General features: G+C 27.9%; 108 protein-coding genes, 2 pseudogenes and 1 riboswitch (1 of these 111 cut by a window edge). Of the genes and pseudogenes, 20 read left to right on the top strand and 90 right to left on the bottom strand.

Features of this window, described 5'->3' with window-relative positions:
* The 8 genes from ACQZHJ_RS07240 to ACQZHJ_RS07205 all read right to left on the bottom strand — a co-directional run.
* Positions 1 to 1,700: the 5' portion of a CotH kinase family protein gene (locus tag ACQZHJ_RS07240; protein ID WP_430484874.1), read on the bottom strand. 166 nt of this gene lie to the left of the window's left edge; only the first 1,700 of its 1,866 coding nucleotides appear in the window; its start codon is at positions 1,698 to 1,700; its stop codon lies off the left edge, out of view.
* A gap of 181 nt (positions 1,701 to 1,881) precedes the next feature.
* Positions 1,882 to 2,571, bottom strand: a complete 690-nt coding sequence (locus ACQZHJ_RS07235; protein ID WP_430484873.1) for a DUF4956 domain-containing protein — start codon at positions 2,569 to 2,571, stop codon at positions 1,882 to 1,884.
* 64 nt (positions 2,572 to 2,635) lie between these two features.
* Positions 2,636 to 3,322 carry a polyphosphate polymerase domain-containing protein gene (locus ACQZHJ_RS07230; protein ID WP_430484872.1) on the bottom strand — a complete coding sequence of 229 codons (687 nt, stop codon included), beginning with the start codon at positions 3,320 to 3,322 and terminating at the stop codon, positions 2,636 to 2,638.
* Positions 3,323 to 3,552: 230 nt separating this feature from the next.
* On the bottom strand, positions 3,553 to 4,806 hold the full coding sequence (locus ACQZHJ_RS07225; protein WP_430484871.1) for a sensor histidine kinase: 1,254 nt from the start codon (positions 4,804 to 4,806) through the stop codon (positions 3,553 to 3,555).
* Between the two features lie 18 nt (positions 4,807 to 4,824).
* A complete protein-coding gene (locus tag ACQZHJ_RS07220) occupies positions 4,825 to 5,502 on the bottom strand; it encodes a response regulator transcription factor (protein ID WP_430484870.1) in 678 nt (225 codons plus the stop codon).
* 154 nt (positions 5,503 to 5,656) lie between these two features.
* A complete protein-coding gene (locus tag ACQZHJ_RS07215) occupies positions 5,657 to 7,633 on the bottom strand; it encodes an FUSC family protein (protein WP_430484869.1) in 1,977 nt (658 codons plus the stop codon).
* Positions 7,634 to 7,665: 32 nt separating this feature from the next.
* Complete coding sequence (locus tag ACQZHJ_RS07210; protein ID WP_430484868.1) at positions 7,666 to 8,634, bottom strand: hypothetical protein; 969 nt, start codon at positions 8,632 to 8,634, stop codon at positions 7,666 to 7,668.
* A gap of 134 nt (positions 8,635 to 8,768) precedes the next feature.
* Positions 8,769 to 9,140 carry a hypothetical protein gene (locus ACQZHJ_RS07205; RefSeq protein WP_430484867.1) on the bottom strand — a complete coding sequence of 124 codons (372 nt, stop codon included), beginning with the start codon at positions 9,138 to 9,140 and terminating at the stop codon, positions 8,769 to 8,771.
* Positions 9,141 to 9,362: 222 nt separating this feature from the next.
* Here ACQZHJ_RS07205 and ACQZHJ_RS07200 point away from each other — a divergent pair, with 222 nt between their 5' ends.
* The gene (locus ACQZHJ_RS07200; RefSeq protein WP_430484866.1) at positions 9,363 to 10,910 is read left to right on the top strand and encodes a [FeFe] hydrogenase, group A; all 1,548 of its coding nucleotides are present in this window, start codon (positions 9,363 to 9,365) and stop codon (positions 10,908 to 10,910) included.
* Between the two features lie 109 nt (positions 10,911 to 11,019).
* Here ACQZHJ_RS07200 and ACQZHJ_RS07195 read toward each other — a convergent pair whose 3' ends face one another.
* From ACQZHJ_RS07195 to ACQZHJ_RS07160, 8 genes are all read right to left on the bottom strand, one after another.
* The gene (locus ACQZHJ_RS07195) at positions 11,020 to 12,933 is read right to left on the bottom strand and encodes an FUSC family protein (protein ID WP_430484865.1); all 1,914 of its coding nucleotides are present in this window, start codon (positions 12,931 to 12,933) and stop codon (positions 11,020 to 11,022) included.
* Between the two features lie 245 nt (positions 12,934 to 13,178).
* Positions 13,179 to 13,424 carry a hypothetical protein gene (locus ACQZHJ_RS07190; RefSeq protein WP_430484864.1) on the bottom strand — a complete coding sequence of 82 codons (246 nt, stop codon included), beginning with the start codon at positions 13,422 to 13,424 and terminating at the stop codon, positions 13,179 to 13,181.
* Between the two features lie 151 nt (positions 13,425 to 13,575).
* Entirely contained in the window at positions 13,576 to 13,758 is a 183-nt protein-coding gene (locus ACQZHJ_RS07185; RefSeq protein ID WP_430484863.1) for a DUF4177 domain-containing protein, read from the bottom strand.
* A gap of 150 nt (positions 13,759 to 13,908) precedes the next feature.
* On the bottom strand, positions 13,909 to 14,919 hold the full coding sequence (locus tag ACQZHJ_RS07180) for a DUF4003 family protein (protein ID WP_430484862.1): 1,011 nt from the start codon (positions 14,917 to 14,919) through the stop codon (positions 13,909 to 13,911).
* 129 nt (positions 14,920 to 15,048) lie between these two features.
* A complete protein-coding gene (locus ACQZHJ_RS07175; protein ID WP_430484861.1) occupies positions 15,049 to 16,656 on the bottom strand; it encodes a putative ABC transporter permease subunit in 1,608 nt (535 codons plus the stop codon).
* Positions 16,657 to 16,685: 29 nt separating this feature from the next.
* The gene (locus ACQZHJ_RS07170; protein ID WP_430484860.1) at positions 16,686 to 17,396 is read right to left on the bottom strand and encodes an ABC transporter ATP-binding protein; all 711 of its coding nucleotides are present in this window, start codon (positions 17,394 to 17,396) and stop codon (positions 16,686 to 16,688) included.
* Positions 17,397 to 17,647: 251 nt separating this feature from the next.
* On the bottom strand, positions 17,648 to 18,223 hold the full coding sequence (locus tag ACQZHJ_RS07165; RefSeq protein ID WP_430484859.1) for a hypothetical protein: 576 nt from the start codon (positions 18,221 to 18,223) through the stop codon (positions 17,648 to 17,650).
* A gap of 330 nt (positions 18,224 to 18,553) precedes the next feature.
* Complete coding sequence (locus ACQZHJ_RS07160) at positions 18,554 to 19,162, bottom strand: DUF3267 domain-containing protein (protein WP_430484858.1); 609 nt, start codon at positions 19,160 to 19,162, stop codon at positions 18,554 to 18,556.
* Positions 19,163 to 19,737: 575 nt separating this feature from the next.
* Here ACQZHJ_RS07160 and ACQZHJ_RS07155 point away from each other — a divergent pair.
* The gene (locus ACQZHJ_RS07155; RefSeq protein ID WP_430484857.1) at positions 19,738 to 20,262 is read left to right on the top strand and encodes a GNAT family N-acetyltransferase; all 525 of its coding nucleotides are present in this window, start codon (positions 19,738 to 19,740) and stop codon (positions 20,260 to 20,262) included.
* Positions 20,263 to 20,456: 194 nt separating this feature from the next.
* Here the strand turns inward: ACQZHJ_RS07155 and hcp are convergent.
* Positions 20,457 to 22,098, bottom strand: a pseudogene (hcp, locus tag ACQZHJ_RS07150) (hydroxylamine reductase).
* Positions 22,099 to 22,741: 643 nt separating this feature from the next.
* Here hcp and ACQZHJ_RS07145 point away from each other — a divergent pair.
* The 4 genes from ACQZHJ_RS07145 to feoB all read left to right on the top strand — a co-directional run bounded on the left by ACQZHJ_RS07145 (position 22,742) and on the right by feoB (position 25,626).
* Positions 22,742 to 23,008, top strand: coding sequence for a FeoC-like transcriptional regulator (locus tag ACQZHJ_RS07145; RefSeq protein WP_430484856.1), 267 nt, complete (start codon positions 22,742 to 22,744; stop codon positions 23,006 to 23,008).
* Positions 23,009 to 23,069: 61 nt separating this feature from the next.
* Positions 23,070 to 23,288 (top strand): FeoA family protein, encoded by a 219-nt coding sequence (locus ACQZHJ_RS07140; RefSeq protein ID WP_430484855.1) that lies wholly within the window; start codon positions 23,070 to 23,072, stop codon positions 23,286 to 23,288.
* A gap of 12 nt (positions 23,289 to 23,300) precedes the next feature.
* The gene (locus ACQZHJ_RS07135; protein ID WP_430484854.1) at positions 23,301 to 23,525 is read left to right on the top strand and encodes a FeoA family protein; all 225 of its coding nucleotides are present in this window, start codon (positions 23,301 to 23,303) and stop codon (positions 23,523 to 23,525) included.
* 91 nt (positions 23,526 to 23,616) lie between these two features.
* On the top strand, positions 23,617 to 25,626 hold the full coding sequence (feoB, locus tag ACQZHJ_RS07130; protein WP_430484853.1) for a ferrous iron transport protein B: 2,010 nt from the start codon (positions 23,617 to 23,619) through the stop codon (positions 25,624 to 25,626).
* A 375-nt stretch (positions 25,627 to 26,001) separates the two neighbouring features.
* Here feoB and ACQZHJ_RS07125 read toward each other — a convergent pair whose 3' ends face one another.
* The 6 genes from ACQZHJ_RS07125 to ACQZHJ_RS07100 all read right to left on the bottom strand — a co-directional run bounded on the left by ACQZHJ_RS07125 (position 26,002) and on the right by ACQZHJ_RS07100 (position 29,816).
* A complete protein-coding gene (locus ACQZHJ_RS07125) occupies positions 26,002 to 26,250 on the bottom strand; it encodes a hypothetical protein (protein WP_430484852.1) in 249 nt (82 codons plus the stop codon).
* 385 nt (positions 26,251 to 26,635) lie between these two features.
* Positions 26,636 to 26,872, bottom strand: coding sequence for a branched-chain amino acid ABC transporter substrate-binding protein (locus ACQZHJ_RS07120; protein WP_430484851.1), 237 nt, complete (start codon positions 26,870 to 26,872; stop codon positions 26,636 to 26,638).
* A gap of 366 nt (positions 26,873 to 27,238) precedes the next feature.
* Positions 27,239 to 27,979, bottom strand: coding sequence for a hypothetical protein (locus ACQZHJ_RS07115; protein ID WP_430484850.1), 741 nt, complete (start codon positions 27,977 to 27,979; stop codon positions 27,239 to 27,241).
* A complete protein-coding gene (locus ACQZHJ_RS07110; protein WP_430484849.1) occupies positions 27,972 to 28,436 on the bottom strand; it encodes a hypothetical protein in 465 nt (154 codons plus the stop codon). Before ACQZHJ_RS07110 ends, ACQZHJ_RS07115 begins: the two co-directional genes overlap by 8 nt.
* Before the next feature lie 111 nt (positions 28,437 to 28,547).
* Positions 28,548 to 29,075 (bottom strand): hypothetical protein, encoded by a 528-nt coding sequence (locus ACQZHJ_RS07105; protein ID WP_430484848.1) that lies wholly within the window; start codon positions 29,073 to 29,075, stop codon positions 28,548 to 28,550.
* Positions 29,076 to 29,366: 291 nt separating this feature from the next.
* Positions 29,367 to 29,816, bottom strand: a complete 450-nt coding sequence (locus ACQZHJ_RS07100; protein ID WP_430484847.1) for a hypothetical protein — start codon at positions 29,814 to 29,816, stop codon at positions 29,367 to 29,369.
* A gap of 113 nt (positions 29,817 to 29,929) precedes the next feature.
* Here ACQZHJ_RS07100 and ACQZHJ_RS07095 point away from each other — a divergent pair, with 113 nt between their 5' ends.
* Complete coding sequence (locus ACQZHJ_RS07095; protein WP_430484846.1) at positions 29,930 to 30,091, top strand: hypothetical protein; 162 nt, start codon at positions 29,930 to 29,932, stop codon at positions 30,089 to 30,091.
* Positions 30,092 to 30,457: 366 nt separating this feature from the next.
* The gene (locus ACQZHJ_RS07090) at positions 30,458 to 30,703 is read left to right on the top strand and encodes a hypothetical protein (protein WP_430484845.1); all 246 of its coding nucleotides are present in this window, start codon (positions 30,458 to 30,460) and stop codon (positions 30,701 to 30,703) included.
* Positions 30,704 to 30,806: 103 nt separating this feature from the next.
* Here ACQZHJ_RS07090 and tnpA read toward each other — a convergent pair whose 3' ends face one another.
* The 15 genes from tnpA to ACQZHJ_RS07015 all read right to left on the bottom strand — a co-directional run bounded on the left by tnpA (position 30,807) and on the right by ACQZHJ_RS07015 (position 45,827).
* Positions 30,807 to 31,262 carry an IS200/IS605 family transposase gene (gene tnpA / locus ACQZHJ_RS07085; RefSeq protein ID WP_124044959.1) on the bottom strand — a complete coding sequence of 152 codons (456 nt, stop codon included), beginning with the start codon at positions 31,260 to 31,262 and terminating at the stop codon, positions 30,807 to 30,809.
* Positions 31,263 to 31,429: 167 nt separating this feature from the next.
* Complete coding sequence (locus ACQZHJ_RS07080) at positions 31,430 to 32,017, bottom strand: TerD family protein (protein ID WP_430484843.1); 588 nt, start codon at positions 32,015 to 32,017, stop codon at positions 31,430 to 31,432.
* 124 nt (positions 32,018 to 32,141) lie between these two features.
* Positions 32,142 to 32,777: a TerD family protein gene (locus ACQZHJ_RS07075; protein ID WP_430484842.1), complete on the bottom strand. Its 636-nt coding sequence runs from the start codon at positions 32,775 to 32,777 to the stop codon at positions 32,142 to 32,144.
* 206 nt (positions 32,778 to 32,983) lie between these two features.
* On the bottom strand, positions 32,984 to 34,105 hold the full coding sequence (locus ACQZHJ_RS07070; RefSeq protein WP_430484841.1) for a toxic anion resistance protein: 1,122 nt from the start codon (positions 34,103 to 34,105) through the stop codon (positions 32,984 to 32,986).
* Between the two features lie 90 nt (positions 34,106 to 34,195).
* On the bottom strand, positions 34,196 to 35,779 hold the full coding sequence (locus ACQZHJ_RS07065) for a YceG family protein (RefSeq protein WP_430486872.1): 1,584 nt from the start codon (positions 35,777 to 35,779) through the stop codon (positions 34,196 to 34,198).
* Between the two features lie 214 nt (positions 35,780 to 35,993).
* Positions 35,994 to 36,605 carry a hypothetical protein gene (locus tag ACQZHJ_RS07060; RefSeq protein WP_430484840.1) on the bottom strand — a complete coding sequence of 204 codons (612 nt, stop codon included), beginning with the start codon at positions 36,603 to 36,605 and terminating at the stop codon, positions 35,994 to 35,996.
* A gap of 261 nt (positions 36,606 to 36,866) precedes the next feature.
* On the bottom strand, positions 36,867 to 37,613 hold the full coding sequence (locus ACQZHJ_RS07055; protein WP_430484839.1) for a hypothetical protein: 747 nt from the start codon (positions 37,611 to 37,613) through the stop codon (positions 36,867 to 36,869).
* 176 nt (positions 37,614 to 37,789) lie between these two features.
* A complete protein-coding gene (locus ACQZHJ_RS07050) occupies positions 37,790 to 38,473 on the bottom strand; it encodes a hypothetical protein (RefSeq protein ID WP_430484838.1) in 684 nt (227 codons plus the stop codon).
* Positions 38,474 to 38,690: 217 nt separating this feature from the next.
* Positions 38,691 to 39,104, bottom strand: coding sequence for an EamA family transporter (locus ACQZHJ_RS07045; protein WP_430484837.1), 414 nt, complete (start codon positions 39,102 to 39,104; stop codon positions 38,691 to 38,693).
* 156 nt (positions 39,105 to 39,260) lie between these two features.
* On the bottom strand, positions 39,261 to 39,686 hold the full coding sequence (locus ACQZHJ_RS07040) for a MarR family winged helix-turn-helix transcriptional regulator (protein ID WP_430484836.1): 426 nt from the start codon (positions 39,684 to 39,686) through the stop codon (positions 39,261 to 39,263).
* 22 nt (positions 39,687 to 39,708) lie between these two features.
* A complete protein-coding gene (locus ACQZHJ_RS07035) occupies positions 39,709 to 40,176 on the bottom strand; it encodes a hypothetical protein (RefSeq protein WP_430484835.1) in 468 nt (155 codons plus the stop codon).
* Between the two features lie 147 nt (positions 40,177 to 40,323).
* The gene (locus ACQZHJ_RS07030; protein ID WP_430484834.1) at positions 40,324 to 40,959 is read right to left on the bottom strand and encodes a dihydrofolate reductase family protein; all 636 of its coding nucleotides are present in this window, start codon (positions 40,957 to 40,959) and stop codon (positions 40,324 to 40,326) included.
* A 551-nt stretch (positions 40,960 to 41,510) separates the two neighbouring features.
* On the bottom strand, positions 41,511 to 41,771 hold the full coding sequence (locus tag ACQZHJ_RS07025) for a hypothetical protein (RefSeq protein ID WP_430484833.1): 261 nt from the start codon (positions 41,769 to 41,771) through the stop codon (positions 41,511 to 41,513).
* Between the two features lie 19 nt (positions 41,772 to 41,790).
* A complete protein-coding gene (locus ACQZHJ_RS07020) occupies positions 41,791 to 43,818 on the bottom strand; it encodes a beta-N-acetylhexosaminidase (RefSeq protein WP_430484832.1) in 2,028 nt (675 codons plus the stop codon).
* 545 nt (positions 43,819 to 44,363) lie between these two features.
* On the bottom strand, positions 44,364 to 45,827 hold the full coding sequence (locus tag ACQZHJ_RS07015; protein WP_430484831.1) for a sulfatase: 1,464 nt from the start codon (positions 45,825 to 45,827) through the stop codon (positions 44,364 to 44,366).
* Between the two features lie 412 nt (positions 45,828 to 46,239).
* On the opposite strand from ACQZHJ_RS07015, the gene ACQZHJ_RS07010 reads away from it, so the two are divergent.
* Entirely contained in the window at positions 46,240 to 46,467 is a 228-nt protein-coding gene (locus ACQZHJ_RS07010; RefSeq protein WP_430484830.1) for a small acid-soluble spore protein Tlp, read from the top strand.
* A 594-nt stretch (positions 46,468 to 47,061) separates the two neighbouring features.
* On the opposite strand, the gene ACQZHJ_RS07005 is transcribed toward ACQZHJ_RS07010, so the two are convergent.
* Entirely contained in the window at positions 47,062 to 47,667 is a 606-nt protein-coding gene (locus tag ACQZHJ_RS07005; protein ID WP_430484829.1) for an acetate uptake transporter, read from the bottom strand.
* 893 nt (positions 47,668 to 48,560) lie between these two features.
* A riboswitch (cobalamin riboswitch) is annotated at positions 48,561 to 48,739 on the bottom strand.
* Between the two features lie 462 nt (positions 48,740 to 49,201).
* Between ACQZHJ_RS07005 and ACQZHJ_RS07000 the strand changes: the two genes are divergently transcribed.
* Positions 49,202 to 49,642: a hypothetical protein gene (locus ACQZHJ_RS07000; protein WP_430484828.1), complete on the top strand. Its 441-nt coding sequence runs from the start codon at positions 49,202 to 49,204 to the stop codon at positions 49,640 to 49,642.
* Positions 49,643 to 49,779: 137 nt separating this feature from the next.
* On the opposite strand, the gene ACQZHJ_RS06995 is transcribed toward ACQZHJ_RS07000, so the two are convergent.
* The 17 genes from ACQZHJ_RS06995 to ACQZHJ_RS06915 all read right to left on the bottom strand — a co-directional run bounded on the left by ACQZHJ_RS06995 (position 49,780) and on the right by ACQZHJ_RS06915 (position 61,452).
* Positions 49,780 to 50,079, bottom strand: coding sequence for a hypothetical protein (locus ACQZHJ_RS06995; RefSeq protein WP_430484827.1), 300 nt, complete (start codon positions 50,077 to 50,079; stop codon positions 49,780 to 49,782).
* A 145-nt stretch (positions 50,080 to 50,224) separates the two neighbouring features.
* Positions 50,225 to 50,512: a GNAT family N-acetyltransferase gene (locus ACQZHJ_RS06990; RefSeq protein ID WP_430484826.1), complete on the bottom strand. Its 288-nt coding sequence runs from the start codon at positions 50,510 to 50,512 to the stop codon at positions 50,225 to 50,227.
* Positions 50,513 to 50,730: 218 nt separating this feature from the next.
* Positions 50,731 to 50,994 carry a hypothetical protein gene (locus ACQZHJ_RS06985; RefSeq protein WP_430484825.1) on the bottom strand — a complete coding sequence of 88 codons (264 nt, stop codon included), beginning with the start codon at positions 50,992 to 50,994 and terminating at the stop codon, positions 50,731 to 50,733.
* 268 nt (positions 50,995 to 51,262) lie between these two features.
* Positions 51,263 to 51,661 carry a DUF5412 family protein gene (locus ACQZHJ_RS06980; protein ID WP_430484824.1) on the bottom strand — a complete coding sequence of 133 codons (399 nt, stop codon included), beginning with the start codon at positions 51,659 to 51,661 and terminating at the stop codon, positions 51,263 to 51,265.
* A 96-nt stretch (positions 51,662 to 51,757) separates the two neighbouring features.
* A complete protein-coding gene (locus ACQZHJ_RS06975; RefSeq protein ID WP_430484823.1) occupies positions 51,758 to 52,900 on the bottom strand; it encodes a hypothetical protein in 1,143 nt (380 codons plus the stop codon).
* A gap of 12 nt (positions 52,901 to 52,912) precedes the next feature.
* Positions 52,913 to 54,190, bottom strand: coding sequence for a hypothetical protein (locus ACQZHJ_RS06970; RefSeq protein ID WP_430484822.1), 1,278 nt, complete (start codon positions 54,188 to 54,190; stop codon positions 52,913 to 52,915).
* A gap of 20 nt (positions 54,191 to 54,210) precedes the next feature.
* On the bottom strand, positions 54,211 to 55,089 hold the full coding sequence (locus ACQZHJ_RS06965) for an ATP-binding cassette domain-containing protein (RefSeq protein WP_430484821.1): 879 nt from the start codon (positions 55,087 to 55,089) through the stop codon (positions 54,211 to 54,213).
* Positions 55,083 to 55,961, bottom strand: a complete 879-nt coding sequence (locus ACQZHJ_RS06960; protein ID WP_430484820.1) for a hypothetical protein — start codon at positions 55,959 to 55,961, stop codon at positions 55,083 to 55,085. The genes ACQZHJ_RS06965 and ACQZHJ_RS06960 overlap by 7 nt, the downstream gene beginning before the upstream one ends.
* On the bottom strand, positions 55,954 to 56,487 hold the full coding sequence (locus ACQZHJ_RS06955) for an RNA polymerase sigma factor (RefSeq protein ID WP_430486871.1): 534 nt from the start codon (positions 56,485 to 56,487) through the stop codon (positions 55,954 to 55,956). Before ACQZHJ_RS06955 ends, ACQZHJ_RS06960 begins: the two co-directional genes overlap by 8 nt.
* 281 nt (positions 56,488 to 56,768) lie before the next feature.
* A complete protein-coding gene (locus ACQZHJ_RS06950; RefSeq protein WP_430484819.1) occupies positions 56,769 to 57,185 on the bottom strand; it encodes an HIT family protein in 417 nt (138 codons plus the stop codon).
* 90 nt (positions 57,186 to 57,275) lie between these two features.
* Positions 57,276 to 57,680, bottom strand: coding sequence for a GNAT family N-acetyltransferase (locus ACQZHJ_RS06945; protein WP_430484818.1), 405 nt, complete (start codon positions 57,678 to 57,680; stop codon positions 57,276 to 57,278).
* 56 nt (positions 57,681 to 57,736) lie between these two features.
* Entirely contained in the window at positions 57,737 to 58,228 is a 492-nt protein-coding gene (locus tag ACQZHJ_RS06940) for a hypothetical protein (RefSeq protein WP_430484817.1), read from the bottom strand.
* A gap of 296 nt (positions 58,229 to 58,524) precedes the next feature.
* A complete protein-coding gene (locus tag ACQZHJ_RS06935) occupies positions 58,525 to 58,836 on the bottom strand; it encodes a hypothetical protein (protein WP_430484816.1) in 312 nt (103 codons plus the stop codon).
* A 78-nt stretch (positions 58,837 to 58,914) separates the two neighbouring features.
* Entirely contained in the window at positions 58,915 to 59,193 is a 279-nt protein-coding gene (locus ACQZHJ_RS06930) for a TIGR04104 family putative zinc finger protein (protein ID WP_430484815.1), read from the bottom strand.
* A 36-nt stretch (positions 59,194 to 59,229) separates the two neighbouring features.
* Positions 59,230 to 60,003, bottom strand: a complete 774-nt coding sequence (locus ACQZHJ_RS06925; RefSeq protein WP_430484814.1) for a CPBP family intramembrane glutamic endopeptidase — start codon at positions 60,001 to 60,003, stop codon at positions 59,230 to 59,232.
* Between the two features lie 12 nt (positions 60,004 to 60,015).
* Entirely contained in the window at positions 60,016 to 60,264 is a 249-nt protein-coding gene (locus ACQZHJ_RS06920; protein WP_430484813.1) for a hypothetical protein, read from the bottom strand.
* A gap of 189 nt (positions 60,265 to 60,453) precedes the next feature.
* On the bottom strand, positions 60,454 to 61,452 hold the full coding sequence (locus ACQZHJ_RS06915; RefSeq protein ID WP_430484812.1) for a hypothetical protein: 999 nt from the start codon (positions 61,450 to 61,452) through the stop codon (positions 60,454 to 60,456).
* Positions 61,453 to 61,607: 155 nt separating this feature from the next.
* On the opposite strand from ACQZHJ_RS06915, the gene ACQZHJ_RS06910 reads away from it, so the two are divergent.
* The gene (locus ACQZHJ_RS06910; RefSeq protein ID WP_430484811.1) at positions 61,608 to 61,862 is read left to right on the top strand and encodes a hypothetical protein; all 255 of its coding nucleotides are present in this window, start codon (positions 61,608 to 61,610) and stop codon (positions 61,860 to 61,862) included.
* Between the two features lie 31 nt (positions 61,863 to 61,893).
* On the opposite strand, the gene ACQZHJ_RS06905 is transcribed toward ACQZHJ_RS06910, so the two are convergent.
* Complete coding sequence (locus ACQZHJ_RS06905; RefSeq protein ID WP_430484810.1) at positions 61,894 to 62,502, bottom strand: hypothetical protein; 609 nt, start codon at positions 62,500 to 62,502, stop codon at positions 61,894 to 61,896.
* 428 nt (positions 62,503 to 62,930) lie between these two features.
* Here ACQZHJ_RS06905 and ACQZHJ_RS06900 point away from each other — a divergent pair, with 428 nt between their 5' ends.
* Positions 62,931 to 63,629 carry a GPP34 family phosphoprotein gene (locus tag ACQZHJ_RS06900; RefSeq protein WP_430484809.1) on the top strand — a complete coding sequence of 233 codons (699 nt, stop codon included), beginning with the start codon at positions 62,931 to 62,933 and terminating at the stop codon, positions 63,627 to 63,629.
* 186 nt (positions 63,630 to 63,815) lie between these two features.
* Here the strand turns inward: ACQZHJ_RS06900 and ACQZHJ_RS06895 are convergent, their stop codons facing one another.
* Positions 63,816 to 64,217 (bottom strand): hypothetical protein, encoded by a 402-nt coding sequence (locus tag ACQZHJ_RS06895; RefSeq protein ID WP_430484808.1) that lies wholly within the window; start codon positions 64,215 to 64,217, stop codon positions 63,816 to 63,818.
* A gap of 286 nt (positions 64,218 to 64,503) precedes the next feature.
* On the bottom strand, positions 64,504 to 65,952 hold the full coding sequence (gene nagE / locus ACQZHJ_RS06890) for an N-acetylglucosamine-specific PTS transporter subunit IIBC (RefSeq protein ID WP_430484807.1): 1,449 nt from the start codon (positions 65,950 to 65,952) through the stop codon (positions 64,504 to 64,506).
* An 822-nt stretch (positions 65,953 to 66,774) separates the two neighbouring features.
* Here nagE and ACQZHJ_RS06885 point away from each other — a divergent pair.
* The 3 genes from ACQZHJ_RS06885 (at position 66,775) to ACQZHJ_RS06875 (ending at position 68,751) form a co-directional block, all read left to right on the top strand.
* Entirely contained in the window at positions 66,775 to 67,194 is a 420-nt protein-coding gene (locus ACQZHJ_RS06885) for a PTS sugar transporter subunit IIB (RefSeq protein WP_430484806.1), read from the top strand.
* A complete protein-coding gene (locus ACQZHJ_RS06880) occupies positions 67,191 to 67,625 on the top strand; it encodes a hypothetical protein (protein WP_430484805.1) in 435 nt (144 codons plus the stop codon). Before ACQZHJ_RS06885 ends, ACQZHJ_RS06880 begins: the two co-directional genes overlap by 4 nt.
* Positions 67,626 to 67,722: 97 nt before the next feature.
* Positions 67,723 to 68,751 carry an acyltransferase family protein gene (locus tag ACQZHJ_RS06875; RefSeq protein ID WP_430484804.1) on the top strand — a complete coding sequence of 343 codons (1,029 nt, stop codon included), beginning with the start codon at positions 67,723 to 67,725 and terminating at the stop codon, positions 68,749 to 68,751.
* A 316-nt stretch (positions 68,752 to 69,067) separates the two neighbouring features.
* Here ACQZHJ_RS06875 and ACQZHJ_RS06870 read toward each other — a convergent pair whose 3' ends face one another.
* Together ACQZHJ_RS06870 and ACQZHJ_RS06865 are read right to left on the bottom strand one after the other, a co-directional pair.
* Entirely contained in the window at positions 69,068 to 69,574 is a 507-nt protein-coding gene (locus ACQZHJ_RS06870; protein ID WP_430484803.1) for a GNAT family N-acetyltransferase, read from the bottom strand.
* A gap of 183 nt (positions 69,575 to 69,757) precedes the next feature.
* Positions 69,758 to 70,618 carry a Cof-type HAD-IIB family hydrolase gene (locus ACQZHJ_RS06865; RefSeq protein WP_430484802.1) on the bottom strand — a complete coding sequence of 287 codons (861 nt, stop codon included), beginning with the start codon at positions 70,616 to 70,618 and terminating at the stop codon, positions 69,758 to 69,760.
* Between the two features lie 167 nt (positions 70,619 to 70,785).
* Between ACQZHJ_RS06865 and ACQZHJ_RS06860 the strand changes: the two genes are divergently transcribed.
* Positions 70,786 to 71,625, top strand: a complete 840-nt coding sequence (locus ACQZHJ_RS06860; protein ID WP_430484801.1) for a thymidylate kinase — start codon at positions 70,786 to 70,788, stop codon at positions 71,623 to 71,625.
* Between the two features lie 78 nt (positions 71,626 to 71,703).
* Here ACQZHJ_RS06860 and ACQZHJ_RS06855 read toward each other — a convergent pair whose 3' ends face one another.
* Positions 71,704 to 76,395, bottom strand: a complete 4,692-nt coding sequence (locus tag ACQZHJ_RS06855; protein WP_430484800.1) for a S8 family serine peptidase — start codon at positions 76,393 to 76,395, stop codon at positions 71,704 to 71,706.
* A gap of 468 nt (positions 76,396 to 76,863) precedes the next feature.
* A complete protein-coding gene (locus ACQZHJ_RS06850; RefSeq protein WP_430484799.1) occupies positions 76,864 to 78,384 on the bottom strand; it encodes a S41 family peptidase in 1,521 nt (506 codons plus the stop codon).
* A gap of 442 nt (positions 78,385 to 78,826) precedes the next feature.
* Here ACQZHJ_RS06850 and ACQZHJ_RS06845 point away from each other — a divergent pair, with 442 nt between their 5' ends.
* The gene (locus tag ACQZHJ_RS06845; protein ID WP_430484798.1) at positions 78,827 to 79,336 is read left to right on the top strand and encodes a transposase; all 510 of its coding nucleotides are present in this window, start codon (positions 78,827 to 78,829) and stop codon (positions 79,334 to 79,336) included.
* Positions 79,337 to 79,518: 182 nt separating this feature from the next.
* Here ACQZHJ_RS06845 and ACQZHJ_RS06840 read toward each other — a convergent pair whose 3' ends face one another.
* The 5 genes from ACQZHJ_RS06840 to ACQZHJ_RS06820 form a co-directional block, all read right to left on the bottom strand.
* Positions 79,519 to 79,992, bottom strand: a complete 474-nt coding sequence (locus tag ACQZHJ_RS06840) for an SMI1/KNR4 family protein (RefSeq protein ID WP_430484797.1) — start codon at positions 79,990 to 79,992, stop codon at positions 79,519 to 79,521.
* Between the two features lie 128 nt (positions 79,993 to 80,120).
* Positions 80,121 to 81,851: a S41 family peptidase gene (locus ACQZHJ_RS06835; protein ID WP_430484796.1), complete on the bottom strand. Its 1,731-nt coding sequence runs from the start codon at positions 81,849 to 81,851 to the stop codon at positions 80,121 to 80,123.
* Between the two features lie 147 nt (positions 81,852 to 81,998).
* Complete coding sequence (locus ACQZHJ_RS06830) at positions 81,999 to 82,220, bottom strand: helix-turn-helix transcriptional regulator (RefSeq protein WP_430484795.1); 222 nt, start codon at positions 82,218 to 82,220, stop codon at positions 81,999 to 82,001.
* Positions 82,221 to 82,640, bottom strand: coding sequence for a hypothetical protein (locus ACQZHJ_RS06825; protein ID WP_430484794.1), 420 nt, complete (start codon positions 82,638 to 82,640; stop codon positions 82,221 to 82,223).
* Between the two features lie 120 nt (positions 82,641 to 82,760).
* Complete coding sequence (locus ACQZHJ_RS06820; protein WP_430484793.1) at positions 82,761 to 84,347, bottom strand: hypothetical protein; 1,587 nt, start codon at positions 84,345 to 84,347, stop codon at positions 82,761 to 82,763.
* A 222-nt stretch (positions 84,348 to 84,569) separates the two neighbouring features.
* Between ACQZHJ_RS06820 and ACQZHJ_RS06815 the strand changes: the two genes are divergently transcribed.
* Positions 84,570 to 84,977 carry a hypothetical protein gene (locus tag ACQZHJ_RS06815; protein WP_430484792.1) on the top strand — a complete coding sequence of 136 codons (408 nt, stop codon included), beginning with the start codon at positions 84,570 to 84,572 and terminating at the stop codon, positions 84,975 to 84,977.
* Positions 84,978 to 85,148: 171 nt separating this feature from the next.
* Here ACQZHJ_RS06815 and ACQZHJ_RS06810 read toward each other — a convergent pair whose 3' ends face one another.
* Positions 85,149 to 85,868, bottom strand: a complete 720-nt coding sequence (locus ACQZHJ_RS06810) for a hypothetical protein (protein ID WP_430484791.1) — start codon at positions 85,866 to 85,868, stop codon at positions 85,149 to 85,151.
* 365 nt (positions 85,869 to 86,233) lie between these two features.
* Here ACQZHJ_RS06810 and ACQZHJ_RS06805 point away from each other — a divergent pair, with 365 nt between their 5' ends.
* Both ACQZHJ_RS06805 and ACQZHJ_RS06800 read left to right on the top strand, forming a co-directional pair.
* Positions 86,234 to 86,758, top strand: a complete 525-nt coding sequence (locus tag ACQZHJ_RS06805) for a hypothetical protein (RefSeq protein WP_430484790.1) — start codon at positions 86,234 to 86,236, stop codon at positions 86,756 to 86,758.
* Positions 86,759 to 87,103: 345 nt separating this feature from the next.
* Positions 87,104 to 87,742, top strand: coding sequence for a GNAT family N-acetyltransferase (locus ACQZHJ_RS06800; protein ID WP_430484789.1), 639 nt, complete (start codon positions 87,104 to 87,106; stop codon positions 87,740 to 87,742).
* Between the two features lie 40 nt (positions 87,743 to 87,782).
* Here the strand turns inward: ACQZHJ_RS06800 and ACQZHJ_RS06795 are convergent, their stop codons facing one another.
* The 21 genes and pseudogenes from ACQZHJ_RS06795 to ACQZHJ_RS06695 all read right to left on the bottom strand — a co-directional run bounded on the left by ACQZHJ_RS06795 (position 87,783) and on the right by ACQZHJ_RS06695 (position 114,966).
* Entirely contained in the window at positions 87,783 to 92,153 is a 4,371-nt protein-coding gene (locus ACQZHJ_RS06795) for a glycoside hydrolase family 2 TIM barrel-domain containing protein (RefSeq protein ID WP_430484788.1), read from the bottom strand.
* A 276-nt stretch (positions 92,154 to 92,429) separates the two neighbouring features.
* Positions 92,430 to 93,185, bottom strand: coding sequence for a potassium channel family protein (locus tag ACQZHJ_RS06790; protein WP_430484787.1), 756 nt, complete (start codon positions 93,183 to 93,185; stop codon positions 92,430 to 92,432).
* Between the two features lie 30 nt (positions 93,186 to 93,215).
* Positions 93,216 to 93,983 (bottom strand): hypothetical protein, encoded by a 768-nt coding sequence (locus ACQZHJ_RS06785; RefSeq protein WP_430484786.1) that lies wholly within the window; start codon positions 93,981 to 93,983, stop codon positions 93,216 to 93,218.
* A gap of 388 nt (positions 93,984 to 94,371) precedes the next feature.
* Positions 94,372 to 95,235, bottom strand: a complete 864-nt coding sequence (locus tag ACQZHJ_RS06780) for an alpha/beta hydrolase (RefSeq protein ID WP_430484785.1) — start codon at positions 95,233 to 95,235, stop codon at positions 94,372 to 94,374.
* A gap of 181 nt (positions 95,236 to 95,416) precedes the next feature.
* On the bottom strand, positions 95,417 to 99,157 hold the full coding sequence (pulA, locus tag ACQZHJ_RS06775) for a type I pullulanase (protein WP_430484784.1): 3,741 nt from the start codon (positions 99,155 to 99,157) through the stop codon (positions 95,417 to 95,419).
* Positions 99,158 to 99,478: 321 nt separating this feature from the next.
* Entirely contained in the window at positions 99,479 to 99,868 is a 390-nt protein-coding gene (locus ACQZHJ_RS06770) for a hypothetical protein (RefSeq protein WP_430484783.1), read from the bottom strand.
* A 303-nt stretch (positions 99,869 to 100,171) separates the two neighbouring features.
* A complete protein-coding gene (locus ACQZHJ_RS06765) occupies positions 100,172 to 101,428 on the bottom strand; it encodes a sensor histidine kinase (RefSeq protein ID WP_430484782.1) in 1,257 nt (418 codons plus the stop codon).
* Positions 101,421 to 102,101, bottom strand: a complete 681-nt coding sequence (locus tag ACQZHJ_RS06760; protein WP_430484781.1) for a response regulator transcription factor — start codon at positions 102,099 to 102,101, stop codon at positions 101,421 to 101,423. Before ACQZHJ_RS06760 ends, ACQZHJ_RS06765 begins: the two co-directional genes overlap by 8 nt.
* Before the next feature lie 93 nt (positions 102,102 to 102,194).
* The gene (locus ACQZHJ_RS06755; protein ID WP_430484780.1) at positions 102,195 to 102,740 is read right to left on the bottom strand and encodes a ubiquitin; all 546 of its coding nucleotides are present in this window, start codon (positions 102,738 to 102,740) and stop codon (positions 102,195 to 102,197) included.
* 196 nt (positions 102,741 to 102,936) lie between these two features.
* Positions 102,937 to 103,479: a DUF4342 domain-containing protein gene (locus ACQZHJ_RS06750; RefSeq protein WP_430484779.1), complete on the bottom strand. Its 543-nt coding sequence runs from the start codon at positions 103,477 to 103,479 to the stop codon at positions 102,937 to 102,939.
* Between the two features lie 159 nt (positions 103,480 to 103,638).
* Complete coding sequence (locus tag ACQZHJ_RS06745; RefSeq protein ID WP_430484778.1) at positions 103,639 to 104,460, bottom strand: TIM44-like domain-containing protein; 822 nt, start codon at positions 104,458 to 104,460, stop codon at positions 103,639 to 103,641.
* A 72-nt stretch (positions 104,461 to 104,532) separates the two neighbouring features.
* A pseudogene (locus tag ACQZHJ_RS06740) lies at positions 104,533 to 104,754 on the bottom strand (VOC family protein); the annotation flags it as partial.
* Between the two features lie 456 nt (positions 104,755 to 105,210).
* Positions 105,211 to 105,522, bottom strand: coding sequence for a ribosomal protein L7/L12 (locus ACQZHJ_RS06735; protein ID WP_430484777.1), 312 nt, complete (start codon positions 105,520 to 105,522; stop codon positions 105,211 to 105,213).
* A 191-nt stretch (positions 105,523 to 105,713) separates the two neighbouring features.
* The gene (locus ACQZHJ_RS06730; RefSeq protein ID WP_430484776.1) at positions 105,714 to 106,088 is read right to left on the bottom strand and encodes a hypothetical protein; all 375 of its coding nucleotides are present in this window, start codon (positions 106,086 to 106,088) and stop codon (positions 105,714 to 105,716) included.
* 268 nt (positions 106,089 to 106,356) lie between these two features.
* Positions 106,357 to 108,582 (bottom strand): TerD family protein, encoded by a 2,226-nt coding sequence (locus ACQZHJ_RS06725; RefSeq protein ID WP_430484775.1) that lies wholly within the window; start codon positions 108,580 to 108,582, stop codon positions 106,357 to 106,359.
* A 204-nt stretch (positions 108,583 to 108,786) separates the two neighbouring features.
* Positions 108,787 to 109,311: a hypothetical protein gene (locus tag ACQZHJ_RS06720; protein ID WP_430484774.1), complete on the bottom strand. Its 525-nt coding sequence runs from the start codon at positions 109,309 to 109,311 to the stop codon at positions 108,787 to 108,789.
* A 194-nt stretch (positions 109,312 to 109,505) separates the two neighbouring features.
* Positions 109,506 to 110,573 carry a sensor histidine kinase gene (locus ACQZHJ_RS06715; protein WP_430484773.1) on the bottom strand — a complete coding sequence of 356 codons (1,068 nt, stop codon included), beginning with the start codon at positions 110,571 to 110,573 and terminating at the stop codon, positions 109,506 to 109,508.
* A 251-nt stretch (positions 110,574 to 110,824) separates the two neighbouring features.
* The gene (locus ACQZHJ_RS06710) at positions 110,825 to 111,496 is read right to left on the bottom strand and encodes a response regulator transcription factor (RefSeq protein WP_430484772.1); all 672 of its coding nucleotides are present in this window, start codon (positions 111,494 to 111,496) and stop codon (positions 110,825 to 110,827) included.
* A gap of 24 nt (positions 111,497 to 111,520) precedes the next feature.
* Complete coding sequence (locus ACQZHJ_RS06705; RefSeq protein WP_430484771.1) at positions 111,521 to 112,678, bottom strand: hypothetical protein; 1,158 nt, start codon at positions 112,676 to 112,678, stop codon at positions 111,521 to 111,523.
* Positions 112,679 to 112,907: 229 nt separating this feature from the next.
* A complete protein-coding gene (locus tag ACQZHJ_RS06700; RefSeq protein WP_430484770.1) occupies positions 112,908 to 113,462 on the bottom strand; it encodes a DUF6512 family protein in 555 nt (184 codons plus the stop codon).
* A 112-nt stretch (positions 113,463 to 113,574) separates the two neighbouring features.
* Positions 113,575 to 114,966, bottom strand: a complete 1,392-nt coding sequence (locus tag ACQZHJ_RS06695; protein ID WP_430484769.1) for an RNA-guided endonuclease InsQ/TnpB family protein — start codon at positions 114,964 to 114,966, stop codon at positions 113,575 to 113,577.
* Positions 114,967 to 115,343: the final 377 nt, after the last annotated feature.

The raw sequence follows: 115,343 nt of genomic DNA, 5'->3' as shown, positions 1-115,343 counted from the left end.
TGATTTATATTTTCATTTTTTTCCTCATTCATATTCCCTACATCATTATTTGCATTAACACTCTTATCATTTTTATTAGCATTAAAAGCTCCTTGATTTTCTTGATTTACACCATTTTTATTTCCCATATCGTTTGGAGCCTTACCCATATTTTGCTGACCTAATGCTTGTAGATTTAAGGTTGTACTAATTGATCCATACTCTGCTGAAGGTTGTTCACCTTTTAGCTGTGCCTCAACACTCTTCGTTCTATCTTCACCAAAAACTAATAACTCTTTAACTCCATTTTTATATTCATCATAAGAATAAAAAGCTGTCTGATCTTTTTTAACATAATCACTAGTCAACTTATCATAAGTTAATACTGTATTTTGGAAATTTCCACTATTAAAATACCCTTCTGCTATTTCACTTAAATAGTCATGATATTTTTCTTTATATTCTTCGTTCTCTAAAAGCTTTCCTATAAGAGGTGAATTTTCTAAACTACCTGTAACAGGTGAATCTATAGGAAAATTAACTGCCCTACTTCCATCATTTACTGAAAATCCTCCAAAAGACATATTTAAATCCCAAGGAAGTATTTCACAAACTCCATTATTTTCATAAAGATAATAATTGTGATACATTCCTCCAGAATAACTATCTAAATTTACTAAGAAAGTATTTACCGCAAAATATTTTAATACCTCATCTACATTAAGATATTTCTCAATATCTCCTCCCTCATTTAAACTTTTCATCATTTCAACTACATTTTCAAAATCTTCATCAGTAGTCTCTTTAAAAACCGCACTGTCTCTTAGCAATGAATAACTCTCTATATTATCATCTATATATTTAAAATCTGCACCTTCAGTATTTTGACCCATTCCTCCTGGACCTTTAGCTTTTCCACCATTACCTTCACTTGTCGCATTGTTTATCCCATTAGGAGGCATTGGTCTATCTCCCTTTTCTCCATTAGGTAATTCTGGTGGATTTCCCATTCCGCCTAAATCCTGATTATTTACCTCCATAGGCATTTGATTTTTCTCATTATCGCCCTTATTTCCTGCTCCTACTCCCATTGTTTCAGGCTTATATAAATTTCCTTCATTAGTCCCATAGTTCTTTTCAACAAACCTTTCATCTAATACTTCAACTGCTAAATAAAGTCCCCAATCCTCTCCATTTATCTTTATATCAGAATAAGAGTATTCTGGAGTTGGTATTCCTAAGAATTCATATACATCATAAGAGATTGCCTCCTTCATATATGTTGTGTCAGATATATTGTTATTTAAAGCTAATTTTCTTATTCCATGATAAGTTTGTCCATCAACATACTCACCAAAATCAAGCTTTAAACTATATCTATCAGTTGTACCATCATTAGCTACTGATGATAAACTTGAATTTCCTTTTGGCCTAACCCCAACATTATAAAAAGTTTCCCCATTTATTGTTACATCAGCACTTCTATACTCTTCATCTGTAGCATTTTCAATAAGCCAATTCCAATCACTTTCATCAATTTTGATATTTATATCAGTTATAGTATCTTTATCTAGAACCTCTTCAACATTATTTTCTATGTTGTTAGAAACAGTTTCTATAGCATCTGTTGAATTTATAGAAAACATAGATACAAAAACAAATATTACTGCTAAAAAAATACCTATTATAGAAATATATTTACTACCTTTATCACTTATCAACCTAATTCACTCCTTTTAATTCATGGCTCAGTTTTATTTTCTAGCTATATTTTCAATTCTATAAATCAACACTTTTTTTTGAAACATAGCCTAATTTATTTAAGACTTTTAACAGATTTATATATTGGTGTAAAGTTAAAGGAGAGAATATTATGTTAAATACACTCTCCTTCCCCTTATATTAAGCCATATAATCTCCGTTATAACTTACTAAAACAGCATTTGAAACACCTTTTATTTTAGATACATCATTAACAAAACTTGCTGTTATATCTTTTAGCTTTACTTCCATTGTTATCTCAATTCCATTTGAAGGAGATACTGTTTTAGACTTAACACAATATCTATTTACATTTTCAGAAATCATATTAACTACATCTTTTTCGCTAAGGTCATTCTCACAATTAACAACTAATATATATGGATTATCAGTCATCTTCTTATTTGCAAATAGGACCATAACTATTCCTATAAAAACAGCTCCTAAAACTGCTAATGGTATAAGTCCAGCTCCTAAAACTATTCCTTCACTTATTGCCCAAAATAAAAATGCAATATCCATAGGTTCTTTTATAGCACTTCTAAAACGAACTATAGAAAGAGCACCAACCATACCCAGTGAAAGAACTACATTAGATGTAACTCCAAGTATAATTAATGTTGTTATTAATGTAAGTGCTAATAATGACATTGCAAAGGTTGATGAATACATAACTCCTTTAAAAGTTTTCTTATAAACCTGCATTATAAATAGTCCAACAGCTAAAGAAAGTGCCATTGCTATAAACATGTCCAAAAACGATATAGATGTCATTTTATCAACAAAACTTGATTTAAATACATCACTAAAATTAATTGTTTGATTATTCATTTATATTCCCTCCAAATTTTATTTAACTTTATTAAAAATCAATACTTAAAATATAATCCTTAAATTATCCATATATCCTAGAAGCTGCATACTTTGAAATAGCTGATGCTCTTCTGTCATTAGTTTGAATAATATCTTGAATTATTTGTGGCAAAAACTCATCAAACTTAACTTCAAGAACTATTATATTATTATCAATAGCCTCTATTGTTGGTAGATTCTTATCAAATATGTTACGACTACATATTCCAGTGCGTATCTTTTTATCAAAGGTTATTCTCACATTACCTGCCTTATATATATAAGCTTCTCTAGTATAATCAACTATACTTCTACCTCTTAATAAATCGCTCTTAATCTTAGAATAAAATTCAACAAATAATGCCTTCTTACTTTCTCTAAGAAAATCAATATCTCCTCTAATAATATTTTCACATTCTTCCTTTGTGATTAGCTCACTTTCTTTTGAACAAAGTCCATTAATCTTAGATTTTTTTTCTAACTTGATAAAAGAATAATCATCATTATAAAACCTTATACGAAATTTTTCTCTAAAGTTTATTCCATTTATCTTCTCCATAAGAACCTTGTCCTTATAATTATCAAAATATAAACTTCTTATTTTATACTCCTTATTTGTATTAGCATTCTTATCAAGATTCATAATCTGTATCAATCTATTTTTTATGGCTATGTAATCTGACTGATTTATATAATGTTTAATTTCATGCCTAAACTTTTTATCCTTCACTATTTTCACCTCCACTTCCTCTTACAAATTTTATTATATATATCTAACCTTAACGTTACCTTAACGCAAACTATATATCCTATTGATAAAAAATATCTTTAAGCTAATATTGATTTTATAACTTACTCATAAACTAAAGTGATTTTAGAGACTAACTTTACCCTAAAACAAAAAAGTCTTTAAAGTTGTATTAAAATACCAACTTTAAAGACTTTTTATTAGACACTATTTTAACTCATTGATTTTGGAACTATAAGTTCAAATTTTGTTCCCACACCGTACTCTGAATATAAATTTACTTTAATACCAAATGTGTTGCTAATTGATTTAAGCAAACTTAAACCTATTCCACTTCCATTTATATTCTTTCCTCTAACATCTGCACTTCTAAAAAATCTATCAAAAACACGATTTTTGTCCTCTTCTTTAATACCTATACCTGTGTCACTTACAGTTATCTTTATAGTCCTATTTACTTCATGAAAGCTTAAGCTTATATCATCACTTTCTTCTGTATATTTAAAAGCATTTTCAAGAAGTATTATTATTACTCTTTTAATCTTACTATAATCCCATTTTACCATTACTGCATGTGTAGGACTTTCAATATGGAATTTTTTATTCTGAACCTCAGCTAAATCTAAATAAAATCCACTTAAATCTTCAACTAAAGTTTCCAACTCAAATTCTGAAATATTTGAACTACTATCTATATCCTCTTTTGATAAAAGTAATAGATCACTATTTAATTTTTCTAGACTTCTAACTTCACTCATCATTTTAGAAATATGTTCAAATTTATCTTCTATAGTATCATTCCAAGAATTTGCTAAAAGCTCTAATTTTCCTTTAATAACTGCAAGTGGAGTCTTCATTTCATGTGAAGCATCTTGTACAAAGAAAACCTGTTTATCATAAGCTTCTTTAATAGGTTTTATGACCTTAGATGCTAATACATAAGAAAGTATAAGAGCAATTCCTATTAAAATTATTAAAGCAATTAATATGGTCTTTATTAATTGGCTTATTGATTGAATTTCCGAGTCTACATTAATAAGAAGTTCAACCTTGATATTTCCATTTTTTATACTTACCCCTCTAAAATTGTAACCATTATAAGTTATTTTTTGAATTTCTTCAGTTGATTTTTCCGTTAATTTTGGTAATTGTGTTTCATCAAAATATGGGTTTCTATTCATACCATAAAGATTACCATTTATATATTCTATAGCTATAATATTTGGTGGTGTTGGAGGTATATTTTGTATATGTGCATTAAAATTACTTTTATTTACTAATGGATTAAAAATAATTTCAAACTTTTCTTTTTCCTTAATTAATCCTTTATCTACTTCATTAAATACTCTAGATGAATATAGTGTAACTGTTATTATTGAAAAAATTAAAAGACAAAAAAACACTATACTCACACTAATTAAAGCAACACTTCTTTTGGTTTTATAAAAAATATCTCTTCTTTTCATTACTAACTCCTAAAAACTTTAAACTCTTTCATCAATTAAGTATCCCATTCCTCTTTTGGTTACAATATACTTATCATATCCAAATGGACTTAATTGCTTTCTAAGTCTACTCATATAAACTTCTATTATTTCTGTTGATGCATCACTATTATACCCACAAATATTATCAAAAAGTTGTTCCTTAAATAAAACAACCCCTTTATTCATAACTAAATATTCTAATAAACTGAATAATTTTTCATTCAATTCTAATTCTTGCTCCTTAATAAAAGCCTTTTTAGTCTTTAAGTTTATTTCCATATCTTTAAATTGAATTGTACTTGAATCCTTAATCTTTCCTAAGCTCTTTAATATAACATTTATTCTAGCTTTAAGTTCTTCCATATAAAAAGGCTTTGTTAAATAATCATTAGCTCCTAAATTAAATGCCTTTAATTTATCTCCTAACTCCTCTTTAGCAGTTAAAACTATAACTCCAGTATTTAATACCTTTTTTGATATAAAACTCAACACCTCCATTCCACCAGCTCCTGGAAGCATAAGATCTAAAATAACAATATCATAATAATATGTTTCTAATTCATAAATGGCATCTAATCCATTATAAACACACTTTATTTCCATATCACCTTCTAAATACGCTTCAATATTTTCACTAATTTTTATATTATCTTCAACAAGTAATGCTTTTATCATATTATTTCCTTTCCCCTATATTCAAATTCTCATATGTTACAATGTATTTTTATCTTTAATTATATCATTCATTCCTTTATACAAGCTTAATAGTTTTTAAAAATAATATAAAGGATTATATCAAAGCTTAAAACTTACTTTGATATAACCCTAATTAAATTTCCTTATAAATATTATTTAAAATACTCTTTACGCCTAATAATTTATCTAAAGTCTTCATTATAGAGTAATTTTTATAATTATCCTTGTAACTCAAAGATCTAAAAGATTTTATTTCATCATTTAAAACCTCAAATTGCCTATCAAAACTATCATTACACTTTAAACGTGCCCCTATTTCCTTTAAAATATTAACACCATTTAAAGCAAGTGAATAATCCTCCTTATTATTATCAAAATTAGAGTTATTTAAAACTATACAATAGCTAGTTATACTAGCTAAAAACTCACTGTTTTCAACCATAAATTTTTTCAAATCTTCACATAGTATGTCATCTACAGAATCATTATGCATTTGAAGTCTACTACTTATCAAATAAGATGAATATATAATCCTTCTAATATCTATTTCTTCATTTTTAACATCATATTTTACTCCATTTAATAAATCCAAACACTTATTTATCATAACATTATCTAATTCTACTAATCGCCTAATCATTCTATTAAGTTCACTATGATTTTTATTAGGAAATATAAATTTATTAGCAAATAATACTAAAATAGCAGCAATTCCTGTGTACCCTAATCTATAAAAGCCAGCTGCGCCTTCATTCATTGTCATAGTGCTTATTCCCAAAGCATAACAAGTTATATATATACTCATTATTCCATAATTTTTAAAAGTATATTTAAAGAATGTTGCTATAATAATTATTATTACATGTTCCAAGGGAGTTTTAAAAATTGCAAATAATATTAATGCAACTACTGTCCCCATTGCAGTTCCTCTAAACCTATTCCATACTCTCTTCTTACTATCAGAATAAAAAGGAACTTCTAATAAAAATATTGTCATAGGAAGCCAATAACCCTTTTCCAAATGAAATAATCTAACAACTAAAAAGGATAATGTAATTAATATAGATATTCTTGTAGCAAATCTAAGCTTAAATTGATTTAATTTATAATTATATTTGCTGTAAACTTCAAAGTATTCTTTATCTTTCTTATTGTTAAAATTCAAAAATTTTCTTAAAGAGAACTTTTTACAATTCATATGTTTTATGGCTTCTAATAAATAATCCATTATTAAATCAACATATTTTTTCAGATTTGCATTATTAAATTTACTATTTTTCCTAAAGCTATATATTTCTCTTTCGCATCCTGTTATATCATTTAAGTTATTTTTGATGAATACAAACAGCTCTTTCATATTTTTATAACATTTCTTATTGTCTTTGATCATAGATGAACTAGAAAAGTCATCAATAATATTAATTATTTGCTGAAAAGCTACTATAAACTGATAATACTTATGCTTATTTCCTAAATAAACTAATCTATTCAATTCCTTAACAATATTAAATAACTTAAATTGATTTTCTTTTACTTCACTACCATTCTCTTGAATTAAAAAGTCAATTTGAGAAATTATTTCATCAAACCCCGCATTTATTAGACTCTCTATTTTACTTACTTCTCCCTTAGGTGAAACAATTCTTAAAGCTACATAAACTATTAAATATGATGTTATTATTGCTAGTATTCTTTTAGGCATTTCACTAGGTTCTATAGGAAACACCTGCAAAAATACAAAAGCCATTAAATACGGAAAATAGCTATTAGGATTATACTCATCTGTTAACAGGTATACTAGAATTATTATTCCAAATAAGTTTATAAATGCTTCACTCCATATACCACGACTTACTAAAGATGCAAATATTCCTATAATAAGATGTAGAAAAAGTGGACTAAATTCATTTTTTTCTACTATAGCATAATTTCTCATTCTTACGAAAGTTAATGCCATATAAGGTGCAATAATTACATTCCTCATACCAAAGAATTTTACATTAATAAATAAAATCAATGAAGATACAATTGTAGATGGTAGTGCTCTTTTTAAAACTTTCTTTAAATTATTTATTTCCAAAACATTCACTTCTCTCAAACCTTTTAACATTTGTTGTTAACAATATATATTATTTTAAAAGCTTATTGTTCCTTTAAAATCATAGGAAAGCCGTTAAACACTTGAAAGCTTTTCCTGCTCTGCTCTATAATTGGAATAAACTTTTCTTTATATTGTACTGGAAATGAATATGCAAATCCCTTCATTCTATCCCCATCTAAAACAGTTAGACTGTATATTCCTTGTCCATTTCTCTCCATATACTCATAAAACCAGTCTTCTCCACATTCTGATTCTTCTACATCGCCATTATTGGTTTCTTTATTATAAAGTGTTTTCACATTATCATTGTTATAATTTTTTAAATTTGTTAATGAGAAACTCATTAGTCCATCTTTACTTTTAAAAGAAACAGCTTCTTTATCATCTAAATAATAATTTTTATCTAATTGAAAAAAGTTTGGATACTGAACCATAGCCCCTGAAATCATTACTGTCTCAAAATCATAATGACCATCAATGCCACCTAAGCTTATTGGTTGTTCACCAAATAGATAGCCATAAGTAATTTTGGCATCTTTTGTATCTTCATAAGTACCTTGATCTAAATTCAATCTAATTCCACCAGTTTCATATGTACCTTCTGTAAAGATTCTTAATAATTCATTTTTGCTCCCCATAACTATTTTTCCATCTTTTACATATGCTCCATAGCCATCTTTAATTATAGATTCATTATCTAATCTTCCCTCTAAGAATCTACTATTATTTTCTTTATCTTCTTTGTTAGAAGAATTGTTGTCATTACCTAAAGTTCCTTCATTATCTGAATCACTATCATCTAAATAATAAGCAAAATTTTCATAGTCACTTAACTCTATTCCTTCATTTATGTTTTCTAAAAATTTCTCTAAATTATTAGGATTACTTAAATCTAACCTTATAACCTCTTCATTTATAGACCCCATGGTTATATTTTCTCTTCCTGTAGCTAAATTAAACATTCCACCTGAAATTATCAGTATGCTTGTTAAAATTGATAATATATTCAAGTTCCATCTCCCCTAACTTATACTATAAATTTCTTTTTATTAGCATTATTGTAACATATTATCACATTTAAAATAAATGCCATTAAGATAAGAAATTTCTCATCTTAATGGCATTTGATACATACCCAGCATTTTTAGCACATATGATATCCTTCTAACATAGTAACTAAATAATCTGCTCCTAATTTGTTTGCATGATTAATCATTACGTTTAACATACGCTCATCTAAGTTATAGTGATTAATTAGATGATTTAATGCCTCACCAAGGAAGTTTTCATTTAAACCACTTAAAACCTTATCATTATCACCATTTATATTTTTAATTATATATTCAACTAAACATTCTAAAGAACAATATGGTTCATCAACAATAAAGTATCCTCCATCGTTTACACCAAATCCTTTTTCACAATTAAAGCAGAAAGCCTCTGTAATTGCCTTATTAGAACTCTCTTCTTCAAAATCTCCTAATTTTAAATTCTCATTTAACCTTGTATTTATCATATTAATACCCCTTTCCTTGTTTAATAATACATAATATCATTAAACATCTTAGAAGCTTAACTTAAAATTAAGCCCTATATAATTGTTACACAATTACTAATTATATATGCTTAAATATCAAAATTATGTTTATTCAATAACTCATAATTATTATTTTTCTATTATAAAAATCAAAATACAAAAATATATTTATATGTAAATATTATTTAGGAGGAAATATACTTGAGTAAGAAAAACCTTAAATTTAAAAAGTTTAACAGAACTCCAAATGAAACAATATATATAAAACCTAAAAAGTGTATTGCTTGCTCGGCTTGTGCCTTAACATGTACTAAATCAACCAAAATATCTGTTTTGAGATTATCACTACCTAATCAAAAAGTTATAGAACCTAAAAAGGAAACATTTAATAAAAGTAACTGTATTTACTGTGGTCAATGCACTTTATTTTGTCCAACTGGTGCAATAAACTCATTAAACCCTGAAGAGGAAATTCTAAAAGCTAAAGAGGAAAATAAATATATGGTTGCTATATTTGCGCCTTCTCTAAAAGCAACCCTAGGGGAAGAGTTCAACCTTCCTATAGGGACAGATGTTTCCTCTAAACTTTCAACTAGTGCAAGACTAGCTGGATTCAATCAAGTCTTTGAAACTGATTTTGGAGCAGATTTAACCGTTGTTGAAGAAGCAAAAGAATTAGAACAGCGAATTAAGACAAATGGAATACTTCCAATGTTTACATCTTGTTGTCCAGCATGGATTAAGTGGGCTGAAAGATTTAGACCCGATTTATTACCATATATATCCACTTGCAAATCTCCTCAACAATTACTAGGCGCAACCATAAAAACATACTTCGCAGAAAAAAACAACTTACCTCCTAGTGATATATTCGTTACATCTATAAAACCTTGTACTGCCAAAAAATTCGAAGCATTAAGAGATGGAATGGGACGAGATGGTTATCAAGATGTCGATGCTGTTTTTACAGTTAGAGAATATGCTAAATATCTAAAAGAAAAAGGAATTGATTTAAGGGATATACCTGATACTGAACCAGATGATTTACTTGGAGATGCTAGTGGTGGTGCTGCTATATTTGGAAATGCTGGTGGGGTATTAAGAAGTACTCTCAGAACTCTTGCTTATTATCTTGGTGATAGTTCTGAAAATATAGATGCTATTTCTAATACAAAATTAAATTACCTAAATGGATTTGATGGAGTTAAAGTAATTAACTATAAAATAAACAACTTAGATATAAAGGCCGCTGCTGTAAGTGGAATTTCAAACTTAATTAATTTTTTAAATAGTGGTGAATGGAAAAATTATCACTTCATAGAAGTTATGGCTTGTCCTGGTGGATGTGTAAATGGTGGTGGCACTCCTAAAGTTTCAAAGAAGGCAAAGGTCATTGAACCACTATGTATATCTTGTGGAACCTGTATTGAAAATTGTCCTGTTGGAGCTATAGAATTTTCTTCTAAACGCACAGCTAGAGTTTCTCCACCTAGTTGTGTTGGATGTACTCTTTGTAATAATTTATGTCGAAGCAATGCAATAAATATTAATTATTTTGATAAAAGTAATAATTCTCTTTTAGAAGAAAGCTATATAACACTACGTCAAAACGTCCTAGAAAACTTTGATTTAAACTCTAAAGTAAGACTCCCCCATGAAAATAAAGATATAAAAGAACTATATCTCTCTTATCTTGGAGATATTGGAGGACCTAAAGCCAAAAGCATTCTTCATATAGAATATAGTTAAAGTGCTATGCCAATAGAGCTGTACTTATAAGCTAATTTAAAGGACATAATCAAAAGATTATACATCTATTAATTATGTCCTTATTTTAATTCTCTATTATAAAGCTAACTTATAAATTCTCTATAATATTTAGTCTTTTTTCTACTTCATATATTCTATCTATACATTTTATTAAACAATAATTTTTATAGTTTTCTCCATGTTTTATCAGTTGTATATTGTCACATTTTTCTCCAATGTTATCTTTAAGTACTAAAAAGTTATCATTAAAACATTTCAACCTTTCATCAATAATTTTCAACCCTGAATTTATATACTCGTAATCTAGTTCATCATTTATTCCACTATGTAATACAATAGCATAGTTTACTACTGAGATAATAAACTCACTATTAGCTAGCATAAGCATCTTAATATCTTTTCTTTCCTCTTCATTGTTTGATATATTGTGCATCTCTATTCTTCCACTTATTAAATAAGAGGAATATACTATTCTTCTTATTTCATACTGATCAAACTCACCATTTAAAACATTATGTATCTTACTCACTATTATCTTATCTAAATCAAGTAATCTTTTAATCATATTTAAAAGTTCAACATGATTTTTATTTTGTAATATGAATCTATTTGCAAATAATACAATTAAAACAGCTAAAACCGTATATAAAAGTCTTAGCATTATAGCTTCTCCATCTCTCATGGAAAATGTTGTTATTGCCATAGCATAGCATGTTATATAAATACTCATTGTTCCATATTTCTTAAATGAATACATTAAAAATGTACTTATAACCACGATAAAAATATGCATTTCATGCCCCTTAAATATAGAAAATAATACAAATGCTAAAATAAGACCTATAACAGTTCCATAAAATCTATCTTTTACCCTCTCTTTACTATCCTCATAAAATGGTAAAGCAAGTAAAAATACAGTCATTGGTAGCCAATATCCTTTCGGAAGATTAAAAACTCTAATAGTAAAAAAAGATAAAGTTAGTATTATTGCCATTCTTATAGCAAATCTCAACTTAAATTCATTTAGTTTTAAATCATATTTACTATAGACCTGGAAATATTCCTTACTACTTCTAAAGTCCAATAATTTAACTAAATTAAATCTATTAAAATTAGCATGTATAATAGCCTCACATAAATATTCTAATACTGAATTAACATAATAACTAAAGTTCTTATTAGTAAATTTCATACTCTCCTTAAAGATATATATATCATCTTTAGATTTTTCTGGATTCTTAAAATCTTTTTTTAAATTTTTAAATAGGCTACACATCTTTTCAAGCTCTTTTTTGTTATCATTAAGCATACTTTTTGAACTTATAAAGTCTAATATTAAATTATTTATATGTTGAAAGGCTACTATAATCTGATAATATTTATTTTGTCCTCCAGAGTAAACGAATCTATTTAAATCTCTACAAATATCAAAAAGTTCAAGCTGCCTTGTCTTTATATTATTAATTTCTCCCTTATTCAAATCTTCAAACTGTAATTGTATATTATTAAAACCACTTTCTATCAATGAATAAATTTTTGTTCTATCTCCTTTTGGAGATAAAACTATTAAAAAAATATACACTATTAAATATGATACTCCAATAGCTATTAACCTTTTTGGTATTTCACTAACAGTTGTTGGGAATATTTGAAGTAAAACAAATGCCATTAAATATGGAAAATAACTTCCTGGATTATAATCATCGGTTAATAAGTACACAAGTATTGTTACTCCAAAGAAATTTATAAACGCTCCACTCCATACCTCAATACTAGCTAAAGACGCTAATACTCCAATACCTAAATGAATAAATAAAGGCTTAAATATATTTTTCTCTATTATTAAATATGTCCTCATTCTTATAAAAGTTAATGTCATATACGTAGAAATAAGTATGTTGTTAGCTCCGAAATATTTGATGTTTATAAAAAGTAGTAATAAAGATAATACCGTAGGAGGTAATGCCTTATTAAATACTTTTTTTATTTCTTTCAGATTCATAATGTCCACCTTCTTATAGTAATCACTATTAAAATTGTAACATATTTAGTTACAATTTGTTCACAAAAAAAACTACTTAGTTGAACCCTAATTCTATTTCTTAACAAATTTAGTTTTTTTGAAAATTTAGGCATTAAAAGACTCTGCTTTAAGTATATGTTGATTTCTAACTATATCTAGAAATCAACGCTAATTTAAAACAGAGCCTCAAAAAATTATTTTGATATAATCCCTTATTAAATTTCTCATTTATATAGTATAAATCTAATATATAATCCTAATAGAACAATTGAAATTATAAATATACATATATCTAAATTAGCTAAATTTTCAAGAATATATGACTGTACTTCTTTATCTTTAAAAAAATCACCATATTCTATTAAAAATCGTATATTATCACTTAAACTATAACATCTACTTATGAAAAGTGATAATATTATAAATCCACTCCATTTCAATACGCTCTTTATTTTCAAGTTATTCTTCATAAATTTTACTTTCCTCATTATAGAGATTTATATTTTCTATTTTTAACTTCTTACTTATAAACTCTTATCTTTTATACTCTTTGTCTATATTGGTTACAAAATGATCTAATTTAAACATACCTAATCTTCCTCTTAAATACCGTTGTATTCCCTATACTACAATTTCAAATATTAAATCAAATGTCTTTGGATTACCATGTCCACTAAAACTTGTAGGAATAGCCCCAACAAATCTCCAACCTAATTCTGCATACTGATCAATTAATTCTCTATGATTAGATTCTCCAAACATTAATCCCGCAGCTGAACATTCAACATATTCATATCTATACATTTTAAATTCCCTCCTAAAACATAACATAGCATTTATATATAAATTATAACACCAATTCCATTTATTGTATTAAAATTATTCCATATTTATAAATAAAAATAGAGCATTTGTCTATTCATTATAATAATTCTTATAATAAATATTCATACACTAATTGCTTGCTGAAGATGCAGCTGCCGCACCAGCTGCTGCCGCTGCACTTGCTGTTGCTATTTGCATAGCTATAACAATATTTAATGATGCATTGTTAGTTAAACTTATCATCTGTTCATTAAGTTCTTCATTTAAACTTTCTGCATAAACAGATGCTACTATAGAAACTGCTATCATATCTCTTATATAACCTGATATGCTAAAGAAGCCAAACCCTCTAATTTTTTTTAGCTTATCAGAAACTTCTTTTGCCTCTTTTGCAAATAAATCATAATCATCGCATATAAAAGGTGTTATTCCTAGTAGAGGCATTGCATACCTTCTTAATGGAATGTCGTGATTATTCAAAGTATTATTCATTTTAACAACCATTTTACACTTCTCATGTTTTTCAATATTTATAATAGATAACATATTACATAATCCTTGTAATTCATTTCTCTTTGGGAATCCAGCTGCATTTAAAAGGGTATAACAATCTTCAACCTCTCTAAAAGTATCCTCTAGGTTTATTGATGTAGTAGCTATAAGAGCTGCTGCACATATATCTTCTTGCCCTGTTAAAAATATATGATCCTTCTTCATATGTCCGTAGGCTAATCCTGTATCTGTTATAGCTTTACTGACTACAGCTCTTTTTCTTGCAAAATATATTATCTGAGCAGCTAATATAAGATATTGATTATTAAAAAACTCTTCTTTTAATCCTTTATAAATAGCATTTATATCTTCTAAGGCATCACTTACATTATCTTCTTCATAAATATTAATTGCAGTATTTAAAAGATTATTTCCTCTGAAATTAGAAAATATAGATGTTTTATCTTTTATTATCTTAACAGACTCTTCAATTTTGCTTTTATCTGCAATCTTATTTTTTGTTGTAAGATTTAATGCTGCACACTTTCTCATAAGGCTAACAGAGGAAAATCCAAGTCCTACTACTTCTTCTAATATCTCATTATTTTTAATGAATAAATTTAATCTTTCAGCAATAATATCTCTCATAATACTTTACTCCTTTTTATAAATCAAAACTTATTTACTTAATATTAACAGATAATAAAATAAAAATTCCACCTAAATCCGTTTAAATTTATATCATATAAATCTAGTTAATATAGGTAGAATTTAATTTTAAGCACTATATAATTTTTCTCTTCCATTCTTAATTAAAAAATATTTTTCAATTAAGAGCACTACTAATAATATAACTGCAAGTATAACCATGTATAGCTCTATACTAATCCCTTTAAATATTAAAAACAGTATTACCCCTAAAGCTATGCTAGCAAATGTAAATACCATGTTTATAAAAACACTAGCACTCTGTTTTACAACAACTGTTGGTGATGACCATTCTAAGTTTATAAAATTTAAATTTATTATAAGTCCTGTTACTGCTGATACTAAAGCAAATAATAAAGTTACTACTAAGTTTAAAATAAATGTAGTAATAGAAAACTTTAGTCCTATAGTAAACAATATATTTGTAACTATTAAAGCTGGTACTGTAATTGTTAGACATACTAATATCTTACTCATAAATATATTTCTTTCATCTATTGGAAGTGATTTAATTATCCAAATATTCTTTCCCTCCAAGGATATAGATGCTGGTGTTGTTGCTGATAATCCAATACAGAATACAGATAACCCTAAAACGAATAAACTTATCTTATCAGCTACTTCTTTTATCCCTAAAAATGCACCTAATGTATTTATATCCATAAAAAATATAGATACTGCTCCAACTATCAATAAAAGCATTCCAAAAGCAGTGTTTAAAATGTATATAGGTATTGAAAAATATCCTTTTAATTCCTTTAAATATAAAGCTTTTAGTTGACCATTAGCTTCTAGATTGGAAACCTTATAGTCTTCTACTTTTTTATAGCTTTCTCCAAGCTTTGAATTTATCTTTTCAAATTGAGATGCAAATATATAAATAAAAATTATAAATGGAATTAAAGAAACCCCTATGAATTTTAAAAGTTCTATATAACTCTCTTGAACTAAAGCATTACTAAGAAAATAAGCAGGTGGATAAACCTTACTTAGCAAATCTATTATTCCTGTACTATTTTGCACTAAAGAATTCAATAAATTCTGAGCCTTAAATGATATTAAAAATATTCCTAAAAAAAGAATCATACTTCCTATAGTAGTTATTAAGTTTTTAAATTTTACTCTTGAAGCTATAAAAGCTATTATAAAAGCACATATTGATCCAAGTAAAACAGGTATTAATGGAATAAATAATATTGATATTATCAGTATTGAAAGAAAAGCAACTATATTTCCACTAGAATAATTAAAATATATTAGAGCTGGTGGCAATATAAAGCATGTTGTAAATATCCAATTTAATAGCAGTAAATCCATTAACTTACTTGCAAATATTACACTATTTTTTATAGGAAGTGACATTAACATATCAAAATCCTTTAAAGAAAATAAATTACCTTGTGCTTTATATATAGTTGTAATAAAAACTGAAGCAGCACTTCCTATAATACCCAATATAATTAATAACTCCATTCCCCCTATTTCTTTTAGCATATCGCTTAAAAGAAATGAATATACAGCTGATACATATATCATAGCAATTGGAGCCAATATCATAATTAATGTTTTGCTAACTGCCTTTTTCTTTTCCTTATGTTCTTGTCCTTTTAATAAAAAAGTATTTAACCCTAAATTATTTATAAAATTAACTTTTAATAGTGTGAGTAGATTATTCATATATTAAAATCCTTTCTATTTATTACTGTCTATTTATCAATTAATCCCATAAAAATATCTTCTAAACTTCTATTTCCAATTACCTCTTCTGTTTTTCCTGATGCAACTATTTCTCCATCTTTTATAATAGAAATCTTTGTACATAGCTTCTCTGCAACTTCTAAAACATGCGTAGAGAAAAATATTGCACTTCCATTTTTACAACATTCCTTCATTATTTCTTTAAGCGTATGCGATGCTTTAGGATCTAATCCAACAAAAGGTTCATCTAATATAAATAACTTTGGCTTGTGAATTAAAGCTGATATTATAGCTAATTTTTGTTTCATACCATGGGAATATGAACTTATAAGTCCACCTAAACTTTTAGTCAACTCAAATCTATCTCCATACTCCCTAATAAGCTTTTCTCTTTCTTCTTTTTCAACGCCATAAATATCTGCAATAAAACTTAAATACTGTATTCCTGTTAGTGACTCATAAATATCAGGATTATCTGGTATATATGCAATCTGCTTTTTATATTCTATTGGATTTTTCTTTACTGATAGTCCATCTAAAGTAATCTCTCCTTCTGTAAACTCTAAAATACCGACTATTGATTTTATTGTTGTGGTTTTTCCAGCTCCATTATGACCTATGAAACCAAATATATCTCCTTCTTTTACTTCTAAAGAAATGTTACTAACTACATTTTTACCATTACTATATGCTTTTGAAAAATTCTTAACACTTAACATCTACTCCACTCCATTTCTTTTAATATAGACTAATTTATATATAATTCTCCATTAATTATTCAATTCCTATATATTTATAAATTTATTTATATTAATTTAACAACTTATCTTATTATAATAGTTCAACTATATAAGTTATGCAGTAACACTTTATAATATATTAAACAAATTAAATTAAAAGGAGCCGTACCAAAATAACTTTTTAATACAGCTCCTCAATTTACTTACTTCTATACTTTAATATATTTTAATTATCTAGCCTGTCCATCAATAAATAGAACTTGTGCCTGTTGAACCCTATTTATTCTCTTTATTGATATTTTAGTTCTATCAAGTTCTCTTATTATTGGATATGTTCTTGCTAAAACATTAAAAGCATCAAATTCATCTAAACCTAAAACCATTGCAGATTTAAAAGGTATAATTGCACTTTCATCAAAATTTAATACTATGTTAAATATCTCTTTTGGTGTTGATATTATTCTCTTATGATCTGAAAGCAAACGTCCTACACCAGCATAATCATTAGCTTGTATAAGTTCATTTAACTTTACTTTTTGTTCCTCTGAAAGAGTAACCACGTAATCAAGCATATTTTCTTCTTGCTTAATTGGCATTGGAATAGGATTTAAAAGTTCACCTTCTTCATATAATTCTAAATCATGTGAGCTTTTTTCTACTAATTCCTCTTCTAAATCGTAGTTAAGATTTTCTCCTTCTGATACTACATCCTCTTCATTAAACTCAACATTTTCTAAAGTTCCTTCATCGTTAACTTTAACTTCTATTTCGCTTTTTGCATCTCCATTTTTTCCGAAAAAACTCATCTTAAATTCCTCCTATTCTAACTTATCTATTGTTTAAAACATTTCATATTGATATGTCATTCTAATAATTTATGCATATATAGTAGGAATGCATAAACTTTCTCTTATATTATATCATCTTTCACTTAAATATTTATAAAAAAATAAAAAAAGCAAGTATAAAACTTGCTTTTTTCCTTGTGAAAGTTTTAATTCACTAATTATCTAATTTAAGAATTTATTAAAAGATAAATTAATCAATAAGTTATTTTTAGTTTTTAAAATATCTATCTAAAATTTCATAGATAAATATAACTGGTTAACTGGCTAAACCTTTTTCATATATTTAAATTACTTTTCCTTACAAAACCAATAAGAGTTAAATCCTGATACTTGAATCATAGCGTCCTTTGGTACCTGTTTTATGGTATTGTATACATTCATAAAATCTCCAACTCCCATTATTAAACTTATAAAAGCAAAAGTAAATAAAAGCCCACCAATAAAATACATGTTATTGGGTATAAAAATCCATACTATAAGGGGTAAAAACCCAAATACTATGTTTGGTAAAAGATTTAAAAATACAAATCTTCCTTTTGATATTGCTGTGGTTGATGTAACCAAGGCAATCATCTCTTTAATTGAATACCACATTTCCACTTTGGCATATTTGGGAAATACTACCGCATGTAAAAATTCGTGTGGTAATAAACTAAAAGGAATTAATATAACACCCCATGGATTTAGAACATTTAATAAAGTAAAATATCCATTTACTTTTCTTCTAATCAAGACTACTAAAAGTAAAAATATCACAATTGGAACTAAAAAATTTGTAATTCTTCTAGCAATCTCTGCACCTGTTTCTGGCTCTTCAAACATGACAGCATTATCAGGTAATTCTACAATAGGTAAGTCCTCAATTCCTTTAAATTTTCCTTTCCAAACTAACTTCAAACATTCAGTCACTAATATATTTCAATTATAAAACAACTTAATTCCATAACTATAACACTAATCCATCAAAACAAGTTTTAGTATTATAAAACTAGTGACATTCACCTCCCCTTTTTATTTTAAATAACACATCTAACACTTTCCCTTATAAAATACCTAACCAAATATACTATTATTATATATTCAAATAACTTATTAAATTTATTGCCCAAATATTTAAATTAAAACAACAATATAATATCTTTTAAATAAATCACTAAATAAATATAAACCCTGTATAAAAATACAAGGTTTATGAAATAATTAATCCCCTATTAACCTTATTATACCATAATACTACAATTTTTCCTAAAGAAATATATTCCATTTAATCTTATAAATATTTTATTTATTCATTTGCTAATATTTAGAAAATATATACATATATATGAAATATAATCATTTAAACTCATACTCTTAAAGGTTCTCTAAATATTTTAAAATCTCCTTCTTAAATATAGAGAACCTGTTTTTTTCAATTCTAATTAACATATTAAAATTAATATTTCTAAAACTTTATATAAGAAAAGGAGGTTTTGTGTTGGCTATTTAATATAGCTTCACTATTTTTATTTATGTTTATTGAAATTTATAAAATTAGAAGTTTTAAAGACTTAAACTTATTTTGGGATATGTTTGATAAATATATAAATCATATTTTCAAAGCCCTTCCTTCAAACAAAGAAGACCTAAATTATTTTTTATCAAAGGATTATAGAGATTCAGTAATAGAACTTTCTGAGCGCGATTTTAATCCTCTTAATATTGTTTTTTTTAAAGATAAGGATATAGTATTAGGATTTGCTACTTATATAATATATATTGATGAAAGAGGCAAATCAATAATCTTAGAGTATTGCATAAACGAAGAATATAGAAATAATGGTTTTGGAAAATTTTCTTATAAATTACTAGAACATACTATGAGAATGGAGGGAAGTAAATACATTGAACTTACTCCTACTAATAAGAGAAATGAATCGTTTTGGAAATCTTTAGGTTATAAAGAAAGTATGGTATTTTATGAAGATGGAAGATGTATTTTAAAGAAAGTATTCTAAATATTTTCTTAATCATATTTTAAGTTAATTTTTATTTAAGGCTCTGTTTTAAATTAGTGTTGATTTATAGATAGGAATGAAAGACCACTTTAATTATAAGTATAATCTCAATTCCTTTAAAACAGAGCCTCATTTAAAGTAGATGTATCAAAATAACTTTGAAAGTTTTATTATTAAGTTTTGATATAAATCATTTAAATATTTTGACGTAAACATACTTTAATATCCTCTTCTGGTGTACTTATTGGTTTAATATCAAAATTATCTACTAAATATTGAAGGATATTAGGTGATAAGAATGCTGGTAATGATGGTCCTAAATACATTCCTTTTATGCCTAAAGCTAATAAAGCTAGAAGATCAGCAACAGCCTTTTGTTCATACCAAGACAGTATTATGCTAAGTGGTAAGGCATTAACATTTGTATCAAAAGCATCAGCCAAAGCAATAGCTATTTTAACAGCTGAATATAAATCATTACATTGACCTACATCTAATAATCTAGGTAATCCTGCAACTTCACCAAAATCCAATTTATTGAATCTGTATTTTCCACAAGCTAATGTAAGAATAACGCAATCCTTTGGAACTTCTCTTGCAAAATCAGTGTAGTAATTTCTACCTGGTCTTGCTCCATCACATCCACCAATCACAAAGAAATGTTTTAAATTTCCGCTTTTAACAGCTTCAACAATTTCATTTGCATGGCTTAAGGTAGCATTATGTCCAAATCCAACCAATATTTCCTTTTCTTCTTCATCCTCATCATATCCGCCAAGTTCTAAAGCCTTATTTATTATTTTACTAAAATCTTTATATCCTTTTTCATCTGCTTTGATATATTCTATTCCTTCCCATCCTACAACACTTGTAGTAAATATTCTATCCTTATAGCTTTCTCTAGGTTTCATTAAACAGTTTGTTGTCATTAATATACACCCTGGTATATTATCAAATTCTTTTTGTTGATTTTGCCAAGCTGATCCAAAGTTACCTGCTAAGTGACTATACTTTTTAAGACCTTCATATCCATGAGCTGGCAACATTTCTCCATGAGTATATATATTAATACCTGTACCTTCTGTTTGTTCTAATAACATCTCAAGATCTCTTAAATCATGTCCTGATACTATTATAAATGGAACCTTTCTTTAAAGTTACATTAACCATCTTAGGAGAAGGATGATTATATCTAGTTGTATTTGCATCATCTAAAAGTTTCATAACATCTATAGCAATATTTCCTGTTTTCATTGTTAGAGCTATTAAATCATCTAGTGTAAGCTTATCATTTGTTAAAGCTTCTAAAGCAATTAAATAAAACTTGTCAACTTCATCATCGTGGTAATCTATAAATCTTGCTTGATGCCCATACGCCGCTATCCCTTTTAATCCATATAATATAGTGCTTCTTAGAGAACGTATGTCTTGATCAATAGAATCATCATACATTATTCCAGCTCTAACAGAATCATCTAACATCTTCTCCTTAGTATCACTTAAATTATATGTAGCTTGTTCTGGATATTCTCCCTGTGGAGCTTTCCCCCTTAATTCTTCTTTTATCTTTTGTGATTCTATTAGAAGATTAACATGAACTTCTGGATCAAAGTTAACGTTAGTAAGTGTAGTAAATAATCCATTTTCTATAAACTCTATAACCTCTTTACAAACTTCACCACCATTTTCTATAATAGCTTTACCATAACAAGCAATTCCTTTTAGTTGAAATATTAAAAGGTCTTGCAAATTAGCTACCTCCGGTGTTTTTCCACAGACTCCCATTTTAGTACATCCTTTTCCACCAGCTGTTTGCTCACATTGATAACAAAACATAAGTGATTTTTCCACTTTAACTCCTCCTTAGCATATTAATAAATTTTATATTATACAATCAAAAATACTAATAACATATAATTTCTATATTACTATTCCCTTTATCTTCATAAGTATTCGAATCCAATAAATAAAAGATACTATTCACAAAAATCTTAAAATTTCATATTAATAATATATAGACTTATACATAACCACCTCCTTGTTTTGATGTTATATAGAGTTATAACCTTTTTATTTAATACAGACACATCTCCTTTAAAACCTCTAACTCTATATATAAAACTTACTTAAAACATTTATTTGTCACTTCACACAAGTTATGTATTTGTCTATATGAACTTTTTTAGTTACCTCATTTCAAAACTTATATTAATTTTTTCAATTCACATTGTGAGGGGATTTTCCCCTCTTTTTTATTAATCTAACCAACTTATTCCCCCCTTTTATTTACATAATAATTAACATTCATAAAACAATATGTTAATTTTAGAATTTAAGAGTAAATCTTTTCTTTATGAAGCTAATTTAACTGAATAAGTTTTCACGATATTTGTTTGCAATTGAAATTTATTATCACAAGTAATATAATAGCACTTGAGATTAATTATCACTTACAACAAAGTAAAATAATTAAAAAGGTGTGATTGAAACGTTAAAGGAAATTTTAAAAGTAATGAAAGAATCTGGAGAATTTTCTTCAGCTACTATTGCTAAAAAACTTAATATTAGTGAACTAATGGTAGAAATGTATAAAGAGCAACTAGAAAAAAAAGGGTTTATAAATAAAACTACTATTTCTGGATGTTCAACAGAAAAATGCTCAAACTGTGGATGTGGTTGTTCAAATAATCTTTCTCCACTTTCAGGTTGGGAAATAACAAAGAAGGGTCTAAATCTTATAGACTAATTTCTTAATACAAACAGGTATTAAAGTTTTTAAAGCTAAATTATAATTAGGAGGGATATGAATGGAAACCTTAGAAAAGAAGAATATTGGTGAGAAGCTAGTAGTAAAGGGGCTCGAAAAAGATAGTTCAGTAAAGAGACGACTTTTAGACATGGGGATAACTCCTGGTATTACTTTAGAAATCACCGGCAAAGCCCCATTAGGCGATCCAATAGAAGTTATGGTAAGAGGATATAAACTTACTTTAAGAAAAACTGAAGCTAAGAGTATATATGTTTAGGAGGTATTCATTATGATGCCAATGGCTTTAGCAAAATGTGGTACTTCTATAAAAGTTGAAAGAATATTACTAGATGATGCCCTAGGTAAAAGGCTTAGAGAGATAGGAATTTCAAAGGGGAATTATATTGAAATTATAAAAAATGATAGTGCTGGCCTTATTCTTGGTATAAATGGAACTCGTCTTGCACTTGACAGGACATTATCTCAGAAAATATTTGTTAGAGAAGTTAATTAAAAATCTTATAAGTTTAGAGATAGACTTTGTGTTGGTATATTTTATGTAACAATTAAAACTAAAATCGAATAATTATTAAGGGGGAAATTTAATGTTAACAATTGCGTTAGCCGGTAATCCTAACTGTGGTAAGACAAGTTTATTTAACTTACTTACAAAATCAAGACAGCATATAGGAAACTGGCCAGGTGTTACAGTAGAAAAGAAAGAAGGAACATTAAAGTTTAAAGGAGAAAGCTATAAGGTAGTGGACTTACCTGGAACATATAGCTTAGGTGCCTACTCTGAAGATGAAATAGTTGCTAGAAACTACATAATGAAAGACAATCCTGACGTTGTTATAAACGTTGTGGATGCAACAAACCTTGAAAGAAACCTTTATCTTACTACTCAACTTATAGAAATGGGAGCAAATGTTGTTATTGCTCTTAATATGATTGATCAAGCTGAAAGCTTAGGTTTAAACATAGATGCTGATAAAATTTCAAAAAAATTAGGTGTTCCCATAGTTAGAACATCAGCTCTTAAAAATAGAGGTATAAATGAACTTATTGAAACTGCTATTAATACTAAGAAAGGTTCAGAAAATCTTGAAATAATCTATGGAGAAGAAATTGATACTGAGATTGAAAATCTTTCTAATGTTCTCAATGAATATAAGAATAAATTAGAATTCCCAGTTGACTGGACTGCTCTGAAATTATTAGAAAATGATGAATACATGAAGGGTGTTGTTAAGAAACTTAATGCACCAAGTATATTCACTCAACTTGAAGCCAGTAATAAAAAAATTGAAGATAAAATTGGTTTTGAAGCTGAAATGTCTGTTGTAGATAAGAGATACTCTTTCATAGCTTCAATTACTCAAGGTAATATAAAACAACTTAAAGAAAAGAAAACCACTTTTACTGAAAAGCTAGATAAAATAGTTACAAATAAATATTTAGGAATTCCACTATTTGCACTTATAATGTATTGTTTATATGAATTAACTTTTTTAATTGGAGCCGGAATACAAGAATGGTTTGGAGAGGTTATTGCTAAAACTGGAGAAAACGTATCAGCATGTTTTGCTAGTATTGGTACTCCTACTCTTATAGTTGATTTCATAAATGGTGGTATATTTGCTGGTGTTGGATCTGTTCTTTCATTCTTACCACTAATCATGGTTATGTATTTCTTACTAGGTCTTTTAGAGGACAGTGGATATATGGCAAGAGCTGCTTATGTTATGGATAGACTTATGAGAGCTTTAGGTCTTCACGGTAAAACTTTCGTATCGATGATTGTTTCAGTTGGATGTAATGTTCCTGGAATAATGTCTACAAGAACACTAGAAAACAAAAAAGATAGAATGATAGCAATACTTATTAACCCATTTATATCATGTGGTGCTAGATTGCCTATATATGCGGTATTTATAGAAGCATTCTTCCCTAGTCATAAAGGTTTAATATTGTTTGGACTATATGTATTTGGAATTATTATAGCATTAATAAGTGGTAAAATATTTAGTAAAACCTTATTTAAAGGCGAATCTTCATACTTTGTAATGGAATTACCGTCTTATAGACTACCATCAATTAAAAACGTTTCTTTACTAATGTGGGAAAAAGCTAGTGCTTTCTTCAAGAAAGCAGGTATGATAATCTTCCCAATGATGATTGTTCTTTGGGCATTATCAATATTCCCATTAGGAGTTGAACAAAACAGTGAACATTCATACCTTGGTATGATAGGAAGCTTTGTTGCTCCTCTATTCACATTAGCTGGATATGGTACTTGGCAAGCTGGTGTATCATTAATTACTGGTATATTAGCAAAAGAATCTGTCGTTTCAACTATGGGTATGGTTTATGCAGGTGTTTCTGAGGGAGAAGCTTTAGTAAATACAATTCAACAAGTATTTACACCACTTTCAGCAGCTTCATTCTTAGTAATGACGTTACTATATACTCCTTGCTTAGCAGCATTAGGAGCTATAAAAAGAGAAACAAATTCACTGAAGTGGACAATCTTCTCAGCAGTCTACACATTTGTAGTTGCTTTAGTATTGTCAACAATAGTTTATCAAGTTGGATTACTATTAGGTTTCCAATAAAATAAATAGCCTTCTAATTATAATTATTTATTTAATTATAATTAATATATATTAGCCAAGAGACCTCCTTCCAATAGTCTCTTGGCATTTTATTTACTTTTAAAATAAAAAAGACTAAGAACAACTATATATGCTCTTAGCCTTTTTTTGCGGTTATATTTTAAAATGTAATTTATTGAAAGCATTTTAATTCGTTTTTATATGATAAACTCAATTATTATCTTTTTTATAATCATAGTTTAATAAGTAAACATTATCATTTAATATTATAAATCACCAATCTTATAAATTAGGTTTATTATATACTTAAAAGTATATAAATACTAACCTAAAATTTATAAAATTAGCTCTTTTAAATATGTACACTTTTTAGTTCTAAATGTAGTTAACCTTTGGAACTTCTGTAAGCATAACTTTCTTAATAGGACTACTTATCTCAGGGGAATTGCTAGCCTCTTCTTTAAGTCTATACTTTCTTCCATCTACAATTATGTAATGTATATTCATAATTGTACATGTTCTTCCCTCTTCTCTTAGCTGTTTATCAACAGCTTTCATAATTTCTCCTTTTGTATGGAATCTTTGATTGAATTCAAAATTAATCTTATCCCAATTATGAAACACAGACATCACCTCTAAAACCTATCAAAGCTTAGACTGATTCAATATAATATACCAATTGAAGTAATTTTTATAAACTCCTGCCTTAAATTTTGCTATGTAATTCTAAGCTAAGACAAAAATTTAACCTTGTCATGTAACTTATATTTACTATCATAATTATATGTAAATAAATATTTTAAATTACAAGTTAAGGTTATCTCACTATATTATACCACTTTAACTTTAAAAACTAAAGATAATCTATAGTTTTAATTAGCATGTTTACTATTTATTTATATTTTATAATATATATTATAAGTCACATAACCATTTTAATTTCCAATAAAAAACATAAACATTAGGACTTCTTTTCAAAGTCCTAATGTTTAATCAAAACCTATATTAGCTACTCTTCAACTGGAAGGAGAATGGCATTTTTAATACACTTAGCTCCCTCTGGAGTTAAATTTTGTTCTCTTATATAATATTTTTTATTATCAATCATTAAATGATAAAGATCTACAACTTGGCAATCCTTATTTTCTCTTATTAAGCACCTAACTACAGCTCTCATAAAATCAACTCTGCTTAAAAAGTTTTGATTTAAAGTTATTTTCATAGGTTCTTGTTCTTTAAATAACATATTCAACACCCCTTATACTAATCATAAATTCCTTACATGAACTATGCTAAAATATAAAGTCCTTAATCAACTTTAAAGCTTTCCAAGTTTACCACCATATAATAAGTTGGCAAGAAATTGGTCTATATTTTTAGAAAACCAAGGCTATGGCTTTTAAAAATTATCAAAGAAACATTTACAACTAATTTTTCAAGCTTGTAGTATTTACAAAACTGTGAAAACAAAGCTTAAGCCTTGATTTTCTACTATAAAACTCTCTATTCTTGCCACTTTTATTATACTACTTCCACTCATTTATGTAAACATTTTCTTCAATTTTCAGTTAACACTATTCACATTTATTTAATATCAACTATCACCATAATATCATTGATTAAAGTATTCTTTAAATATGTCATACCAAGCTAAACTCCAATCCATTTCTTTACAAAGTTCAAATAACTCTTCTTCATCATTTATATTTTTAGCTGTTATTATCTTATGAGTTTCTTTATTAACTAACAACCCATTTTCAACATCCTTTGAATATTCTGGATACATAGCAACACTTCTTATATGAGAAAATTCAGCAGTTCTATAATTAAGTTTTTCCAATGTCAATTCATCAATATCAAGTTTATATCTCGTCCTTCTTTTCTTTTTTAATGATTTTCTTGACTCTGACATAAGCTTACTATGTTCTAGCCTTAAAACTTTAGCTTTATCACTATTTAATATAGCCTCATAATAATTCTTAGAAAGTGAAAGATATTTTTCTGTTTTTCCAACTCCACTCTCTTCTATTCTCTTATATATTATCTTTATAATCTCAAATCCTCTTACATACGTGTATTGTCCAATATTAACTTTATACTTATCATAAATTCTATCTAAAAGATATGCCGCATTTCCCTTTGTTGTCCTAAGTATTGAATGTAGCCTATCTTCTCTAATCCATACCCATCCCTTATCATCTAAAAAGGAAGAGCCTTTCCAGGCGTTTTCAATTTCTTTATACACCTTTGGAGCAAGTTCTTCCTCTTTCTCTGGCATTTCAAATTCAAAGTCACTAGCACTATATTTTAAGACTACTAAGTCAGTGCAATCACATTCTTTTTTATTAGCCATTCTTTACCATATTCTTATAAAGAGTATTTAGTTTTGCCATAGCCTTATCAGCCTTTGGATGATTACAATGATCAGGATGGATACTCTTAGCTATCTTAGTCATCCAATTCTTTGCTCTAGTCCTATTACTATAATGTGTCTTAGTTATTCCAAGCTTCCTAGCTCTAACATCCCCATCTAACTCTAATAAATAGAAGATATATTCATTACTTACACTAGTGAAATATCCATTAGGAACATTAATTACCTCATTAATTATAACTTCTGGTTCCGGTAATAATTTCTTAGCACATTCTAAAACCTCTTTATAGCAAACTATCTTATTATAAAGTTCAGCCCATCCTCTAGATTTCATATTAACTAAAGGGCCTACCTCTTCTTGTATTTTCTTCTTAAGCTCTTTAAAACTTCCAAGTTTTTTTAATTCTTCTAAAGAATTTACGTCAATCCAATTCATATATCTATCCCTTAAAAAATTAATCCTATGTTAATATATTAAAATCATTACATCAATATTACCTGTAATCTAAATTTTTTAAGCAATAAAAGTATTTCGTAATATAATTTATTAAAATCCTTCTCTGAATGGTGGAAATACGTATTCATCCTGTCTTTTTACTGATATTAAGACTTCTTCTCCACATATTTCCTTACATACAGCAGTCCCTCTAAATACTTTTAGATTATCACTTGCTCCCATCTTAAGAAACTCCATAAGTGCCTCAACCTTAGTGTCAAAACATGCTTCTGGAACAATCATACCACTTGAAGTAACTTCACAAACAATATACTTCTCTGAAATATACTTACACCAAGCATTCTCCTTATTCCAATCTAGTCCAAACTTCTCACTCATAAGCTCGTACCAATTTTCAGCTATGCTTTCTTTTTCACTTTTAGCCTTCTTACCAACTAATTCTTCCTTAAGCTTCATAACTGCATATCTAAGATAAAAAACTTTGTCAACTTCATCCTCAAACTCATATAAATTAAGATCAAATCCATAAGTTTTATAAACCTCAGTGACCTTCTCATTAAGCTTTTTAGAATCAATTACAAAATTCCCGTTCTTTGTCTTGTATGTAGTAGTTCCCATTCTCTGTTCTCCTTCATTTTTAAAATATTATATTGTTTAAGCCCCTATTAAATACTTCTTATAAATTAATTATATGAAGTGTTATTTTAAAATATATTGTTGTAACCCAAAGATAATTAATAAATATTATTCACATTAATAAATTCTTATTAACAATTTATTATCATCTGTATATATAATACCACAAATAGTAAAACTCTAACAGTTCTTTGTAAATACTACATTTTCTTAAAACAAACTTATACTATTAAACAATAATTAATTCTAACTATTAATAAATAATTAATAATATTAATACCCAACCCTCTTTATAAGCTCATTTATAGATTTCCAATCTTCATAATTCATAGAAACCTTCTTTAAAAGAATTCTGTTTTCCTCATTTTCAAAAAAAGTACATGCTCTTTCCTTGCTATCATTTATCATAACATCAAATTCTCTAAATAAAGATCCAATCCCTCCCTCATTCAAATTATCAATATTATTTAAGTTATCAAAATACCCACCTATAACTCTCATTTCTTTAACAGCACTATGCATATCATCAAAATTCTTTTCATCCCTCAAATCAATCATTGATTTTTGTATTATTGCCATATTTTGTTCCAAATCATAAATCAGTTTCTCTTCTGACTTTTTTATAATGTTCCCTTGATAAAATATAATAAATACAGAAACAAATAACAGCATTCCTAATACCCATTCATTAATAAATTTAGATCTTATCTTTTCCTTAACCAAACCTCTTCCCCCATTCTCAATACAATTGTTTTATTACTTATTTTACCATAAAATTTGCAATATATTGTTTAAAAACTATAATTATAGTATGAATATTTTAAAGGAGAATAGTGATGAACAAAGAAACTTTAAATAAAGATAATATAAAAAAAGAATTATGTGAAATTTGCGGTGAAGAAATGGATGAAAATAAGTTTGCTTATGATTATGATGAAGAAAGTAAACTAGTTTTTAAATGCCCAGCGTGTGGTCATAGAAAGGTTAGAAACATATAAAGCTTAATATCTTCTGTAATTCTATTTAAAACATATTGAATTAAATAAGTGATCTATCAAAACAAGTTTTTTAACTAAATTTGACAGACCACTTACCCCCTTTATAATTTCACACCTTGTTTTACCACATTATTACAAATGTTAATATATATTTGACTTTTTAAACTTATAGAATCAAATTTATCTTATTTGCTTATTTAACTTAATAAGCTTAAATAATTCTTAGTTATTATTAATTAAGCAACTTTCTATCACTTGTAAAGGCTATATATAAGATTTTATGAACATATCTTAAGATTATATTATTTGAAAGGAAAATTCAGGAGAATTATAATAATAAAGGGACTATTTTAAGGAGGCTTATATATGAGGGGTAAGAAAATATGGGTTATTATATTGATTATAATAATAATTGCAGATGGTGGATATTTTTCTAGCGAATATATAAAAAGGAAAAATAAACTAAATAATTATATGGGTGAGATAACTACATATATTGCAGATAAAGAATATGATAAAGCAAAAGAAACTTTAGAAAAAGCTAAAGCTCTTGACTTATCTAACGATGAGTTAATCGGATTAGAAAATAAGCTTAATACAACTGAAAAATAAAAATCCACCAGCTTAGCTGGTGGTATTTCCTCAGCCCTATAAGGGCATGCTACTTGCGTTGCGTCTTAAGACGCTTAAATTGGTCCGCCAGCCGCATACTTCTTTACTTGCTACCCTTAAAAGGGTCCATATATTCTTTTATACTAATTTGATCAGCTATCATATCTTCTTGTTCTTGATTTCTTATATATTCTTCAATTGCCTTCTTATTTTTTCCGACAGTATCAACGTAAAATCCTCTGCACCAGAAATGTCTATTTCCATATTTATATTTTAAATTTGAAAACTTCTCAAAAATCATAAGACTACTCTTACCTTTTAAAAATCCAACGAAACTTGAAACACTCATTTTTGGTGGTATTTCAACAAGCATATGTATATGGTCTACGCAAGCGTGCGCTTCGACTATCTTAACTCCTTTCCATTCACAAAGCTGTCTTAATATCTTACCTATCTCTTGTTTTTTCTCTCCATATATTTCTTTCCTTCTGTATTTTGGTGCAAATACTATATGATATTTACAATTCCATTTTGTATGTGCTAAACTGTTTGTATCCATTTAAAAACCTCCCTTTGTTACGAAAATTGGCTGCGAACCTATTTTCATTTTAACAAAAGGAGGTTTTTTATTACATCGCTAAAGCTCATCTGAACACACTCGCATAGCGAGTGGTTTTCATTAAACAATAAAAAAGGAAGTAACTATAAATGTTACTTCCTCTTTATCTATCTAAATCTATCTCTTAAATCTCTTATTGAACCATCTATAAGTTCTCCAACAGCTTTGTATTTCCAATCTCCATTATCTCTTATTAACTCAGAGAATATAAGTGATCTTGCTCTACTGCCATCCTCACTTAAGTTATATCTACAGATTTCACTATATCCTTTATCAGCATCAAGTAATCTTACATAAGCATTTTTTACTTCTGCAAAAGTTTGATTTCTTTCTTTCCCATCATAAATACAAATTGCAAATACTATTTTCTCACATTCCATAGGAATATTGTTCAAAGTAACAGAAATCTTTTCATCATCTCCATCACCGGCTCCTGTTAAGTTATCTCCATGAAGTTTTATTCCTTTACCATTTTGACAACCAAAATAGATTAAACTAGTTGTGCTATCCTTTATCATCTTTCCTCTTCCATCTAAAAGAAATGCAACAAGATCCAAATCAAAATCTTTTCCTCCGCCAAATCCAAAGAATCCTTTTTTCTTGGCTACATCCCAACCTGCTCCTAGCATAACATTATTAAGTCCTGGATTTTTCTTAGTTAAATCTAATATATCATTCTTTTGTAGGTTTAACATCTCAATTCTCCTTACTTCATAAATTTAATAATTACCTATTTGTAATAAATACTAGGTTGTCTCTATAAAGACTAACCTAGTATTTATTCTCCTTAATAACTATCTACTAATAAATTACCATGTATTACATATATAAAGCTAAAAGGCCATTTAAGTCAGCTATTTTTCCTTCTCCTAGAGCTTTGAACTGCCAGTCAAAACCATCTCTATATAATTCAGCAAATACTATTGAAGTAACTGTTGAACCATCTTCTTTTAAGTTAAATCTACAAACTTCTTTTTCATTATTTTTAGCATCTAAAATTCTAACATATGAATTATCAACCATTCCGAAAGTTTGTCTTCTTTCTTGTGCGTTATGAATAGTTACACAGAAAACTATTTTTTGAACATCACTTCTTATTTGTGATAAATCTATATTTATTCTCTCATCGTCACCTGAACCTGCACCACTTCTATTATCTCCACTTAAAGCAATACCTTGTCCTTGTGGATTGTTAAAGAATATAACATCAGCAGGAACATTAGCAACCTTTCCATTTCCATTTAATAAAAATGCAGCGATATCTAAATCAAAGTCTTGTCCACTTACAGCTACGTCCCATCCAGCTCCTAATATAACCTGTTGAAGTCCTGGATTTTTCTTAGTTAAATCTAATATATCATTCTTTTGTAAGTTTAATGCATTTACTCCATTATTGAAAGGATTTGAGTTATTTGATGAATCTCCACCAAACATTCCACCTAAATTTATTGCCATAGTAAAACCCTCCTGTTTTTCTTATTTATTCTCAATACTAAATTGTCTAATTTTACAAATTTAATATTAAGTTAATTTTACATCAAAACTTTATAATAATCAATTTTTTCTATATTATAATTTGTTATCCCAATATGTAAATAAGCTATACCTAAAAACAAAAAGGGTTGTATAAAAAACTTTTTAATACAACCTTTTTCCCGTTATTAAACTGTATATATATTTTTCTTCACATCAGCTTTAATTGCTTCAAGCTTCTTAGTATTTTCCACTCTTTCCATAGCATTCTTTCTTTGAATTTCCTTAGTATCTTCTATACCTTTCATAATTGTTTGGTATGATTTTTCTAAACTTTCTACAGCAATAGAACTACCTGATGACATCCTAGCAATTTCTACTGATTGTCTTGATGTATTAGCCGCATTTCTCATAATAAGTTCATTTGTCTTATCGTCTAACTGTTTCATTGATTTAGCTTGTATATCTTGTCTCTTTAATATAACAGCCTGTGCTAAACATTGCTTAAATATTGGAAGAGTTATTATAAATGATGAATTAATCTTTCTCATAAGATTAAAGTTTGACATCTGTATTGTTTGAATCATAGGGGCTGATTGTATAGCAACATTTTCAGCAACTCTTAAATCATATATTCTTTGTGACAACATCTCCTTACTAAGTTCAAGCTTTTGAATCATCATATTTCTTTCATCCATATTCATTGACATATCATTAGAAAACTGTGCTATGTATGCATCAACTTCTTCTATGGCAATCTCTCCTGCAACTATATATTTTTCAAGTAACTTATAAAAATCCATATTAGTTTCAAAAAGCTTTTTAAGTTGCATATTTGAAGTTTTTATATCCTCTTCATATTTTTTTAGAAGAACATACACCTTCTCAACTTCATATCCCATAGTATCATATTTTTGGAATAGCTTTGCTATTGTAGTTTGAGCTCCTTTAAATATCTTAGATAAGAATGATTTATCTTTTTCTCCACCTTCTAGTTCTTTAATATCAAACTTGTCCATAATTTTAGTTAAATGAACTAACATCTCACTTGCTTCCTCAGCCTTAACTGATTTCATTGAATTTAATAACTCATCCGATACTCTTGAAAGACCTTCACTAGCTTTTTGGCCAAACTTAACTATAGAGTTAGGGTTTTGAATCTCTATTTCTCCAGTAAGATTTTGTACCTCTGGCAATTGTCTTAACATCTCTTTATAAGCATTAGCTTGTTCAAATATCTCCATTGCATTCCCATCTTGAGTCTGCATATTATTATTCTGCAAATCCATACTATTATTCATGTTTATCATAAAAATTCTCCTCTCAATTCCTACCTTTATTTTAAGGTATAGACTATGTTCTAAATCAACCTCCACTTAAAACAGAGCCTAAATACTCTTTTAAAAATCTAATAACATAGAAAGTATCCCTTTCTTTGTTTCTTTATTCTTAAATGATAAAATCTTCTTAAAGTCAATATTATAATCCATTTTACTTAACCTCATAGTGTTTATCTTATCTGATTTTATTACATTATTTATATTGAATAATCCTGAAGGATTAAATATTACTATATCAAAACCTATGTTATAAAGATACCCTAAAAGCATAATCATATCTTCATCTATTTCATCTTCTCTATTTAATGCAATTACTATCTTAGGTATATTCCCTGTAAAATCAAAGCTATCAATTGCTCTAATTATGTCTTTGCTTAAATTCATAACTAAAGACAATAATTTTACACTTCTATGACGATCAAAAGCTTTAACAAACAAATCTTTATCTAAAAGAGTTTCATTAAATTTATTAAGTAATAAATTTTGTAATTCCTCACTATACTTATTTAAACTATATAAAGGCAACTTTTTTATTTCCTCTATATTGAAAGTTCCATCATTTAATTGATAGAACATAAGTTGATACATCTCTTCTTTTACTTCTGAATTAGGTGATATTTTCCCATCATTAAAGAAAAGTGTACTGTCCCCTTCTTTGCAATGCTTTATCAATCTTATATATTCTAAAATATCATCATAAACTCCATCTATCTTCATAAACAAACATGGCACTCTTACAATCTTGCCTTTTACGCCAAAATTATGTCTAAGTTTTGAAGGCTCATTCCAGTAAATATATATATCCTCTAAAATCGTATCCAAAAGCACTGTCTCTGTATATCCATCCCTAAACTGCCAAGGTTTAAACATCCCTGTATTAGAGAACAACTCCTCTTCAACCTCTCTTTGTATCTTCTTTGTTATTGTTTCATTATCCTCAATTAACTTTCCTTTAGCCACTCTTTCTTTAAAACTTTCAATAGGCATAATACTTCTACTAATCACAGCTTCACTTAGTTTATCCTTATCTATTTCTTCAAAGTATTCGTCCTTCAAAGGGTTTATATATATAACATCAAAGCTCATAAGATTTAAAAACATTAAAAAGTATATTTCATGTCTTTTAATAGCCCCATAATAAACGCATTTAGGATTAAAATCTCCATAAAAATTTATATCCTTTAAATACGTATAAGCCCAAACTATAAGCTTTGTAATAAAATTATTTCTTAAATTATCATTCAAGAACTTTTCCTTTGAAATAGCTATTGATACTACATAATCTAAGGCCCTTAAAAATACTGAATTAACTTCCCTATTGTTAAATATATTTATTTCTTCATTTTTTAAATTGTGGACATTCATTCTGTTTAACTCATTTAAAATATACTGAATAAGCTCCATTTCCCCACTTAAAGGAATTTCTCCATCAAAAATTAGAGATATATCCTTCTTATCTTCACATTTAACCTCAAGAGTCTTTAAAACATCATTATAATTATTCCCATCAAAAACTCCAATAAATCTATAAAAACAAGGCTTAAACTCTCCACTTCTAGATACTCTACTTACTCTATCTTTAAACATCTCAAAAACTACTTGTCCTAAATCAGTATGCAATAAAATGTCACCTCTTTTACCCATTCCATCCAATAAGCAGCCTCTTTCAAGGCAAATTATTATATGGTTAAACTTATTTATTTTTCTATATTATGTAACTTAATTTTATATTATTTTATAGTAACTAATCAACAAATAGTATATAAATTTATAAAAATAAGAGAATTACCAAAAGTAATTCTCTTATTTTTATAATGATATATTAATATACTAAATCAAACTATTCTTATTTTAATACCTACTCTATAATTTTAATACTGGTATTTTCTTGCTTTATATTACTACTTTCTTTATCATCTTTATTTAGTTCAAACTTAATTTCAGCACCTAATCTCAATCTTAATTTATCAAAAGTTTCCTTTTGTGATTCATTTAACTCTCTTGATGATATACTTTTACAAAGAATTTGGGCTTTCTCATAGCTTTTATTATTTATAAGCTTCTCTAACTTATCCATATCGCTGTTTATGTCCTTTTCATACTGAGCCTTCTTTTCTATACCATCCTCTAAAGAAAGAACACTCTCATGAAACACTTTAAAATTTTTATCCTTATCTCCAATAGCGGAAATTTTAACTTCAGCCTTTCCAACATTGCCTTCTTTAAATGCTTTTTCAGCACTCAAATAATTTTCCAACATATTTTTCAAATCTTTAGCTTCTTCATTTTCAGGATCTTCATCAAGTGCCATCTCAAAGGATACCAACGCCTTACAATAATTCTTACTATTTATTAGTTCTTTTCCCTTTGCTACTGATTCATTTGCCTGAGAACTAGCACACCCTACTAACCCACCTAAAGATAAACTTACAAAAATACCTGCTAATAACCCCTTAACAACCTTACTCACTTAAAATACGCCTCCAAACCTTAGTATAAAAAAATACCAACATAACTATTATGCAATTCAAATTGTATTTAATTCCCTATTTTTCAAAGTAATCTTATCATATTTTTAATAATAAGTAAACTAAATTAACTTGTAGAAAATAATAAAAAGACAATTTGTAAAATCACAAATTGTCTTTTTATTCAATATGTATGTACCTGTAAATTAAATCATCACTTAGCTGACACTTGAAATGTTGAAATTCTCTATATTATAGATAAATCAAACCATTTTTATGTAACTTTGAAGCTTAGAGACCTCTATTTCATTTTTTATTTTATAAACTCCATATAATCTTTCAGCTTTCTCACTTCCAATCTTATTAATATGACATTGCATATTAATTCTATCTTCTACCCCTTCTACTTCTTCATAATCATCACTTTTTATCTTAATGTAGCATTCTCTTATAACTCTACATAATTCTTTAGGCATACTCACTACTCTCATAGCTTTAACTATCCCTTCTTTTCCCTCAACCAATAGTATTTCGAACTTATAATCTAAATCATCTGAAAGACAAAATCCATCTTCTGCAAAATTTAAATCAACGGGAAAGGCACTACATCCTAAAACTCCATCTATAGAAAGAGTAAATCCTACAAAATCTCTCGTAAGTCCAAAAGTTTTTTTAGGATATATCTGAAATCCTAATTCTAAATTTCCAAAATTAATAGCAAATTGATCTTCTAAAGTAGAATTATCCCACCTTAATAAAAGATTAAACTCATCTTTATTATGAAGGATCATTGCACTATCCCCTTTTATATCAATGAATGTCTTATCCCCAATTCCTATAACAGATTCATCACATGATTCACTCTCATATGCTCTTCTATTATTAAAGCTTTCTTTTAACTCCTCTTTTGCATCATTAACTCTTTCTAAGAAAATCTTATCCTCAAATTCATTATCTTTAATAAGTTCTCTGACGAAATCTCTGATATCATTATTAAACTTCTCATTCATCACAAAACCCTCCCCTTTTATTAATGCTTAAACCCATTATATACTAATATAAGTAAAATATACAAATTCAAAAAGAGTTATATCAAAACATATCCTAAATTAAACTTGCAAATATATTCAATATTCACAAGTTTTATTTATTAGTCTTGCTATAACTCTATTCCTAATAATAATTTTTAACTATGTAATTGGTCAATATACTTATCTAATCCACTTTGTTCTGGCTCATCTGTAAATGTATATAGGCTAAAGCTTTCTTCTACTTGTTGTGAGCTTATTCCATCAAAAAGTATTGCATCTAAATTTTCAATATCTTCTAAAGCTGTAGTCCTATCATAATCCTCACTTATTATATTTAGATAATGCTCTCTAATTATCTTGCAAAGCTCTCTTGGAAATCTTATCTGTCTCATAGCCTTTACTATATTCTTATCATCCACTGCAATTATATTTAAAGCATAGTTTAAACTTTTTGAAAAGGCAAAACCATCTGGAGTGAAATTAAAATCTAATCTCATATCACTATACTCAACAGCTCCCTCTATAGATAGAGTAAAACCTGCAAAATCATAATGAAGCCCAAAATCTTCCTTATTAAATATTTGAAAACCAAAATCAACTTTCCCCTTACTTACGCCTCTAAAACTCCTCTTGGCTTCACCTGGAAACCTTAATATAACTAGGAGACTATCCCTTTCTGTTAAAAGGCTTATCATATCCTCCATGAGATTTATTGAAAGCTTACTCCCCACCTCTAGATAACAATCACCCTCTTCATAATTATCATCTTCGTGAATATTTTCTTTCCCCAAAACCTCATTTAAATACCTTTTAAACTCAAAGTCAAATTCATTTTCCATCCCTAAGTCTCCTCCATTTAAAATAACCTTCAATTATTATATATCAACGAACTTAGACTTACAAACCATATTTTAACCATTTTTAATCATAAAAAATCTAAAAAACTTTGAAAAAAGCTACTTACACATGTAACCCTCCTCAAAGTTTTAAATATTTTCTATTTACTACTATATGTGCAACTTGATTTATTATAGAATTTAGTCTATTCTTCTAAATTTACAAAGCCATAACTATACTTCCTATAAATATTAAGAAAGCCCCTATAAATGATTTTAAAGTAATTTCTTCACTTAATATAAAGAAAGCCAATATTACAGTTATTACTATACTAAGTTTATCTATGGCTATTACTTTGGTTACTTGCCCAATTTGAATTGCCTTATAATAAAAGATCCACGATAGCCCTGTGGCTAATCCTGATAAAACTAAAAATATCATTGAATAATTAGATATATTCTTTATTCCTTTATAACTTCCAGTAGCAAAAACTATTCCCCAAGCTAGAATTAATACTACAATAGTCCTAATTGCTGTTGCTAAATTAGAACTAATACCGTCAATACCCATTTTAGCAAATATTGATGTTAATGCTGCAAATACTGCAGATAATGCCGCATAAATAATCCACATATCTCCTCCATTATTGTAATAGATTTTCATTATCATTAATTTTACCACAAATATTAACTTATTTATGGATTTATTCTTAAAAGTTAATAGACTATTAAAATAAAAATCTATATTTTAATAGATAGCCAAATAAAAATAAGATTAAGGAATGGAATTTCATTCCTTAATCTTATTTCTAAGCTTTAAAAGTGCTTCTCTTATTTCTTTAACCTCTTCATGATTGAAATTTTCAAATACACTATCAAAGCTGTTATTTATATCGTTTCTGAATTTTCTTGCAAAGCTTACTCCCTCTTTTGTAAAAATAATATAAGTATTTCTCTTATCACTTTCCTCTTTTGTCTTTTCAACATATCCCATTGATTCTAGTCTAGATACAATACCTGAAACTGTCCCCTTAGCTAAAGACATTTCATCACAAAGTTCACTTATAGTTATTTTCCCTTTATGAGCAATAAGTTTAATAACTGTTATTTGTTGATGAGTAAGCCCACTTTCTTTTAATCCTTCACTGACTTTCCCCATAGTACTTGAATATATTTCTTTTATTAGCATTGCTATTTCAAATGAGTCATAATTCATTGTTACACCCTCTTTTAAACTATTATGCTACTTTTTTAAATTTGATTTTAATATCTTCAAATTTTAAAAATCCAATAAAGAAATAAACTCCTGCCATAAATAAAGCTGCTCCAAGCCCTATATAAAAAGTTCCTAAATAAACTGGATTAAATATTCCTAAGTTTCTAACTGTTATTCCGAAAAATATCATAAATCCCATTATCAAATAACTTTTAAAATCAAAAAATGAGAATGCACAATGTTTTTCAAGTTCACTATTTACTATTCTTGTTGTATGTTTTTTAAACATTTTACTAAATATAAATTTAAAGAAAATAAAGAAAACTAAGGCACCAAATAATGCTGTAACAATTAAGTTTCCATTATGTGATATAACATCTCCTGCTCCTAATGTAAATACTCTAAACCCTGCAAATCCCCAAACTAAACCCGCAATTAGTAATAAAATCTTTTTACTAACTCTTGGTGTATATTTTTTTAAACCATCCATAATTATCTCTCCTCTTCAGTAAATTAATATATAATTACTAATTTTCATTTCACAAATAAATAGTTCGCATTAGAACCTTTTTGTTCCTATGCGAACTATTTTACTCTTATTATGAACAGTTGTCAAATAAAACTACTATAAATTATATTATCTTCTTGAATACTCACTTATAATCATTCCATCAACAGTTTTAACTTCATTTAACTTAAGTTTAATCTCTGGATTTCCTTCTTTAAATAGTGGTATTCCGCTTCCCAAGACTAAGGGCATAGTTGTTATTGTGTACTCATCTATTAAATCTTCTTTCATTAAAGTATCAATAAATCCTGCACCACCAACAATCCACATATCTTTTCCTTCTTCACTTTTCAACTTTCTTATAAACTCAGCTGCATCTTCATTTATAAATGTTATATCTTCATTATAAGTTTGAGTTTTTCTATAAAGCTTTCCAAAATCCTCATTAACAAAAATTATTTCATTACTAACATCCTTAATACTTTCTTCAAGTAAAAGTTCTTCATCCATTTTATTCTTAGTGAATACATAACTTTTCTTTCCTTCATAAACCCAAGCTTCAGGACTTAATTCATTTAGTATTTGCTCATAAGTTTTTCTCCCCATAATTACAGTATCAATTCTACTATAGAATTCATCATACCCGTAATCTAATACTTCTTCTTTCCCTTCTCCACCAAGCCAATCAATAGCTCCATCTTCTCTTGCAATATAACCGTCTAAACTTTGCGCTATATATAAAATTACTTTTCTTTTGCTTTTCATATTAACTCATCTCCTATTAAACTCTATAGTTTCATTCTAGTCTTCTAAAACAAATAAAACAATGTTTAGTTTTCCCTAACCCCCATTTAATATACCTTTAATTAGGATTTTAATTACTATAATATATAACTTTAAACTATTCACTTTTATATATTGGCTAAACCCCATAAAAAGCACCAAATACCTAATAAAATAATACTTATAGTAAAATAAGCTCTATATCTAAACTTTTTATTTTGCTCTGAAATAATAATCATAATAATCAATAATAATATTAATTTAATATGTACAACTTACCCCCTTATAATAAAAAAATTTAAGGGAAACCTAGTTGTGTATCCTTATAGAGATTAAGACAATATTTTGTGATGTTCATCACCTCCTAAAAGTCTTAATTTCTCTAGAATTTTCTATATGCCTTTTTAATTGAAGTAGGCTATATCAAATTTCCCCTTTCAGTACAGAATCTGATATAGCCTTCTTTTATTTTATCTTTAAGTTATTTTTTATTCTCTTAAACTAAAACTAATTTAAAGTAACTTATCCTTACCTTAATGTTGATTATTAAAATTCATAAACCATGGACCACATTCAATATCCCAATTTATTTCAGCATTCTCTGTAAAATTAGCATATTTAATAATCTTATATCCAGCCCCTAAATATTCAGTAGAACCTCCATCTTTATAGACTGCCATTTCAGTAGAAAATATAGGTTTTTTATTATTAGTTATTCGGCTGTAATCTATGGCAAAAAGAACTCCCCAGCAAACAATAAAAACAATTATTACTAATCCTATCTTCTTTTTCATATTTTCGCCTCCTAAACTTCTACCAACTTAATATATTTTGAGTTGCTATATATTGATATTGGTTACAACATATAAGTTTACAATCTTCTCCTCCAAAATGTTCATTAAAGTAAAGTCTTTCCTCTTCTAATTCTTCTATAAAATCAATCTCACCTTTTAAATAAGCTTTTATTCTATAAATAGCAGAATCGCATCTAACCATAACTCCACCTAATCTTATATCTATCACCTCAAAACCTTGACCTTTACATTCCTTATACCATAATTCTCTGAAGCTTTTATGGAATCCTTTTAGCTTTTCTTGAATTTCCGGGATAAAGTTATATGCTATAAGCCTTAAGGCATCCTTGTCCTTCTCTAAATACGCTTTTCTTATCTCTAAGCCAATTTCACTCTTAACTGCAAGGTATGAAGCAAACTTAGAGTAAAATTTAAACATACTCTTAAAGTTTCCACTTCTTTCTGCTATTTCATCATATTTATTAGCTAATTCCATATAATGCCCCTCTAGATCTAATCCCTCTAAATGTTTATCAAACGCTCCTAAAAGTAAGTCTTGATAAGCTATATACTTTGAAGGATTACAAACCTCCATATTAGGAATTTTAACAGTTGGTACAAGATCTAGCTCTTCTAAAGAAGTAAAGTCTGTCATGCTTAATCCTGTTAAAGTTTTGCACCTTTCATCTACCCAAGCATCACCAACTTCATTATAATATCCATGCTCTCCAAATAATATTAAAGAAACCATCATTGCATATATTGGTGTTTCTGATCCATCATCTCCCCAAGCTGTAGCAAAGACCTCTTTTATACCTTTTTTCTTACATTGATTTAAAGCAGCATTAGTTGTTGAAAATGTCTTTGAATAATTCGGTGCAAATCCACTCCACCTCCAAGCTCCACCTGCAAATATCTTATTATTTTTAAATGTATCTCTAATATCTAAAAGTTTTTTATACTTTCCTTCATCATTATTGTAATAATCCCAATAAACCAATGAAACCTCTTTTGGTATCCTATTTGCAATTTCATCAGTTATTACTATATCAGTATCATAATATCCACCATCTGGAGCTCCACATCTTAGGAACATATCATCCCATATCATTGGCTTAAAGTTATATTTCTTAGCTATATCATTAACTCTATTTAAATGTTCAACCATAAGCTCTTGATGTGAAACATGTCCATTTTTAGTTAAATAATGTCCTCTTCCTAAGTCAAAAGCCTCATCCATTCCTATATGAATATTTTCACTTCTAAAACACTCTCTTAAAGAAGAAATCATAGCCTCAATAAATTTATAAGTTTTCTCTTCACCAACTAATAAAACGTCGTGAGTATCTTTCATTCCTTCTCCATAACCCCATCTAAGAGTTTGCTTTAAATGGGCAAGAGTTTGTATACAAGGTACTACTTCTATTCCTAAAGAATCTGCATAATCATCAATTTCCTTAAGTTCAACTTTGCTATATCTTCCTCTCATATATCCAAAGTACTTATATCCATCCACTTCATAAGTATCCTCTGTATAAAGCATACATCTATTATGTCCCATTAATGCCATGTACCCTAAAAGTCTCTTAACTTCTTCAACTCTATATACAGCATTTCTTGATGCATCTATCATTGATCCTATAGACTCTATGCAAGTTTTTTCTGAGAAATAAAGTTCTCCATCATTAAAAATAATATTCTTATTCTCACTTGTAATTTCATTAAAATTATTCTTTTCTAAATCCTTTACAAATTGAATATAAAGACTTAATGCTCTAAAGAAATGATGCTTCTCTTTATATCTTATTTCACATTTATGACCTTTAATTACCTCTAGGATATTTTCTGATTCCTTTGAAAGTTTTGAGACATATATAACTTCAGTCTTTCTTTGTGTCGTAATCTCTTCCCTACATTCCTCAAGAAGAACTTCTTCTTTTATCTCCTCACTCTCTAAATCATTCCAAAGCTGAAAATCAATTAGCTTCTCTAACCCTTTAACAGCCTTTAGCATTTCTTCACTTAATCCAACTAATTTAATTCTCATCTTTCTATCCCCTTTTTTCTCATATTTATCTATCTTAAATTAATAAATAACAAAGTTAATATTAATAAAGTGGCTAAACTACTAAAAATAAGTCTAGTCTTACTAATTTCTTTTTCTCTATACCAAATGAAACTCATTAATAACAAACTAATATACATTAATGACCCTGAAATAAATTTCAGCACATTAAATTTTTCATCTGCATTAATTATAAGAATATAAAGCGTGGAGCTGATAATCCCAGTCCATCTTATAAACTTTTCATACTTAAGAATATTTAAACTCATAGAACACTCCCTATAATTTTTTTAATTATCTTCTATTTATACTAATATTTAAACTATACATCATATCTATAAATCCTAAGTTCTTATAAAACCAACAGGAGCTTTCATCAAAGTTCTAAACAAATAGTTTTACCTCTTCTATTCTATTATCACTTGCAAAGTCTAATACCTTATTTACTAAATCTTTTTAATATTAAGCACATTTTCTCTACGTTCAGAGGTGCTAGCTAAAATCACCACTTACTAAAACAAAGCCTTTTATTTAAACTCTTGTGGATGTCTTTTCTTAAGCTCTGGTATTGCCCAGCCTCTTCCTGTCTTCTCTAATCTTTCACAATATGCTTTTAAATGTCCTCTAGCATGGTATGGACCACCTTCTCTAATTACTGTCCAAAGTGGATCTGTATCACTTTCACTCTTCATCATCATTTCATCATGCCACTCTTGAAGAAGATATGCTCCTTCCATACATAAGTCTTTTCTTTCCTCAGCTAAGTTATTTGTTTCGTGAGGATCATTTTTTATATTGAAAAGCATCTCTTTAGGAAATAAATGATATCCATCATGATAAGTTCTTATATACATATAGTCTTTAAATCTTACTCCTCTTTGACAAACATGAGAACATTGTCCAAGTACTAGATAATCTCTACCTGTTTCATCTCCATTTAATACACTCTTAGCATAGCTTTCGCCATCCCAATAAGCTTTCTTTTCTTTACTAAATAATTCAGCTAAAGTTGGCGCTAAATCTAAGTTGTAGTGGAATCCATTATCTACATATCCTTTTAATCCCTTTGGCCACTTTATAATCATAGGTATTCTAGTAGTTGTATAGTCAGCTGTCCCATGTTCTGCATATAATCCAAGTTCTCCCATAGCTTCACCATGGTCTGCAGTTATTATTATTGCTAAATCATCATATAAACCTTTATCCTTTAAAGATTGTAATATTTTCCCTATATGAGAATCCATATAGCTTATTCCACAATCATATCCATCAAAAAATGTTATTAAATCATCATAGTTTTTAATTTCCCCTAAATGTTTTGGGAACATATCTAATGAATCACTATTATACATATTTATTTCCCTTGCTCCATGAGGACCAATTTTATTATTTATGTGGTCAGTTAACCTTTCTTCACTTATCCATCTTTCAAAGCCATCGCCTTCAAAAGGATTTCCATAACTATCTGGTGCTCTATATGGAGTATGAGCATCCCAATAGTTTACATGAAGGAACCAATTATCCTTAGAAGCATTATCCTCTATCCATTTTAAAACCGTAGGTGTTACTGCTTCTGCTGATTCGGCTCCGCATCCTCCTACATTATGAAGTTCATTAAACCCTGCATTAAACCACCAAGCACTATGTCTCTCTGCAAATGTGCTTACTGAAGCTGTATAGAATCCTTCACTTCTTAAAAATGAAGGCAGACAGTTAAAGTATATTCTATCGTTAAAGTCTCTATTCTCTCCATCTATTCTAAAATCAGCACATACACCTCCATGATTTACAACTCCTGTATGTATACCAAATCTTCCTGACATAAGTGCTGCTCTTGAAGGAAGACATGGTGCATCTGAACAATGGTAATTTTCAAAAGTAACTCCATCCTTTGCCACGCTGTCTATATTAGGAGAAGTATTTCTTCCATAACCATAACATCCTAAATGATCTGGTCTTAAAGTATCTAAGTCTAACATTAAAATTCTCATTTTCTCAATCCCCTTAAATTAAAATTATGTCTACTTATATACTTCAACAAAACTTCAAAAATTCCTATGTAAAATCTCTCTTTATTCTTTATAATATCAATATTTGTGACATCTTATAAAAAATATAGCCAATTGAAAATAAAACCAAGAATATTAAAATGATTTAGGTAAATAATAAGCTTTGAAGAAGGATTCTTAATGCCTTCTTTTAAGGCTACTTACTTTTGGGAGCTTATAGGTTTAAGTTTTAAAACATATCTCTTATGATTATTTTTAAGTGCTACTCAATTCAGAATTTAGTCAATCAGCTTAATAACTCTCTTAAAATTGTTGTCACTTCATTTAATTTAAGAGAAATCTCCTACAGGAGCCTTAAACCTATAAGTCCTTAATTACTAAGGAGGAATTTATCATGAAACCCAATCCAGATGATAGACGTGATAATGTAAGAAAAATACAAAATAATATTGATAATACTATGAAAAGCATCTATGAAGCTGAAGATATGATTAAAGCCACAGATAATTGTAATATGAAAGCTGAATTAGAAGCTAAAAATGCTAGAAGAAGAGATGCCTTAAATTCTATGATTGATGAAATAAAAGAAGAAGCTCATGATAAAGAAAATGGTTATAAGTAATCATATTAAAGATGTTAATTCTACCTATTAAAATTTCAATCCATAAAAGGTTATTCCTTTAATAAACACAAAAACGAAAAGCTATTCACAATATGTGAATAGCTTTTCATTCTGCACATAACTATATACAAAATATAAATTAATACTATTTATTACTCTTTAATTGTATCATCAGCTTATTTATACAACAACATCCTTAAAAGCACAAATTTATACGTATAAGTCAATAACTTTTTGTTTTTCATATATTATTCTCTTATAACCTTTAATTACGTTAAAATATTCATTATACTTCCACTTTTTATTCATCCACTCCAAACTCGCATTATTACTACCTTCGAATTGGTATTACCATCATATTAATCACTCATAATAACTCTAAAAAATAATATCAATTTAAAACTAAAAAAGCTTAAAGAAATTTTTAATCTTTAAGCTTTTTTACCATCTATGTAAACAACTTAACCCCTATAAGTAACGTTACAAGACTAAATCTATTTAAATTCTATATACAACAAACAAATAAATTCATAAGGCTCCTACACCTTACTAATATTTTTAGAATACTTTTAATTCTAAACCCTAAAAGATAGCCTACTTGAATATTCCAAAAGGCTTTCCAACTGGTATAAAAACTTTACCAAAATGATTATTTAAAACAGCCGCTGCTGAACCATAAAATGAGACTATTGCTATTCCAAGTTCTGCCCAAGCTGCAACACTATGCATGAAATTTGGCATTATTCCAAATGAACTAAAAGTTAGTCCTAAGAATAAAAAGTCAATTAGAACAAATATTATAAATAATACCTTATGTGTTTCCATTGCACCAATAGTCATAAATAAAGTAAATATTAAATAAGCTAAAAATGCTACTCCTAATTGTTTACCATCAGCACTTCCTGCTAATTTTTCTCCTAAAACTCCATTCTGAATCATCCATGAAAGTCCCATAGCATACCAGAAAAATGCATATGCTCCAAAAGCAGTCGCTCCAAAAACATTGTTATGCTTAAAATCCTTTAAACATGCTATTAATTGAGCTGATGCTCCTAAAAAGAATGCCCATGGTATAACAAAAGATACTCCACTTGTTAAACCAAGCTTTTGTGATGAAGCAACTAATGTTATAACAGCTAGTCCAAAAAGACCTAAAGCTGATGGATCTGCATTAATTACTTTTACTTTAGTATCACTCACCCTTACTTCCTCCTATATTTTATATGTTATAAAATCTACAAAGTACCTGTAGTAAATATGGTCTTTATTATAAAAATAATAAAGACCATAAAACGCGCTTTTCTATAATAACAACATTGATATCCGATGTCAATAAATAATATATGGTTACTAATACATTAATATCAAACTTATTAATTTAATGTAAAATACTTATTTCTATTTATTAATAACATATATAATTTTAATAATTAAAACCTAAGCAAGATTATAAATTTAATTTAGAATAATAAAAAAGAGTTATATGAAATACTAAAATTTAAAGTTTATAAATTTATTTTTTAAATCACCAATGTGAAGCTTCAAATAATTTATAACCTTGTTCTTTTAATTTCATATAACTCACTGTTTTTTAAGCTATTTTAATGTAGAGGATCATTTCTCTTACTTTAACTACACTGTCAAAGATGATTTGATATTAGCTTTAAAATCAATACTAAAACAGCCTAAATTTTATAATTTTAGATTCTCCATTGAATCTTGACTCTCCATTGAGTCAGGCTCTTCACTGAGCTTTTACCTGTCTTAAGATTTACTTTCTACAACTACTTTTGGATAAACTAAAATCAGTAATAACCTAGCCTTAATAAAACTGATTTTATGTCTACAAATTATCCAAAAATAAAAGATAGATACTCACTTTGAATACCTATCTAGGAAAATCTATACAAGTTAATTGATAAATCTATACTAATCATCCCTTTAACCATACTACTTCATTGTAATATCTCACTATTCTTAAGTCTTATTATGAAAAATATTATTAAATCATAAAAAGTCTGCTTACTTAAGATTAATCTAAATTAAAGAATGATAAAAATTCAATCACTTGCCTCTTTCCCCAGAAAGATAAACTTTCTTTTTTGAATTAGGTAGGTCTCCTGGCTCATAACTATATCTTCTTAGAACCTTCCCATGATAACTCACAGTGGCATAATACTAAGTCGAAGTTATTTACAGTTGCTGGGGGCAGCTTTAGTTTTACACTAAATTCCCTGTTAAGCATTTCTGCACCTATTTCAATAGTAGATATTATTCTACCTATCTTTATTATAATGTCAATCGCTACATTTATCAATGTTTTAAACTCAAAACACTATTAAATTTAATATAATTATTCATTAATACTATTAAAAAACTTCTAATTTCTTCTTCATATTATATTTTTTTTAAATTTATACAATATTAAATTCTACTTATTTTTATGTCTTTTATAATTTTAATTTAAAATAAGCTATATCACTCTATAAGATTTGGTTTTTTATGGAAATAGTGGTATAATAATTTTAAATTATCATATAAGTTCTGTTTTAAGTCCCTTTATTCTATATAATTGTGTATTACCATGCATTTCTTAAAACAGAACTTTATTTTAAGAAATGAGGTGTTTATTATTATTTATATAATATTTTTTATTCTACTTGGGATTAGTATTTATTTAGGATTAAGTAAGAGCCTTATTAAGAAAAATTTATTTTTGATATATTCATCTATAATGATTGTAGTAAGCCTAATCTCTTCATTATTTTTAAAAAGTATATTTTTATATAAACTAAATGCTTCTAGTAAAATAGAGCCTTTAATAGATTACAACTTTATAGATTGGGCTATGTATAGATTTGATACTTATTTTAAATGGTCCTATGTATACGTTATAGCTATTTTAGCTGTTTTATTATTTGCATTATATAATGATAAAAATATAAGAACTCAGGAAGGCTCTACTAGATTTTCATACTTAGCAGTGCTTTCAACAATAGTTATATCAGTTGCTTCTCTTATCTATTCATTAAGCCTTTTAAATACCTATTTTAATATAGCAATATATATCTTAACTTTAACATTCCTTCAAATTTTTATACTTCACCTACCTTTAGTAGCAAGAAGATTATATATTGGAAATCCTGTAGTTGAAAGTACTTACTATGGCTGTTAGATAACTACTGAAATTAAAAGAGATATCAAAATATAAATTATAATATTTAAACTTTGATATCTCTTTATTAATTATTCTTACTTTAAATGTTTATTCCTAATTGTAAGATTTTATTTTTCAAGCTATATAAAATCTTATTAAATTCCTATATAACTCGTAATAATGCTAGAAGCACATATACCCAATAATACTCCTGAAATTATCATACCTGCCTTTGCCACTTTCTCTTCTTTATGCTTATAACCGATAAATCCAGCTATTACAAATAAGACAATAGAAACTATAGCATATGGAAATGAAATTCCTAGTCCCCTTAATATATGTTGTCCTAAATATGCCCCTTGAAAATAAGTAAAAGAAAACATTGCAGCAAATATTGAAATTATAACTGACAAAACTCCAATTCCTGTAGTTTTATAATTTGATTTTTGTTCCATATAAACCAACTCCTATTCCTCTCCAATATTCCCTATACCACATATTTCAATTATAACATTTTTTATTTATATGTTAAATATTTCTTAAAGGCAAATTATCATTGAAATCTAATTATCTATGGAATAACAACCTTAATAAACTTTTCTATTTGTAAATCTTTCTAAAACCCAAAACTCCATCTACAAATCCTACTTTTTCGTAGAATTTATGCGCTGTTTCTCTATAATCTGAAGATACAACTATTGCATATGCACATTTTCTTGCTTTTGCGAAACAATCTAATTCATCCATAAGCATTCTTCCTACACCAAGTCCTCTTGTGTTTTCTTTTACAACAACATCCTCTACATTATTTTCACAATTCACAAGCTCTTTATATAACTCTAAAAGTTGCGGTATATCCTTAAAATCTAATCTTTCAACCTTTATCATAAATATCTATTCCCAAAGAAAATTAAACTCCTTTGGCTCCTCCCTTCAAATTAAGCTAATAATTAAAGTAAATTCTATCATTTTAAATCAATTTAGTCTATTCTTAATCTATTAATAATCTGCAAAACAAAAGAGATATATCAAAGCTACTTATTAGTAAAACTTATAAACTTTACTGCTAAGTTTTGATATACCCCTTTTATACAATTAACTATTTATTATTTAAGTTCTTTTTCAATAACTTTTTCTATTTTCTTATCTTCTTTATTTAACTCTTTTTCTAAGTGAATTTCTTCTTTTTCTATTCTTTCCTCATCACTTTTTTCTTCTTTAACTTCTTTTTTCATTTGCTTTTCTATTTCTTTAGCAAATTTCTTTTCTTCATGTCTTTCTTCTCTAGCTTCTTTCTTTTGTTCATGTCTAGCTTCTAAACATTCAACTTCTTCTTTTATCTCTTCTTTTAGTTCCTCAAATTTTTTCATTTTAGTACCCTCCTAAATTTAATAAATAATTACATTTATTTTGACACCTTATTCTCTTTTTATTCCGGAATATTATGTCATATATTTATTATACTAAAATAAGTTCAAAAATAAACATTTTTACCTGATATTTATTACTTTAAAATAAATATTAGTAAACAATTATCATTTTAAACGAAAAACATTAAGTTACTTATTAATTAAGGCATTTATAATTCAATTTCTTATAACATTTTTAATTTTACTATATATTCCCACAAAAACTATGCTATTTTTCATCCGTAAAATTATATTTACCTTCTGGTAACTCAATCTCATGCCCATTAATTGAAACTGTATCATTATCAATCCATATTATTTTTGCTTCATCTACATGATAGTCACTGTATATTAATTTATCAGATCCATTAGTATCTTTTAAATAGCATTTAACACTCCAGTCAACAGTAGCTCCTCCATTTATCAAATATGCTTCAATCTCATACCTTCCATCACTAGATGTACTTTCAGCTATAAGCTCCTTATTGGGTTCAAAGCTACTCTCTATTGTATTTAGAATCGCTTTTATCCCAATGATAATAAAAGTTACAACAAGCAAAATTGATATTAAAGCTATTCTTATAACTTTTCTTTCTTGCTTTTTTATATACATTTTATCATCTTCCATAACTAACACATTCCCTTCCATTCTTATTAGTTATTATATCACTTTTTAATATTCAAATAATAAAAGGAGCAGTTTTTACTACTCCTTAAGATTACGCTAGTTTAATATGTCTCTACGTTTTTCTTGCTTTAGTACTAATAATAAAAGTATTATTGCTACTATCATCAATATACTTTGTCCAAAAATCACTGTGTATTTAGGATATCCTATAGTAGTCATGCTATATAAATCATAGTTTCTTATAAATGATATTAGTACAAATAAAACAGGAATCTGTACACCTATTAAAGCTACATAATTCTTAACTTTAGTACTTACAAATAAACTAATGCTTGCAACTAGAAATGCTATCATATACATAAGAATTATAGATATAATTACATATTCTCCAAAAGTTAAGTCAAACCAATAGATTCCCCAATTTAATTTGGAATTTATGCTACACTCCCAAAACTTTAAAGTATTATTTTGAACATAAAAACCAAATAATATAATTAGCTCTATAGTAGTCATAAGAAATGTAGTAATCATAGCTGCTATAACCTTTTTCTTAGCTAATCCTCTTCCAGTTATTGAACTATACTGTAGAAAGTTTACTTTATTTTTATTATCTCTTAAGAATATTGGAGATATTACAAAAGCAACAGTAATAACAACAAGCAGTAAAAAATAATACATTAACTCCTTATAATTATCTATGACACACTCATCTAAAACACTCATAGCTTGATCACTTTTCTGAATTTCATTTGCCCTCTCTTTTTCTTTTCCTTCAAGTGAAAAATTATATCCAATATCTTTTGAATATTGATCTAGAACACGTTCTCTTGATCCAAGTTCCCAAAATAAATACCCATTACCTTCAAACATAATTTTTGAACGCAAATTTGATATTCTTTCATCTTTACCCATATCCTCATCACTTGCTTTTTTAAATTCTTTATAAGACTTTATCCCTAAAGCTTGAGCATCTTTATCATTCAACAAATACTCATCTGCATCCTTTTCTAGTAATGATGTTTCTTCTTTAAAATCCTCTAGCTCATCGTCATCTAGAGTTGTCCCATATTTCTCAAGTAAATGTTCACTTACTCTCAAATCAGTGGTTTCCGGATATCCATTAGGAAAATATTCTAATCTAAACTCTATACATAGATTCCATATTATAAAAGATATTAACCCAAGAATTATTAAACTCTTTATTGTAAACAACTTTTTTATTTCATTTATTATTCTCATTACATACTCCTTCTATCCTTTTATATTCTCTCTCTTGAATAATTTCATTGAAAATACTATAAGTAATACTACTACAATAAAATTACTCACTAATGTAATATCCACATAGTGTTTTGTTCCTATGAAAACTCCTGCATCCATGAACCACCACTCAGGATTTAATGATAAAACAAACATATTAAAATTAGCCCATATTGCAAAAATTGAATCACTCGGAAATAATCCTGGTGACATAAAAAATGCTCCAAATAATATAAAAAAGGCAAAAAACGATTTATAGCTACTTTTTAATAATGAGCATAATACAAAAGTTAAACCTGCTGATAAAATTCCAATTGCAAATACTACTCCTACTGATAACATCAGATATTCTCTTATTGTTAAGTTGTACCATGATAAAAATGGTCCTGACATACCAACATTAAAAGCTGAACTTATTGGTACATTCCATACCTCACTATAATCAAAAACATTAAAATATGTTATTAATGTTACTCCTAATATTACTGCAGTAACTAATACTGAAAATACTAGACTAACCTGTAGTTTATCTCCTAATAGTCTACGCCCTCTCTTTGATGCTGTAACCAATCCTAATGTTTTATTTTCTCTTTCATAATTTATTAGAAAGGAAACTCCCAAAACTATAATAATCATTATTTCTATTATTGATGACCCTATAACATCTCCAAACAGTAAATTTTGAGTCCTATAATTTAACCCCCAGAAGTATAAATTTTTATGCTCTCCATTTCTTATTAGCTCCTTAAGTCTAACATCAAACTCTCTATAGTTTTCTCTTGTAAATTCAGCAGCTTTTCCTTCTAATCCATACATACTTATAGCTTTATCAGCAAGTTTATTAACATCCATATTTTCAATTGCTGAGATAGCATTTGGTGCAATATTCTTATACATATTTATAATACTTAATCTATTGAAAAAATCCTTATCTTCCTTCGAAAAAAACTCATTGCTATAAATATTTTGTGAAAATTCTCTACTCTCTAAAAAATCATCTAAAGAATTATAGCTTTTGTTTAATTTCTCCTCAGTAATTTTATTTAATTCTTTCATTCCGGCTTTATACTTAATGTCCAGTTCATTAAGCATGTTATCATCAACCTTATATCCAACCTCTCTTATTAATTCATTTGTAAGCTTCAAAGGCTCTCTTATACTAGAATTGTTATACATAATCAACATGTTATAAGCTAAGAAGATTCCTATAAGAACTATTAGTACTGGATTTCTATAAAGTTTCTCAAACTCACCCTTTTTGATTTCCATATTGCTAACCCAGACCCTTTCTAATTATCATCCCTATATTGATATAAAAATACGTCTTCTATATTTGGAATAACTTCTTTCCATTCATCATTTTTTTCATTAGATTCACTATTATTTTCACTTATAAATCTAATCTTAACCATGCCCCCCTCTTGCTTCTCTGATAAAACAATATTATTCTTTCTAAATTCTAAGCTCTCATTAAATTCCATTGTTGCTTCATATACCATTCCATTTAATGTACTACATATCTTTTCTATAGAATCTTTATATAAAACTCTATGATCTTTAATCATTACTACTTCATTTGATATAAATTCTATATCTGATACTATGTGAGTTGAAATTATTACTATTCTATTTCTTGATAAATCACTTAATAGATTTCTAAATCGTACTCTTTCCTTTGGATCTAAGCCAGCTGTTGGCTCATCTAATATAAGAATCTTTGGATCATTAAGTAACGCCTGAGCTATTCCTACTCTTTGAATCATTCCACCTGAGAATCCCTTCATCTTCTTATTTTCAACCTCTTCAAGAGATACTAATTTTAGTACTTCTTTAATTCTCTTTTTAGCATCATCTTGCTTTATTCCCTTTAAAGCTGCTAAGTATAATAAGAATTTTTTAGGGCTATAATTTCTATAATATCCAAAATCCTGCGGTAAATATCCTATCTTATCCCTATATTCCTCATCTAAAGATAAAATATCTGTTCCATCATAAAGAATTTCTCCTTTAGTTGGGAAAATTAATGTAGTTAAAAGTTTTATTAAGGTTGTCTTCCCCGCTCCATTAGGTGCTAAAAGTGCATATACTCCATTTTTAAATTCTAAATTTATGTCCTCAATAGCTAAAAAGTCCCCATATTTTTTAGTTACGTTATTAACAACTAACATATAATCTCTCTCCTCTTTTTTATTCTATAATTTCTTAAATCATTCAATCTTTTTATATAAAGAATGCAGCATATAACTGATATTCCTATATGAATATAAATTGGTGCATTCATTAAAAAATCTACATAGTACTTATTTTCTACACTACTTAAAAGTAAGTTTACTATAATCCATAAAGCAATTGCTCCTACCTTTGCAAACATACTTTTAAGCTTTATCAATGAATATAAAAATACTGTGGAAAACAAGAATAATCCCGTAATTGATATTATTATCATCCTTATAGCATTAATATCTTTATGATGATATGCCATAATAACTATAACCATTGTGTTTATCAATAAACTACCTATGCTAAAAATAAACATTCTCAAAGCTGACAATTGATATAGATTGTACTTACAAGTCATTTCTAATTGAAAAACTCCCTTTGATTTTGAATTGTAAAATGAAAATAAAACAATTCCTAAATAAACCATTGGAGATAGTATAAACATAGCCCTATAAACATCAACTACTCTTCCATAACTAAAGTTCATCATAGTCATCCATAGTATTAAGGTTCCTGCTAAAGCTATAACTATAAGTTCACTTTTATCATGAAAGATGTTTCTAAATCCTAGATCCTTAATTGCATTTTTTAAATATGTAAAGAAGGATACTTTAGTCTTAACTCCTGAACCCACTATTTCATCTAACTCCCCTAAATCTATATCTGGAATCTCAATATCTAAATCAATACTTGAAATATCAAAATCTATTTCATCTACAATGATGTCATCTTCATTTTCAACCTCTTGATGACTTGTACTAGTTTTACTATTAAAATCTTTTTCTAGTTTTTTTTCATTTAAACTCTCTTTGTTATACATAAGTTTCCACCTCCAGTAGCGCCTTTATCTTTCTAACCGTAGCATAATATCTAGTTTTTACAGTTGATTCTGATAATTCTAATAAAACTCCAATCTCTGAAAATGTCATATCTCCAAAGATTTTAAGTCTAAATATTTGCTGAAGGTTTGCATTTAATGTATTTACTATATCCATAACCTCATTAACTCTTTCCTTAAGCTCAAACCCTTCTTCAATGCCATTGTCTTCTCCTATTAAACCTTCATCTAATTCGTCAACTATTGTTGAATATTTATAATAGGTTGATCTATAATTGTCTATTATCTTATTACTGGCAATTTTATAAATCCATGTCCTAAATGATGCTCTTTCTTCATTAAACCCACCTATTGATTTAAGCATTGAAATAAATATTTCTTGAGTTAGGTCTTTTGATAACTCCTCATTTCTTGTTTGTTTAAAAACATAAGAAAATATTTCTTTATAATATAATTTAACTAAAATTCCTGCTGCCTTTTTGTCTCCTTTGTTCTTAAGAAGATCTATTAACTTATTCTCATTAATCCTAACTCACCGCCCTCTGTCTATTCTCATATCTTCAACCTTTTTAAATCTCCTTACACTTATGTATTCGTATGATTTAGAAAAATAGTTTTAACTTTTAAAAAAAACTTATAAAAATTTTTATCTCTGTATATATTAATCACAAATCCCATATAAATCTATAGAAAATTCTAATCCTGTACTAGAATGTACTTCCCTATTCCAAAAGAAAAAGCTATAAAGGCATTTTCAAAATTACCTTCATAGCTTTAATAAATATTTGATTAAACTTCTTTAATTAATTCTAACTTCAATTTCTCTTTTACTTCTTTTAATGGTAATTTCTTAGAGTCCTTGCATGTCCATGAAAAACCATCCTCTATGTATCTAGGGAATATATGCATGTGAAAATGTCCAAAATCAGTAAAAACTCCGCCATTTTGCATAATAGTATATCCATCACACTTATATAACTTTTCTAATATTCTAGCAATTTTCTTAGAAAAACTTAGTATTCTTAATAAGACCTCATCATCTAAATCATAAATATTATGCCTATGACTTTTAGGTATTATTAGTACATGTCCTTCATTTATTGGATCTATATCCAATAAGCAACATATTAATTCATCTTCATAAATTATATTAGCTTGTTCCTTTTTACTAATAATATTACAAAATACACATTCCTTATTAAGCATGTTAGCACTCCATTCTACTAATTAATACTAAACGAGTTAGTATATATTAAAACTTATTTTCATAGATAAAGTTAACCTTCTTTAATAACTTTATCTAATATAAGATATCATATTCATTTCCTCAATCCTTTTTAAGTTAAGTGATTGATAAAAACTATTAGCCTTTTCATCATCTTTATCAGTTAAAAGCATAAAAGTTCTAACTTCAGAGTACCTCTTCATTGCCTCATTTAATAAAGTTCTTCCAATTCCCTGTCTTTGATACTCTGGATCAATAATTAAATCTTGAACAAGCACTATATGCTCACCATCCCCAACACATCTAACCATACCAACTAATCTATTACCATGAAAAGCACCTAAAATGTATATCGATCCATTCATTGCCCTTACTAACTTTTCATCATCTTTTAAATAAGCACCCCAAAGTTCTTTTTTATACAAATTCTTTATTTCTTCTATCATCTCTGAATTTATTTTTTTATAAGCAAACATTCCTTATAATCCCCCTATCCTCAGTCTTCTTATAAGCATCATACTTCCCATTAGTTTTACTTTTTTTCCTTTTCTATCGCTTCTTTCAATCTATCAACTCTCTTATTGTATTCTTCAACTCCTGGAAATATCTTCTCTTGAACATACTTAGGAAACATCTTTTTTATATCCTCTCCATACATATCTCCATCACCAGGCATCTTATAACCATCTATACTCAAAACTTCATTTTCTCTATTTGCATTCATTAATACTGGAACTGAAGCACCTTCCCCTGTGCTAGTTTCTTGTAAAACCCAAAGATATATTTCATCTTCACTAGTCCCAAGAACTTCAAAAGCCGTATAAATTTCACCATTATCAACATTAGAAACAATTGTATCTTCTCCAGTTTCTAAATATTCCTTAATAATATTCTTATCAGCATTAGTAAGTTCTAATTTATTTATCTCTTCATTGTTAGCACATCCTACAAATGAAATAGTGCAAGCTACTAAAGCACCAACTACTCCCATCCTTCTTACACTTTTTTTTAAACCAAATTTCATAAACTCTGTCCCCTTCTTAAAACACACGTCTATTTTACATCTCTATATGTTAATTTTAACTATTATTCCCTATAAATAGTTACAAATTTATAAAAATTAATATATAGCTAATAATGTATATTAGCTTTAACTAAATCTATACTTACCTAAAATAAATCCTAAAATTAAAGGTTGTCTTCCTTTAAGAAAACAACCTTTTACAAAATTCGAACTCTTTTAAATATTATATTCTCGTATGTGTTTACTTAATGCTCTTTTGAAAATCCCAAACAAATCTACCTAAGTACTCTTTTAAACTATTTAATCTTTGGACTTGCAAAATTAGATTTAAACAGCGCAACCAATAATAATATCTCAAATGGCAATGTCATAAATCTATATATTGTCTTGAGAGAGGTTAAATAGTTTGTTATTACTCCCAATACTGCATTTATTATTAATACAATACAGAATATCTTTTGCCATTTGAGCATATAATTAACCTTTGCTTCTGTATATTCCTTAGGATTTCTCTTAGCCTTTTGAATGATCCAATTATCCCCTTTTATTAATATACCTACTCCTAATGCTATTACTATTAAATTCAAAATCAATTCTACTATGTCCATTTCAACCTCTCCTTAATTTTAGAATAAACTTTTTAAAATTATCTAAGTATATTTAAGCATTTTTCAAATAATGCAACTTTATAACTTATTCAATTTAATTATAAATGGATTTAACAAGAAAAGAATTACATAATAAAAAATCATTAATGCTATAAACTCTATAAATTGAATATTTAAATTCCCCCCAAACACAAATGGTACTGGTAATATAATTAATAAAGCAAAAGCTATTTTAGAAAGTAAGCTAATCTTATATTTTTCACCACACTCTTTGCAACTTATAGTTTTCCAATTCCAAAAGGTAGCTCTTAAAATATCATTATGAGATATTTTATTTCCACACTTTTTACACTTCATAATATTCGCCCTTCTTAAATTCTCATTAACTAAAATTTACTTACTATATAAAACATCATCATATTTTTTTAGAATTTTTAAACTTGAGAATATGAATAATCCTATTCCTATTATTAATGCTACTGATACCATACTTGGATAAGCTTTAGCTAACTTAGGCATAACAACTACTCCAAGCAAATTGAATATCATATGCATGATTATATTTCCATAAATTGATTCTGTGTACATATATATTAGTCCTAAAACTACTCCTAATAAAAATGTATAAATACTTTGAACTAAATTTAGATGCATTATTGAAAATACTAAAGCTTGTACAACAAGTGCTAAGATTATGTTATAGTTCTTCTTTAAATATCCAAAAATAATTCCTCTATAAACTATTTCCTCATATATAGGTACCAAAACAACTCCAACTATTATCATTAATATTGAATTATTCAATGTACCTAATTGCTTTTGTACTTCTTGATAACTTGGTACAAGCATAGTTAATATTCCACTTAATGACAATAACAATACACTTATACCTATTGATAGTGCTATTGTATATAATAATTCTTTTACTCCAATATTCTTAATACTTATTCCCTTTATTAATCTTTCTCTAGATGGAATCAATATTAAGAATATAGCAACCAAAGTTAATACGTCTGCTAACAATACTAATAAAAATGTATACTTATTTATTGATTCAACTGAATTTCCTGATAATGCTATAAACCCATTCTGAACTAGTAACACCATAATTAAATTTATTAATGGGAATCCTATGCATACACCTAATGTTTTCAATATTTTTTTCATATGAAAGCCTCCTTAAAATTGTATTTGTCTAAGTGCAATCATCATTGTTGATATAAAAGTTACAACACTTAATATTAATCCAATTATATTTAATGTTAGTGATATTTTATATGCTTTATATCCAAGTTCTTTTAACTTAAGCGATGACATTACTATTCCAATTATACTAATTACCCAACCAGCTAATGGTATTATCCATGCAACTAAGCTTACTATTCCTAAAACCATAGGAGCTTTAGACTTCTTAATTGTTTTTTCCATATATATCTTTCCTTTCTCATTTTTGTATATTTTATTAATAATTTTACATAATTTTAAAATTATTTTCAAGTTTTTCCACTCACTTAACATCATCCAATGAATTTGCTTCTTAATTAAAACATAGCCTAATAAAAAGCAAAAAGACCTAGTAACCCTTAAGTTAATAAGTTTTACCAAGCCTAGTCTCAATTATAATCTCTTCCTTTTAGACGTATATTTTATTATTTCTTCCTTCTCTATGCATATCTCATTAACATTTCTACCACTTCTTTTTCTAAGTACTCTCACTAAATAGTATTTTCCACTTAATTTTATAAAGCCTTTTATTTGCTGATAATTTTGTTCAGTATAATTCTTGCCCAGTATTTTATACTTATCATAATATTTATAGGACATCTCTTCCCCTAAACTCTTTATATATCTCAATGTTGTATTATCAACATCATTAAAAATATCTTTCTCACTCAAAATATATTTGTCATAGCACATACTATCCATATACCCATATGGTGCATCTTTCTCATCCTTAAGAAATCTTATTGCCTTTGATTTATTCCCATCAGCTCTAATAAACTCATTTAAATCCTCTACACTTTTCATTAGTGATCTTATAACACCATTTTTTATTCCTAAATAAGAAATTATAAGAAGTTCATTCTCATCAAACTCCTCCTTACAATTTTTTATTAATTCTAAATTTTTATTAAATATAGCTTCTACTTTTCTATATCTTTTTTGCTTTATAGATTGTCTTATTTTATCAAAAAGCTCATCCTTAGTATCAAATATCTCATCATCACAATCAACCTCAATTTCAATTATATCTTCTACTTTAGTTTCTTCAGCAGATTGTCCTTCCACACACCCTTCAATAGGCATTTCTCTTCCAATATTCTCAAACTCTCTTTCCAAAAAGCCAATTCTATCATCTGATTTTTTTAGTGCATCTTCTGATACACTAAGCTTTAATTCAAGCATTCTTTTTTCTTCTCTTAATATTAAATTTTCTTTTTCAATTTTATCTGCTTTAAAATTACTAGTCTCTGCTTTCTTTTCCAAAGCCTTATATCTTTCTTCTTTTTCAAAAGCTAATGCTTCTTGTTCTGAAATTATACCTATTAACTTTAGCATAAAGTCTTCATTCCTATTTAATAACTCTTTCATTTCACTTTGTAATCTTTGAATCATATCTAACCACCAAACTATATTAATTCAATTATTTATATGAGTTATTTAGCTCATTTATAAATAATTTTTATACTAATATTACCGGATACTGCCTATCTTATAAAATATCCTAAACAATTAATGGAATGTTTGTACATTTTAATAATCTAAACCTGTTGGAACTATGGTTTGGATTTATATTTGCCACAGCAATTGGTGCTATGCCTAAAATGGATACTCAATTAAATGAAACTCGCACAGAATTGACCGAATCAATTACTAAATCTAAAGAAGATTTAACCAAAGTAATTGACGAAGTTTCAAAAGTAAGAAGTCAAAAAGAGGATTTAGAAAAAGAAGCTCTTAGCTTAAAAGATAAATTAAATCAGACTAATACTTCAATTGAGTCATTAGAAAAAGAACTTAAATAAAAGGACATGCAGTTTAAAACTGCATGTCCTTTTATTTTAATCTTTCCTCCTCAATGCACTTATCCATCCACCTTTTAACTTCTGTTCCTAGTTTCATTTCATTTAAATTATCTACATCTAAAAAGTCTACATTTACTTTCTTAGAAAACCATTCCTTTTTTAATGGTAGTAAATTTTTTAGATAATACTCAAAAAAACTTCTAGAACGTGTTTTATCACGCTCTTTATTTCTTCTCAAAGTCTTTTCACTAGCATCTAGAAATAATATTCTTTCAGGCATACATTTTCTTAACAGTTCTAATTCATGATGCAATTCGCCTTCTATATTCCACTCTTTACCAATTGATTTTGGATAATTTAATGTATAAAACTCAATTTCCTCGGCTCCAAAATCCATAATTGAACAATTAAATGCTTTAGCTTTTTCATACCTAGTTATCTCATTGTTAATCCATAATCTTTGAATTTCTATATAGTCATTAAAGCTATTTTTATCTAACCCTCTATTTTTAACTTCTTTAATAACATTCTCATTATTTTCAAAACTAATATTCACATAACTAGCATTATTCTTTATGTAATTTACAGCAGTAGTTTTTCCAACTGCCATAGATCCTTGAAGAGATAATATTATTGACATATTTGCTCCTTATATCTAAGAAATTACTATTTACACAGTAATTTTTCTAGTTCTTCTCTTAAATCTTCTACCATACTCTTAATCATTTCTATTCTCTCACATATCCCCCCATAAAATCCACCTATTCCCAAATTAATTTTAACACTTTAATTATATACTAGTTTTTTCCATATTTAAACCACTCAATTATATTAAATAAAATTAAGTATTCAAATTACAGCTTCAGATATGGGTATTTTACTATATACAAATTATGTTTTCAAAAGAATAAAAACTTTATGCAGTTAAACTTTTAAACCATATTCACCCAAAAATTACATATTGTTCTTATTAATAAATCTTTATGTCTGTCTATGTTACTGTTATTTTGAATATACTATATAGTAAGTAATAAGTCGTAAGTAAAAATTTCGGAGGTATATTTAGACATGAGGATAAAAAATATTGAGTTATCCCTTTCAGAACAATTTGTTATTTTAGATATTCTTTCTAAAAAGATTTCCAAAAATAAAAAAGTTAAATTATTAAATGGTAAGATTTATTCTATTGCCTCAATTTTTATTGAATTATTTTCTGATTGCAAGATTTCATTTGATGAAAAACAAAATGTTATCTTTCTTGAAACTGAATTAACTGGAGTTGAGTTTAAAGATATTATCCTTCAGACAATAATTTCAAAAAAGCCTATGACTCTCAAGGAATGGATTGAATATTTCTATGCTCATAATAAATTAAGTACTCATATATATAATTCTATAATTGAAAATTTAATTAATAAAAGAGTTTTAGAACTTACATCTACTAATGCATTTTTAGCCTCTTCTAAAAAAATCTATGTTGATTCAAAAAAGATTTGCAATTCAATAATAGAAAAAATAAAATCTGAAATATTGGAAGATTGCAATATGGATGAAACCACATTACATCTTACTTTCCTATTATCAAGCAATAAAATACTAGACCTTTATTTCTCTGAATATGAATATAATAGCATTAATAATAGGATTTCAAAAATTTATGAAAATAATTGTTATGAAGAACTTAACATAATAAAAAAATCTATTAGTGATACTAATATGTTCCCTATGGTTACTCTAGTTAGAAACATAGTTACAAAAGTAGTCTAAAATGTCTAGAACTAGAAACATAACTGCTATAGAAAACTCTGACTTTATAACTATAGGTGAACTTACCAAAATATCATAAATGGGATATATCAAACTTTACCCTTAAAACTGTTTGATATATCCCATTTTAATAATTATACTCTTAATTTTAAATATCTTATTTAATTTTATATTTTCTAATTGATATTATCTGATATCTTCTATTAACTTTGCCATAGCTAAAGCCAAATTATCATTATTAGAATTATTTCTTAAGAAAATAAGTTCTTCATTTTTTGTTGTTATCTTTATTTCTTCTTTTAATCCCTCTTCAGTTTCTTTAGCTGTAACTACAAATGCTTTTAAATCATTAAATGGTATTTCTTCTATTTTTCTAGTTTCCTCAGCATAACCAAGTGACACATGTCCTATATACTCTAAGTAAATAGTATTTTTAGTTAATATTACATGCACTTTACTTGCAACATCTCCACCAGCTCTAGTGATCATATTTCCTATGAAATTCATAGCTGTATCTCTATTAGTTACATCCTTGTTAACTGTAATTTTCATTAAGGTCTCGTCTTCTCTCAAATTTAAATTAAACATAATCCCCTCCGCAAATAAACATTTATTGTATTTATATCCATTATACACCATATTATGCATTATTATAATTATTTAATGAGAATTTTTTATTATATTATTTTAAAATTCTATTCAATAAAATATAATTGGGATTTGCTTAAACTGAGTCTTAAATAAGAGTAAAATAAAAATCCAGTAGAAATATTTAACTTTCTACTGGACTTATTTATCCCTTAAAAATTATGCCTTTTTTATAAATCTAAATAGCTATATAATAAATGAATAATATCTATTACAAACTTAGTTATTATACATAGTTTTTAGATTGGCAAAGCTTCTTAAATTCATCAGCTACGAATTGAACCTGTGTTCCAACTATAACTTGTACACTTGTTTTTCCAGGTCTTATAACACCTGCAATTCCTGCTGATTTTATTTTCTTCTCACTAACTAATGTAGGATCTTTTACTTCTAATCTCAATCTTGTTACACAGTTATCTATTGAAGTAATATTGCCTACTCCACCTAGACCTTCTAATATGATTTTTGCAACTTCAGTATAGTTATTGTTTGCTAAAACTGCATTTGAATCATCGTCATCATCTTCTCTACCTGGAGTCTTTAAGTCAAATTTCTTTATCATAACTACGAATACTATATAGTATATAACTGCAAATACTAAACCTATTCCAACTAAGTATAAAGGATTTAAAGCCATTGGTGCTTTAAAACTTAATATCCAGTCTACTAAACCAGCACTGAAGTTAAATCCAGCTCTTACTGGTAAAGCAGCAACTACTGCAACTGATATACCTGTTAATACTGCGTGAGCTACATATAATGCTGGAGCTAAGAACATGAACGCGAATTCTAATGGCTCAGTTACTCCTGTGAAGAATGAAGATAATGCAGCAGCTAATAATATTCCAGCAGCAGCCTTTTTCTTGCTCTTCTTAGCACAAGTGTACATTGCAAATGCAGCAGCAGGTAAACCAAACATCATTACTGGGAAGAATCCAGCCATGTACATTCCTGTTTCTCCTAAAGTACCTGTTCCAGCCCAGAAGTTTCCGATATCATTGATACCAGCAACATCAAACCAGAATACTGAGTTTAAAGCATGATGTAAACCAAATGGTATTAATAATCTATTAAAGAATGCATATACACCTGCTCCTATTGGTCCAATAGCTATCATTGATGTACCAAACTTAACTAATGCAGTGTATATTATAGGATATACGAAGAATAAAACTAAAGCAGCTACTATAGAAGCAAGTGCAGTTACTATAGCAACACATCTTCTTCCACTGAAGAATCCTAAGAAGTCTGGTAATTTAGTATTTTTAAATCTATTATAACAACCAGCTCCAATTAAACCTGCTAAGATACCAATAAATTGGTTTTGTATCTTTCCAAATGCCGGATTAACAGCTTCAACTTCTACACCTTGTAGCATAGCAACAACTGAAGTAGATAATAAAGTAGTTATCATAAGCCATGATACTAAACCTGCTAAACCTGCTGATCCATCATTATCATCTGACATACCAACAGAAACCCCTATAGCAAATAAAATTGCCATATTATCTATAATTGCTCCACCAGCTTTAAGTAAGAAAGCTGCTATAGCACTATTAGCACCCCAACCTGTTGGGTCTATCCAATATCCAATTCCCATTAATATACCTGCTACTGGAAGTACAGCAACTGGTAACATTAGTGATTTACCTAATTTTTGAAAATATTTCATCATAATTCAATTTCCCCCTATAAAACTTACAATCTGTTTACTTTAATAATTTAGAAACCCCTTAATAAATTATTAAAGTTAAGAATAACAGATTAAAAATATTGTGATATAGCTTATAAGTCCTATTAAACGTTTTCTTTAAATAAACAAACCTTTCTTAAACAATATTTAAATTGATATACTATTTAGGCTTATTTACATTTTCCTTTCTATATCCTCCTTTCTTTTATTATTAATTAAATATAGCTTGTAATTTTTAAGTAACATAATTCATTATGATTTTGCTTTATAACAAAATTATTTATATGAAATATGAATACTCATTGTAAAAAATATATGCTAATAGATTTATAAATATGTATTTATATGGATACATATTTATAAGCTATATTTAACTCCATTTACTATTTTAGTATATCATGGATATTACTTGAAAATAATATATTTTAAGTAAACTTTTATCGCTATCAATTAATATATTAATAACATTTTTTCAACATTTTTATTTCTTCTATAAACCTCAAAAACTCAAGTTATCTATTATAATTTCATAAGTTAACATACTGTTTATTTCTTATATTTTTTCTAATTTATCCTAATTTTATTCAATTAATAATTTATTTCTAATATAATTAATCCTTTTAAATTTTTTCTAGTTTTAAAGTAACATTTTAAAGCTAAATTTATATATTTTATATTATTTTAAGATTAATTCATTTTTTAAAATTTGACATAAATGTTATATACTAAAATTAAGCAAAAATATTTTTCGCACAAATTTTTCTCAAAAGTTCAAGCTAACCAATGAAAAAAGGAGCTGATTTTATGATAGTTTATATATGTTGTGCTGGTGGTCTTACTTCTAGCTTATTTTGCTCTAATATTCAGGATGCAGAAGAAGATAATAAAATATTTGTTGATGACATAAAAACTGTATTTACTTTATATAAAAAAGGACAACTTGGTAGATGTGATTATGTCCTAGCCTATGGCCCTGCTGAAAATATTAATAAAGCTTTTATTGATGAGTACAACTTTGAAGACTTCATAGATCTAATACTTATTTCTCCTCAAGCAAGATTTCTTTTAAAATCTATAACTAATCTTGTATCTCCACTTAATATTCCTTGTGATGTTATAGACATGCGAACATTTGGAACTATGAATGGTAAAGAAGGATTAAAACTTATACAAAAGTATGAGAATATTAAATCTAAAAATTTAAGGGTTGGTGATATGGTATGAAAAAAATTTCTGTACTTCCAAAAGAAGAAAAAATCTTATGCTCCTTAAAATGTTGTTCCCATGGCAATTCTTTAGATGGACTTGTTGACACCTCTGTTTTAGCTTCTATGATAGCATCTGCAACATTCTTCATGCCAGAGATTGGTGTGGTACCTGTAGTAAACGATACCTATTCAATTTACACTTTAAAACTTACAAAAGATAAACTTTATCTTATCGACGAACAAGAGACCTTTAATTTATTATCAAATAAAAAAAATATTCATGAATATTCTTTTGATGAAATAGAAAATTTTATAGTTCATAAAAAAGATAATAATGAAAATTTAGATATTTATTTTAAAGATAATCTTCTTTCCCTTACCCATATTGATAATAATCAAATGCATCTTGGCAAAAAAATCAAAGAGTATATTACTAATCACGCTTAATCTTTAGGCTACATCTTAAAACATAAATGGTTATATATAATACATTACTTAGTGATATAATAGTATTTGTCATTATTTTTTAAGGATGTGTATTATATTGGAATCAAAAAGTAGAAATTATTTTATAGATAATAGCAAAGGGCTTTTAATATTCTTAGTTGTTTTAGGACATAGCTTAGAATTTATTAGAAAAGATTGCGGATTTGCTGAATTTCTATATATATTTATATATGAATTTCATATGCCTGTATTCATATTCATTTCTGGATATTTGTCTAAGAATGTAGAAAAGGGCCGTAAAAATGCTGTTAAAAGCTTTCTTGTTCCATTTTTACTTTTCAATGTAATTTGGAATTTATTAGAGCTAATACCATCATTATTCCTAGATGATAATTTTATAAAAGCTGGAGCTCCTAATGATTTTTCATTTTTTACTCCTGGTTGGGCATTGTGGTATATATTAGCTATGTTTATTTGGAAATCATTTTTGCCAGATTTAATAAAAGTAAAAAAGGTATTTGTAATTAGTCTTTTTATTGGAATACTAGTTAAACTTTCTGGAGAATTTGGATCTTATATGGCTCTTTCAAGAACAATAACTTTTGCTCCATTTTTTCTAGCTGGCTACTATTCTAATGATGAGAAATTAAAAAAGCTAACTAAATTCACAAAGTTTAAACTTTTAAACAAACTACCTTCTATATTAATAATTTTATGTGGTATTTTAATAGCATCTACTTTAGTAAAATTCATAAATATCCCTGCCGAATTCTTTTGGGCAGATAGATCTTACTACTATTTTAATATTAATATATTTGAAGGGATTTTACTTTATATAGGTATATATGTTATTGGATTTGCATTTGTCTATGTGTTTATAAATCTAATTACTAATAAACCAACCTTTTTATCGAAGATAGGTAAAAACACTCTTTCAGTATATTTTTTACATACTTATTTTATAGGTGCTATTTTAGGATTATCCACTCTAATGACAAGTAATTTAGGAAAACTTTTAGCCTTAATCTTAGGTTCATTAATTGTAACATTTTTGCTTTCTAGAGATAATGTTACTAACTTTTTCTCTAAATTCTTAAATAAAATAAACAAACTGATTTTTATATAAATAGGTGATCAAAATAAAAAGTGATTATCTTACCTCTTCTATTCATATTTAAATTAGTAGACAATTATTTCAAATAAAAAATAGAGAAATAATATTAAAATAATTAACTATAATAAATAAAGGTCGATATTAATCGACCTTTATTTTAATTTACTTACTATTAAATGTCTGAACATAACAATTAAAGTCATCTATAACTTCAATATTCTCCTTATAAGCTAGTATATTTTTATTCTTTATAACATACTTTTTCAACTTAATAAGATATCCTAATCCTTGTATAAGAGTAAAAAACTATATTCCATCTTGTATTGTATTATTTAAATTCTTTAAGTAAATATAGAACTAAATCATCATCGTTTTTACAATCAGCATACTGCTCTAAAGGCTTATTTTTATACCATACGCCACTACCATCTGGTATATATCCTCTTTTTATATACATTCTTTGAGCTGATCCATATCCACTATGAAGTCCTACTCCTAAGCATATTTTGTCAGAATACTCCTTAACTACCCTTTCCACACTATCTAATAAAGCTGTTCCTATTCCATAATTTTGGTACTTCTCAAGAACATTAAAATCGCAAACACTAGGAATTTTCTTATCTGCAAAAGGTCCATGTTTATCACAAGGTAATAATGTTACATACCCTAAAAGCTTTTTCTCTGAACATGCTACAAATACTTTTCTTATATCATTATTCTGTTCCTCATAATATTTTTCAAATAAAGAAATTGGCTTTTCCCATCCTTGTGCTTTAAACGCTTTATTAAACTCAATTATATCTGTTTTAAGCATAGTTCTTATCTCAAATTCCATATAATCATCCCCTTTTTCTTTATACCAATATATAACAAATAATAACAAAATACTTTATCATAATCAATTTACATTTTATTAAATATTCAAAAGTCATTAAAATATTGAAATTATCCTCTAAATCATAAAAATAAAAGAAGTATATCAAATTTCAATCTGACATACTTCTTATATTCTAATATTTTAAACTAGTACTTCTTCTTTTAATTCTATGAACTTATCTATTGCATATGCAATTCCATCATCTTCATTTGATAGAGTTATGTAATCTGCTATTTCTTTTAATTCATCAACCGCATTTTCCATAGCAACACCTAATCCAACATATTTAACCATTGAAGCATCATTTTGTCCATCACCAAAAGCTATAACCTCTTCCTTTGAATATCCTAAATGAGAAAGAACTGTTTCTAAAGCCCTTGCTTTATCTATCCCCTTAGCAGTAAACTCAAAGAAGAAATCTGCAGTGAACATACAACTTAGAGTATCTTTAAATGGAGCCATCATTTCCTCATAATTTGCTCTTAAATATTCTGGAGTAGCGGCAGTTAATACTTTATTTAATGGAAAATCTGCAAAAACTGCTAAGTCATCCTTCTCACATAATTTGAATTTACAATTACGAGCTTCATATTTAATTATATTAAAAGGCTCTCCCTTATACTCTATCATATTATTATATACATCTTTAACATACATATAATCATCTCTATAAATCATAGGTATAACATTAAATTTCTTCATGTGGTTAAGAACAGCTTGTCCTTCTTCTACACTCATCGGCTCATTAAATAAAACCTCATCAGTCTCACAGTCAATTACTTTTGATCCATTAAACGAAACTAATAATCCGTGATTTTCATCCATTTTAAGTTCCTTAGCTAAATCTCTTAAACCTGAAGTTGGTCTTCCTGATGCAATAACTAATATTATTCCTTGCTCTTGCGCTTTTAATAAAGCTTCTTTAGTTTTAGGAGTTATTTTCTTTTCACCATTAGTTAGTGTTCCATCTACATCCATGACAATTACTTTATATTTATTCATACTCTCCACCTCATAATTTTTATAGTTCTCTATTATTTTAACATTTCTCACATTTTGTACAATTATAAATTTCTTTTATATAATATTATATAATCGCTTATCCATTAAGGGTAAAATACTAATAAAATTATTTTTATTAGTAAAAAATAGAATTTATGGAGGTACCTATGAAAAATAGACTTATATTAGTAGAAGGAATACCTGGTAGTGGTAAAACTACTACAGCAAGAAAAATAAAAGATAAGTTAATATCAGAAGGTAAAAATGTAATTCTTTATGAGGAAGGTATGTCCCATCCTGCTGATATGGCTTGGAACGCTTATTTAACTTTTGATGAATATAATTCATTTATAAATAAATGCTTTGAAATGTGGGAAACTTCAGAGAAAAACATTACTAAAGATGAGTTAAAATCTAGAATTAAATCTCAAGCTAGAAAAGAGGATAATCATATAATATTGGCTTATACAAGAATTGACTTCCCAGAAATATGTTATTGGAATTTAGTTGGTGATGTTGCTTCAAAGGAAATCTGTGATGGAAGACGTAGCTTAAAAGAATTTAAAGAAATACACTTAAAGCGTTGGGAAAACTTTGCTAAAACTGCTCTACTTAATGATAATATCTATATATTTGAATGTGCTTTTCTACAAAATCACATATTTGAATTAATGGGTATTTATGAAAAAAGTGATGAAGAAATTCTTATATATCTTAAAGATTTAATAAACACAGTAAAATACTTAAACCCATGTATTGTATATATTGAACCTAATAGTGTTAAGGAAATAATACTTAATGCTGCTAATGAAAGGAAATCTCCTGATCCTTCAAGAAATGATTGGATTGATGAAATGTCAAGTTGGGTTAGCAATACTAACTATGGTAAGAATCATAACTTAATTGGAAAAGAAGGTGTATTCTCTTTCTGCGAAGAAAGATTAAGAATAGATAAGAAAATGATTGAAAACCTAGAAGTTCCAGTAAACATAATAAAAAGATTTTAATAGTGCATTTCAAATAGTAACATTTAACTAAGAAAGCCTTAAGGAAATTCCTCAAGGCTTTCAAATCTAAGTCTTATATTAATTATCTTTCTTTTTTCTTCTTGATAGTTTAATTCCTAAACTTGCTATAGCTACACCTAATAATCCTAATACTGAAGATCCTATTACTTGACCTGTATTTGGTAAACTTAATTTCTTTTCTTTTGAAACTTGCTTCTCATTTTCCTCAGTTTTAAGTTCTTCTACCTTAGGATTTTCAGAGTTATTAGCTTCTATTTCCTCTTTTGTATCTGATAAAGGTTCTGGCTTATTAACAACCATTTCAACTGGTTCATTGTATTTATCATTATTTTCTTCTTTAGGGTCTGATTCCTTTGGCTTACTTCTATCAATCTTAAAGTTTATATTTTTTTCCGAACGATTTCCAGCTTTGTCTATAGCTGTCAATACCAAGTTATGTTCTCCATCTTTATCTATTCTAGAGTTTCCATCGTATTTTTCTCCATTTAAAGTGTAATTTACATCTGCATCTTTATCATCAACATCTATTATTGGAGTAACCGGCTCATTATAAACTTTTCCATCTTCAACTCCACTTACAAAAAACTCTACTGGAGTTCTATCTATTCCAAAGTTTACTTCACTTTGAGAAGTATTACCGGCTTTATCTATAGCTACAACCTTTAAATTATGATTTCCCTCTTCTTTTATAGGAGTTTGTCCATCATAGTATTTTCCATTTAAGATATATTTTATTACAGCTTCTTCTCCACCAGTATTTATTTCTGGCCTAACTTCCTTATTATATAATTTATTATTTTCTAAGTTAGCAAATAGTATGCTTACTGGAGTCTTATCTATTTCAAAGTTTACCTCTTCGTCTACCTTATTTCCTGCTTTATCAGCAACATTTATTTTTAAATTATGTTTTCCTTCTTCTGAAATAGGTGACTTACCATCATAGTCTTCCCCATCCAATAAGTAAGTTATTTTAACGTCTTTATCAGCAGTTACTTTTGGCAGTACATCTTTGTTGTATACACCATCCTCTGTTACTCCATCTATAACTATTTTAGGTAAGTTTTTATCTACATTAACTTTAAACTTCTTAATAGTTTCATGACCTGATAAATCTACTGCCTTTAATGATATTACTTCACCATCTTTAGCTGGTATTTCATAACTAAACTCTTTTCTTGTATTATCATTTCCTATGTCCGATCTATTTACAACTTCTATTTCCATAACATCATTTTTATAGAATTTATATCCTAATGTATTGTCCTCTACAGTACCTTTTACAAGAATCTTATCTTGATTAGTTATAACAATACCATCTTCCTCTATTTTTGGTGATTCTAAATTTATATTAGGAGCTGTTACATCACAAAATACTTTTGTAGCATAGTTATATAACTCATTTCCTTTATCATCCTTAACATAAATATTTATTTTGTTGAATCCTTCATTTAAATTAATTTTATGTGCAAAAGTTCCATCTTCATTTACTTTTACCTCTTCACCATTTAATTTAAACTCTTTTATTGACCCTAAAGCTACACCTCTTACTACATATTCTTTGCCATCATTAACTTCTAGTGTACTTTTTTCAAAACCATCTTCAAAAGTTATTATAGACTCAGAAGATTCTACCTTTACGCTTTTTGAGGCTTCAGCTAAGTTAAACGCTGTATCATTCATAGCTACTTTAATATTATTTACTGAGTTTGCCTTTAACTTAACATCACAACTATATATTCCATCTATTTCTTCAACATTAGCTTGTACATCTTTGCCATTGATATTTATGTTAACTATCCCTGGTATAAGAGCAACATTATCAGAAGCTTGCCATTGTAATTTATAATCTACCTCACTTGAATTATCCTTTGTTAATACTTTTTCTTCTGAAAGCAATTCAATTGTTGGAGATGTAACATCTACCTTTACTGGTACAATTAAATCTTGATACTTGGCATTATCATAATCAACTTTTGATTTTATATTTAAGTAATATTGCCCTTCTTTAACAGCCTCTTTTTCTCCTGTAGCAGAATTATATACCTTTCCATCCCAATTTAAATTTTCAAATAGATTTGGACTTTTTCCACTTCCACTTGGCTCACTATACTCTTCTTTTCTTATATAATTTTCATGACCAATTACTCCAAGTGATTTTTTATTCTCATCTAATAATTCAACCTCTGTTACTCTTGAATTTCTTAGATAATATAAATATGGTGCTATAATGTCTCCATTTCCATCATCATTAGGTGATATTGCTATTTTATCTGGATCAATTTGAAGATTTCCATCTACATCTGTTCCACTTAACCCAAGTCTATATCCAAGTTTACCATTCAAGTTTGTTAATATTCCAGATGGTACTATGAATTTTTGCTTCTCTTTATCCCAATTCATGGCCTCTATTATTTGTTCTTTTCCCCAGTCTCCATAATACCCTATAAAAGGTACAGATAAAGAAGGCTTGTCCTCACTTGTAAATTTTATAAACCCTTCTACAAATCTTTCTGCTGAAACAGCCTTAGGTATTGTTAATTTAACCTTAAGCCTTTCTTCTCCATTTGCAGGTACAACAATATTATTTTTATCAAAAGTAACCTGTGCCCCTTCTAGCTTTACATCATGAGATATTGTATTTAATTTTTCACTTGTTTCTGTTAAAACTCCTCCAAGATTTTCAACTTTGTATTCTACTGGCTTATTATCATAGTTTTTTAATCTTAAAGTAAATTCCTTTTCATTTCCTATTTGTTTTAATGCAACTGTAGGATTATTCTGTTCATCGGTTACAACCACCTTATTTTTAAGTGCTTCCTCTATTTGAATAACTCCAGCTCCCTGTCTTCTTGGAGAATAAGGTATATCTTTGTTATGCTTGTCCATCATTATCTTTGAAGTACTTATTGATGTGTTTTTAGCTAATTCTACTAAATCTCTTCCTTTAAGATTTGGATTTTCTTTCTTAAGTCCCTCAACTATTAAGGCTTCTCCTCCTGCAACATGAGGTGCTGCCATTGATGTTCCTGTTTTTATTCCATATTTATTATCATTTAATGTTGAATAAATATTTCCACCTGGAGCTGATATTTGTGGTTTAAAATCTAAACTTGGAGTTGGTCCCCATGATGAAGATTCAACAAAATCACCAGCCTCACTACTTTCAACTAACATCTTATTATTTGTAAAATTTATTTTCACACCATTATTAAGAGATTCAACGAGCCTTTTACCATCTGAATTTTTTATGAATACTGATGGTATTTTCACCATAGGACTAGTCGCCATATTTATAAAGCCATCTTGCCCATCTGAATTATATATTATAACGCCTACTGCTCCAGCGGATTGTGCATTCATAATCTTCTCTACAAAGGAAAGCTTTCCTCTTTTTATTAAGGCAACTTTTCCCTTTAAATCCTTTTTATAAAAATCCTCTTCAAATCCTAGTCCACAATCAACTATTTCATATTCTTTTGAAGTATCCACATTATTTTTTTCATCTGATTCCATAAAAGGAACATTATATTCTTTACCATCACTTGTAACTTTTATTGATGGTAATGGCATTTTATTATTTTGATAATTTGCTACTGTAAGTGCATCCTTAGCTGTACCTGGCGCTCCTACTAGTCCCGTATCTTTTATATCTGGAACTTTGTATGGCGCTGTTGAATACTGTGAGTTTCCAGCTGCAACAACAACTACAACCCCTGCATCTACCGCCTTCTTAACCGCTATCTGCTCTGGATCATCCTCTTGCTGAAACCCTGCTGAAGATCCTAAACTCATATTTATAATATCTGCGCCTTGATTAACTGATTCTTCAATAGCTGCCACTATATCATCTTCTGAAGCACCATTTCTATTTGGATTATTTGAAAAAACTTTCATTGCTAATAATTGAGCTTCTGGTGCTACACCTTTTATTGCCTCATTTTTATCTACTTCCTCATCACTCCCATTAGCTGCTACTATTCCAGCAACATGCATTCCATGCATACTAACTCTTGGATGAGTATCAATTATATTATCATTATCATCAGCAAAGTTATAGCCATAAGGAACCTTTTCTGTATAATACTTTCCTGGCCCCTCTTTAAGATTTTCCTCTCTTAATTTAGCTTTTGAAGAATCTGATATTTTCATATCTTTATGAGTAGGATCTATTCCCGAGTCTATGATTGAAACAACCATTCCTTCTCCCTTTAATCCTAAATCACTCCAAACATTTTTTGCCTGTGTTAATTCCTTTGCAGATGTCATAGCAGGATAATATTTTTTAACAACCTTTACGCTTTTTACACCATCAAGTTTCTTTAACTCTTCTATGTCCTTTACCTTTGTATCAATACTGAAACCATTTATTAATGTACCAAAACTTTGATTAACCTCTTCACCAGTAATTTCTTCAGCATCTTTTTTAATATCTTTCTGATTTTCTTTAACTTCTTGGACACTTTCCTTTGATGGTCTTTTTTCACCGTCAGCTTTAGCTTTTTCTATTGCTGCAGGTTCTTCAAGCTCTACTATAACTCTAACAACCTCATAAGGATTCTCATACTTAAAATAAGTTTCATCCCTTGAAGCCTTCTCTAAGTTTTTAATAGTCACTTTGTTTGAATCTTTGTCAAACTCCTCTGCTAGTACAGTGCTATAAGAATTATTGGGCATTACAACAGTTAAAATAACTAAAGCACTTAAAGTAGATGATAAAAATCTTTTACTTTGTTTTCCTCTTTTTTTCATTAAAGTTCCCCCTTTTTATTGCTTATCACATGTTTTTGGCTATTTTAATATTTAGCCTTTATATAAATTTATTATCTTAACAGTATTTAGTCGCCCCTACTAAATTCCTAAGACAACAAATTCAAAACAATCTTTTAATAAAAGTTTTAATTAAATTATTTTTTAACGTTAAATTTTAACCATTTATTAATTTATTTTACATTTTATATATATTGTTTATAAATTATACATTATAAAGGTTTATTTTTAAAGTATATTATTTATTAATATTTCGTTAACATTTTTCAGAAATAGCGGTATACATTACTACCTCTGCCATTAAACGTTTTCTATTAATCTTCTATCTTTTTGTATTTTTTCTTGGTTTTTATTCGATAAATATTTCTATCAATATCATCTCTTTATCGTAAAGTAAATTATATAAATAAAAGACAAGTAGCAAATAAGTACTTACTTGCTACTTGTCTTTTATTTAAGTTTATAATTTTCTATTAAACTAAGAGTTAAATCTAAGGCTTCTGAGCTATTTACCCAAATATCTGGCTCAAATCCTTTTCCATCTAAGTTATCACCCTCTGCCCCTATTACAACACCTTTTCCAAAATTCATTATAACTTTAGAGTTAGGTAATTGACATGGCATTGAATCTATTACTAAAGATACTCCTGCTGTATTTCCGCCAACTAAAACTACATTTTCTTTATATCTTAAATAATCTATAAAGCCTTCACCAGAAGAAGCTACTCCTTTATCTATTAATACAAAAATTAAGTTATCATTTTCTATAAATTCACTCTTTGGATTCCCCATAATCCAAGTTCCATATTCTCCATTTTCTAGCTCATTCTTTGCTTGATTTAATACTGACTTTTCAGCAGGTTGTATATTCTCTATTTCTTCAAATCTTTTTATAATATTAATTAAGTTAAACTTTGTATCTCTTAATATATAACTTTGAGTTGGCTGAAAAAACTCTTTATCTAAATAATCAGTAAACCATTTAGCAGAATAAGCTTGATTTCCTCCACCATTTCCCCTTAAATCTATTATTAATAATGGTTCATCAGCATATTTTTCTCCTGATTCCATAAATAGATTTAAGCTTTCATCTTGAGGTGTTGTAGGAGACATACTATTAATATCTAATATTTTTATTCCATTCCTCTCATATTCCTCATATGCCATCTTACCGTTATCATATTCTAATAAATTTTTACTCATAGATATATTTTTATTTATCACCTTATTCTCTTTGTTTACTAATCTTATCTCTATACTAGAGTAACTCTTTGCAACCCCAACCGTTACTCCTATTACATAAGTTAGGTTTCCTTCTAAATCAATTGACTGCTTCATAAAAATCTCTATATCCTTGCTTCCATCTACTTCTTCAAGATAATATTTTTCATTATTTATAAGTGTATAATACCTATCACCATCTTTTGAAAAATAATGTTCTTTACTAAATGAATTTGTTAGATTTTTCTTCATGTTTATGTTAAATCCATCAATATTAAAATGACCATCTGTTATTATTGTCTCCAACCCATTAAACAAAGCTAAACTAACAGTATCTCGAGATATCTTTTCTTCTTTAGAAAGACTATTTAAAACCTCTTCCTTACTTTTGTTAAAGACTTCATCCCCTCCAAAGTACTCATATGCTCCATAATTATATTTTAAAAGTTTAAAAGCATAATCTATATCTTCCTTAGCTTCTTCATATAAAATATACCCATTGCTTGATTCAGTAATTGTGCTTAAAAGTTCTAACTCTTCATCTGAAAGTGCTGCTTCTTCATCCTCATATCTTACTGCATACTTACTTAAATCTACAGGCTCTGAATTATTTATAAATTCTTCTCTTGTTTTATTAAGCTCCCCAATAAAATCTTGGAATACTTCTTTCTTGTTATTTGCTTTTAGCCAAACTAAAAATAAAAGACTACTAATAACAGCAATTATTGAAATAATCCACCTCTTCTTCACAATATCCCCCTTACAATTAGAAATATAGGTAATAAATATTATATCACCACCTTGGATATTTTTGTAATTAATTTACTTCTAGTTTAAAATTCAAAAGTTATTATATGATAAACTTTTTGTATATAACTTATTCTTATAACGGAGTTTTGCAATGTTATATTGATTGAATTATTTATTTTTAGTAAGATTTCTTCTTTACTTATAAATACAATTAATCTAGTATACTTTATCATTATTTTACATTGTATATTAACTGTTAAGAAACAAGGAAAGATTAATAATATTACTAAGCAATGGGAGGCACGTGATGAACATAAAAACTTTAGAAACAAATAGACTACTTATTAACTTGTGACTAAAAAATATAATACTGACTTTTCTTTAAATATATGTTTAACTAAGTTTAATTTGTTATTATTTAAAATTGGTATCGGAGGGAAAAATGAAATTCATAAAGATTTTTATTATACTTTATTCATTACTTTTAATATTCACGCTATTTTCACCAACTAAGTTAATAGGTCTATGGAATATAAATATAGGTGATATTAAGTTACAAGTATATAATCAAGCCACTACTGGACCTGCTTACTATCTTAAGGAAGATAGAGCAAAACTTGATAAAGTTATAAAAGAAAAATATCCAGAAGCTAATTCTTCTGGTATAGAACTTGTTGGTAATACACCTTTCCATCTTATAAGTGATCCAATGGAACTTGGTGATTTTACTGTGTATGGGAAAGTTGTAGATGTAACTTATAGATATGGTGGAGCAATTCCAGTATTTGAGGTCTCCCATTGGGATGTTCCTTTTAGAAATTTAATTTTAATAAAATATCACTGGTTTTTCATAATAATGTTTTTGTTATTTCCATTATTCATAATAAGTGCTATAAAAACCGCTAGATTCGTAAGAGCGGAAAACTTATATAAGTTCATGAAAAAGCTTTAACTTATATACATTATATAAGCTAATAATATTATCGTAATTATAAAATTAGACTTGAATAGATAGCTAGAAATTAACATCTATTTAAAACATAGTCTAAGGTTAAAATAATAATAATAAACATAAAATTTAGGCTGTATCAAAATGTTATTTAGATACAGCCATTCAATATTATCTTTATTATTTTATTCTCTAAGCAACTTAAGGAATTCCTCAAAACTATCTGCTATTTTATTTGTAACTGGTCTAAATTCCTCTGATGCATAATCAAGCCAAACAGAAATAGTTGGAGTTTTACTCTTTCTAAAATCTAGACATACATAATTTCCTGAAACTAAGGCTATAATAGGGACTAACTTGTAACCACCTATAATTTTATCAACTATTAACCTCTCATCTAAATCATATATAACAAAATTCATATCATATTTACTATGCTTTTTATCTGCCTCTAAATCTTCTAGTAAACATAAAAAACGTTCAATAAAGTATTCTCTTTCTTCATGATTAAAAATGTCTTTCTCTGGTATTGCACCACTATACTCTTTTAAGAATTCCTTATAACTTTCAGGAAACTCTATTTTGTATTGATTCTCAAATCCTTTTATAAGCTCATCATCTGGTAATGGTAAAATAAGACTTCTCTCTCTAATCTTCATTGCTTGTACCCTCCTATGAATTTACAAACTCTATTAGCTTTTGTTGTTAATATTGTCCAAATTCTTAATATATCTTTATTTTACCACTTATAATAGACTATTTAAATCTAAGAATTTTATTCTATTCTTCACTTTATAAGCTCAATTGCATAATCTAAAAGTTCATCCTTCCCATCTCTTATACCTTGAATAGTTGGTTTTACGTATATATCTGGTTCAATACCTACTCTTTGTGTTTCAGAAGTTTCTGGAGTATATATTCCGATTCCAGTTATTGTTGTTATTACTCCACCTGGTAAGTTTATATTTGCTACATTTCCATCTGCTCCAATAGAATTCTCACCTATTACAGTTGCATTAGGTGCTTTTCTAAGTGCCATTGCAGTAAATTCACCATTACTTTGAGTTCGTTCATTAATGATTATAACAATATTACCTTTATAATAATCAGGATTATTTTTTCCAACAGTTATATCTCCAACAAAAATAAATTCACCTGGCTTTGCCTTATTAGCAATTGTTGCCCTTGAAAATACTGTTTCCTCTGGTAAAAGATAATTAGGCATAGTGTATGTTACCATATCTGATGGGTATTCTCTCAAATCAACAATCATACCTTCTGTAGACTCAAACTTCTTCATTATTTCATGAATTTCATCCTTGGCCAATGCCCCTAGATTCACATAGCCTATATTTTTATCTAATATTTTATGAGATTCTCTCTCCTCTTTAACCTTATATACCTCATTAAGATCATAGCATTTAACATCTTCAACCAATTCTTTTCCATCTCTTTCTATTGTAAGTTCCATGCTATCCTCAGAAGTTCTAAATAAATAATTATTTAAGCCATTTGCCATAGCTTCATCACGAGAAAATGAAATATATTTACCCTTCTCATTTATAACTTCAAATACCTCTCTACCATTAATCTCTAATACTACATCTCCAACTTGTAAGCTACATTCATCTAAATATTTATCAATTATATCTGTAACAACAACTTTATCTTCAACTAAAAGGAATTGGATAGGTACTATATTCTCTCCAAAATATTTTCTTAAAGTTCCAGCATTATCATAAATTGCAGCATGAGAATCATGTATTCTTGTCGTTAATTCTGCTAAAGTTAATTTATATGATAATTCATCATCACACTGAACCATCTTAGGAATAAATTCATTTAATACTTCATTCCAATCCTCATCCATAATATTTTTATAGGGATAATAATACTCTATTATATTCCAATATCTAAATAAACTAAGAAGCTTATAACCATCGTCATCATACTTAATTACAGGATAAAGCTCTTCCTTATCAAAATTTGAAAATATAGAACCATCTTTATAATTTACATAAGCATTGTCTCTATCATATATATAGGACTTTGACATTTTAACTAATAGGCTACTAAGATTTTGTCCTAAATATTCTTCATCATTTATCCACTCAGTGTCTGCTTCTATCTTAACTTCATTACTTTCACTATAAGAACCCTCTTCAAATTCTCCAAAATTGTTTATCCATTCATATAAAATTGTGTTAACTTCTTCTTGAGTTTCTGCTGCAATAACTTCTGGCATAACTCTAAATAATTCAAAATCCCAATTTATATTTCCCTCTATTACTTTAGGATGATAATACTTGGCATTTCCCCACACCTTACATAGCTTATTTAAACTTTCAACCTCATTACCATCTAAAGTCTCAATCTTAATATTAGAACCCTGATTAAACTCATCATCTACAAAGTTATTATGATAGTAAAACAACCCACCTAAAACTATTAAAATGACTGGAATAGCAACTAAAATAACTTTCTTAATATGACCATACTCACTATTTTTCTCACCCATTTTGGCACCACCCTTTTGATTTTTTTTCAAATTTAGACTCTATTTCAAAACAAAATTGATTTCTAAATATATATTAAGCAACGTCTGAAGATATAGCTATAAAGCAAACTCCACTTAAAATATAATCCAATATTAAAAGAATAACTCTTACTCATCAATTTCCTTATCATCTTCAAAACTAAATAATTCTTCTACAGGCACCTCAAAAATTTTTGCTATATCCATGGCTAATTTTAATGATGGGTTGTATCTTCCGTTTTCTAAATGCACAATAGTTTCTCTTCTTACTCCAACTAATTCAGCAAGATCTGTTTGTTTCATCCATGCTTTCTCTCTATACTCTTTAATTTTCGTCTTTAATGTAGGCACTTATAAAGTCCCCTTTCTATCATAGTAAATAAAAAGGATTGCCCTCAAAATAAGGATAAGGAAGGCTGATACACAAAGTATTTTGCTCAAGAAATTTAAACTTACATCTAAGGAACGGTAATAAAAAACACTTACCAAACTAGATAATACTAAAATATAAAGCATTAAAATATTCAAACAAATTCCATCAACTTTTCCTAATACTATTTTAGCTGACTCATCAATTTTTGCCTTCTCCTTTAACCCTATCAAAAATATACTTCCTATAGCTCCCCATCCAATGAGACCTAATATGCTTTTAATATCACTTCTTAAAAAGTCAAATCCACTGACTATACTAATTACAAATACTATACCTAGTGCCACGCCTTCCAAAAGCATCTGTTTCTTTAAACTCATTTTCTCTTTTATTCTAGCCACTTTAAATCCTCTCCATTTCCTGTTATATATTTTTAACTTTCTTGTTATAAACATATAACATTTTCCATATTTTGAGAATATTCAAATTAATTTTATTAATAAATTTTTCGGATTAATTTATTACATAGCACTAATTTCTTCTATCATAATTGCTCCTGTTTCTTTATTGTCAAAACTTATGCTCATATTGTCTAACGCTTCTAAGGTTACTCCTTCAAATAAATTCATAGGTATTCTAATCATTGATAACGGAGTATATGAGTCCCAAAAATAATACTTATCTTCAAAAATTTCTGTCATATCCATTTTGCCTTCTACATACGATAGTGCCTTTGTTTCCTCATCTATAATAATCTTAGATTTATTGCCTTTTTTATCTCTTAACTCTACTGATATTTCTTCTATGCCTTTTGAATTATTTAAATCATCAGAAGAATCTAAAGCTAAACTTATTACTAACGCTTCTTTTTGTGACAAGTCTTTTTCTAATGGAACAATTATTTTAGCACCTTCACTTTCCCATCTAGCATTTAATAAAAGTTTTGTATCCTTTTCTTCTATAGAGGTAATAGGTAGTTTAAATCCTTGTGTTTCATCATATTTATAAAATTGACTTTCCTTTACTGATGTTAATTCAATCTTTTCTCCTTCTGCCTCTTCAAAGTTATCTTTATTTAATATAATTTCACCTTCAGCTTTCCAACTCCTAGTTTTTACACCTAATCCATACATAGTTGTTGGCTCTAATGCTTTCTCTTCATAAAGTCCATTGTTTTCCTCTTTGAATATACTGTCCATAAAATCAATAGCTAAATTGCCCAAAAATCTTTCTTGTTCTTCTCTATCTAATTGCATTTCTAATTTTCTTTCATTGCCTAATATTTCAACATCATTTCTATCTATATTACTATTAAAAGCATTATGACCTGCCTTTTCTAAAATTATTAAATCTACATCACTTATTCTTCCTTCTGTATTTATAATAGTATCAAATATTGATATTCCATCTAAGGATATTACATCTCCATCATATTCTGGTACAACTATGCTTGTCCTAATATCAACAAAACTTTCTTCTCTTACACTAATAGCAGGTGCTACAGATAATATACCTTTAATATTTTCATTTTCATTGGCAATATCAAGAATAGTATCTGCTCCTCTTGATAATCCTACTAATACTATATTTTCAAAGTCTATATTATTTGAAATATTTTCATCCGCTTTTAATGCTTCTATAAATTCCTTAAACATAGCTCTTATCTTTTCGTTATCATCATTATCACCATATTTCCATACATAAGCTGGCTGAATATCTAAAGCTACTCCTATATAATTGTTCATCCCTAGTTTTTCCAAAAGATATGTGAAGCCAGTATCAAATCTAACATTTTCATTTTCGTTATCATGCGAACCATGTATTGCTATAACTAAAGGCTTCTTTCCATCACTTTTAGGAAGTGTTATTATTCCTCTTAATTCATAAGGCATTGCCTTACCAGAGACTCTCTCATAAGTTCTGCTTCCTAAATTGAATTCACTGGTTTCAAATTCAAATTCATCACTTTTATCCTCTTCTACATGAAGAACTTCCCTAATAGTTTGCTTACTACTTACTGAATTATTCTCTACTTTTTTACTAGCCTCACCACATCCAACTAAAAATGCTGACAGAATTAAAGTTCCTAAAATAAAATTCCTTTTCATAACTATATACCTCTAAAAATATATTATTTTTATTTATTAATACTTTTATAGCATATATATAACCATTTTTATACTAATCTTCACACTAATTTTGTTAACTTTTTAAGTATAACTAACAAACTATTTTAAATCTTTAACTTTTATTCCCACATAATTGTATAAGTAAACACTTCATACCTATACTATATTAGTAGTTGCTTTTATTTATAGGAGGATACATTTATGAAACGGTTTATTTTAATATTATTATCATTAAGTTTATCAATATTTTTATTTGTAATTTATAAAAATTTATCTAATGATGAGGAACTTTATTTGAAAAAAAGTAACTTTTCTCTAATTAAAAATGAAGAATTCTTTAAAAGTAATCCTAAAGAAGAGTTGGAAGGAAATATCTATATAATCCAAGTCAAATCTAAGCAATATATAATATTTTATGAAATGAATATTAACCCTAATAATATACAAGTAAACATTGAAGACACAATAATAAAAATTAAATTAACTGATGATTATAACTACAAAGATATTTATGTGTATGAAATAAATAACTCTAAAAACTACGAAGATTATACTCTAAAAATAATAAAAACTGATAAAGAACTGCAAATAAAAGCTATAATTCTTTAACATAGGATAGAATGAAAAAATCATCTAAAACCTGCATATTATATGTAAGTATAATAAAAAGTGGACAAGTTAACTTGAACTCCTTCCATTAAAATAGACAGTTAAAATAAAAAACTGTCTATTTTAATTGGAACATATTAACCTGTCCACTTTTATTACATTAATTCTATTTTATTTATTCCATATTATGCTTTCATCATCATTTATCCTTGGCATATCAACTACTTTTATTATTTCTCCATCTTTAATCCTATACAAATACCCATTTTTAAAAGCTAAATTTATTGTATCAGCTGTTTCTGCATCTCCTCTATAGTTTACATACATGGTTGTTTTATTTCCAAGCCAGCCTCGAAATTCATATATAGGAATTTTACCTATAAAAATAGCTGGCTCTATATTTTCTTTAGGTTTTTCTATATATATTTTAACATCTTTAATATTTTGATCTACTTCATCTTTATGATTAACAAAGGTATCTAGTCCTGCATCCCCATACTTATCCATTAAAAACTTATGAACTTCCTTTTGCTTTATTAATCCTTCTTGATCTTTTCTATAAAATACATTCATGCTCTCATCTGGTGTTAAATTATATGAGCTTATATCAATTTCTTCATCACTGTCTAGGCTTTTTGACACAACTATCTCAATTCTAGTAGGTTCTTTAAGAACCTTACCATTATTGCCCCCCTTTATATCATCTTCCTCAACTAGCCTTTCTAAATCATTATTGAATTCTTCACTATCTAATTCCTTCTTAGTTTCATTATTAAATGTAATGACCTCATCCTCATTAATAGCTCTTTTTGCTTCTTTATTAAATCCACATCCTATAAATGTGCTACTTAAAATTCCTATTAAAACTAATACACTAACTGTTTTTCTCATAACACACCATTGCCACAAATCTATACTATAAACCTTATTAAATTCTTATAAATTTATAGCAACAGCTCACCTCCTTCTAATTTAATAAATTTCCCCTTCGTAACTAAAAGTATTTAATCAGAATTTAAAGCGTTATATATAATTTAGTAAACTCAAAGCTTTATCTATCTTTGAGTTTAACTTACTTTTTAAATTCTTTTAACACCTTATTAACATTATATAACATTTTTGTTAACAAGTTAAGATTACAGTAAATATTTAAGTAAAGTGAATATATTTATAAAGTATGTATTCAACTCTATTTTCTACTTATACAAGTATTGAAAGTTTTATAAAAGCAAATTAAATATTAGGAGATGATTTTTATGATCCCATTTAAAGCAAAATTTATCATTGATTTTGACTTACTTTCTAAAGCACCTACAATTTTAAATACTTTAAAAGATAGTTTATTCATAGTTCCATTTTCAAGTTATATGGTTATGAAGGAATGTTACTCTCAATTATCTGAAAATGAATCTGAAGAAACAAGGAAAACTATTGATGACCTATTAGGAGGTTTCTTCAAAACTATTGATGATAGTAAGATTTTAGATGAACTTAAAGCTGGCAAAGAGTTTTCTAGCTTAGTTTGCTATGATTCATTAAATAACATATATCTTTCGCTTACAAGCCCCAATCTTTTGAGCAAAATAGATGAAAATAAGTATTCAAAGTTTTTAGAGTTTTCAGAAGAAGACTTAAAAGATATAAACTTTATTGATGTTGACACCCTAAATCTTGCATATAACTTAAACATAGACATACTATCAACTAACAAAAACATATTAAAAGTCATAAACAATAAGGCATTACCTATTAAGCAAATACTTATAGATCTTAATAACTAATCTATTTTTTAAGTTAGTTATATCTTAATACCTAACTTAATTTCAAAAGGAATCTATATTGTCTATATCTATAAATAGACACAAGTTTTAAACATAGCCAATAATTTAAAGTAAGCAGCCTAAATACAGACTGCTTATTTTTTTATGTTACATAATTTTAAAATCTATTTTATTTATATTCTGTTATAGTATTAGATAATGATATGTTTTAAGCGAGTGTTAATTTTAGATATAACTGTAAAACCATATTAATAATCAGTTTAAAACAGAGTCTAATTTAATATTTATTTCAATTATATATAAACAATATTTTGTGTTAAACTTATATTTCTAAAGGAGTAATTTATGAATATAAAAATAAGAAATGAGAGACAAGAAGATTATAGAAAAGTTGAAGAAGTTGCAAGAGAGGCATTTTGGAATTTATATGTTCCTGGATGTGCTGAACATTGTGCAATACATAAATTGAGAAGTCATCCTGACTTTATACCTGAACTTACTTTTGTTATAGAAGTGAATGAAGAGATTGTAGGTAGTATATTTTTTAGTCACTCAAAAATTGTATCAGAAGATAATGTAGAACTTAAGACTATTTCTTTTGGCCCAGTATGTATATTACCTAGTATGCATAGACAAGGACTTGGCCGTAAGCTTATAACACACTCAATTGAGGAAGCAAAGAAACTTGGTTATAAAGCAATTCTAACACTAGGCTATCCATATCATTATGAGCCATATGGATTCTTAGGTGGTAAGAACTACTCAATATCAATGCCTGATGGTAAGTTCTATAAAGGACTATTAGTGTTACCACTTTATGAGGGTGCATTAGATAACTTTTCAGGAAGTGCATTTTTCTCTGAAGCTTTAGAGCCATCTGAAGAAGAGATTGAAGAGTTTGATAAAACCTTTCCTCCAAAATTAAAGCAGTTTCAACATAGCCAAAAAGAGTTTGAAACTTATTCACATATGCTTGACGAATAAAAATAAAGTGTAAGGATTCTCCCTACACTTTATTTTTTAATTACTTTTTATTTCTTTTTCTTAATAAGCCTGCTCCCGCTAATGATGAGATTAATCCCATAAAAGCAAAGTTAGCTACATTCTGTCCCGTGTTTGGTAGTGTTCCCGGCTTATCTGTATCTGGTTCTTCTGTATCAGGATTCTCAGTATCTGGTTCTTCTGGATCAGGTTTGCAAGTGTCATCATCCTCTTCCATTAAGTTAATCTTATATGTGTTCATTGTGCTACCTTCTGCTATAGCATACACATAAGCCACTCCTGGAACGCTTTCTGGTTTCTTAACTATAGTTTTTACTCCTTTATTGAATCCTTCTACAGCAATATCTAACTTTTCTAAGTCATTACCTGAAATTTTAACATCATACTCATATTTACTAGGACTAAAGCCTTTTATTTTTTCACCATTTACCTCTATTGCTTTTAAATCAGCCTTAGGATTTGCTTCTTTCTTTAAAAATTTAGCATCTCCCCAAGTTCCATGGTCATACTTTATATCACCTTCATAGTCATCAATATACAGAGCTAGTTTCTTAGCACCTTTTAAATTAACATCAACCTTGTGACCATTCCATGTGCTATAAATTCTATCACTGTTGAATACTTCTTTGCCATCAACTTCTATTCTAGCAACTATAGATGAACCATATCCTAAAACCCCTCTGTCCATTCCTACAAATGTTTCAAACTTTTCATAGCCCTTTCCTTCTAAATCAACCACAATTTCAGAATTAGAGTTTACTCCAACCCCTTTATCAAAAGTCATTATTTTATAATCAACTTTTAATCTTAATGGATTATCAGCAACTGATTTATCTCTCTTAGGCTCATACATTCCTGATATTGCACTTTCCCACTCTATATCTGAAAGATAGTCAACATTAGTCTTTTCAAAGTTTATAATATACTCTTTACCATAAATCTTGTTAAGTTCTTCATCATTATACTTAACTTGAACAACCCCTTTACCTGGAAGAGTTTCTGGATTGATTACATTCACTTCAACATTCTCACTAAGTGTTTCAACTTCTATAACTGGAGGATTTTCTAGAGTTCCTTGCTTGTACTCTACACTATACTCAGTTAAATTCTCATTGAATCCTTCTAAACTTACACCATCAACCTTAATATCTCCAACCAACTCTTCTTTTAGGTTAGTTCTACTTACTTCCATTGGAGATGAAGTCTTGTCTACTCCTTTAAGCTTGAAAGAGTAATTATACGTTTTGCCACTTTCATTCATAAACTCATCATGTGGTTTAGCTCCCCAGCTATTATCTCCACCTACTCCCATTTGTCTATGATTAAGTCTTAAAACAATATTCTCTTCCTTTTCTAGCTCATGTGGGTGACGCTTTCCAGATGATAATTCCTCTGGAGTATAGTGAAGGGCATTAAACTCAATTGTTGGAATTCCTGAAGCCATAAGCCCTACTCCACTTGCATCAGTTAAAGTAACCCATCTTGTATCTGTTCTATTTCCTGTTTCTGATGGTTCCATGTATGGGAAGAAGAAATCATCAACCTTCTTGCTATACACTCCAACATCATATCCAGTTTGTCTGTCTATATAATTTTCCTCTGGACCTCTACCATACCAAGTTACATTTTCAAAGTCCTTTGGTAATTGAAGCATCATTCCTATTTCAGGTATTGATGAAAGTTCTTTTGGAACATTTAAAGTGTTATTTACAACAACTTCTCCATTTCCGTATACTAAATATTCAATATTCAGCTTAGAGTTAAACTCTGTTGGAACTTTGAAATCTACAGAAATCTTAACTGCACTCTCTCCAATTTCAACTACATCAATATTTTCAACCTTAGCATTCTCACCTGCATATCGCCAAGTTCCAAACTCCTCTTCAGCACCAAAGCCCTTATCATTATCATTTGGAGCTCTCCAGTAATTTGGCTTCATAGGTTCTTCTATTAATTCAACCTCATTACCATCTGCTTCAATTTCATAAGAATCTAAGGCTCCATTTTCCTTATCAAAGGATATCTTAAAGCCTTTACCCTTAATTTCAATTTCATCTTGATCATTTTCAACCAGAATTGAAGGCATATTACTTAGATCTATTCCTTTTTCAGCTTCATTATTAAAAGGTAATTTAAATTGCTGCTTAGCAACTACATGTCCCTTTTTCGCCCATGATTCATCTTCTTTTAATTCAAAACTTATATTTAACCAATACTCAACTCCCTTTTCCGGCTCTGGCTTTTCAAATGGGATTGTTATTTCCTTAGATTCTAATGGATTTACAGAAACATTTAAGTCTCCACTTTGGATAACCTTATCATCTGCCCTTAATTCCCAATTTCCTTTATATTTATCTATATTGGTGAATAATTGCTCATTGATTATATTAACCTTTCCATTTAGGACATCGACGTCCTTTATCTCAATCTCTTGATAAACCTTCTTGACTTCTTGAAGCTCTGGCTGCACTGTTCTATCAGCAGAAACTAATCCATTTGCACAGAAGTTTCCATCTGTAAACTCATGGTCTCCCCAGTCTCCACCATAACTAAAGTACTCTTCTCCAGTTTCCTCATCTTTCATAAGAATTGATTGGTCAACCCAGTCCCAAATGTATCCTCCTTGCATATTGTCATATTTATCAAAAACATCCCAATACTTTTGAAGATTTCCTATACTGTTACCCATTCCATGTGCATACTCACATTGTATATAAGGTTTAGTATTATTAGGGTCTTTTGCATAAGACTCCATTTCTTCAATGCTTCTATACATTCTGCTATAAACATCACCTAAAGTTCTATCTGGCTCATAGTGTAATAATCTAGTTGGGTCATTCTCCTTTATCCACTTTGCAGCAATTTTAAAATTTTCCCCTCCACTAGATTCATTTCCTAGTGACCACATAATGATACTTGTTTCATTTTTACTTCTCTCAAGCATTGATTTTTGTCTATCTATAACAGCATCTGTCCACTCTGGCTTACTTTGAGGAATCTCATCTAATCTTCCATGAGTCTCTAAATTTGCCTCATCCATTACATATAATCCATACTCATCACATAAGTCATACCATCTTGGATCATTAGGATAGTGAGATGATCTTACAGAATTTATATTATGCTGTTTCATAAGCTTAATATCTTCTATCATACTTTCAGTAGTTAAAGTCCTAGCTGATTCTGGTAAGAATTCATGTCTATTTACACCCTTAAAAGATATAGGTTTTCCATTTACACAAACTTGATTATTCTTAACCTCAACCTTTCTAAATCCAACCCTATTACTTATAGTCTCAATTACTTCTCCATTACTATCTTCTAAAGCAATAACATAAGTATATAGGTTAGGTGATTCAGCACTCCACTTCTTAGGATTTTCTATGGTGCTGTTTAATGAAACTACTGTCTCTTCGCCCATCTCTTTTAAAGAAAACTCTTTTAAAGTTTCATCAACTAAATTATTATTATCGTCATATAAATATCCTTTTAACTTATATTCACCTTCTGCTTCTATTCCATAATTAGAAACATTAACATCAACATTTAAATCTGAATTTATATAGCTTTCATCTAAATCAGTAACAAGAGTATAATCTCTCATGTGCACCTTTGGAGTTGAATAAAGGAATACATCTCTAAATATTCCACTTAGCTTGATCATATCTTGAGACTCTAACCAGCTTCCATCACTCCATCTATGAACCTTTACTGATATTTCATTCTCTCCATCTTTTAAATATTCTCCAATATTAAAATCATGGCCTGTAAACGAATCCTCACTATATCCTACATACTCTCCATTTACATATAAATAATATGCAGATTCAACCCCTTGGAAAGATATGAATACTTCTCTTCCATCCCATCCTTCAGGCATAGTAAATGTTTTCTTATAATACCCAATTGGGTTATAATCAGTTGGCACATTAGGTGGCTCTGGTAAATTTTCTTGATACTCCCAAGGATAGGCTGTATCATTATATCTTGGTTGGTCATATCCATGTAACTGCCAACTTGAAGGTACAGGAATAGTATCCCAAGAACTATCATCAAAATCACTTTTATAGAAATCTTTAATGTCCTTATCATAAGTATCTACAATATTGAACTTCCACTCACCATTTAGAGTCATGTAGTTACTAGAGTTTTCATAGTCTGAATAATTAGGATTATTCAGTGCTTCTTCCACTGTATTAAATGGCATTAATGTTGCATGAGCTTCCTCTCTATTATCATGAAACTTTTCTGGATTATTAGCCCAAAATGCTCCTTCCTCAATTTCATTTGACTGATTCTTAGCTAATACAGGATCAACATAAACACCATTAAAAATAATTCCCGTACTTAAAGCAAGAGTTAATATTCTAGCAATTGTTTTTTTGTTCATCATAAAGAACTCCCCCCTATCCAATTGAATATTACCATATTTTGGTAACAATGTAAACATATACAAGGATATTTGTAATTTAAAAATTAAAAGCCATTGTTAACTAGTACAAGCTAGTAACAATGACTTTCCTATTATTTTTATTATCTAATTTTTTCATCTTATAATAATACAATCAGTATTATTATAATTATAAGTTCTAGTCAAAAATTCAATCTCCCCCCAAAAAACAATTAAGATAAAGCCAAATAATCACAACAATTTGTTAATTTATTCAAATTAAGATTTATTAGTAGTTTCTTCCTTTGAATTTTCTTGATCCTTTAAAGCATCGAGAACCACATATATATTCTTAATATCATCCTTAGATAACTTTTCAAAATTATCTAGTTTATTTTTCACATCATTTAATACTGAATCTTTGTAGTTTTTCTTGGATTTTTCTTCTTTTCTTATATAATATGTGGCGACTGAACTTGTAAATGTACTTATGAAGCCAATTCCAACCATCATTACAATAGCTGCTATTATTCTTCCTAAATTAGTTTTTGGAACAATATCACCATATCCTACTGTTGTTACAGTTTCTACACTCCACCAAAGTGCATCACTTAACTTTATATTTTCTGCTAATGATAAAGCAACGGCTCCACCTAAAATCACCAATATCACCAAATATATCATATAGTGTAGATTATTTGTCTTTATAAACCTATTAAAATTTCTCTTAATTCTCTTAGGGACACCTAATAATCTAAATAGTCTATTTATTCTAAGCACTTTAGCTCCATAAATCGGTATTATAGATATTAAATCAATCTTATTATGTAATATAAAATACTTTTTATTCTTACTAAAAATTAATCTTTTTAGATAATCACCACAAAATATTACCCAGATAATATTATCAATTATTGAAAAAGCTAATACAGCATTTTGTGGTAAAATAACATTTAATTCAATAATTAAAATCAAAGCTGAAATAAGCGCTAAGGATCCTATAATCCAATTATTTATTCTTTCTTTTTTACGCATCTAACCAGACCTCTCTCCCCAGATACTATCTTATTTAAACTTCACTTCTAAGATAACTTTATTGAGCCAAGTAGGATTAACCCCTATCTTTTTAGCTATTTTAGGAGTGATTTCAAATGAATTATCTATTTCTATATCAATGCTAAATCCATTATCCTTATGAGATTTAACCACATTTACTAATTTTGTAAAACTATTTATCCAAACATAAACTTTTGACGACTTGCTTGGACAGCCTTCATCATTTTCATTTACTTTATGTGATTCCAATATTCTTTCAGTTTGGCACTTTCCCTCTTTACCATTATTACTCCACTTAAGGACTAAATTCTTATTATCCTTTAATTCTAAAATTTCTCCGCTATTAAGCGTAATTTCATTTATAGATAGGTTAGTATATGCTGAAAAATCATTACCTTCCTTAACCTCTATATTTAAGTGATTTATATTTAAATTTGAATGTATGTAATATAATATTTCTCTTATCTGTTCACTAAATATATACTCATGAAACTTATTTGCTTCTATAAGTAAGTTTTCCTTCTTTGGATGATTTATATAATACATTCTCTTAGCGATCCATTTCTCTCCTAAAGGATTTTCAAACTTCTCTAACTCCTCTTCCTTATCTATGAAATATAAATTCCCCTGCAAATAAAAGTCCTCTATTCCTCTCATTAAATTTCCTATAGAATAAAAAGAATTGCTCTTTCCTCCTATTAGTAAACTACTTTTCTTATCACTACTAAAGTTTCTACCTGTTATTCCTGTATCTATTTTGTATATCTTAACATTCATTCTCTTCCCTCACAGTTCTGTCTATTATCTTAAGTTTACTTCTATAATAATATTTTACTTTATTAGAAGAAATAAATCACTATCTATAGTTTTAATTGATAAATTATAGTTTAATAGTTAAGCAGTCCCATTTAACATAGTAATAATGCTAGAATAATATGAAGTTATTTTGAAGGTTTCGATAGTCATTGGCGGCTTTTTCTTAAGAAAAAACAAAATTGAGTTACCTATGAAGATAACAAGTTTTTCCGAATCTCAAGCAAAAGAAGTTTGTAACTAATAACTATCTCCTCTTAGTTTCTATAAACAAAAAAGTCACAAGTAAATTCAATATATTAATAATACAAATTTACCTGTGATTTTGATTACTTTAAATTTAATATACTACTTACTCCTTTTTATAGTTTGTAAACTTAAGCTCTTCAAAATTCATTTTATGTTTATTTAAATCTTCTTCTAAAACAAGATTATATTTCTCACACTCTTCTCCTTTTAATAAATATAAAAGTACATCTCTTAGTCTTCTATTCCAAGCACCTTCATTATGTGGAGCTTCTAAATCCTCATAAAGTATAAATTCATCTTTATACTTATATCCATTTTCTAAAAGTATTCTTCCTACGCTTTTAGATGGTTCTGTTATAAGCTTTCCTTCTCCAGTTCCATAATCCATCCATATTTTAAAGTCATTATAATTATATTTTTTTATTTCATTAAATCCATTTTCATAAGCCATCCAAAAAGCAGGTGATAATACGCCTAGTTTTGAGAATACTTCTGGATGTCTCATTCCTATGTTGAAAGTAACCATTCCCCCCATAGATGAACCTATAAGAGTGTTATATTCTCTCTCTGGTTTAGTCCTAAAATTTTTATCTATGTATGGCTTTACCTCATTGATTAAAAAATCCTCATACAGAATACCTTTTCCTTCTATGAATTCTTTCCCTTCTCTTTTATCCTTAAAATCAAAATGTGCTAATTCACTCATTCTATCATAATTATTAGGAATACCTACTATTATTGTTTCTTCTATTTTTTTCTCTTCCACAAGCTTATCTATAACCTCATTAACCTTCCATGATTCTCCTGATAAAGACCATTCCTTAAAAAAGCACTCCATACCATCATGAAAATATATAACATTATATCTTTTCTCATTTTTTTCATAATTCTTAGGTAGATATACTAATATATCTCTATAATTATCTAATCTACTTGCATACATTTGTTTTATAACTTTTAACCTCATAATTTAAAACTCCTCTACCTATATAATATAAAAGCAGGATATATCATAGTTGATATATCCTACCTCTTTACATTTTTGTTTTTATATTTTAAATAACACTTTTCTAATATCTGCTTTTATTAGAACTAAAAAGTACCACTTAATTCAAAGAGATATTTTAATTAAATATTTAAGTTAATTTTTAATTAGTAATACCTTTTTTCTTTTTGAAAAATATAGCTCCAAGAATTACTAAGACTATTCCAATTACTCCAAATAAGCTTGAACTCATTCCTCCTGTATTAGGAAGTGAACCTACATTTGAATTTTTGTCTAAAACTTTAACAGTTATAGTTTTTGTAGCCTTATTTCCATCCTTATCTGAAACACCATAAGTAACCTTATATTCTCCAGCTTTATTTGAATTAACAGTGTTTTCTACTACATAAAGTTCTGGAGTTAAATCTCCGTCCTCTTTATCAGAAGCAGTTACACCTTTTAATGGATCAAATTTTTCTCCAACTTTTAATTCTAAATCTTTTGCACTTATTACTGGAACTCCTTTTTCTGATGGATTTTCAGTATCAGGCTTGCCTTCATCTGGCTTATCTGTATCAGGTTCATCGACTTCTGGCTTGTCAGTATCATCTACAACCTTAACGTTTATTGTTTTTGTAGTTTTATTTCCATCTTTATCTACAACACTATAAGTTACTTTATACTCTCCAGCCTTATTTGTATCAACTGTATTTTCTACAACTTCAACTTTTGAACTTAAATCACCATCTTCTTTATCAGAAGCAGTTACACCTTTTAGAGGATCAAATTTTTCTCCACGCTTTAATTCTAAATCTTTTGCCTCTATTACTGGCTTACCTTCTTCAACCTCTGGTTTTCCAGTGTTATCGAAGCTATTTTTTTGAACTAATACATAAGAAGATTGCGCTGGTACATTAACCTTATTTCCTTTTACTTCAGCTAACTTTTCTGTTCCTGCTTTCTCTCCATTTACAACTACTGCCCAGTCTTCCATTGGAAGTGTTACTTCTACAGGCTCTTTATTAGCATTGAAGATTACAGCCATATCATTCCACTTATCACCTACATTTTTACCATTTAAAGTATAAGCAACTATATTATCCTTATTAAAGTGCTTTCCTTTTTCTAAGAATGTAAGATTATTTTGAATATCTTTAGCAGAATTCATTCTAAATGCTTTATGTGATTTTCTAAGTTCTATTAATCCTTTATAATAATTAAATAAATCATTATATTCTTCTTTTCTTGTCCAATCAACTTTATTTACACTATCTGGTGCATTATAACTATTATGATTGAAGCTTCCATCAGGATTAACTTTTGTTCTTGCCATCTCTTCTCCACCTTGGAAGAATGGAATTCCTTGAGATGTTAAAACAATAGCTGATGCCATTTTATTTATGGCATTTAATTCTTCCTTAGATGCCTCTTTATTTGTTGTTTGAAGCTTATCCCATAAAGTTAAGTTATCATGAGCTGATACATAGTTTACTGTTTGATATGGTTCATTTGCCCATGGCTCTACTCCATATCCTTCATAAGGACTTGGAGAAACCCCATATTTAACTCCATCATGTCTTACAGAACCAACTACTCCAAACTTAACAAGTTCTTCTAAACCATTATATCCATTAACAAAACCTGGTTTATTTGCATCAAATACATGTCCTTTAACTCCATCTCTCATATCATCACTGAAGGCTGCTATTTGCATCTCTCCATATTGTGGAGTATTTTTCTTTAATGCTCTTTGCTCTTCTGGAAGAGGTGTATCTCCACCAGTCCATCCTTCACCATATATTATTATACTAGGGTCAATCTTGTCTAATTCACTTCTTATAGTCTTCATAGTCTCTATATCATGAAGTCCCATAAGGTCAAATCTAAATCCATCTATATGATATTCATCAGCCCAGTATTTTACTGAATCAACCATCATTTTTCTAACCATACTTCTTTCTGAAGCTATCTCATTTCCACACCCTGAACCATTTGAAAAACTTCCTGAAGCATTTTGTCTATAATAATAATCTGGTACAGCTAAATTTAAGTGAGAATCAGTAGTTGCTCCTGTATGATTGTAAACAACGTCCATAACAACTCTTATTCCAGCTTTATGAAGTTCTTGAACCATTTCTTTAAATTCTTTTATTCTAACTTCAGCTTTATAAGGATCTGTTGAATAAGATCCCTCTGGAACATTATAGTTTTGAGGGTCATATCCCCAGTTGTATTGTGGAGTATTTAATTTAGTTTCATCTATTGATCTATGATCAAAAGTTGGAAGTAAATGAACATGTGTTACCCCTAATTCTTTTAAATGATCTATTCCTGTTTTTATATTATCATTAGCAGGAAGTGTTGTATTAGGTTGCCACATTCCTTCATACTTTCCTCTCATCTCCATCTTAGTATTTGAAGACTCATCAATAGAGAAATCTCTTATATGAATTTCATAAATTATTGCATCTGTTGGATCAACAAACTCTGGCTTCTTATCTTCATTCCATCCTTCAGGATTAGTTGAAGATAAATCAATAACCATTGCTCTTCTACCATTAACACCTACAGCCTTTGCATATGGATCAGTTACATTTTCTTCTTTTCCATTATTAGTTACTAAGTAGTCATAATAAACTCCATTTTTATCACCTTTAAGAGAAGTTGTCCAAATTCCTTTTTCGCCTTTAGTCATTTCAACAACCTCAACTGGCTCAGTGTCTTTTGTATAATCACCAGTATTGTATAATGCTAACTTAACTGAAGTTGCCATTGGTGCCCATAAAACAAAATCAGTCTTATTCTTTTTGTATAAAGAACCTAACTCTCCATTATAGTGGTAAAGCTTTTCAAACTCCTTATCAGCAAATATCTTTCCTAAAGTTAATGTAGCAGGTTTAAATCCTTCTATCTCTAAAGTATATTCCTTAGTTAAATCAAGCTTATTTTCAGTTATTATTTTTCCTGAATCTAAAGTTTCTGGTATCGTTACCGAAATTGGCTGAGAAACTCCATTTTCTTTTAAAGTAATCTTTCCATTCATATCTTGTGATGACATTTTTACATTAGTTTTAAAGTTTATTTCATTTATTGAATCAATTTTAGCACTGCTTATTGCAGGATCTTTTACTGCATCTTCTGCTCTATAAACTACTTCTGGGTTGTTTTGAACTAAGTATGCATTTATTTCTCCTTTATTATTTGCGTAAGCTAAATTTATAAATCTATCAGAATGTACATCTTTATCTGACCAATCTGATTTTCTAACTATAATTCCAATTCCTCTTGGATCAGCATCCTTTACACCATCATAAACAATTGTAGATACTTTTCCATAGCTATCTTCTCCTGTTAAAGGATATCCTTCTCCACCTTTAACACCATCTAACCAAGACCATATATCCCAGTTATCATAACTTCCATCAAATCTGTAATAGTGAAGATTTAAAGTAACCTTTTCAAAATTTCTATTTAAAGGTTTAACTTCAAAATCTCTTTCTCCATCTTTGTGATTTATAATAACTTCTTGATCGCCCTTTGAAAGATCTACAAAGTTATCTTTACCAAAATAATTTTCTGCCCAATCATTACCTGATTCACTTCTACGTAAGATAAATCCTAGCTTTCCTTCACTTACGTTAGTCTTAAGAACTGCAAATTCACCTTCATCATCTTTACCTATGAACTGGAGAACTCTAGTGTTGGTATCGGTACCATTTAAGTCTCTCTCCCATGTCCATAAATTCCATCCATCATAGTTTTGATCAGGTCTGTTATATCTAATCTTGATATAAACCCCATCTGAATTCTTCTCATCAGCTTTTGTTATCTTTGGAATCTGTGCTAATGTAAGAATAAACACAAAGCTAAGAAAAACTGACAAAACCTTTTTAATCTTTCTCATTTTGTACCCCCTTATTAAATTTAAATGTTTACATAGCATATATTAACAGAAATTACTTATTTATTCAACATATTTATAATAACTAATTTTTAAAATATTTACTCTATTTTAAGTAAACATTGATTTCAACTTGTCTTTAATCGCAACATAATTTTAAATAAGACTCTGCTTTAAGTAAATGTTTATTTCTAAATATCTTGGGGAATATTTATGTGTTATTGTTTCATGAAAAAGAAAAATCCATACAAAGTTAGCTAGAAAAAATTCTTACATACTTATAAATATTTAGAAACACTAAGGGAGTATATCAAAAAGATAAATTTAATTTCCTTTTACATAATCAGTTATTTCTTTAACTAATTTATCATTTAAACCATTACTACAATTTAAACCTATACTTTGAAATTTTGATATTGTCATTGTAATATGATAAACTCCCTCATCATTAGTTTTTATGATTTCAAAATCTTTCAAATCCTCAAATTTAATCTTAGTTAAGATTTTTTCAATTTCTCCATGTTCAAAATCTCTATACTTAGACTTGAAACAAATTATTCCATTAGAAATTTCAAGAATCATTCTGCAAGGTAATCCACTAATTGGCAACATATAATCTGTAAGAGCAGGTATATTATATAAAAGACTTTGTTTCGCTACCCCCTTATTATCAAGATAAACCATAAATTCATATTTTTTCTCATTATTCTCCATACTATTTACCTCACTTCTATTATTTTATATATTGGCTCTATTTAAAAACATTAAATGTATTTTATGTTAACAAATTTACTTTTTGTTAAATTATAACACAAATTTCTCTTTATTAATAGAACTTAAACACAAATAGGAGTGAACACTCTTAAATGTTCACTCCTATTATAAAAGCTCTAATAATATTTTTAATACATTTTAAATTAGTCTCTGTTTAAATACTAATTTAAAAGAACTTTATATATATCTTTTAAATCACCATTGATTCCTAGATATATATGAAAGCCCCTCTTAATGAGTAATTTAATTTTTATCCTGTGGTAAATATACTACTATCCTTGTACCTATTCCTTTTCTACTTAGTACACTAAAGTATCCTTTATGATTATCAATTATCCATTTTGCTATGGATAACCCAAGACCTGTTCCACCATCTTTCCTAACTCTTGCTGTGTCAGCTCTAAAGAAACGTTCAAATATATGAGGCACATCATTTGCATCCATACCTATCCCATTATCTTGAATTGAGAAATAGGCTTCTCCTTTAGAATCCTCACCAACTTTAAGGGTTATTTCTTCCCCCTTCTCTGTATATTTAGCCGCATTTTCAACTAATATTCTTGCGGTCTGCTTAAGGAGGTTAAAATCACCCTTAATAGTTACATTTTCTGATTTAATATAGTTATAAACATGATTATTATCTATCATCTTAGACTCTTCAAAAACTTCATCCATCATATCATTAAGAGAAAATTCTTTTATGGTAAGCTGAGTTTTTCCATTAACACCTCTAGCTAGGAATAATAACTGTTCCACTAGATTTTTCATATTTTCAGATTCACTTTTTATTGCTTCAATGGATTCTTCTAATACGCTCTCATCATTTTTTCCCCATCTATCTAGCATATTTGCATATCCTTGAATTACAGATATAGGGGTTCTGAGTTCATGAGATGCATCTGAAACAAACCTTGCTTGCTGTCTATATGACTCTCTCATCCTATCCAAAAGCTTATTTATTGCATCCTCTAACCCTTGAAGTTCTTCATCATCTATGTGTATTCTTTCATCAGATGTTACAGGACTTATTTTTGATATAGCATCTTCAAGACTCTGAAATTTCTCTTCACTAAAGTCCATATTACTAAGTCTATTTGCTGTTTCTGCTATTTCATTAAGTGGCTTTAACACCTTTCTTATTTTTGCTGTGCCAAATATTATTTCTTCTAATAAAAATATTCCTTCTATTATTCCTAAAATTAAGATTATTTTTCTAACAAAGTATAAAAAAGTACTTGCCTCTTTAACCATTGTCTTTCCATTGCTCCAAACAACTGTGTAGTTTGAATTTTCTATAGGAAAAAAGTTGAATGATCTTTGTGCATTTTCTACTAAACTTCCATAGAAATCTTTTTCAGCCTGAACACACCAAAGAATAATTAAAATAGCCATTAAACATATGTCAATTACTAGAAACTTCAAAAATAAATCTCTAACAGAAATAGCATTAATCTTTATTGCAATAGAACTAACATTTTTAGGTTTATTACTCTTACTCATCTTTTATTACATACCCTACACCACGTACTGTAGTTATTATTTTAACCTTAAAAACATCATCAATCTTTGTTCTTAAATATCTTACATAAACATCTATTACATTTGTTTCTCCAATATAGTTATATCCACATACTTTCTCTATAAGCACATCTCTACTTAATACTATATTTTTGTTTTCCATTAATATTTGAAGCAAAGTAAACTCTCTATTAGTTAATTCTATTTCTGTACCATCATATGTTACCTTATGTCTCATTTTATCTAAAGTTAATAATCCACAGCTTATTACATCTTCATCTATTTTACCTTTAACTACTCTCTTTTTAAGAGCTGTTCTTATTCTTGCAAGCAATTCTTCTATGGCAAAGGGCTTTGTTATATAGTCATCTGCACCAGCATCAAGACCTGAAACCTTATCCATTACAGCGTCTCTTGCAGTAAGCATTATGATTGGAACCTCAGAGTTTCTTCTAATTCTTCTTAAAACTTCAAGACCATTTATTTCGGGAAGCATAACATCAAGAATGATTAAGTCTGCTTCTCCTCTTTCTGCAATTTCAAGACCAGTTCTCCCATTGTTTGCTTTTATTACTTTATATCCTTCATGAAGAAGCTCTAATTCTATGAATCTTGCTATCTTTTCTTCATCTTCAACTATCAAAATATTAACCATCAATTCCCCTCCTTAAGTGAACTTCAAAACCTCCAATTTAGCATAATATTTCTGCTTTAATTTCATAACTCTAAATTAAATACTTTAACTCTATTAGCGTATATGCTTACCAAGTCTATCTTTTATCTTTTTAACTATTTTTGATAATTCACTGAATACTTTGTTTATTTTATCAACATTAACCTTTTTAGAAGAGGCTAAAAATTCTACATCAAAGAATAGTCCAATAAACATTAGCGGTATTACTATCCAAAATGCAAAAAATAAAAGAAGTATTATCACTGTAACAGGAATTTTTAAAAGTATTCTGTTGTTTTTTATTATTTCAATGAAAATGTTATTGCAAGTATCTATTACTTTGCATATTTCTTCAAAAAAACCTTCAAATCTATTTTTACTTTTATGACTATTCTCATATTTATCTTCTTTTAATCTAACTACCTCACCATTGTTGTAGCTTTCTTTATATTCATTAGTATAAAATATACTAACTTCAGGCTTCTTCACACTTCCATTTGCTTCCAAATATAACATGGCATCTAGCATATCCCAGTTACTATTTTCTAAAGCCCTCTTAGCCTCTTCATAACTTATATTAGCTTTATCCTTCAACTTGTCTATAAGCTTAAGCCTTTCCATAAATTATCCTCCATATTTACTGGAGCACATCACTCCTATATTGGCAGCAAAACTTTCATCAATTTAATTCTCTCCATAATACTTAAATTATACCATCCACATAACATTTCTACACCACAAAAATAAAAGAGCCTTATCAAAATAACTCTTTAATAAAAGTTTTGATATAAGCTCCTTTAAAATCACTATCTGAAAACTATTTTCCATATGATTCTTTGAAATCTCTTTTCATATTGTCTGCTGAATTTGATGCTTTTTCAAAGATGTTATTTACTCCACCATAGTTAAAATCTTTTCCCGAAAATGAATATTTATATCCAAATAATAATCCTATTAATAGTAATACTATAGCTGGTACTGTTAAGAATATTAATATTAAAGCTGATATTGTTAAGGATATTCTTACTGGTTTTTCATTGGATTTTCTAATCTCAAAGAAATTCTTATTTCCTTTTTTAATGAATTTCCCTATGAACTTAAACATCCTTCCAAGGATTTCTCCAATACCGCCAAACTTTTCATCATGATTTTTCTTACTTTCTTTTTTCTCTTGGTTTTCACCATTTACTTCAAATACAGTAACAGCCTTAACCTCATTATTTTCTATTTTACCTCTTTTCTCTAAGTAGATAATAGCATCTAAAAGGTCCCAATTACATATTTCTAGCACTTCTTGTGCCTCTTCTTCACTTATATTAGCCTTTCTAACTAAAGTATTAATCATTTCATTTCTTTCCATCTATATTACCTCCACGAATTAAATTCATTAATCATCTTGGTTATATAATACTTTTAGAAAATTAATCTAAAATATAAGAAAGATTAAAATTAGATTAAAATTTAAATTCTTTTATTAATTTGGCTATGTTTTAATTAAGTATTGATTTTATTTTTCTTATTATGAAATAGTTTTATTATAATAATTGGCTTCTTCTGCCTCTTTATATAGACGACCTAAGCCATGTCCTGTTTCTGTTTTTTGTAGTATTTTTGACAGAAACCACATATTATCAATATAAATAAACTTCCAGTACTCAAAATCAGATTTACTAGCCTCACAATTTCCTTCTATAACCTCATTACCCTTACTTATGTCAACTATATAATCTATCATTGAAAATTTCACTTCAACCCATATAAATCCATGCTTATTCTCATTGCCTTCAAAGAGAGTCACTATTCTGCATCCTTCAAAGTCTATATCCTTTAATATATTTCTCTTATTAGATTTTTTAAGTTCATCTAAAGTTTTAATATGCTTTTCATATAATCTATCAGAAAGTAAGCATTGAACCTTATGATACTCATCATCAGCCCAAGCATATTGAATATCATAAAACATATCTTCAACCATTCTTTTTAGATAAATAATATTCCAGTTTGGGTCCTTATTACCTAATTCTTTAAGTTTATTACTTTTCTTTTCAACCAATTTCTTATGCTTTGAAAGAGAGGCAGCTCCTAAACATCCTACGCATAAAATTAGTGATCCTGAACCCAATCCAAATAAAAGCGCATACTTTCTTGTATATGTCCAACTTATCTCACTTCCATTATTTTTGCCACTATGACTAAAACTTCCACCATGGCTTCTTCCTCCACCATGACCACCACTATGTCCTCCACCTGCTCTTGCATAAATGCTTTGATTAGGTATTATTAGTAAACATACTAATAATGTTATTATAAGTACTTTTTTATAATTTTTATTCTTTAGCAATATTATGTCTTTCCTCTCCCTTTTATTTAATTTGCAAATTTAATTTTTAAAAATACTATTTTAACTTAAAATCTATTTTATCCTTTTAGACATTGGATGACTTTTATTAAACTTGACTAAATCCCATAAGTTTCCGTATAAATCTTTGAATACTGCAACTGTTCCATAATCCTGCTCTTTAGGATCTCTAACAAATTCTATTCCTATGCTTTTCATTTCATTATAATCACGCCAAAAATCATCAGTTCCAAGGAAAAGAAAAAATCTTCCACCTGCTTGATTTCCTATGAATGGCACTTTTAAATAATTTCTTTTTTCTATGCTTTTCAAGAAAATTTATAGATGAATCTAAACTAAAATAAGCTTTCATCATCATTAGGCGTTCCATATCATCCTCTTATATCCTCCTCTGAATACCACTTTTAATTTTTAAGCATATTATTTATACTAAATTTTACAAACTAATTAGTTCTAGATAACTTTTAAAAATGGCTCTGTTTTAAACCAGTGTTGATTGCTATATATATCAACCCTTACTTAAACCAGAACCTTTAAAATAGCTCCAAACTAAAAAAACTATCCTTTAAAATCTATAAAAAACTCAATTTTATCATAAATCTTAAAGGATAGTTTGTCCACTAATTATTTTAAAGAGTATATTTTAGGTGTAAACTACTTCTTCCCTTTTACATAGACAACTACTTCTTTAGCTAATTCATAGTTTAAACCCTTGTTACACTTTCAATCTATCTAATCCTTAATATTCTTTCTCATGCTTATGTCTATTTTTAAATTATCTATGTATTCTTTGGCTTCCTTTAGCCCTAAACCAGTTAAAATTCTGTAATCTTTTATGGCCTTAACTTCTTTACCATCTAAAATAAGATTTATTAGTCTCTCTTTTTCTTCCTTAGTTACTATATCAGGTAGCCCAACTTGCTCACCTATTCTATCTAAAGTTCTTTGCATACGTAATACATCACTTCTAAGTTGGCTTATTATGCTAACTAAAACAACTAATACACCTACCATAATAACTATCCAAATAATATTTATCTCCATATATATCCCCCTTTACTTTTAGGCTAAAATATCATTTATATATTTTATAATTAAGCCCTATTTTAAATGAGTGTTGATTTCTAGCTATCTTTTCAGACCTAGCTATGAATCAACACTAGTTTTTAAAATAAATTCTAATTTAATTATAGCATTATTTTTTAATCAACCATCACTTAAAACAGAGCCAAAAATTAAAGCTTAAATGCAGTTATAAGGAAACATGCTGCTGTAACAAATGATATTGGAGTCATTACATACTTTTCTTTTTTACTTCTTGATACAAAATTCATAATAGTATTTAAACATAAATAAGCAGCAAAGAATAAGCAAATGTACTTAGTTACCTTAACTGAAAACCATAGTGGAATTAAACCACCTGCTTGTAGAATGATCATAATAGCAAAAAGCTGAATAGCTACTGAAATTATTGCCATAATCCTATACTTTTTAGGTAGTATCCTATGTTGTCCCCCCATTGTAAATTCCCCTAGAGGTAAACCTAGAGCTACCAAAATAGATAGCATAACTATAACCAAAAATAAAATCGCCCCTAATATTGCAAACATATAATTCTCTCCCTTTTTATTCAGATAATCTAATATTACATTCTCATACTAAATATAACCAACAAACTTTTTATTAAGATTTAATACTTTGTTTTAAATCATGTTTGCAGTATGAACAGTTGTTTATATAACTTGTATTACCTTTAGGTAGCTTTGCTTTACATTTGGGACATCGCCAAAGCATGTTGCCTAGTATTCTATATAATATATATGCTGCTATAAAATTATAAATATAAAGTTTAGTTTGAATAAAATTCCTATTATAAGTCTACAAGAAGTTAGCCATTAATATATCCATATCAAATGGAGTTATTCCTTCATCTACTGAGAAGATAATATCTGCCTCTTCCTTAGATTCTACAATTTCTCCTCTTGCTTCAGCATTTAACCTTATTAAATCAAATATGTTTGGTTTTATAATATTAACAATGGACTTCATATTATAAATTAAAGGATTTTTATTAGTTCTCACATTGTTAATTCTTTTATATTCTGACTTAGAAACTGTTATATCACTCCATACAAGTTCTCTATTTTCTACATCAACTATAATTGGCATAGCAATTTGTGAAGAACTTGATATGTCTATCTTGCTTTTAACTGTCCTGGCATCATAAACTTCACCTGAGCTTGGATATTCTCTCTCCATTATTCCAGCAAAGCATTCTGGTATCTCATTAAATGGAACTTCAGTGTAAGAGTTTAGAATCATGGCTACATATTTTATATTATATTTTTTCACCATTTCTACATCTATATCAATGAATTCACTAGCCCCCCCTGGTGCTTCTATAAAATCTCCTGAGTGAACACAATTTAACCTAGTGTCAATCAAGTCAAAGTATCCTATCTCTGAAATCACATTGAAGTTCTTATCATATAACACAGCACTTAAATCAATATCAATTGTAACATCAGTAGGTTCCTTCCAATAAATAAACATTCTAAGCGCCTTACTTTCAGCATTAACTCCAATCCTAGATCCTCTTGCAACAGTTCTAAGTCCTTTAGATGCATTTCTTTGAGACATTGGAACAATAAATTTCTTTAGCTCATCATCTATATAAACCTTTTTAAGAGGCTCTCTTTTGGAGTATATATCCTTCAAATTTTGCTCACAAATACTAATAATCTTTTCACAAGTAGGCCTGTTTAAGGGGGTTAATTTATTTGTCATTCCAAAGGTTCTTGCACGTCCACCCTTTGGCTGAAATACTCTAACATTGAACTCATTAGAGAATCTATGTTTAAAATGCTCTCTAATTTGCAACAATAAACTACTTGGCATTTTATGTGCAACTAACTGAAATGCATTAATAATCTTTTCTTCCCTATAGTTATTAATATCCTTAGCTATACTCTTTAAGTTATCAAGTTCACCTACCAAATCATCATGCACCTCGTAATCTAAACTTGAAATAATGTCTATTATTCTATTTACTCTTTTATCTTTGAAATCTTTATCTAACTTATAGGAAAGTCTTAATGCCCTATCTAATCCCCTACCAAACTCCCCTGGTCTTTTTGAAAGAAGTTCTACCACTTTCTCTAAATTTTTCTCTCTATATGAAGCTTCTAACTTTGAAGCAAATGTGTCTATTTTAATATTATTTCTAAGCTTATTAAAAGCTATATTCGCTTTTTTAAACCTCTTATATTCTCCTGGATGTAACCTTTCACCAAGCCTTATCCATTTATCTTTATATCTATTCATATCCTCTTCAATACTAGAACAGTTTTCTAATAAAGAAAGAATCTCTCTTCTTTCCTTCCTAGAAAAAGATTTAAACTTAGTATTAGTTGATAAACTAATATCTCCATCACTCATAGCTGTTGCCAATCTTAAAACATCAGTAGCTGTTTTGTACTGAGATAATAAATATTCATCCTCTTTTCCCATCAACAAAGGAGTTATATATGTCAATATCTCTTTAAACTTTATCTTGGTAGGTAATAATGCTCTCACGTCATCCATATTATTTATAAACCATTTTATGTCCTCTTTATCCTTTTCTGACAAGCTTCCCTTTGAAGATAATAGGTTTGTTAATATAGTCTGAAAATCTTCTTTTGAGCCTAAGTCTATAACCTTTAATTCAAAACTATCAAGTAAAGGAGTTCTTTCTATCTTTTCATACTCTGGTTTAATTTTCCCGCCTGAAAGATAGTACATAAGTGAATTTAAATAAATTTCACTTTCATCCATTTCCATAAGTTGTTGTGGAAAATTAGGATATATTAGCTTACTCTTAGCATTCTGCCCTATGGCATCACTTAATATTTCTAATATTTCTTTATGAAGCTTAAAAATTTCAATTTTGCTTGTATAACCTAGATGCTCTATAAGTTTTTCTGAGAATGTATAACCAAAGGATTCAATATTTTTTAATAAGGTTGCTATATATCTATCAAGTATAATTCCACTTTCATTATTACCCTTATAATCATTAATAATAATCTTTTGACGTCTATTGAAATAAATCCTATTTATCACTGCATATCACCCCAAAGCAAATTTAAAACTGATCCAATAAAAAAATACTTATATTTCTATAAGTATTTTATATAGGAAAGCTAAATGTCTAGTAACCATCAACCAAAAATAGAAGGAAGACATTTAATAGCCTATTTACAATTATATTCTCTTTATATATATGCTTGATTTAGCCATTGTATTACTACTTTTTTTATATTAATTTTATTTAATACTATTTATCATATCAGTAATTACATTTTCTTCAATGCCTTCTTCTGAAGAATTAACATTAATAGCAAATGTGAAATCTCCATTTGTCCATGTAGCAACATTTACTTTTCCATTATTTCCTTTAGTATTAACTTCTAATCCATTGATATTAACTTTGGTTTCCTCATTATATTTATTATAATCACCACTAATATCATTTTTTCCTTTAGACTGACGGAATACTATCTTATTTTCTCCATTTAAATAAATAACTTCTATAATATTATTTTCTATGGTATAAATAGAATCCTCAACATAACCCTCTGGAATATTTGTAGGTACAGTAGCTTTGAATTGTACTATTTCCTCTGCTTCTCCAAGTGTTTTACACTCTTTTCTAGGATTAGACTGTTCTACAGAATCTTCAGCAACAGTTTTATGGGCACTTTCTTCGCCAGGCTTTTCTTTACTATTCCCACAAGCAGTAAAAGACAATACCATAGCACCGCATATTGCAAAAACAACAAACCTTTTCATATTATAATTCTCCTTCTTTATAATAACTTTTTATCTATATCCACTATACAAACACTTACAATAATATTTTGCATATATCTTAAGTTTATATTATCAATCTATTCCTTATTGTTATATTTAAGTCTATATGTTTTGCATACTTCAATAGTCTATTTGTTCTCTTTAACTATTAATTGCTTTGGATAATCACAATTTTATTCTATTATAGGGAATACTAAAGAAATTTCAAAGCCATCTTTATATTCTTCTGAAACTTCCATTTTAAACTTTAGGCTATGGGCTATTTGATTTGATAGATAAAGCCCCATTCCAGTTGATTTCTTTCTATCTTGTCCTGTATCTCCTGTAAAACCTTTATCAAATAAAAAAGGTAAATCATAGGTGTTAGCTCCTATTCCATTATCTCTTACTTTAAGTGTTATGTTTCCATTTTCTTTATCAGTAGTGCTTTGAAGAGTTATGGATGCTTGTCCACTTTCTTTACTAGCATACTTTATGGAATTGCTTATAATTTGTCTTAATACAAAGGCTACTCCTTTCTTATCTGAAACAACTTTTTCTTCTCCAACTTCATTGTTAATTTTAATTTTCTGCTCTTCTAATAAGTTTTTATACTCATCTAAAACATCATTGCAAATTTCATGAAGTGATATCTCACTAAAAATATAGTCTAAATGGTCAGCTTTTACCCTTGAATAATAAAGCATTCTCTCAATATCCTCTTGCATCTTACTTCTTGAATACTCTAACCTTTGATATATGGGAAGTGAAATCTCATCCTTTCTATTATCAAGAACAAAGGTCATAAGAGCTAGCGGTGTTTTTATTTCATGAGCCCAAGTTTCTATATACTCTTCGTATTCCTTTAGGTTTAACTCCTGCTCCTTAATCTGTTCATCTTTCTCTCTAAGCTTAGAGCCAATTACTCTAATCAGTTCTTTTTCCTCCCCATAAATGGAGTTAAGACATATTTCTTCTTCCTTTAAATTTGGATTTTCTATAAAATCCTTAATACTTTCCATTACTCTTTTTTCCTTATTATAAAGAATTAAGCTTACCAAAGCATATATCAAAACTGAGCCAATTATCATGGTTGGTAGAATATATGTAAAGTCTTCAGCATCAATTAACCAAAGGAAAACTCCAAACATAATATTGAAAATTAAGATTACACCAAACCAGATTCTATATTTAAGTAATATATTAATCAAATTTTTAATCATCTTCTCTTCCTCAAATTCTCTTAATTTAACTTTTCTCAAAATATGAGTTGTATTAAAACAACGCATTAATAGGCTCTCTTTTAAAGCAGTGTTGATTTCTAGATATAGATGAAAGACCATCTTAATGAGCAATTAGAGTTTCATTGTATATGGAAGAATAATAGCGTTAAGAAGCGAAGCTGTTTGACCAATGGGAGTTCTTCGCTTTAGCTATTATTCTGGAATAGACAATAGAAACTCTTTGCAAAATTAAGTTAGATCTGAAGATATAGCTAGAAATCAACACTTACTTAAAACAGAGCATTTAATTTATAGCCTTTACCTCTAACAGTTATTATTTCATAGTCCATACCTAAACTCTTCATTGTCTTTTTTAATCTTGTCATATTAACTTGAAGTGCATTTTCATCAATATACTCTGTGGTTCCCCATAGCTTTTTAAAAAGCATATCCTTTGTAACGAGCTCATTTGGATTACTTAAAAGAAGCTCCATTATCTTTCCTTGATTCTCACTTAATACTGTTGATTTCTCATTAAAATACATTGTGTATGTTTGCAAATCAAGCTTTACTCCTTTTATTTCAACAAAGTAATTTCTATCCTCATATCTACGAAGCAAGTTAGAAATCCTTGCTAGTAATCTATCCTTATTGCATGGTTTTGTAAGATACTCATCAGCACCTAATCCTAAGGCATGAAGTTCATCCTTCAACTGATCTCTACTAGTTAAAATAAGTATTGGGATTGTGCTATTCTCCCTAAGCTCTTTACATATCTCAAAACCAATTATTCCAGGTAAATTTAAATCTAATAATATAAGGTCAGGAGATGCTTTAAGTATTTCTTCTGCTACATTTGAGAAATCACTTATACAAGATGCTTCATACCCTGCCTTCTGCAAAATATACACAAGCTCTTCTCTCATAAATAATTCATCTTCAACCACAACTATTTTTTTCATTTTAATCTCCTTCCTCATTATATATTACTCTCGTTTTAACTTTTGATAATATTTCAATATTTCGTCATGTGTCATTGGTTTTAGGTACATTTGTCTAAAGAATTCTTTTTTCTTATTTAAATCCAATTCCTCACTGATAATTATAAATGTGCTCAATGAACTTCCATAAGAATATAAATTTGCTCTATAAAATGAATCCTCTTTTGACAATAATATTCGTTTTCTTGCATAATCTCTGTCACTAAGAATATAATTGTCACAATAGTAATCAACGCATTCTTCTAAGCTTTTTCCAGCATTAAACATAATATATGAGTTATTCTGGACTAGGTGATGTAATTTGTCTAATAAAAGCTCAACTTCCATTTCTAAATCTATCTCATCTTTAAAAATAAAATATACTATAGATTCACCTACTCCCTCTAACTGTATTATTTCAGGGCCATAGTCTTCTTCACACCCACAAATCTCGTTAATTAATCCTTCTCTAATACATTTATTCCAATATGAAAGTTGCATTGCATGTCCAAAGATCTCATGTGCTATAGCATATCTTAAATTTGCCTTATTAAATCTGCTATTCTCCATATTTAAATTAACTTTTAATATATACTTATCTTCACCAATGTTTAAATAGTATCCATATGGAACTTCTTCATCTACAAATTCTATAATACACTCATCATTAAATTCTAATTCTAAATATTTCTCCACTATATTTTTCTGTCTTTTTAACTCATTTGTTAGATATTCTTTTAATTCTTCTTTATTCATTGAAAAACTATAAAATTTTTCATATATTTCTTTTTTTGTATATCTTATTTTTAATTGTTCTAATTTAGTTTTAACTTCCATAATTATATTATCTATTATATTTTGCGGTATACTCTTAATAGTAACTCCAATTGTATTTTTCACATATTCATCATATGAAATATCATAATTTAGTAATGACATAATATAGTACTTTGTTGCAGTAACCTTTTTAAGTATATACTCATTATCCTCTTTTTCTGCTAATAGTGTATTCTCATATTTAGTGAAGTCTTTTAGAGCTTCATCTAAATTATTATACTCTATAAATTTATTAGATAACACAAAGTTATCTTTAAACCTTTTACCAAGTAATTTTCTTACCCCTCTATACGAAGCAACTATATTTTCTTGTAAATCTTTTTCCATATACCTCACCCAATTACTCCCTCTCTGGATATATATATAATTAATGATCATCTAAGTACTCATCAAATTCATATATTTCTGTTAGTGTTATAGTAGCATAAGCAGGGATTTTATTCCACAATTTCCCACTTATTAAATATACATAATAAAAAGTTCTAAACCAAATAAATGATTTAGAACTTTAGTGGTTCTATAAAAAATTGAACAACTTCTAATCTGTAAATAAGTTTTACTTCTTATTTATACCATAACTACCTGAAATGCTATCTTTAAATAAAGGTATCTGAGGAGGATAAAAAGTAAATATCATAAACATAGCAATTAATGCTACAAAAATCATTATAATAATGATTGAATTAACACCTTTACCATGCCTATAAATATGTAAACCAAGTAACTGACCAAATATAATTGCAAGTAATAAAATTATAATATCTACTACTATAAGCTCTACTCCAAATGCTTGGGTATAAAAATAATAAAGCATGGGGATTGTTATCAATGAAGTGATAAGAGCTATAAGTGCACTTTGAAACCATTTATTTTTGTTGATAGAATATTTACTACATTTAAAATAATAATAAATTACCCACCATAAAATTACAGGTATTAAAACCATTTTCAAGTGCTCCCATATGCTTTCATTTACAGCACAAAATAGTCCAACTATAAGATTATTTTTAGATAAATCATATGCGGAATGCATTATTGCTCCTATGATGAATAAGATTGGGATACCTTTTAATATCCATTTTTCTGGAGCAGATAAATCTCTATATCTCATATTTTTCCTCCTAGTTAATCTATAATATAATTAATTTACTCAGGTTATTAAAATCATTAAAATATCTAAAACTAATTAAATATTTTAATAAAACTTATTTATCATTCAACTATTAAAAACAATTTACTATGATTGGGTGCAACCCTACACCCACTATCCCATTTGCATAAGCATTTGGGAATTCTTTTTTTAATATCTGATATGCTCCATTAACATCTGCATTAATCTTGATACCTTTATTGCTTAAAAATAAGCCTCTGTGTATTCTTCTGCTTTTATTGTAATTCTCTTTAACAGGTAATTCATTGTCTATAAAACTTGTTCCACTTGTATAGCTTTCTTCAACTAAAACAATATTTATTCCATATTTTTCTGTTTTGTATTGAATCATCTCTATAAGCTTCTGATGTGGGATTCCTACAAAGTTTTGATTTGCCTTTTTAGACATAGAACTTTCTCTTTTCCAGTCTTTATTATTTCCTATAACAATAGTATTGCAACTTAACTCATTAGCATATTCTATAATAAATTTACTTGCTTTATGAAGATAATCATTTATTTTATTATTTCTTTTAATAGTTAATCTATTAAGTCTTTTTGTATAATCTAAATTGTTTAATCTTTTTGCAATATTCTTATAATAAGATGTTTTTTTATTATAATATTGATTTATTGATTTTAAACTCTTACCATTGATAACTATTGGTTTTTCACCAATGTTATTACAAATAGTTGCTAGATTATTTAAACCTATATCAATACTTAAATATCTCTTATTATCATTTAATTTCTCTTTAGTATCTTGTTTATAAATAACTTCAATTACAAAATGTCTATTTCTTGGCAATATTCTTACTTGCTGAAGATTACCAACTTTTGTCTCTAATTTAAAACCACCTAAAATAGTAGGAAATTTAATTTTATTGTCTTTTAGTTTACAATTTTGATTGGTAAAAACAACTAAATTCCTACCATTTTTCTTTAAATATTTAGGTAATTTAGGCATACCAGAAAATTTATTTTTATTTCTATTCCAAACTTTTATAGCTTCAAAAAAGCTTTTCCAGTTTTTATCTAATAGTTGTAAACATTGTTGAGAAGTTTGAGCCATTAAAGATTTATAATCTATTCCATCTTTAACTAAAAACTCTAAGAAATCATAACCTAAATATTTATTATCTTTTGAAAAATAATTTATTTGAGTTAACTTCTTTTTAAATTCTTTCTTTTCTTTTTCTGCTTTAGTTTTAGCCTTATCATAATTTATTTTCTTTAGCTTGTTAAATTCATCAACTTTAGAATTTATATTGTCTAAAAATAATTGTTCCTCATTAGATATTTCTTCATTTTTAGATAGTTTTGAGGTAATTATAAACACTTGTCTAACTTGATAATTAGCATAATTATAAAGATTTTTAGATTTGAAACAATAATCATCTAGTTTTTTATAAAGAATATGATTATCTTTTAAAGTATGTTTTTCCACTCTCATGGATCCTTTCACTTTCTCACCTCCTATTATTTAATATATATCTTATAATTAAAAAACTACATTTATATTTGAGTGTTAACCTCAAGGCTTTATCAAAGTAGAGACTTATGAGGTAATTTTAATTTAGAAAAGAAATTGTAACATATATATTCAATATTTATTCTTTTTCTAAGACTTCTTTTATTTTTTGAACTTTTCTTTTACTATATAATTTCATAGTTAACATAGTTGCTTTTATAGTTCCTTCTTTCATATGTTTTGTTAAGGTTAGTCTACTTATTTATAATAATTCTAAAACTTCTTTTGATTTCAATTTCACCAACTCCTTAATGTATATTATAAGGAGTTTTAAGATGTTTTATTAAAACTTTCAATATTTTTCATATTTA

Source organism: Clostridium sp. B9 (assembly GCF_050509515.1).
GTDB lineage: Bacteria > Bacillota > Clostridia > Clostridiales > Clostridiaceae > Sarcina.
Note: the sequence above shows the minus strand (reverse complement) of the source record. Positions and strands in the feature narration are given on the sequence as shown.

What these genes read in the sequence shown, in the direction of transcription:
- ACQZHJ_RS07235 (WP_430484873.1), bottom strand. Translation starts at nt 2,571, where the DNA reads ATGAATAATCAAACAATTAATTTTAGTGATGTATTTAAATCAAGTTTT.
- ACQZHJ_RS07225 (WP_430484871.1), bottom strand. Translation starts at nt 4,806, where the DNA reads ATGAAAAGAAGAGATATTTTTTATAAAACCAAAAGAAGTGTTGCTTTA.
- ACQZHJ_RS07220 (WP_430484870.1), bottom strand. Translation starts at nt 5,502, where the DNA reads ATGATAAAAGCATTACTTGTTGAAGATAATATAAAAATTAGTGAAAAT.
- ACQZHJ_RS07215 (WP_430484869.1), bottom strand. Translation starts at nt 7,633, where the DNA reads ATGTTAAAAGGTTTGAGAGAAGTGAATGTTTTGGAAATAAATAATTTA.
- ACQZHJ_RS07205 (WP_430484867.1), bottom strand. Translation starts at nt 9,140, where the DNA reads ATGATAAATACAAGGTTAAATGAGAATTTAAAATTAGGAGATTTTGAA.
- ACQZHJ_RS07195 (WP_430484865.1), bottom strand. Translation starts at nt 12,933, where the DNA reads ATGAATCTGAAAGAAATAAAAAAAGTATTTAATAAGGCATTACCTCCT.
- ACQZHJ_RS07190 (WP_430484864.1), bottom strand. Translation starts at nt 13,424, where the DNA reads ATGAAGAATAACTTGAAAATAAAGAGCGTATTGAAATGGAGTGGATTT.
- ACQZHJ_RS07185 (WP_430484863.1), bottom strand. Translation starts at nt 13,758, where the DNA reads ATGTATAGATATGAATATGTTGAATGTTCAGCTGCGGGATTAATGTTT.
- ACQZHJ_RS07180 (WP_430484862.1), bottom strand. Translation starts at nt 14,919, where the DNA reads ATGAGAGATATTATTGCTGAAAGATTAAATTTATTCATTAAAAATAAT.
- ACQZHJ_RS07175 (WP_430484861.1), bottom strand. Translation starts at nt 16,656, where the DNA reads ATGAATAATCTACTCACACTATTAAAAGTTAATTTTATAAATAATTTA.
- ACQZHJ_RS07170 (WP_430484860.1), bottom strand. Translation starts at nt 17,396, where the DNA reads ATGTTAAGTGTTAAGAATTTTTCAAAAGCATATAGTAATGGTAAAAAT.
- ACQZHJ_RS07165 (WP_430484859.1), bottom strand. Translation starts at nt 18,223, where the DNA reads ATGAGTTTTTTCGGAAAAAATGGAGATGCAAAAAGCGAAATAGAAGTT.
- ACQZHJ_RS07140 (WP_430484855.1), top strand. Translation starts at nt 23,070, where the DNA reads ATGGAAACCTTAGAAAAGAAGAATATTGGTGAGAAGCTAGTAGTAAAG.
- ACQZHJ_RS07135 (WP_430484854.1), top strand. Translation starts at nt 23,301, where the DNA reads ATGATGCCAATGGCTTTAGCAAAATGTGGTACTTCTATAAAAGTTGAA.
- feoB (WP_430484853.1), top strand. Translation starts at nt 23,617, where the DNA reads ATGTTAACAATTGCGTTAGCCGGTAATCCTAACTGTGGTAAGACAAGT.
- ACQZHJ_RS07120 (WP_430484851.1), bottom strand. Translation starts at nt 26,872, where the DNA reads ATGTTATTTAAAGAACAAGAACCTATGAAAATAACTTTAAATCAAAAC.
- ACQZHJ_RS07115 (WP_430484850.1), bottom strand. Translation starts at nt 27,979, where the DNA reads ATGGCTAATAAAAAAGAATGTGATTGCACTGACTTAGTAGTCTTAAAA.
- ACQZHJ_RS07110 (WP_430484849.1), bottom strand. Translation starts at nt 28,436, where the DNA reads ATGAATTGGATTGACGTAAATTCTTTAGAAGAATTAAAAAAACTTGGA.
- ACQZHJ_RS07105 (WP_430484848.1), bottom strand. Translation starts at nt 29,075, where the DNA reads ATGGGAACTACTACATACAAGACAAAGAACGGGAATTTTGTAATTGAT.
- ACQZHJ_RS07095 (WP_430484846.1), top strand. Translation starts at nt 29,930, where the DNA reads ATGAACAAAGAAACTTTAAATAAAGATAATATAAAAAAAGAATTATGT.
- ACQZHJ_RS07090 (WP_430484845.1), top strand. Translation starts at nt 30,458, where the DNA reads ATGAGGGGTAAGAAAATATGGGTTATTATATTGATTATAATAATAATT.
- tnpA (WP_124044959.1), bottom strand. Translation starts at nt 31,262, where the DNA reads ATGGATACAAACAGTTTAGCACATACAAAATGGAATTGTAAATATCAT.
- ACQZHJ_RS07080 (WP_430484843.1), bottom strand. Translation starts at nt 32,017, where the DNA reads ATGTTAAACCTACAAAAGAATGATATATTAGATTTAACTAAGAAAAAT.
- ACQZHJ_RS07075 (WP_430484842.1), bottom strand. Translation starts at nt 32,777, where the DNA reads ATGGCAATAAATTTAGGTGGAATGTTTGGTGGAGATTCATCAAATAAC.
- ACQZHJ_RS07070 (WP_430484841.1), bottom strand. Translation starts at nt 34,105, where the DNA reads ATGATAAACATGAATAATAGTATGGATTTGCAGAATAATAATATGCAG.
- ACQZHJ_RS07065 (WP_430486872.1), bottom strand. Translation starts at nt 35,779, where the DNA reads ATGGGTAAAAGAGGTGACATTTTATTGCATACTGATTTAGGACAAGTA.
- ACQZHJ_RS07055 (WP_430484839.1), bottom strand. Translation starts at nt 37,613, where the DNA reads ATGAATGAGAAGTTTAATAATGATATCAGAGATTTCGTCAGAGAACTT.
- ACQZHJ_RS07050 (WP_430484838.1), bottom strand. Translation starts at nt 38,473, where the DNA reads ATGGAAAATGAATTTGACTTTGAGTTTAAAAGGTATTTAAATGAGGTT.
- ACQZHJ_RS07045 (WP_430484837.1), bottom strand. Translation starts at nt 39,104, where the DNA reads ATGTGGATTATTTATGCGGCATTATCTGCAGTATTTGCAGCATTAACA.
- ACQZHJ_RS07040 (WP_430484836.1), bottom strand. Translation starts at nt 39,686, where the DNA reads ATGAATTATGACTCATTTGAAATAGCAATGCTAATAAAAGAAATATAT.
- ACQZHJ_RS07035 (WP_430484835.1), bottom strand. Translation starts at nt 40,176, where the DNA reads ATGGATGGTTTAAAAAAATATACACCAAGAGTTAGTAAAAAGATTTTA.
- ACQZHJ_RS07030 (WP_430484834.1), bottom strand. Translation starts at nt 40,959, where the DNA reads ATGAAAAGCAAAAGAAAAGTAATTTTATATATAGCGCAAAGTTTAGAC.
- ACQZHJ_RS07025 (WP_430484833.1), bottom strand. Translation starts at nt 41,771, where the DNA reads ATGAAAAAGAAGATAGGATTAGTAATAATTGTTTTTATTGTTTGCTGG.
- ACQZHJ_RS07020 (WP_430484832.1), bottom strand. Translation starts at nt 43,818, where the DNA reads ATGAGAATTAAATTAGTTGGATTAAGTGAAGAAATGCTAAAGGCTGTT.
- ACQZHJ_RS07015 (WP_430484831.1), bottom strand. Translation starts at nt 45,827, where the DNA reads ATGAGAATTTTAATGTTAGACTTAGATACTTTAAGACCAGATCATTTA.
- ACQZHJ_RS07010 (WP_430484830.1), top strand. Translation starts at nt 46,240, where the DNA reads ATGAAACCCAATCCAGATGATAGACGTGATAATGTAAGAAAAATACAA.
- ACQZHJ_RS07000 (WP_430484828.1), top strand. Translation starts at nt 49,202, where the DNA reads ATGATTGTAGTAAGCCTAATCTCTTCATTATTTTTAAAAAGTATATTT.
- ACQZHJ_RS06995 (WP_430484827.1), bottom strand. Translation starts at nt 50,079, where the DNA reads ATGGAACAAAAATCAAATTATAAAACTACAGGAATTGGAGTTTTGTCA.
- ACQZHJ_RS06990 (WP_430484826.1), bottom strand. Translation starts at nt 50,512, where the DNA reads ATGATAAAGGTTGAAAGATTAGATTTTAAGGATATACCGCAACTTTTA.
- ACQZHJ_RS06985 (WP_430484825.1), bottom strand. Translation starts at nt 50,994, where the DNA reads ATGAAAAAATTTGAGGAACTAAAAGAAGAGATAAAAGAAGAAGTTGAA.
- ACQZHJ_RS06980 (WP_430484824.1), bottom strand. Translation starts at nt 51,661, where the DNA reads ATGGAAGATGATAAAATGTATATAAAAAAGCAAGAAAGAAAAGTTATA.
- ACQZHJ_RS06975 (WP_430484823.1), bottom strand. Translation starts at nt 52,900, where the DNA reads ATGAGAATAATAAATGAAATAAAAAAGTTGTTTACAATAAAGAGTTTA.
- ACQZHJ_RS06970 (WP_430484822.1), bottom strand. Translation starts at nt 54,190, where the DNA reads ATGGAAATCAAAAAGGGTGAGTTTGAGAAACTTTATAGAAATCCAGTA.
- ACQZHJ_RS06965 (WP_430484821.1), bottom strand. Translation starts at nt 55,089, where the DNA reads ATGTTAGTTGTTAATAACGTAACTAAAAAATATGGGGACTTTTTAGCT.
- ACQZHJ_RS06960 (WP_430484820.1), bottom strand. Translation starts at nt 55,961, where the DNA reads ATGTATAACAAAGAGAGTTTAAATGAAAAAAAACTAGAAAAAGATTTT.
- ACQZHJ_RS06950 (WP_430484819.1), bottom strand. Translation starts at nt 57,185, where the DNA reads ATGCTTAATAAGGAATGTGTATTTTGTAATATTATTAGTAAAAAGGAA.
- ACQZHJ_RS06945 (WP_430484818.1), bottom strand. Translation starts at nt 57,680, where the DNA reads ATGTTTGCTTATAAAAAAATAAATTCAGAGATGATAGAAGAAATAAAG.
- ACQZHJ_RS06940 (WP_430484817.1), bottom strand. Translation starts at nt 58,228, where the DNA reads ATGAAATTTGGTTTAAAAAAAAGTGTAAGAAGGATGGGAGTAGTTGGT.
- ACQZHJ_RS06935 (WP_430484816.1), bottom strand. Translation starts at nt 58,836, where the DNA reads ATGGACATAGTAGAATTGATTTTGAATTTAATAGTAATAGCATTAGGA.
- ACQZHJ_RS06930 (WP_430484815.1), bottom strand. Translation starts at nt 59,193, where the DNA reads ATGAAGTGTAAAAAGTGTGGAAATAAAATATCTCATAATGATATTTTA.
- ACQZHJ_RS06925 (WP_430484814.1), bottom strand. Translation starts at nt 60,003, where the DNA reads ATGAAAAAAATATTGAAAACATTAGGTGTATGCATAGGATTCCCATTA.
- ACQZHJ_RS06920 (WP_430484813.1), bottom strand. Translation starts at nt 60,264, where the DNA reads ATGGAAAAAACAATTAAGAAGTCTAAAGCTCCTATGGTTTTAGGAATA.
- ACQZHJ_RS06915 (WP_430484812.1), bottom strand. Translation starts at nt 61,452, where the DNA reads ATGATTCAAAGATTACAAAGTGAAATGAAAGAGTTATTAAATAGGAAT.
- ACQZHJ_RS06905 (WP_430484810.1), bottom strand. Translation starts at nt 62,502, where the DNA reads ATGTCAATAATATTATCTCTTCAAGGATCTATGGCAGTTGGAAAAACT.
- ACQZHJ_RS06900 (WP_430484809.1), top strand. Translation starts at nt 62,931, where the DNA reads ATGAGGATAAAAAATATTGAGTTATCCCTTTCAGAACAATTTGTTATT.
- ACQZHJ_RS06895 (WP_430484808.1), bottom strand. Translation starts at nt 64,217, where the DNA reads ATGTTTAATTTAAATTTGAGAGAAGACGAGACCTTAATGAAAATTACA.
- nagE (WP_430484807.1), bottom strand. Translation starts at nt 65,952, where the DNA reads ATGATGAAATATTTTCAAAAATTAGGTAAATCACTAATGTTACCAGTT.
- ACQZHJ_RS06885 (WP_430484806.1), top strand. Translation starts at nt 66,775, where the DNA reads ATGATAGTTTATATATGTTGTGCTGGTGGTCTTACTTCTAGCTTATTT.
- ACQZHJ_RS06880 (WP_430484805.1), top strand. Translation starts at nt 67,191, where the DNA reads ATGAAAAAAATTTCTGTACTTCCAAAAGAAGAAAAAATCTTATGCTCC.
- ACQZHJ_RS06870 (WP_430484803.1), bottom strand. Translation starts at nt 69,574, where the DNA reads ATGGAATTTGAGATAAGAACTATGCTTAAAACAGATATAATTGAGTTT.
- ACQZHJ_RS06865 (WP_430484802.1), bottom strand. Translation starts at nt 70,618, where the DNA reads ATGAATAAATATAAAGTAATTGTCATGGATGTAGATGGAACACTAACT.
- ACQZHJ_RS06860 (WP_430484801.1), top strand. Translation starts at nt 70,786, where the DNA reads ATGAAAAATAGACTTATATTAGTAGAAGGAATACCTGGTAGTGGTAAA.
- ACQZHJ_RS06855 (WP_430484800.1), bottom strand. Translation starts at nt 76,395, where the DNA reads ATGAAAAAAAGAGGAAAACAAAGTAAAAGATTTTTATCATCTACTTTA.
- ACQZHJ_RS06845 (WP_430484798.1), top strand. Translation starts at nt 78,827, where the DNA reads ATGAAATTCATAAAGATTTTTATTATACTTTATTCATTACTTTTAATA.
- ACQZHJ_RS06840 (WP_430484797.1), bottom strand. Translation starts at nt 79,992, where the DNA reads ATGAAGATTAGAGAGAGAAGTCTTATTTTACCATTACCAGATGATGAG.
- ACQZHJ_RS06835 (WP_430484796.1), bottom strand. Translation starts at nt 81,851, where the DNA reads ATGGGTGAGAAAAATAGTGAGTATGGTCATATTAAGAAAGTTATTTTA.
- ACQZHJ_RS06820 (WP_430484793.1), bottom strand. Translation starts at nt 84,347, where the DNA reads ATGAAAAGGAATTTTATTTTAGGAACTTTAATTCTGTCAGCATTTTTA.
- ACQZHJ_RS06815 (WP_430484792.1), top strand. Translation starts at nt 84,570, where the DNA reads ATGAAACGGTTTATTTTAATATTATTATCATTAAGTTTATCAATATTT.
- ACQZHJ_RS06810 (WP_430484791.1), bottom strand. Translation starts at nt 85,868, where the DNA reads ATGAGAAAAACAGTTAGTGTATTAGTTTTAATAGGAATTTTAAGTAGC.
- ACQZHJ_RS06805 (WP_430484790.1), top strand. Translation starts at nt 86,234, where the DNA reads ATGATCCCATTTAAAGCAAAATTTATCATTGATTTTGACTTACTTTCT.
- ACQZHJ_RS06800 (WP_430484789.1), top strand. Translation starts at nt 87,104, where the DNA reads ATGAATATAAAAATAAGAAATGAGAGACAAGAAGATTATAGAAAAGTT.
- ACQZHJ_RS06795 (WP_430484788.1), bottom strand. Translation starts at nt 92,153, where the DNA reads ATGATGAACAAAAAAACAATTGCTAGAATATTAACTCTTGCTTTAAGT.
- ACQZHJ_RS06790 (WP_430484787.1), bottom strand. Translation starts at nt 93,185, where the DNA reads ATGCGTAAAAAAGAAAGAATAAATAATTGGATTATAGGATCCTTAGCG.
- ACQZHJ_RS06785 (WP_430484786.1), bottom strand. Translation starts at nt 93,983, where the DNA reads ATGAATGTTAAGATATACAAAATAGATACAGGAATAACAGGTAGAAAC.
- ACQZHJ_RS06780 (WP_430484785.1), bottom strand. Translation starts at nt 95,235, where the DNA reads ATGAGGTTAAAAGTTATAAAACAAATGTATGCAAGTAGATTAGATAAT.
- pulA (WP_430484784.1), bottom strand. Translation starts at nt 99,157, where the DNA reads ATGAGAAAGATTAAAAAGGTTTTGTCAGTTTTTCTTAGCTTTGTGTTT.
- ACQZHJ_RS06770 (WP_430484783.1), bottom strand. Translation starts at nt 99,868, where the DNA reads ATGGAGAATAATGAGAAAAAATATGAATTTATGGTTTATCTTGATAAT.
- ACQZHJ_RS06765 (WP_430484782.1), bottom strand. Translation starts at nt 101,428, where the DNA reads ATGAGTAAGAGTAATAAACCTAAAAATGTTAGTTCTATTGCAATAAAG.
- ACQZHJ_RS06760 (WP_430484781.1), bottom strand. Translation starts at nt 102,101, where the DNA reads ATGGTTAATATTTTGATAGTTGAAGATGAAGAAAAGATAGCAAGATTC.
- ACQZHJ_RS06755 (WP_430484780.1), bottom strand. Translation starts at nt 102,740, where the DNA reads ATGGAAAGGCTTAAGCTTATAGACAAGTTGAAGGATAAAGCTAATATA.
- ACQZHJ_RS06750 (WP_430484779.1), bottom strand. Translation starts at nt 103,479, where the DNA reads ATGGAAAGAAATGAAATGATTAATACTTTAGTTAGAAAGGCTAATATA.
- ACQZHJ_RS06735 (WP_430484777.1), bottom strand. Translation starts at nt 105,522, where the DNA reads ATGGAGATAAATATTATTTGGATAGTTATTATGGTAGGTGTATTAGTT.
- ACQZHJ_RS06730 (WP_430484776.1), bottom strand. Translation starts at nt 106,088, where the DNA reads ATGTTTGCAATATTAGGGGCGATTTTATTTTTGGTTATAGTTATGCTA.
- ACQZHJ_RS06720 (WP_430484774.1), bottom strand. Translation starts at nt 109,311, where the DNA reads ATGAAAAGGTTTGTTGTTTTTGCAATATGCGGTGCTATGGTATTGTCT.
- ACQZHJ_RS06710 (WP_430484772.1), bottom strand. Translation starts at nt 111,496, where the DNA reads ATGAAAAAAATAGTTGTGGTTGAAGATGAATTATTTATGAGAGAAGAG.
- ACQZHJ_RS06705 (WP_430484771.1), bottom strand. Translation starts at nt 112,678, where the DNA reads ATGGAAAAAGATTTACAAGAAAATATAGTTGCTTCGTATAGAGGGGTA.
- ACQZHJ_RS06700 (WP_430484770.1), bottom strand. Translation starts at nt 113,462, where the DNA reads ATGAGATATAGAGATTTATCTGCTCCAGAAAAATGGATATTAAAAGGT.